Source organism: Rhodovulum euryhalinum (genome assembly GCF_004342445.1).
GTDB lineage: Bacteria > Pseudomonadota > Alphaproteobacteria > Rhodobacterales > Rhodobacteraceae > Rhodovulum > Rhodovulum euryhalinum.
Genome location: NZ_SLWW01000012.1, coordinates 1 through 110486, shown reverse-complemented (window position 1 = coordinate 110486; position 110486 = coordinate 1). Strand labels below are relative to the sequence as shown.

Sequence of the window (110486 nt, the reverse complement as noted above, 5' to 3'; positions counted from 1 at the left end):
GGGGCATCTTGATGTCGAACACCGCCATGTCGGGCAGCCGCTTGTTGAACGCGTCAAGCGCCGCCTGACCGTCATTGTAGGTTTCCACCTCGAAGCCCTCGGCCTCGAGCGTCATGGAGACGGAGGTCAGGATGTTCCTGTCGTCGTCAACGAGCGCAATCCTCGACATGGGGAATTCCTTGTACTGCGCGGCGTCAGATGTGCCTGCTTTTGGCGCGTTGCGTTCCTGAATGGCGCCGCGAATCAAGGTCTAGCTCCGAATCGCGGCTTTCTCGTGGCGACAATCAACGCGAAATTCCCTGATAGATTGCTAATCCGCACCTCCACGCCCAATTCAACGTTCCGCGGTCGGGGGCAATCGCGGCGCCGCGCATGATGATTGCGCTAACGCGCTTCCCTCAGCCTGTTGTTTCATGGAAACGACATGATATAGCCGCGCCACCGACCAACGCGGCGTCATGGAGGGTGCGACATGGAAATCGGACGGGTTAATCCCGCGCAACGCCTTGAAGATCAAGGCATCACCGGCCTCGGCAAGGTATATTACAACCTGCTGGAACCGGCCTTGATCGAAGAGGCGCTGAAGCGCGGCGAAGGCACGCTGGGCCAGGGCGGCGCGTTCCTGGTGACCACCGGCGAACACACCGGCCGGTCGCCCAAGGACAAGCACGTGGTCCGCACCCCCGACGTCGAAGACAGCATCTGGTGGGAGAACAACCGCCCGATGACGCCCGAGGCCTTCGACCGACTGCATGCCGACATGCTGGCCCATCTGAACGGTCGCGAGGTCTTCGTCGAGGACCTCTATGCCGGGGCCGATCCGGCCAACCGGCTGGACGTCCGCGTGGTCACCGAAATGGCCTGGCACGGGCTCTTCTCGCGCCACCTGCTGCGCCGGCCCGCGCTGGACGAACTCGACAGCTTCGCGCCCGAGTTCACGGTCATCAACTGCCCCAGCTTCAAGGCCGATCCCGAACGGCACGGCTGCCGCACCCGCACGGTGGTCGCGATGAACTTCGCGCGTAAGCTGATCCTGATCGCGGACACCGAATACGCGGGCGAGATCAAGAAATCGGTCTTCACGCTGCTGAACTACATCCTGCCGGGTCGGGGCATCATGCCGATGCACTGCTCGGCCAACCACGCGCCGGGCAACCCGGTCGACACCGCGGTCTTCTTCGGGCTGTCGGGCACCGGCAAGACGACGCTTTCGGCCGACCCCGCGCGCACGCTGATCGGTGATGACGAACATGGCTGGTCCGACAAGGGCACCTTCAACTTCGAAGGCGGCTGCTATGCCAAGACGATCAACCTGAGCGCCGAGGCCGAGCCCGAGATCTACGCGACCACCACCAAGTTCGCGACCGTGATCGAGAACATGGTGTTCGACCCTCATTCGCTGGACCTCGACTTCGAGGATGACAGCCTGACGGCGAACATGCGTTGCGCCTACCCGCTGCATTACATCTCGAACGCGTCGGACACGGCGCTGGGCGGGCATCCCAAGAACATCATCATGCTGACCTGCGACGCCTTCGGGGTGCTGCCGCCGATCGCCCGGCTGACCCCGGCGCAGGCGATGTATCACTTCCTGTCGGGCTTCACGTCGAAAGTGGCGGGCACCGAAAAGGGCGTGACCGAGCCGGAACCGACCTTCTCGACCTGCTTCGGCGCGCCGTTCATGCCGCGCCGGCCCGAGGTCTATGGCCAGCTCCTGCGCGAGAAGATCGCCACCCACGGCGCGACCTGCTGGCTGGTGAACACCGGCTGGACCGGCGGGGCCTATGGCACCGGCGCGCGGATGCCGATCAAGGCGACCCGCGCGCTGCTGGCCGCCGCGCTCGACGGTTCGCTCAACGATGCCGAGTTCCGCAAGGACCCGCATTTCGGCTTCGAGGTGCCGCTGGCGGTCGAGGGTGTGGCCGAGGTCCTGCTCGACCCGCGCCGCACCTGGTCCGACCCGGACGCCTATGACGCGCAGGCCCGCAAGCTGGTGGCGATGTTCTCCGAGAACTTCGCGCAGTACCTGCCGTTCATCGACGACGACGTGCGCGAAGCCGCGATCGGCTGACGTCCGCCCCGGAAATGCCCCGAAAGGCCCGGCACCCGCCGGGCCTTTTTGGCTACCCCGATCCGAACGGAACAGGCCCGCCTGCCGGTCAGCCCATCAACCCCTTGCGGATCAGGTTCGCGGCGGCCACCGTCAGCACCACCAGCGTCGCCCTGCGGAACCGGTTCGGGTCCAGCCGGTCCTGCACGCGGAATCCCAGCCACATGCCCAGCGCCGCCGGCACCACCAGCGCGGCCGAAAACGGCAGGGTCTGCGCGTTCAACACGCCCGACCCCAGATGCGCGGCCATCAGCATCACCGCGCCCAGCAGGAACACCACCCCCTGCACCCGGACCATCTCCAGCTTGTCGGTGTTGAAGCTCAGCAGATAGGCGATCACCGGCGGCCCCCAGACCCCGGAAATCCCGCCAAAAAAGCCGCCGACCAGCCCCATCGCCACCTCGGCGCGCGCCCGGTGGCGGGCGGGCAGGATCAATTGCCGCCCCAGAAGCTGCGAGATCGTGAAGGCGGCAATCGGCACGCCCAGCAGCAGGTACAGCACCCGGTCGGAGAGAACGGTCACCAGGGGCGCGCTGGCCCCGATCGCCAGCACGACGCACCCGATCAGAAGCCGGTACCTGACAACCGATTCCCAGGCGGCGGCCGCGCCCTGCCGGAACGCCTGCGCCACGTTGGTCAGCAGCGTCGCAAGGATCAGCCCGGCCAGCGCCACCTCTGCCGGCAAGAAGACAGACAGCCCCGAGATCAGGATCATCGGCATCGCAAATCCGACCGCCCCCTTCACGACACCCGCGAAAAGCGCGACCGCGACGGACGCGGCGAAGAGATGGGGGTCAAGCCCGAAGAGCATGGCGTTCCCTTGCTGCCTCGCCGCCCTATATCGTGGATCGCCGGGCGCTGCAGTCGCAAAATACGACTGTCATTATCCTTCAAAATACCAGCGTGAATTGAATTTTTGTTGCGCTGCATATGCGAAAGACCTATGTCACCCCAAGCCCGGAAGAAGGAGACGATTCATGCCCCATGACGGTCAGGACATGCCCGCCGCCGACACCACCCTACTGCCCGATCTGCTGGCGCTGACCGGGGCCGCGCTGGCCCCCGTCGAGGCGGTGTTCGAGGCCGCGCGCACCGCGATTGCGGCCCGTGTCACCGAGGGCGATCGCATCTCGGGCCGGCTGATCGAGGCGCACCAGACCGCCGCCCATGGCCTGGCGTGGCTTGCCACCTATGCGCAGGCGCTGCGCCAGATGCAGGGCTGGGCCGAGCGGCTGACGGAGCAGGGCAAATTCGGCGAGATCGAGCAACTGATCCACCAGATCGCCTTCGGGGAATACCTGGCCCAGATCGCGGGCGGCATCCCGATGAGCCAGGGCGAAATCGTGCGCCTGCGCGACGTTGGGGTGTCGGGCGAGGCCGCCCATGCCTTGCACAGCGACGCGGTCACGGCCCTGATCCGGGGCGCCAACACCCCCGCGGCCCGCGCGCGTCTGGTCGAGTTGATGCAGCAGCAGGCGGCCAACGTCACCGTCGGGGCCACCGGCCTTGATGACGAACTGGAGATGATCCGCGAGCAGTTCCGCCGCTTTTCGGTCGACCGGGTCGAGCCCCATGCCCATGAATGGCACCTCAAGGACGAGCTGATCCCGATGGACATCATCGAGGAGATGGCCGAACTGGGCGTGTTCGGGCTGACCATCCCCGAGGAATACGGCGGGTTCGGCCTGTCCAAGGCGTCGATGTGCGTGGTGTCCGAAGAGTTGTCGCGCGGCTATATCGGCGTGGGCTCGCTGGGCACCCGGTCCGAGATCGCGGCCGAACTCATCCTCTGCGGCGGCACCGAGGATCAGAAACAGCACTGGCTGCCCAAGATCGCCAGCGCCGAGATCCTCCCCACGGCCGTCTTCACCGAACCCAATACCGGCTCGGACCTCGGCTCCTTGCGCACCCGCGCGGTCAAGGTGGGCGACGATTACGAGATCACCGGCAACAAGACCTGGATTACCCACGCCGCGCGCACCCATGTGATGACGCTGCTGGCGCGGACCGACCCGGCCACCAGCGACTATCGCGGGCTGTCGATGTTCCTGGCCGAGAAGACGCCCGGCACCGACGAGACCCCCTTCCCGACCCCCGGCATGACCGGCGGCGAGATCGAGGTTCTGGGCTATCGCGGCATGAAGGAATACGAGCTTGGCTTCGACAAGTTCAAGGTCAAGGGCGGGAACCTGCTGGGGGGCGTCGAGGGCCAGGGCTTCAAGCAGCTGATGCAGACCTTCGAGAGCGCCCGCATCCAGACCGCCGCCCGCGCCATCGGCGTGGCGCAGTCGGCGCTGGACGTGGCGATGCGCTATGCCCAGGACCGCAAGCAGTTCGGCAAGCCGCTGATCGCCTTCCCGCGGGTGTCGGACAAGCTGGCGATGATGGCGGTCGAGATCATGGTGGCGCGCCAGCTGACCTATTTCGCGGCCTGGGAAAAGGACCACGACCAGCGTTGCGACCTCGAGGCGGGGATGGCGAAACTGCTGGGGGCGCGCGTGGCGTGGGCGGCGGCCGACAACGGGTTGCAGATCCACGGCGGCAACGGCTTCGCACTGGAATACACGATCAGCCGCATCCTGTGCGATGCGCGCATCCTCAACATCTTCGAGGGCGCCGCCGAGATTCAGGCGCAGGTGATCGCCCGGCGCCTGCTGGACTGACCGCACAACCAGACGGAACGAAGACGCCCTGGCCGCCGCGCGGGGCGTCGTCGTTCCAGACCTTACATCCTCCGGCCAAGAAGATCGACCAGCCGCGCCCGGGCGCCCGGAAGGGGTTTGTCTCCAAGCGCGGGCGCCAGCCATTTCTCCAGGAAATGGCCGGTGGTGCGCAGCCCCTCGGCGATCTCCTCGGCCCGCACCGGCCCCTGCCCCAGCAGGCAGGGCGGCAGGGGCAGCAGACGGTCAGCCCACTCTCCCGCGGCCCCGGCGCTGACCGCGCGGCCCGATTTCGGCGAGACATAGACCAGATCGTCACGCTCGCCCGTCACCGCGCAGCGTGAAAGATCCAGCCCGAACCCCATCTCCTCCAGCAGCGCCAGTTCCCAGCGCAGATAGGCGAGCGGCCAGGCATCGGCATGGCCCAGGAGGTCGAGCAGGGTCACCGACCGGGCGTATAGCGCGGGATGCGGCGCCCGCTCCGGCAGGGAAAACGACAAAAGCGCCGTCAGCGCGTTCAGCCCCGCCAGCGCGCGCGCATCGCCCAGCACATGGGCGGCGCGGCTTCTCACCGGTTCGACGGTAAAGCTGCCGATATGATCCTCCAGCCGCGCCTTCCACGTGACGGCAAGTTGCGTGCCCGGTTGCAGCACCGGCGCCATGCGCCGCCCGGCACCGCCACGTACCACGCCCATGTGTCGCCCATGCGCGGCGGTGAACAGCTCGACGATGGCCGCGCTTTCGCCATGCGGCCGCACGGTTAGCACCGCGCCTTCGTCCCGCCACTCGATCATCCGCCGCCCCGGTCGCCGCCGCGGCAAGGATAGCCGAGGTTCGGCACCCGCGTCACGCGAGCCCGTCCTCGTCCAGAAGGTGGCGCGCCGCGCGATCCTCGACCTCGATCACCCAGAGATCGGGATCAAAGCCCCTCTGGCGTGCCAATGCCGCATCCACCGCACGCTCTTCCCCCTCGGCCAGCACGACCCAAGCCCGTGCGCCGGTCGCCAGATCGAAGGACCGCTGAAAGGCCCGGGCCTGCCCGTCGAGCGTATTGAGCTTGACCAGCACGGCGCCGGCCGTGTCGTCGCCATGGGCCACGACGAAGGCCGGGATGCCCGCCAGCCGCAGCCGTGCGAGATAGGCCGTGACCCAGAACTCGGCGGTCAGGCGCGGCGACATGCTGGCCTCTGGCCTGCGCCCCGGATAACGCTAGATTGATCCCAAGCCACCCCAAGACGAAAGCCTGACATGCCCACCCTGCCGCCATTCTCGAAACCGGTCATCGCCGCCGCCATCGTGCTCGACATCGTGGTCTTCGCCATGGGCATCCGCGCCTTTCCGGTGCTGGTCTTCATGCTGCTGGCCAATCTCGCGGTCTGCCTCGTGATCTACTGGACGATCCTCGGCCACTTCTTCGGCCGGCAACCGGCCGAGGCCGATCAGTCGCCCTCGCGGAAATCCAGCCCCATCTCGGAATAGCGCTCGGCCTCTTCCAGCCAGCCGGGCCGTACCTTGACCGTCAGGAACAGATGCACCGGGCGGCCCAGGAACTCGGCGATCTCGGCGCGGGCTGCCTGGTTGACAGCCTTGATCGTCTCGCCCTTGTGGCCCAGCACGATGCCCTTGTGGCCGTCGCGCGCGACATAGACGATCTGGTCGATCCGGGTCGATCCGTCCTTGCGGTCCTCCCAGGCCTCGGTTTCGACGGTCAGTTCGTAGGGCAACTCCTGGTGCAGCCGCAGCGTCAGCTTTTCCCGCGTCATTTCGGCCGCGATCATCCGCATCGGCAGATCGGCGATCTGGTCCTCCGGGTAAAGCCAGGGCCCTTCGGGCAGCGTCTCGGCCAGCCAGGCGCGCAGGTCGTCCACGCCATAGCCCTTCTCGGCCGAGATCATGAAGGTGCGGGCAAAGGGATAGGCCTCGTTCAGGTCGGCCGACAGCGCCAGCAACACCTCGGCCTTGACCCGGTCGATCTTGTTGATGGCAAGCGCGACGGTCTGCCCCTCGTGCACCCGTTCCGCCAGCGCGGCGAGGATCGCGTCCACGCCCTCGGTCCGGCCCCGGTGCGCCTCGACCAGCAGAACCACGATATCGGCATCCGCGGCCCCGCCCCAGGCGGCGGCCACCATCGCGCGATCCAGCCGCCGCCGCGGACGGAAAAGCCCCGGCGTGTCGACAAAGACGATCTGGGCGTTGCCCTCGATCGCCAGCCCCCGGATGCGGGCCCGGGTGGTCTGCACCTTGTGGGTGACGATCGAGACCTTTGCGCCCACCATGCGGTTCAGCAGGGTGGACTTGCCCGCATTGGGCTCTCCGATCAGGGCGACGAAGCCCGCGCGCGTCTCAGCCATCGGGATTCTCCATCCGCTGCAGCAACGCCTTGGCTGCCGCCTGTTCGGCCTGCCGCTTGGCCCCCGCGGTCGCCCGCGCTTCCTCGCCCGTGGACAGCCGCGCGACGATGGTGAATTGCGGCGCATGGTCGGGCCCTTCGCGGGCGATCTCGACATAGTGCGGCGGGTGCAGGCCGCGGGCCTGGGCCCATTCCTGCAGCGCCGTCTTGGGGTCGCGCGCATCGGGATCGACCGCGCCGATCCGTGCACCCCAAAGCCGCAGGACAAGTGCCTTGGCCGCCTCGAAGCCCGCATCGCGATAGACCGCGGCGATCACCGCCTCCATCGCATCGGCCAGAAGTGCCTCCTTGCGCCGACCGCCTGACATCATCTCGGACCGGCCCAGTTTCAGAACATCGCCCAGCCCGATGCCGCGGGCGACGTCGGCACAGGTTTCGCGCCGCACCAGCGCATTGAACCGTGGCGCAAGCTGGCCTTCGGTGGCACCCGTGTCGGCCTCGAGCAGCGCCTCGGCCATCACGAGGCCCAGCACCCGGTCACCAAGGAATTCCAGCCGCTGGTTGTCGGGGCGCGTCGGCGCCGACAGAGAGGAATGGGTCAACGCCCGCACCAGAAGCTCGGGCCGGGAAAAGTCATGCCCGAGACGATTGCTGAACGCGGCGATGTCGGCCGAGAGTTTCACCAGCTCACTCGACCTTCTTGTAGAATCGGTCGGGCCGCCAGGTCCAGACGAAGAACAGAGACCGCCCGGCGGACGAGAACATGACCCGGTCGGCCCGTCCGATCAGGTTTGCCGCGGGCACGAAGCCCACGCCGCCATTCGCCTGCGCATAGCGGCTGTCCTGACTGTTGTCGCGGTTGTCGCCCATGAAGAAGTAATGGCCCTCGGGCACCGTGAAAAGCGGCGTGTTGTCAGAGAAGAACCCGTCGCGGATGTTCAGGATGCTGTGCGACGCGCCATTCGGCAGCGTTTCGACGCTGCGCGACTTGGTGCAGGTGCCGCCCTCGCCCACAGGCGCATTCTCGCATTGCGGATAGTAGCCCATCGGACCCTGCTGGCGATAGACCTCTTCGAACTGGCCCGCGGGGGCAACCTGGACAGGCGCGCCGTTGAGATACAGCACGCCCTGCTTCATCTGCACGGTATCGCCAGGCAGACCGACCAGCCGCTTGATGAAGTCCGAGCCGTTCACCGGGTGACGGAACACCACCACATCGCCGCGCTCGGGGTCGGATTCGAGGATGCGGCCCTCGAACGGGCACAGCGCGAAGGGGCAGGAATAGCGGGAATAGCCATAGGCCATCTTGTTGACGAACAGGAAATCGCCGATCAGCAGCGTGTCCTTCATCGACCCTGACGGAATCCAGAACGGCTGGAAGAACAGCGTGCGGAAGACGCCCGCGATCACCAGCGCCCAGAAGATGGTCTTGATCGTCTCGGCGATACCGCCGGCCTGCTTCTCGCCCGTCTTTGCCATCTGCCCGGTCCTGCCTCTGTTCGGTTGTCGCTTCATGCGTGGGCAGGGCGGGGCTGTCAAGGCGACCGCCCGCCCGGCCGGTCAGGCGCGGGCTCAGCCAAGCGGCCGGGCCTCGATCACCACGAAGGCCTGCGCCCAGGGGTGATCGTCGGTCAGCGACACATGGACGATCGCCTCGTGCCCCGGCGGCGTCATCTCGGCCAGTCGCTCGGCCGCCCAGCCGGTCAGCCGCATCACCGGCTGGCCGGTCTCGAGATTGGTCACGCCCATGTCCTTCCAGGCGATCCCCATCCGCAGGCCGGTGCCCAGCGCCTTGGAACACGCCTCCTTGGCGGCCCAGCGCTTGGCATAGGTGCCGGCGACGTCGGCGCGGCGCTCGGCCTTGCGCTGCTCGGCCTCGGTGAAGACACGGTTGCGAAACCGGTCGCCGAACCGGTCAAGCGTCTGCTGCACACGCTCGATATTGGCCAGATCGGTGCCGATGCCGAGGATCATTGAACCGCCCTTCGGGTCTGTGGCCGGGAGGCTTCGACGTGTTTCGCCCGGAATTTCCAAAAGGCGCAGGCCCGCCGTCTGGTCACCCGCGGGCCTCGTCCATCAGCCGGCGCATCTCGCCGATCGCCGGGCCAAGCCCCCGGAAGATCGCCTCGCCGATCAGGAAATGACCGATATTCAACTCGCGCACCTGCGGAAACGCCGCCACGGGACCGACCGTTTCGAAGGTCAGACCGTGGCCGGCATGGACCTCCAGCCCCAGTCCGTCGGCATAGGCCGCCATGTCGCGCAGCCGTTCCAGTTCGGCGTCGCGCTCGTCGATGCGCCCTTCGGCATGCAGGTCGCAATAGGCGCCGGTGTGCAGTTCCACCACCGCCGCACCGATCCGGGCGGCGGCCTCGATCTGCACCGGGTCGGCGGCCACGAAGATCGACACCCGGCACCCCGCTTCACGAAGCGGGGCAATGAAATGCGCAAGCCGGTTCTCGTCCTTGGCAACCTCGAGCCCGCCCTCGGTCGTCCGCTCTTCGCGCTTTTCGGGCACAAGGCAGACCGCATGCGGGCGGTGGCGCAGCGCGATCGCCTGCATCTCGTCGGTGGCGGCCATCTCGAAGTTGAGCGGGACCGTCAGCGCCTCGATCAACCTTTCGATATCGGCATCCGAAATATGCCGCCGGTCCTCGCGCAGATGGGCGGTGATCCCGTCGGCGCCCGCCTCCTCGGCCAGCCTCGCCGCCCGGATCGGGTCGGGATAGGCCGAGCCGCGCGCGTTCCGCACGGTCGCCACGTGGTCGATGTTGACACCCAGCCGCAGATGCGTCCCGTCCGCCATAATATCCCCCTTGCCCGCCCCTCAGGGCCGGTCATCGGCCTGCATCGCCTTGCGGCGCAATTCGGCCAGTTTCTGTTTCAGCCGCCCGCGGCGGCGGTTCTGATAGGCCGTGATCAGCGGAACGCTGAGATAGTAGGCCACTAGCCCCGCCGCGATCCCGGGAACGATGCCGCCGATCAGGTAGGGCAGGAACACCTCGTTGTAAAATTGCGAGAGCTTGGCCCAGTTCGCCTCGGCATTGCTGAAGATCGCAAGCAGGTTGTCCTTCAGATCCGCACCGGCCCCCGCGAACTTGCCCACCAGGGTTCTGTGGGTGGTCTCGTCGAACTCGGTTCCCAGCAGGAAATGGCCGGTCTCGAGCGACACCACGGCGATCGGCACATAGGTCAGCGGATTGCCGAAGAAGGTGGCCAGAAGGGAGGCGAGGATGTTGCCGCGCATCGTCTTGGCCAGCAGCGCGGCAAGGATGAAGTGCAGGCCGAAGAACGGCGTGAAGGACACGAAGACGCCGGCAAAGATGCCGCGCGCGATCCTGTGCGGCGGATCGGGCAGCCGCCGCAGCCGGTGACTGACGTAATAGAATGCCCGCCCCCATCCGCCGCGCGGATAGACGCTGTCCAGCATCACCTGCCCGAACCTTCGCTTGTCGCGGCGCTTGAACACCAAGCCGGTCGTCCTCGTGTCTGGGACGCGCCCTACTCGGCGCGCGCGGGGTCTCGATAGCGTTCGATCTCGGCCACGTCGCTTTCCGCCTCAAGGGCGGTCATCACGGTATGCAGATGCTCGACATCACGCAGGTCCACCTGAATCAGCAAACGGTAAAAATCCGGCTTCTTGTCCAGGAATTCCATGTCGGAAATGTTGGCCTTCTGCTCGCCGATCAAGGTGCAGATGCGCCCCAGCACCCCCGCGTCGTTGCGGATGGTCAGATACAACCCCACGCTGTGCACCGCCGGGTGCTTGCCCGAATGCCAGTGCAGATCGACCCACCGGTCCGGCTGATCCTCGAACTTTTCCAGAACGGGGCAGTCGATGGCATGCACCACCACGCCGCGCCCGCGCCAGGTGATGCCGACGATGCGCTCGCCGGGGACCGGCTGGCAGCAGGGCGCTCGGGCGAAGGTTTCGTCCGGCGACAGGCCCACCACCGCCCGGCTGGCGTCGATCTCGTCGCCGCCCGAGGTGGCAAGCTCGGGATAAAGCGCCTCGACCACGTCCTGCGCGCGCAATTCGGCGCTGCCGAGGCGGGCCAGCAATTCGGCCGCGCCATGCAGGCCGAAGCTGCGCGCCGCTGTCCTAAGCGCCTTGTCGGTGGATCTCTTGCCGACATGCTCGAAGGCCACGCGGGCCAGTTCGCGGCCCAGCTTGATATAGCGTTCGCGGTCCTCTTCCCGCAGCGACTTGCGGATCGCGGCCTTGGCGCGGCCGGTCACCACGATATCGATCCAGGTGGCCTGCGGGCGCTGGCCCTCGGCGGTGATGATCTCGACCGACTGGCCGTTCTTGAGGCGTGTCCACAGCGGCACGCGGATGCCGTCGACCTTGGCGCCCACGCAGCTGTCGCCGATTCGGGTATGGATCGAATAGGCATAGTCCAGCGGCGTGGCGCCCCGGGGCAGCTTGACCACGTCGCCCTTGGGGGTAAAGCAGAAGACCTGGTCGGAATACATCTCGAGCTTGACGTGCTCAAGGAACTCGTCGTGATCCTCGGCGTTCTCGAAGCGCTCGGTCAGCGAGGCAATCCATTTCGCCGGGTCGACGGCAAAGGGGTTCTCGGCCCGCACCCCGTCGCGATAGGACCAGTGCGCGGCCACTCCCGCCTCGGCGACCTCGTGCATCTGGCGGGTGCGGATCTGCACCTCGACCCGCTTGCCGTCGCGGCCTGAAACCGTGGTCTGGATCGAACGATAGCCGTTCGACTTGGGCTGGCTGATATAGTCCTTGAACCGGCCCGGCACCGCGCGCCAGCGTTGGTGGATCGCGCCCAGCACCCGGTAGCAATCGCCCTCGGTCTCGGTGATGACGCGAAAGCCGTAGATGTCCGAGAGGCGCGAGAAACCCAGTTCCTTCTCTTCCATCTTGCGCCAGATCGAATAGGGCTTCTTGGCGCGGCCGAAGACATCGGCCTCGATCCCCTCGCGCTCCAGCTCCTTGCGGATGTCCTGGGTGATCTTCTGGATCACGTCGCCCGATTCGCGCTGCAGCGTGATGAAGCGGCGCATGATCGAGTTGCGCGCCTCGGGGTTCAGCACGCGGAACGCCAGGTCCTCCAGTTCCTCGCGCATCCACTGCATGCCCATCCGGCCCGCGAGCGGCGCGAAGATGTCCATCGTCTCGTGGCTTTTCCGGACCTGCTTGTCATGCGGCAGCGACTTGATCGTGCGCATGTTGTGCAACCGGTCGGCCAGCTTGACCAGGATCACCCGCAGGTCCTTGGACATCGCCATGAACAGCTTGCGGAAGTTCTCGGCCTGCTTGGTCTCGGACGAGGACAGCTGCAGGTTTGTCAGCTTGGTCACCCCGTCCACCAGTTCCGCGACCTCGTGGCCGAACAGCCGCTCGACCTCGGAAAAGGTGGATTTCGTGTCCTCGATCGTGTCGTGCAGCAGCGCGGTGATGATGGTCGCATCGTCCAGCCGCTGTTCGGTCAGGATCGCGGCGACAGAGACCGGATGGGTAAAGTACTCCTCGCCCGACCGGCGCAATTGCCCGGCATGCATCTCGCGCCCGTAGGCATAGGCACGCCGGATCAGGTCTGCATCTGTCCTGGGGTTATAGTTGCGGACCAGCGAGATCAGGTCTTCGACGTCGATCATCCGGCCGCAAGCCTATGGGGGGCGCGCTCGGGGCGCGCGCCCGGGGGTTACTTCTGCGCCTGCGCTTCCATCAGGGCGCGCAGCAGCTTTTCTTCCGACATGTCGTCGTCGACCGGGCGATCCGCCTCTCCAGCGCCGCCCCCCATCAGCAGCGCCATGGAATCCTCTTCGGGCTCGTCGACCTCGATCTGGGTCTGGTTCGCCTCGATCATCCGCTCGCGCAGGTCGTCGGCGGACTGGGTCTCTTCGGCGATTTCGCGCAGCGCGACGACGGGGTTCTTGTCGTTGTCGCGGTCGATGGTCAGCGCCCCGCCCGCGGCGATCTCGCGCGCCCGATGCGAAGCGAGCAGAACCAGCTCGAACCGGTTCGGAACCTTGTCAACGCAATCTTCTACCGTCACGCGGGCCATGGCGCACTCCGATCCTTGGGAGGTTGAAACCCCTCTCTATTGGGTCTCAAAGGTCTTGACAAGGGCGGAAAGCCCCGCCCACGGACCAGAAACCGGCGAAATCCCGACCTTTTCCGCCTCAGGCAGCGCGGCCAGCATCTCGGCCACCGTCAGGCCGAGAATCGGGTGGCGCCAGTCGGGCGCGATATCGGCCAGCGGCACAAGCACGAAGGCACGGTCCTGAATCCGCGGATGAGGCAGGATCAACCGGTCGGGCGCCTCGCGGGCCTGCGCTTCGGCGGGCAGCGTGCGCCATAGGGTCTGGGTCGTGGCATCTGGCAGAACGAGATCGCCCATGGCGAGCAGATCCAGATCGAGCGTGCGCGCCGCCCAACGCGTACCACGATCACGGCCAAAGACCGCCTCGACCGCGTGCAGCCGCGCCAGAACCGCGTCCGGCGAAAGCTCGGTCTCGATCTCGGCGGCCGCATTCACGAAATCGGGACCGGCGCCCGGGGGCCAGCATGGTGTGCTATAAAAACGGCTTATCTGCGTCACGCGAAGTGATTCGCAATCGAGCGCCGCCAGCGCCGCCGCCAGCGTTCCGGACAGGCCCGCCTCACCGACCGCGACATTTGTTCCCAAGGCAACTTGTCCTTTTGGAGTAGTTTTTGCATAATTTCTCGGTTGCGGCATCCGACTCTATCCTTAGATTTTGGGCGGTGTCCCGCAGCACTTTGTATTTCAGTGCGCATTGTTCCAACCACTCACGATCTTCCCAGCCGCGGGCACATCGGAAAAGGAGCCCGAATGTTTTACAGAGATGAGCGCCTGGCGCTTTTCATCGACGGCTCGAACCTCTACGCGGCCGCCAAGGCGCTCGAGTTCGACATCGACTACAAGCTTCTCCGGCAGGAATTCATGCGCCGTGGCAAGCTGTTGCGCGCATTTTACTACACTGCCCTTCTCGACAACGACGACTACTCGCCGATCCGTCCCCTCGTCGACTGGCTGAACTACAACGGCTTCACCATGGTGACGAAGCCCGCGAAGGAGTACACCGACAGCCAGGGTCGGCGGAAGGTCAAGGGCAACATGGACATCGAGCTGGCGGTGGATGCCATGGAACTGGCGCCGCGGGTCGATCACATCGTGTTGTTCTCGGGCGATGGCGACTTCAAGCCGCTGGTCGAGAGCCTGCAGCGTCAGGGCGTGCGCGTGTCGGTCGTGTCCACGATCCGCAGCCAGCCGCCGATGATCGCCGACGAGTTGCGCCGCCAGGCCGACAACTTCATCGAGCTCGACGAGTTGAAGGAAGTGATCGGCCGCCCCCCGCGCGAGCCGCGCCACGTGGCCGAGCGCGCCGAGGTGCCGCAGAACGGATGAGCGGACGGGCCGGGAACCCCGCCGGCCCGTCCTTGAAAGCCAGGCCACAGGCCGCATTTGATGCCTGATGCCTGGCTTCGATCTCATCGCACAATCCGTCACGCTCTTCGCCGCCGCCTTCGGCGCGGCCACCGTGCTGCCGTTCCAGTCCGAAGTTGTCTTCGTCGCCCTGCAACTTGCTGGCGATATCGGCACAGGCTGGCTGATCGTCGTAGCCAGCACAGGCAACGTGCTGGGCGCGGTGGTGAACTATGTGCTCGGCCGCTGGGTCGAGCATTTCCGCGGACGCCGCTGGTTTCCAGCCTCCGCCCGGCAACTGGACCGGGCACAGGCCTGGTATGCGCGCTGGGGCGTCTGGACACTCTTGCTGAGCTGGGCGCCTCTGGGCGACGGCTTTACCGTGGTCGCGGGGATGATGCGCACGCCGGTCTGGATATTCCTCGCGCTGGTCACCATTGCCAAGACCGGGCGATATGCCGCGCTTGCCTGGGCCACGGCGGCGGCCGCCGGCTAGGCCGCGGGGCTGGACGACAAAGGCCCGTGGGTTTACCTCTTGGACGAACAGGAGAGACGCCATGACCAAGCCCCCGCTGACCCTTTACCTCGCCGCGCCGCGCGGATTCTGCGCCGGTGTCGACCGGGCGATCAAGATCGTCGAGATGGCGCTGGAGAAATGGGGCCCGCCCGTCTACGTCCGCCACGAGATCGTGCACAACAGGTTCGTCGTCGACGGGCTGCGCGACAAGGGCGCCGTCTTCGTCGAGGATCTGGACGAGTGCCCGCTCGACCGCCCCGTGATCTTTTCCGCCCACGGCGTGCCGAAATCGGTGCCCGAAGAGGCCGCGCGGCGCGAGATGATCTATGTCGACGCCACCTGTCCGCTGGTCAGCAAGGTGCATCTGGAAGCGGCCCGCCACCACGAGAACGGCAAGCAGATCGTGATGATCGGCCATCGCGGCCACCCCGAGACGATCGGCACCATGGGCCAGCTGCCCGAGGGCGAGGTTCTGCTGATCGAGACCGCCGACGAGGTTGCGGATCTGACCGTGCGCGATCCCGACCAACTGGCCTACATCACCCAGACCACCCTGTCGATCGACGACACCGCGGGCGTGGTCCGGGCGCTTGAGGCGCGGTTCCCGAATATCGAGGGGCCGCACAAGGAAGACATCTGCTACGCCACCACCAACCGCCAGGGCGCGGTCAAGGCGCTGGCGCCCAAGGTGCAGGCGATCCTGGTGATCGGCGCGCCGAACTCGTCGAACTCGCGCCGGCTGGTCGAGGTGGGGGCGGCCGCGGGCTGCGACTATTCCCAACTGATCCAGCGCGCCGCCGATATCGACTGGCGCGCGCTCGAGGGCGTGTCGGCGGTTGGCCTGACCGCGGGCGCCTCGGCCCCCGACGTGCTGGTCGATGAGGTGGTGCAGGCGTTCCGTGACCGGTTCGACCTGACGGTCGAACCGGTGGTGACCGCCACCGAGAAGATCGAGTTCCGCCTGCCCCGCATCGTGCGTGAACCGGCCTGAGGCACCTGACGATGCCCGGCACGATCCGGGCACATCCCCAGACGATCCGGAGTTTCGATGAAAGAGGTGCCGACTTCCGCCCTGATCCTGGGCCTTGCCGGGCTGATCCCGTTCCTCTGGGGGGCGGGGACAGTGGTCTTTCCCGGGCTCTCCGAATTCGGAGCGGCCAATCTCGGCCCGCGCTTCATCGGCATCTACGTGCTGAATTTCTACGGCACGATCATCCTGGCCTTCATGTCGGGCGTGCTCTGGGGCTTTGCGACCAAGGCCGAGGGCGCGCGGGCCGGGATCGGGTATGCGCTGTCGGTGATTCCGGCGCTCTGGGCCTTCTTCATGGTGGGGGGCGGCGCTGAAAGCTCGGTGATCGCGCTGATCGCGGGTTATGCGGGGCTGCTTTTGCTGGATGCGTTCTACTGGCAGGTCAACCTCGCGCCCCGCTGGTGGATGCGGCTGAGGATCCCGCTGACCGCCGTGGTGGTGGCCTGCCTCGCCGTGTCGCTGCCGTGACGGCGCCGGACGCGCAGACGTTGGCCGTCTACGCGGCGCGGGCGCGGGACTATTCCGAACTGCACCACGGGCCCGACACCGCGCGGCGGCTTGCGGCCTTCATTTCGGCGCTGCCCCCGGGGGGAGCGGCGCTCGACCTTGGATGCGGGCCGGGCTGGGCCGCTGCGGCCATGCGCGCGGCCGGGCTGAACGTCACCGCCGTGGACGCGAGCCCCGAGATGGCGCAGGTGGCGCGCGACCGCCATGGGATCGAGGTCGTGGTCGCGCCTTTCACTGCACTGGACGCCGAAGGTGCGCTTGACGGGATCTGGGCGCATTTCAGCCTGCTTCACGCGCCTCGCGCAGCGCTGCCCGGCCACCTTGCCGCGATCCGCCGCGCGCTGCGGCCCGGCGGGCGGCTGGCACTGGCGCTGAAGCTGGGCGAGGGCGAGGGGCGCGACCGGCTGGGGCGGCTTTATACCTATGTCGGGCGCGGGGAACTGACCGGACTCGTCACCGCCGCGGGATTCGCCATCGAGGCCGAGGAAGTGGCGGCCACGATGGGCTTTGACGGCACCGAGTGCGAAAGCGTCTTCCTGACCGCCCGGCGCGATTGACGCCCCTTGGCGGGCCCCCTAAACCTGCGCGTCCGAGCAGCGGAGGGAACATGCCAGAGCTTTACGCCTATACCGATGGGGCCTGCAGCGGGAACCCCGGGCCGGGTGGCTGGGGTGTGCTGCTGCAGGCCAAGGACGGCGAGCGCGTGGTCAAGGAGCGCGAGTTGAAGGGCGGCGAGGCTGCGACCACCAACAACAGGATGGAACTGCTGGCCGCGATCAACGCGCTGGAAAGCCTGACGCGGCCATCGAAGATCACCATCGTCACCGACAGCGCCTATGTGAAGAACGGCGTGACCGGCTGGATCCACGGCTGGAAGCGGAACGGCTGGAAGACCGCCGACAAGAAGCCTGTGAAGAATGTCGAGCTGTGGCAGCGGCTGGAGGCAGCGCAGGCCAGCCACGAGGTGCGCTGGGAGTGGGTCAAGGGCCATGCCGGCCACCCCGAGAACGAGCGGGCCGACGAACTGGCGCGCGCGGGCATGGCGCCGTTCAAGCGGTAGTTCGGGTTCCTGCGGCAGCAGCCGGGGCTTTCACCGGCAAGACGCTCAGAAGCGATCTTCCCCGTGCTCGACATCGGCCGACATGCAAAGCCGGCCGTCCGGACCCCGGATCCAGAGCCGGTTGCCCGACCGGCAGATCGTCGCCGTCTCGTGATCCAGCAGCGCGGAATACGCACGAAAGCCGAACTGGCGCAGCGGCCCGCGCGCCGTGGCCCGCAGCATGAGAAGCTGCGCCAGCAGCGGCCCGTGGACGACAAGCCCGCCATAGCCCTCGACGTCCATGGCATAGTCGCGGTCGTAATGGATGCGGTGGCCGTTGAAGGTGAGCGCCGAATACCGGAACAGCAGCGTCGGTGAGAATACCGCCGCGATCTCGTCCTCGGCATCCGCGGGGGCGATGGGCGGCGCGGGCCTTGGTGCGTCGGGGCGCGGGTCCTCGCGGTAGACAAGATCCTGCCGTTCGCTGACGCGCAGGACGCCCGCCTGCACGATGTCATGGCGCAGCGTGACGAAGGCAAGCGGCCCGGTCCGGCCCTGCTTGCGCGTCACCGCCTCGACGGTCGTGGTCTTTTCGGCGGGGATTCCGGCGCGAAGCGTGCCGTAGAAGGTGAGGTGTCCGCCAGCCCACATCCGCCGCGGCAGGCCCAGATCCGGGATGAACCCGCCGACCGCCGGATGGCCGTCGCGGCCCAGCTCGGCGGGCGGGCGCGCCTCCCAGAAATAGACCTGATGGAAGAAGGGCAGCAGCACGCTACGCTCCCCCGGCGGCGGCCCGTCGAGTGCCAGCGCGGCATGCAGCGCGGCGGCCCGGACCGGGTCCATCGCGTCGCGTAGGGTTTGCGTTCTGCCCACGGCCTCGTGCATGGGCGCGACGCTAGCCGCAGCAAAAGAAAGGTGCAACGCGCATCGCAGCGCAGCCAGTCGAGCGTGCCCGCCAGCCGCGCCTAGCGCCCGATCTGGGCCTTCAACGCGGCCATCAACTCCGCCAGCAACTTCAGCCCGACCTCGTTGGTCAGACGGCCGGCATCGTCGAACTGCTGGCTGGCATTGCCGACCAGAACCTCGGGCCCCTGCAGCAGGCGCGGGCGAAAGGCGACCATGCAATGGCGCAGCGCGAACTGCGTGCGCGGCCCGCCTGCGGCCCCCGCGGCTGCCGACAGGATCGCCACCGGCTTGTCGGCCCAGGGGGCGCCCTTGGTCCGGCTGACCCAGTCGAGCGCGTTCTTGAGAACACCCGAGATCGACTTGTTGTATTCCGGCCCCGAGATCACCACCGCATCAGCCGCGGCGATCTGGTCGGCGAGCCGCTGAACGGGGGCGGGGATGCCGTCGCGCACCTCGATATCGCCGTCATAGAGCGGCAGCCGCAGGTCGGCCTCGGCGAACTCGGCCGGGTCGAAGATCCGCGCCGCTTCGCGCATCAGCATCGTGTTGAACGAGCCCCGCCTCAGCGATCCGGAAATCCCCAGAAGCCTGTGTTCAGCCATGCCCATCCTCCATCCGGTGTCGCCCCATAGCTAAGGCGCGGCTGGCGATGTGCAAGCGCCTTGCCCCCGCCCGGCGTCTGGCGCAGGGTGCCGCGCGACAGGCGATGGAGGACAAAGCATGGCACGGCATGGCGGGCGCATCCTGGCGGACCAGTTGGCGGTCCAGGGGGTCAAGCGGGTCTTCTCGGTGCCGGGCGAGAGCTTTCTCGCCGCACTGGACGGGTTGTATGACGCGGGCATCCCGAACATCGTCTGCCGGCAGGAAGGCGGCGCGGCGATGATGGCCGAGGCGCATGGCAAGATGACCGGCACGCCCGGCGTACTGTTCGTCACCCGCGGGCCGGGGGCGACCAATGCGGCCAGTGGCCTGCACGTGGCACGGCAGGATTCGACCCCGATGGTCGTTTTCGTCGGCCAGATCGCGCGGGGCGACCGTGACCGCGAGGCGTTCCAGGAAGTCGATTACCGCCGCTTTTTCGGTCCGCTTGTGAAGTGGGCCGCCGAAGTCGACCAGACAGAGCGGTTGCCGGAATACATCTCGCATGCATTCCACGTCGCGACGTCGGGGCGCCCCGGCCCGGTGGTCCTGGCCCTGCCCGAGGACATGTTGAGCGCCGAGGCGGACGTGCCAGACCTGGCCCCGCCCGCCCGCCTTGCGCCCGTGGCCAGCCCGGCGCAGGTGGCCGCCATCACCGACGCCCTGAGCCACGCCCGGCGCCCGCTGGTGGTGGTCGGCGGACCGCACTGGTCGCGCGAGGCCGCGGCCCATCTGGCCAGCTTCGCCGAAGCCTTCGACCTGCCCGTGGCCGCCACCTTCCGCCGGCAGGACCACATGGACAACCGCCATTCGCATTACGCGGGCGATCTGGGTGTGGGGATGAACCCGAAACTCGGGACGCGGCTGGCCGAGGCAGACCTTGTGCTGGCGCTGGGCACGCGGCTGGGCGACACGGCGACCAACGGATATACCCTGCTCGACCCGGCAAGGCCGGGACCGCGCATCGTCCATGTCCATCCCGACCCGGACGAGCTTGGCCGGGTGTGGCGACCCGATCCAGGCATCGCGCTGCCCGCCCCCGCCATGGTCGCCGCACTTGCACGCCTGACCGGCCAGCCCGGCCCCTGGGCCGAATGGACGGCCGCCGCGCGGCGCGACTACGACGCCTGGACCACGCCCCGGGAAACCCCTGGCGCAGTGAAGATGGAACAGGTGATCGCCTGGCTCTCGGACCACCTGCCCGAGGACGCGATCGTGACCAACGGGGCGGGCAACTACGCGGCCTTCCTGCACCGCTACTTTGCATTCAAGGGCTACGGAACGCAGCTTGCACCGACCTCGGGATCCATGGGCTACGGCTTTCCGGCAGCGATCTCGGCAAAGCTGGAACATCCCGGCCGGCCGGTGATCTGCCTTGCCGGCGACGGCTGTTTCCAGATGACGCTGAACGAGATGTCGACCGCGGTGCAGCACGGGGCGAACATGGTGGTGATCGTGGCGAATAACGGGCGCTACGGGACGATCCGCATGCACCAGGAGCGGACCTATCCCGGCCGGGTCAGTGGCACCGATCTGGCCAACCCGGACTATCCGGCGCTGGCGCGGGCCTATGGCGGCGACGGGGTGGTGGTGGCGGACCAGTCCGAGTTTCCGGCGGCGATGGACCGCGCGCTGGCCGCAGACGTTCCCTTCGTCGTGGAACTGCGGCTGGACCCCGAGGCGCTGGCGACCAGCTTCACGCTGAGCGAGGCACGCGCGATGGGCAGGGCGCGCTGAGGCAGCAGGGCCCGGGCCCGCCTCAGACCGGCTCGGGCACCGCGCCCGCCAGCGCCATGTCCAGCGCCGCCGCACAATGGATCTGCGTCGTGTCGAAGACCGGCACGGGCACGTTGCCCGCGTTCAGCAGCATGCCCACCTCGGTACAGCCGAGGATCAGGCAATCCGCCCCCCGCTTGGCCAGCCGGATCGCGATCGCCTCATAGGCCGCGCGACTTTCATCGCGGACCACGTCACGGCAAAGCTCGTCATAGATGATCCGGTGGGTCTCGATCCGATCCTCGGGACCGGGCAGCATCGGTGCCAGCCCCGCCGCGCGCAGCCGGTCGGTGTAGAATGTCTGCTCCATCGTGTAGGCGGTGGCCATCAGACCGGGCTTTGCCAGACCCGCCGCGCGGATCGCGGCCGCCGTCGCGTCGGCGATGTGCAGGAACGGAATCCGCACGCCCGCCATCATCGGCTCGGCCAGCTTGTGCATGGTGTTGGTGGCGAGGATCAGCAGGTCCGCCCCCCCGGCCTCCAGCGCGCGGGCCTCACGGTTCAAGAGCCGGCCGGCCGCCGCCCAGTCGCCCGCCGCCTGCATCTCTTCGACCAGGGCGAAATCGAGCGAGCGGATCAGAAGTTCCGCCGAGTGAAGACCGCCCAGCCGGTCGCGGGCACCGCGGTTCAGCGCCTCGTAATACAGTGCGGTGGAAGCGGCGGACATGCCGCCGAGGATGCCGATGGTCTTCACTTGGGTCGCTCCTCTGTCGCCCGGGTGATGGGCCAGCGCCCGGCCTGATGCAAGGCGACAAAGGGAAACGGGCGGCCGATCGGCCGCCCTTCGCCGCCTACTCGGCGGGCACCGGTGCGGACCCGCGCGCCCGGCCGAAATGGCGCCGGTTCAGGTGGAAGGTGAACCAGACCATAACGATCTGGATCACCACGGCCAGCGCCGAGATCGCCCAGTAGCCGACCGAGAACTTGACCACCAACCCCGAGGCCACCAGCCCGGCGTTCAGCCAGAACTGCAGCATGACCGACAGCGCGACGCCCGGGCAGATCAGGGCATAGGCGCCCGCCGAATCGCCCGCGCCGAAGATATAGGCGCGCCAATAGCCCTGGCGGTTCAGCACGAGAAACCCCAGGAGCAGGAACACGACCTGCACCGCCATCAGACGCGACAGGAACACCAGCGTCTCGACCGCCGAAACCTCGGCGCCGAAGGTGTGGGTCATTCCGTGTTCCTGGCGCAGGAAGGTGATGCCAAGCACCGTCATGATCGGGATCACCACCATCAGCGTCGGCCCCGATTCCCGCGCGGTGCCGTAATGCAGCATCGAGTTGAACCCGGTGATCGCCGCGACCACGGCATAAAGGATCGCCGCCACCCCGAAGAAGGTGGACCCGATCAGGCTGATGCCCGCGGTCAGGGGCACCGTGCTCATCGCAGCCGGCGCGGCAAAGCCCACGGCCACCATCGACAGCGCGAAGGCCGGCAGGAGCTGGGCAAAGGAGTTGTGCGCGGTCACGTCGAACACACCACCGCGGGTCAGCACGCGGCCGAAGAAATGGCCAAGCTGGCGGAACGCCAGGACCCCGATCAGCCCGAACGCGATCAGCGCCATGGGGAACAGGTATTCTACCACACTCCACAATCCCGGCACGAAGGCCATGCCCAGCACGAAGCCCACGTTCACACTCATCGCCAGTGCCAGCGGCATCGCCAGAAGCTGCGTTTCGGCATTTGTGCTGGTCAGGTCATGCCAGGCGGGCGTGCCCTTGAGGCGGCGGTACTGGGCGATGTTCCAGACCAGCAGGCGGATGTTGTGGAACGCCAGAACGGCGATGCCGAAATAGGCGACCGCGATCATCCCCTGCATCACCGGACCGCCAGAGGCGAAGGCCTGGGCGACATCCTCGAACACCGGCACCGGCTGGCCGGGGTGGGGCACCCAGAAGAACAGATACATGAAGAAGGTGACCGCAAGCCCCCCCGCGCCCAGCGAAGCGAGGAAATAGAGAGGAGAGTAGCGGTCGGCAGGGCGCGTGGCCGGGATGGTCATGGGGGCTCCATTTCACATTCAATCTTCAGAATGTGTTTTAAATAGATATCCATAATATTGCAAATGGGTTTCCCTGCCGAATAGCCGCGCCATCGTTAACCAACGGTTAACCATGCTCTGGCCCGATGGCGTGATGAACCGGCCGGTCCTTGTCCTGCTCGCCCTGACGCTCGCCGCCTGTGACTCGCCAAGCCCTGATTTCGGCGGGCTTCCGGGCACGCGGGTGACGGTGGACGGATCGACCTTCGCGGTCCGCCGCAAGGGCAACACCGCACAGGCGATCCGGCTGAACCGGGAATGGCGCGCGGGTGTGATGGCACGCGGCTTCATCGCGATCGAACAGGCGACCGGATGCGAGGTCCGCCCCGGAACCCTGTCCGGCGATCCGGCGGTGATCTACGCCAGGATCACCTGCGCGGAACCCTGACGCGGCCGGAAACACAGGCCGATCCGCTTTTCCATGAACATGTTCGACGGGATGTCCGGATAACCGCCGAAGGGGCCGCAGTCGACAAACCCCATCGCACGGTACAGCCGCACCGCGGCCTCCAGCGCCTCTCCGGTCTCCAGCCGCAAGAGGCCAAGCCCGATGTCGCGGGCGGCCGCCTCAAGCTCCTCCATCAGCGCCCGGCCAATGCCCCGGCCGCGCTGGCCCGCGTCGACGTACAGCCGCTTGACCTCGCCATAGCCGCCCTGGTCGACCAGGGCGACGCAGCCTGCAGGCACGCCGTCATGCCGGGCCACCAGGAACTGCGTCGACTTGTTGGCCAGTTCCTCGGCCGAAAAGCTGAAACATTCCTCGGGCGGATAGACGGCAAGCAGGGCCGCCTGGCTGGCGTCGACCAAGGCCCGACCGTCTTCGGACAGGACCGACTCGGTGCCGATTGTGACAGCCATCGGAATTTCCCCTTCGCAACTCGCGCCGGGTATTCGCCAGCCCGGCGCCCGTCGTCAAGTGCGACCCGGCGTCTTCCGGCGGACGGTGCCCGACCGAGGAGCGCAAGGACAATATCTTGTGGAAAACCGCCGATGCAAATCCATATGATGGGGTCACCACTTGACTCGACGAGCGCCCCGCCAAAGGATCAGGGGACCATTCGGGAATCAGGACAGGACGCTTGCCTTGCGCTTCAACCGGCTCAGGCTCAACGGCTTCAAGAGCTTCGTCGACCCTACGGATCTGGTGGTCGCCGAGGGGCTGACGGGCGTGGTGGGCCCGAACGGCTGCGGCAAGTCGAACCTTCTGGAAGCCTTGCGCTGGGTGATGGGCGAGAACCGGCCCACAGCGATGCGGGGCGGCGGGATGGAGGATGTGATCTTTGCGGGTGCCGCAACGCGCCCCGCCCGGAACTTTGCCGAGGTCAGCCTGCTGATCGACAATTCCGACCGGCTGGCGCCTGCGGAGTTCAACGATTCGGATATCCTGGAGGTGGTCCGCCGGATCACCCGCGATGCGGGCAGCGCCTACAAGATCGGCGGCAAGGACGTGCGGGCGCGCGACGTGCAGATGCTGTTCGCCGACGCCTCGACCGGCGCACATTCGCCCGCGCTGGTCCGGCAGGGCCAGATTTCCGAACTGATCAACGCCAAGCCCAGCAATCGCCGCCGCATCCTCGAAGAGGCCGCAGGCATCTCGGGGCTGTACCAGCGCCGCCACGAGGCCGAACTGAAGCTGAACGGCGCCGAGCAGAACCTGTCGCGGGTCGATGACGTGCTGGACCAACTCGCCCAGCAGCTGGCCCAGCTTGCCCGGCAGGCGAAACAGGCCGCGCGCTACCGCGAGATCGCCGCGGAACTGCGCCGGTCCGAGGGGCTGCTGCTGTACCGCCGCTGGCAGGAAGCCGACACCGCCCGCACCACGACCGAGGCACTGCTGAGCGAGCGCACCCGCGCCGCCGCCGTCGCCGAGGCCGCCGCGCGCAGTTCCGGCAAGGCCCGCGACGAGGCCGAGGCCGCCCTGCCGCCCTTGCGCGAGGAAGAGGCCATCGCCGCGGCGATCCTGCAACGGCTGGGGGTGCAACGCGATGCGCTGACCCAGGAAGAAGGCCGCGCCCGCAGCGCGATCGAGACGCTGACAGGCCGGATCGTGCAGCTTGGCCGCGACATCGAGCGCGAGGCGGGGCTGAACCGCGACGCGGGCGACACCATCGCCCGGCTCGAGGCCGAACAGGCTGAACTGGAAACCGCCCATGACGGGCACGAGGCTGCGCTGGCGGCTGCCGCCGAGGCCGCGCACGAGGCGGCGGCGGTGCTGCGCGACCGCGAGGAGGTTCTGAGCCAGAAGACCGAGGACATGGCCCGCCTGTCCGCCCGCCACCAGTCCGCCCAGCGGCTGCGCGAGGACACGGCCCGGACAGCGCTGCGCAACGAGGACGAAGCCCTGCGGGCCCGCGCCACCGTCGACGAGGCCCGTGCCGCGCTTGATGCCGCGCACGAGGCGGTCGAGGCGGCGACCGCGCGGCAGGAGGACGCCGCCGAGGCCGCGGAAGCTGCCGAGGCCGCGCTGATCGCCGCCGACGAGGCGCGCGGCGCCGCCCAGGCGCACGAGGCCGAGGCCCGTGCCGAGAAATCCGAGGCCGAGGGCGAGGCCGGGGCGCTGCGGGCCGAGGTGGCGGCACTGTCTCGGCTCGTCGAGCGCGACACCGCCGATGGGGGTCAGGTGCTGGACCTTCTGGCCGTCGACAAGGGGTACGAAAAGGCGCTGGGCGCGGCACTTGCCGACGATCTGCGCGCCCCCGAGGCCCGGGGCGACACCCCCTCGGGCTGGGCCTCGCTGCCCCCCTATGACCTGCCGCAGCCGCTGCCCGGGGGCGCCGCGCCGCTGGCGGACCACGTGTCGGTTCCGGCGGTGCTTTTGCGCCGGATCGGCCAGATCGGGTTGGTGCCGGACCGCGAGACGGGATTGCGTCTGCAGCCTGCGTTGCAGCCCGGCCAGCGGCTGGTCAGCGCCGCGGGCGACCTGTGGCGCTGGGACGGTTTCCGCGCCGGTGCCGAGGACGCGCCCAGCGCCGCGGCGCTGCGCCTGCAACAGCTGAACCGGCTGGTGGAACTGAAACGCGATCTGGACGAGGCCACCGCCCGCGCCGATGGCGCCGCCCGCGCCCACGAGGTTCTGGCGCAGGATCTGGCTGCGGCGACAGAGGCCGACCGTGCCGCCCGCGAAGCGCGCCGCGCCGCCGACCGCGACATGGCCGAGGCGGGGCGAACCCTGTCCCGCGCCGAGGGCGAGCGCGACATCGCGGCCAGCAAGCTTGAATCGGCCCGGATGGCGGTTGCGCGCCACGACGACGAGGCGACCACCGCCCGCGCCCGCCTGCGCGAGGCCGAGGCCGCGCTGGCAGAGCTTGGCGATCTCGACGTTGCCCGCGCCGAGGTCGAGGACGTCCGCACCACGGTCGAGGCCGCGCGGATGACGATGATCGCCCGCCGCGCCGCCCATGACGAACTGAAACGCGACGGCGAGGCCCGTGTCCGGCGGCTGGCCGAGATCACGAAAGAGGCCGCGAACTGGCGCAAGCGGCTTGAAACCGCCGAGACCCGGATCGCGGAACTGGCCGAGCGCAAGGCAGCGTCAGAGGCGGACCTGGACGAGGCCGCCGCCGCGCCCGAAGAGATCGCGGCGAAGCGCGAGGAACTCGACGCCGCCATCGCGCAGGCCGAGACACGGCGCCGGACGGCGGCGGATGCGCTGGCCGAGGCCGAGACGCTGCTGCGCGAGTCCGAGCGCGCCGCCCGAGACGCCGAGCGCGCCGCCAGCGAGGCCCGCGAGGCCCGCGCCGCCGCCGAGGCCCGCGCAGAGGCCGCGCGCGAAACCGTCGCTCATGCCACCACTCGCATCGCCGAAGAAATGGAGACCACGCCCGCGGCCCTGCTGGACATGCTGGATGCCGATCCGGACCGGATGCCCTCCGCCGAGCAGATCGAGCATGACGTCACCCGGCTGAAGCGCCAGCGCGAGGCACTGGGCGCGGTCAACCTGCGCGCCGAGGAGGACGCCAAGGCCGTGCGCGAAGAGCACGCGACCCTGGCCGCCGAAAAGCAGGATCTGGAAGAAGCAATCAAGGCGCTGCGGTCGGGCATCGCCAGCCTCAACCGCGAGGGGCGCGAGCGGCTGCTGACCGCCTTCGAGCAGGTCAATTCCAACTTCGCGATGCTGTTCACCCATCTCTTCGGCGGCGGCGAGGCGCGGTTGGTGCTGGTCGAATCCGACGATCCGCTGGAGGCCGGGCTGGAAATCATGTGCCAGCCGCCGGGCAAGAAGCTGTCGACCCTCTCGCTCTTGTCGGGGGGCGAACAGACGCTCACGGCGCTGGCGCTGATCTTTGGGGTGTTCCTGTCGAACCCTGCGCCGATCTGCGTGCTCGACGAGGTGGACGCGCCGCTGGACGATGCCAACGTGACGCGGTTCTGCGACCTCCTGGACGAGATGACCCGGCGGGCCGATACGCGTTTCCTGATCATCACCCACCACGCGATCACCATGAGCAGGATGGACCGGCTGTTCGGCGTGACCATGGCCGAGCAGGGCGTCAGCCAACTGGTATCGGTAGACCTGAAAAAGGCCGAGCAGATGGTCGCCTGAGCCCTACAGGCGGTTCAAGAGCGCCGCCGTCGGCCAGGAATCCGCTGGCATGCCCAAGCGTTCCTGTTCCTTCTGCACGGCTGCGCGGGTCTTTTCGCCAAGGATACCGTCGATTCCACCGACATCGTGGCCCCGTTCGGTCAGTTTGCCTTGCAACACCTTCATCTGCTCGCCCGACAGCCCGGGTTCGGGGTTGCGGGCATCGAAGACCGGCGCGCCTTCCAGCCGGGTGGCGAGATAGGCTGCGGTGGTGACGTAGACGAGGCTGCGGTTCCATTCGAAGAAGACGCGGAAATTGGGATAGGCAAGGAAGGCGGGGCCGCCCCGCCCCATCGGCAACAGCACCGAAGCCGCAAGGCTTCCGGGGCCAAGGCTGCCGGTCCGGGCACGAACCCCCATCCCCGCCCAGTCCGAAACGGATTTCGCATGGCCAAGCCCGGTCTCGGCCCAGGGCAGGTTGTCGGGGATCACGATTTCCTGCAGCCAGGGCTCGTTCGCCCGCCACCCGAGGTCGCGCAGCATGTTCGCCCCCGACATCAGCGCATCGACCGCCGACGTCTTGAGCCGCACATGCCCGTCCCCGTCGCCGTCGACCCCGTTCTTCAGGATGTCGGCGGGCAGCATCTGCACTTGCCCGATCTCGCCCGCCCAGGCGCCGGTCGTCGTGGCAGGGTCGAAATCGCCGCGCTCGAACAGCGTCAGCGCGGCGAAGACCTGCGGACGGAACAGCGCCGGCCGGCGGCAATCATGGGCCAACGTCACCAGCGCGTTCAGGGTGTTGAACTCCCCCTGCACCGCACCGTAATCGGTTTCCAGCGCCCAGAACGCCAGCAGCACGCCGCGCGACACGCCGAACCGCCCTTCGATCACGGTAAAGACAGAATCGTATCTGGTCGCGTTGCGACGGCCATTGTCGAGCCGGCTCTGGCTGATGAGCCGGCGCGAGAAGTCAATGAAATCACGCTGAAAAAAGCCCTGCGCGCGGTCGGCGCGGAGCACCGCGGGATCCTGGCGTACGCCCGCGAGAAAACGGTCCGCCATGACCCGGTCATGGCCAAGCGCGACCGCCTCGGCCTTGAGCCCCGCCACGAAACCCCGAAAGTCGCCCCCGCACGGCACCTCGGCGCGGGCGGCGCCGCATGGCGCCAGGCTCAGGCAAGCCGCAAGGACGGGGACAAGGCGCATGGGCGGGCTCCGAAATTGCTTTCGGCTGCGGAGCCTAGCAGTCTTCCGGCCTCTGGCAACCGGTCACGCGGCGCACAGCCTGTCGCGACCGTGGGGCGCCAGCCAATCGATCCGCGGCCCGACGGGGACGATCCGGTGCGGATTGATGGTGTCGTGACTGAAATGGTAATGGCGCACGATGTGGTCGAAATCGGTGGTCCCGGCCACGCCCGGCCATTGATACAGCTCGCGCGTGTAGGCCCAGAGGTTGGGGAAATCGACCAGCCGGTTGCGATTGCACTTGAAGTGCCCATGATAGACGGGATCGAAGCGGACAAGCGTGGTGAAGAGCCGCCAGTCGGCCTCGGTGATCCGGTCGCCCATCAGATAGCGCCGGGTGGACAGGCGGTCCTCCAGCCAGTCGAGACTGTCGAACAGGGCGGTCACGGCTTCGTCATAGGCGCCCTGCGAGGTGGCGAAGCCCGCCTTGTAGACGCCGTTGTTGACGGTGTCGTAGACGCGCGCGTTGACCTCTTCGATACCGTCTCGCAGCGCCTCGGGCCAGTAATCGTCACGGTTGCCGGTCAGACGATCGAAGGCCGAATTGAACATCCGGATGATCTCGGCCGATTCGTTCGAGACGATGGTCCCGCCCTGCCGGTCCCAGAGGACTGGCACGGTGACCCGGCCCGAGACATCGGGTTTCGCCTTCGTGTAGATGTCGCGCAGGAAGGGCAAGCCGTGCAGCCTGTTGCCGGTGGCACCGGGGAAATCGGTGGCAAAGGTCCAGCCGTCCTCCAGCATGTCCGGGTGAACAACCGAAACCGCGATGTGGTCGGTCAGCCCCTTCAGCGCGCGGAAGATCAGCGTGCGGTGCGCCCAGGGGCAGGCGAGCGAAACATAAAGGTGGTAGCGCCCGGATTCGGCCGGGAATCCGCCCTCGCCCGAGGGGCCCGGCGTGCCATCCGGGGTGATCCAGTTGCGAAAGCCTGCGGTCGAGCGGACGAACTTGCCGCCGCTTGCCTTGGTGTCATACCAGCCGGGATGCCATGTCCCGTCGATCAGTTGGCCCATGTTGTCCTCCTTTTTCGAGCAAGGACATAGGCCGGAACGTGCCGCGCGCCATCGGCCGGGCGCGCGCATGCCCCCTGCGTCAGCGCACTACTGCAGGTCGGAGAACGCCGCCTGCAGCCGGTCCACGGCCTCGGCGACGCGGGCCCGGGGCGTGGCAAGGTTGAAGCGAAGAAAGCTTTCGCCTCCCGTGCCGAAGGTCGGCCCATGGTTCGCCGCGATCCGCGCCTCCTTCTCGACCCGGGCAGTGAACTCGGCCGCGCCCATGCCCGTGCCCGCGAAATCGACCCAGGCGAGATAGGTCGCCTCCAGCGGCATCGAGGCGAGGCCGGGAATGGCGTTCACGCCCTGATCGAACAGCCGCCGGTTGCCGTCGAGATAGGCCATCAGCGCGTCGATCCAGACCGCACCCTCGGGCGAATAGGCCGCCGTCGCCATCTCGACCCCGAAGGAATTGGGCGAAATGCCCAGCGCCGCCATGCGGGCGGCAAAGCGGGCGCGCAATCCCTCGTCGGGGATGATGACGTTGCCGATATGGCTGCCGGCGATGTTGAAGCTCTTGGTGGTCGCGCTCATCATCACCAGCCGATCGCGGATGGAGGGGTCGACAAGGTCCATCACCGTGTGGCTCTCCCCCGGATAGACCAGGTCGTGGTGAATCTCGTCCGAGACCAGCACAAGATCGTGCCGTTTCGCGAAATCGGCCACGCCCTGAAGTTCCGCGCGCGTCCAGACCCGCCCGCCGGGATTGTGGGGCGAACACAGGATGACCATCCGCGCGCCGTCGGCCAGCCCGTCATAGGCGTCGAAATCCATCTCGTAGCGGCCATCGCGATTGACGAGAGGACATTCCATGACCTTCCGCCCCGCCGCGCGGATCACCCGGGCGAAGGCGTGGTAGACCGGGGTGAACAGCACCACCCCGTCGCCCGGCGCGGTGAAGGCATCCACGCACATCGCCGTGCCGTTCACCAGCCCGTGCGTGGTAAAGATCCATTCAGGCGCAACCCGCCAGCCGTGGCGGTTGTCCATCCACCAGCCGATCGCCGCCTTGTACGCACGTTCATCGCCGTAATAACCGTAGACACCGTGATCGACCATCCGCTGCACGGCGGCCCCCACGCAGGCGGGCGGGCGGAAATCCATGTCGGCCACCCACATGGCGATCCCGTCCTCGGGCGACACGCCATAGACCTCTTCCATCATGTCCCATTTGGAGCAATGGGTGCCGCGGCGGTCGATCATCTCGTCGAAGTTCATGGGGGCCTCCAGATCGTGCCGCGCGACCCTAGCGCCTGCATCCCGGGGCGCAAGCGTTCGTCGCATTGCGAAAACCCGCGGCTTGGCCTAAATCCACGATTCATGAGCATTCGACCGATCCTGATCCATCCCGATCCGCGCCTGAAGACGGTGGCCGACCCCGTGTCGGACATCACCGACGAGTTGCAGCGCCTGGCCGAGGACATGCTGGTCACCATGTACGACGCGCCGGGCATCGGCCTTGCCGCGCCGCAGGTGGGTGTTCTGTCGCGTCTTATCGTGCTGGACTGCGCCAGGGACGAGGGGGCGCGGCCGAAACCTTACGCGATGTTCAACCCCGAGGTGGTCTGGGCCTCGGCCGACAAGAACATCCACGAGGAAGGCTGCCTGTCGATCCCCGAGACCTTTGCCGAGGTGACCCGGCCGGCCGAGGTGGTGGTGCGCTGGACCGATCCGTCGGGCGACCAGAAGGAGGACCGGTTCTCGGGGCTCTGGGCGACCTGCATCCAGCACGAGATCGACCACCTCAAAGGCGTCCTGTTCATCGACTACCTGGGGCCGCTGAAGCGCCAGTTGATCACCCGCAGGATGCAGAAGCTCAAACGCGAACGGGCCCGGACCGCCTGATGGCCACGCGGCCGATCCTGCGCTGGCCGGACGCGCGGTTGAGGAAGGTCTGCGCGCCTGTGGGCGAGATCACCGGCGAGATCCGCGCGCTGGCCGGCGACATGCTGGAAACGATGTACGCCGCCCCCGGCCGGGGACTTGCAGCCCCGCAGGTGGGCGTGCTGAGACGGCTGTTCGTGATGGACGTGAACGGTCGGGCCGGGCCGCGGGCGCCGCGCATCTTCGTCGATCCGGTGATCGAGGCTTGCTCGGACGAGACGGCGATCGGGCCCGAGGGCTGCCTGTCGATCCCCGGCATCCTGGCCGACGTGGAACGGTCGGTAGAAATCGAGGTGAGCTGGCGCGATCTCGACGGGACGGCGCGGCGCGAGACGCTGGCGGGCTTTGCCGCGATCTGCGCCCAGCACGAGATCGACCATCTCGACGGAATCGTGACCTTCGACCGGGTGCGGCCCGATCTGCGCGCCGGCCTTGAAGAGGCCTTTCGCCCATGATCCGCGACATCCTGCAATGGCCCGACAGGCAGCTGTCGACGCCGGCCGCCCCGGTCGAGGCGATCACCGACGAGATCCGTCGCGTCTGGGCCGACATGATCGACACGATGGAGGCGATGCCCGGCCATGGCGTAGGCCTTGCCGCCCCCCAGATCGGGGTGATGCTGCGGCTGGCCGTGGTGGACTGCTCGCAGGAACGGGGCCGGGCGGTCCGCATGGCGAACCCCGAGGTCGTGACCGCCTCGACCGAGCTCAGCACCCATGACGAGGCCAGCCCCTGCCTGCCGGGCGTCTGGGCCGAGGTCACCCGGCCCGCCCGGGTGCGCGTGCGGTTCCTGAACGAGCACGGCGAGATCGAGGAACGCGACTTCGCGGAACTCTGGGCGACCTCGGTCCAGCACCAGATCGACCATCTTGCGGGGCGGATGTACTTCGACACCCTGTCGCGGCTGAAACGCGACCGCCTGCTGAAGAAGGCTGCCAAGCAGGGGCGCCGCTGATGCGCGTGGTGTTCATGGGCACGCCCGACTTCTCGGTCCCGGTGCTGGACGCGCTGGTGGCCGCGGGCCACGAGGTGGCATGTGTCTACTGCCAGCCTCCCCGCCCCGCCGGACGCGGCAAGAAGGACCGCCCGTCGCCCGTGCAGGCCCGGGCCGAGGCGCTAGGGCTGCCCGTCCGCCACCCGACATCACTGAGAGGCGCAGATGCGCAGGCCGAATTCGCCGCTCTGGCGGCCGATATGGCGGTGGTCGTCGCCTATGGCCTGATCCTGCCCCAGCCCGTGCTGGACGCGCCGCGTCTGGGCTGCCTCAACATCCACGCCTCGCTGTTGCCGCGCTGGCGCGGGGCGGCGCCGATCCACCGGGCGGTGATGGCGGGCGACACGGAAACCGGCATCTGCATCATGCGGATGGAGGCGGGACTGGACACCGGGCCGGTGCTGTTGCGCGAGACCATGCCGATCGGCGCAGAGGAGACCACGGGCGAGTTGCACGACCGGCTGTCGGCACTGGGCGCGCGGCTAATCGTTCAGGCGCTGGCCCGCCTGCCCGACCTGACCCCCGAGCCGCAACCCGACCAGGGCGTCACCTATGCCGCGAAGATCGACAAGGCCGAGGCGCGGGTGGACTGGACCCGCCCCGCGGCCGATGTCGCGCGCCACATCAACGGCCTGTCGCCCTTTCCGGGCGCCTGGTGCGCGGCGGGCGGCGAGAGGCTGAAACTTCTGCGCGCCCGGACCACCCATGGCACAGGCTTGCCCGGCACCAGTCTCGGCGGCCTGCGGATCGCCTGCGGCACCGGTGCGGTCGAGATCCTCGAAGCCCAGCGCGAGGGAAAGCGGCCGATGACGGCCGACGAGATCCTGCGCGGTTTCACGCTACCGGACAGGCTGGACTGACTGCGGCTTGCCCTCGCGCGGATCAGGTCCAGAGCAGTACCGGGCCGCTGTCCACACGATCGCCCTTCGCCCTAGGCGAATCCGTTCGGGGCGCCCATATTGCCCCCATGTCCATCGTCTTTCTCATCATCATCGGCGCCGCTGCCGGGTTCGTGGCAACCCGGCTGATGCGCATCGACGCCGACATCGTGACCACCGTCGCCATCGGCATCTTCGGCGCGTTGATTGGCGGTCTGGTGCTGCGCGTGCTGATGGCACTGACCGGGTTCGCGGCGGGCTTCGTCGGGGCGGTGCTGGGGGCGATGCTGCTGATCTGGCTTTATCAGACCTTCCTGCGGCACCGCTGAGGCATCAGAGGCTGGCCTCGACGCGGAATCCTGCGGGAATCCCGTCCTCTCGCCCGTCCAGCACCAGATCGGCCATCACGGCGCCCACCTTCGGTGCCAGACCGATGCCGATCTTGAACCCGCCATTCGCCACGAAATGCCCCGCCCGCCCGGGCCATGGCCCCAGCATCGGCGCGATGGTCCTGGCCCGCGGCCTGACGCCCGCCCAGCGCTCGATCACCTCGGCGCCCTGCAGGGCCGGGCAGGCCGCGCGGGCGCGGGCGATCACATCGTCCAGCCGGGGATCGGTCGACCATGGATCGTCGAAGGCGCGCTCGCTGGTCGAACCCACGGCCACCGTTCCGTCATGGTGGGGCACGATCAGCAGGCCCTCGGCATAGAGCTGCGGCACGGCGCCCGCGTCATGCGCCAGAATCGCCGCCTGCCCCTTGACCCCGCTGCCGACCGCATGGCCCAGCTCGGCCGAAAGCGCAGCGAGGCCGGGATAGCCCGTGGCCCAGATCACCTGCCCCTCGACCGGCCCTTCGGCACCGCACGAGACCTCGCCCCCCAGCGCCCGCACCGCCTCGGCCAGCGCTAGGCAGGCTGCGCGCGGCGCGATCCGCGCAGACAGGGTGTCGTGGATCAGATGGCCCGTCGGCGAGACCGGCGCGAAATCGCCCGCCTCCGCCACCTCGACCACCCGCCACTCGGCCAGTCCCTGCCAGAGCGTCCGCGCCTCGATCCCCCGTGCCCGGGCCCGGTCGAGCGCCGCCCCATCGGCGATCGGCTGGTAGCGGCCGAGCCGGGCATAGCCGGTCGCCCGGCCCGAAACCGCCTCGACCCCGGCCCAGAATTCCGGCCCCATCACGAGGCTGTCGAACTGGAACGCCTTCTTGTCGTTCCAGCCCTCGGGGACGTGCGGGGAAAGCGCGCCGACCGGCGTGCCGCTGGCGCCTGCGCCCGGGTGCGACCATTCCACGACGCGCACCCTTGCCCCGCGCCGGGCGCAGGTATAGGCGCAGGCCAGCCCGAAGATCCCTGCGCCCATCACCGTCACGTCGACCGTTGCCATCGCCCCTACCCTTCCCCATGCTCGCGCCCGGATCATCCGGGGTCTAGGACAAGTCATGGACCAAGACCAGCGCGCCGACATTCACTGGACCGAGGACGGAGTGCCGGTCTCGGCGCGCTTTGGCGATCCCTATTTCTCGCTCGGGAACGGGCTGGAGGAGACGCGGCATGTCTTTCTGGCCGGAAACGGCCTGCCCGCCCGGTTCCGCCCCGGTTTTCACATCGCGGAACTGGGCTTTGGCACCGGGCTGAACCTGCTGGCGGCGCGGATCGCCTGGCGTGCGGCGGGCGTGGCCGGGCGGCTGAGGTTCACCAGCTTCGAGGCCTTTCCGATGGCCGCGGACCAGATGGCCCGCGCGCTGGCCGCCTTCCCCGAGGCCGCGGCGGTGGCCGGCCCGCTGCTGGGCGCCTGGGACCGCGGAGACCGGGTGATCCGCACCGACGATCTTGAGGCCGAGATCGTGATCGGCGATGCGCGCGAGACGCTGCCACGCTGGTCGGGCCGCGCGGATGCGTGGTTCCTCGACGGCTTCGCGCCCGCGAAGAACCCCGAGCTTTGGGCGCCCGACCTGCTGGCCGAGGTCGCCGCCCATACCGCGCCCGGGGGCACCGCCGCGACCTACAGCGCGGCGGGCGCGGTGCGCCGCGCGCTGGCCGAGGCCGGTTTTGCGGTCGACAGGCGCCCGGGCTTTGGCCGCAAGCGCCACATGACCGTGGCAATACGTGCACCATGACCGAGCAGAACACCCGCCTTGGAATCCTGCTGATGGTCGCCACGACAATGGTCTTTGCGGCGCAGGACGGGCTGTCGCGCCACCTGGCGGGAGAATACAACGTGCTGATGGTGGTGATGATCCGGTACTGGTTCTTCGCCGCCTTCGTGATCGCCGTCGCCGCCCGCAAGGCCGGCGGCATCCGTGCGGCCGCCGCGACGCGCCGACCGTTGATTCAGGCCTTCCGCGGGCTGCTGCTGGCGGGCGAGATCTGCGTGATGGTCGCGGGCTTCGTCCTGCTGGGGCTCGTGGAAAGCCACGCGGTCTTTACCTGCTACCCGCTCCTGGTCGCGGCACTTTCGGGGCCGGTGCTGGGCGAACGGGTGGGCTGGCGGCGCTGGACCGCGATCGGGGTGGGGTTCGTCGGCGTTCTGGTGATCCTGCAACCCGGCATCCGGGTGTTTTCGCCCGCCGCGCTGATCCCGCTGGCCGCAGCCCTGATGTTCGCGCTTTACGGGCTGCTGACCCGCTATGTCTCGCGCACCGACGGCGCGGCGACCAGTTTCTTCTGGACCGGCACGGTGGGCGCGGTGGCGATGACCGCCGTGGGCCCGTGGGTATGGGAGCCGATGACGGCGCAGGACTGGGTCTGGATGGGCATCCTGTGCGTCACCGGCGCAACCGGGCATTTCCTGCTGATCAAGGCCTACGAGGTCGCCGAGGCCAGCGCGGTGCAGCCCTTCGCCTATCTGCAACTGGTCTTTGCCGCCATTCTCGGGATCACGGTCTTCGGCGAAACGCTGGAAACCAATGTCGCCATCGGGGCGGCGATCGTGGTGGCGGCGGGGCTGTTCACGCTCTGGCGGGAACGGAGGCGTGCCTGACGGCGCCGCCGCCAGTCACCTGGCCTTGAGTTCCTGCGACAACCGAAGGGGTTCGGGCCGGCCCGACAACCGCGCGCGGTAGACCGGCAGCGATTCCGTCACCCGCATGACGTAGTTCCGGGTCTCGCGGAAGGGGATCATCTCGATCCAGTCCACCACGTCGACGCCGGCCGAGCGCGGATCGCCGCGGTCGGCAATCCAGGCATGCGCACGGCTGGGCCCGGCGTTGTAGGCCGCGGCGACCAGAACCGGGTTCGGACCGAATTCCTCGACCAGATGCGCCAGATAGGCGGCGCCGAGCCGGGCATTATAGGCAGGGTCAGCGGTCAGCGCCTTGCTGGAATAGGTGACGTTCAGCTTTTCGGCCATCGCCTGCGCCGTGCGCGGCATAAGCTGCATCAGCCCCAGCGCCCCCGCACCGCTAGCCACGACGGGGTCGAACTCGCTTTCGCGGCGCGCGATGGCCATCACCAGGTCCGCGGGCACCGGGTGATCCTCCCGGGCCAGTTCGGTCACCGGGAAATAGGCCGCCATCATCACGTTGCCCTGCCCCGCCGCGACCTTGGCAATCCGCAACGCCACATGCGGTTCCCCCAGCCGCAGCGCAAGGCCGGCAAGCTGGCGCTGGCCCTGCGCGTCGGCGGTTTCGGCCAGACGGGTCAGGAAGGTTTCCACAAGGTTTCGCTCGCCCGCCTCATGGAACAACAGGGCAGCGCGCAACACCGAGCTTTCGGCCCAGGGGGCGTCGCGCCAGTCGGGATAGGTCTCGGTACCCGTCAGCGCGGGGTCCATCGGCAACCCGGCCTTCTCGGCCGCGAGCAACCCGTAGAAGCTGGTCTGGTGGACACCGCCCCTGGCATAGGCCGCCCGCGCCTCGTCGGCCCGGCCCAGCGCCTCGAGTGCGCGGCCCTGCCAGTAGCCCGCGCGGCCCAGACTGATCGGCGTCTCGACCGCGGCCTCCAGCTTGCGGAAATGGCCCAGCGCGGTCTCGGGCTTGTCCAGGAAGCGCAGCGCGACGAAACCGGCGAGCCATTCGAGATCGGAATAATCCTCGCCCGCCGTCAGGTGGTGGCGCGCGGCCAGCCGGTAGGCGAGGGGGGCGTCGCCCTCCCGCAGCACCTGGCGCGCGAGAACCCGCCGCCAGCCCGCCCATTCGGCCGGCCGCCCCAGCGCGGCGGCCGAGGCGCTGCGCTCGTCCAGCAGGGTGATCGCGTCTTCGTTCCGCCCCTTGCGGACCCGCCAGAGAAAGCGCTCGTAAGCAAGGCCCGCGTCCTCCCGCAGCGCCGCGGGCACCTTCTCGATCAGCGTGTCGACCCCCGGCGCCTGGTCGCGCAGCGCGATCCGCGCCGCGGCAAGCGCCTCCCAGCCTTCGGGGGCCAGCGGCAGGATGCGTCGGGCCGAGGCGAACTGGCCCTGCCAGAGCATTGCGTCCAGCCGGTCAACATGGTGATCGGCAAGTTGCGCGCGGAACCGCGCAAGCAGCGCCACCTGCGCCCCTTCGGACAGCGCAAGCGTGCGCCAGGCAAGCACGGCCATGGCCTGGGCATCGCCCGCCTCTCCCCGGGCGGCATGGGCCTGCACCAACCGCAATGCCCCCGCGCCCGTGACGGGGCGGGCATCGCGGAAATAGGCCAGTACGACCCCGGGATCGGCATCGCCGGGGATCTTGCCCTCGCCCTCGGCGCGCAGCCGGTCGAGGCCCGGCCAGTCAGGATTTCGCGCAAGAAATTCCACGTAATCCGCGAATTCCCCCTGCCCGGCACGTAGCCAGCGCCAGGTAACGATGTCTCGCGCCACCTGCCCCGCGGGCCGGGCATGCGCCCAGGCGTCGTCCCAGCGGTCGGCGCGCACATCCTCCATCGCCAGCGCCAAGGGCGACGCGGCCGTCCCCGGCGCCGGAAAGGCCAGGGCGATCAACAGGCAGAGAAACGGCAGGCGCATCGCTGGCTCGGTCGGGGCTGGGAAAACGGGGAACAGGCTCTCACGGTGCGGTCGGTCGGCGCAATTCACAAACTTGGCAACCGCCGCGCCGCGCTATAGGGTCCGGCGCGCTGCGGCTGGCGCGACTCGCCCGGCCGCCCCAGTGAAACACAAAGCAGAGGAGCGTGTCATGATTCAAGGGTCTCTTCCCGCCCTGGTGACGCCGTTCAAGAACGGCGCTGTGGATCTCGACACGCTCAAGCGCCTGGTCGAGTGGCATCTCGAAGAGGGCAGCCACGGATTCGTGCCGGTCGGCACCACCGGCGAAAGCCCCACCCTCTCGCATGCCGAGCACGAGACGGTCATCCAGGAGGTGGTCAAGGCCGTCGATGGCCGCGTGCCGGTGATCGCCGGCGCGGGTTCGAACAACACCGAAGAGGCGATCCGCTTCATGCAGCACGCCGAAAAGGTGGGCGCGGATGCCGCGCTGGTCGTCACGCCCTATTACAACAAGCCGACCCAGGCGGGGATGATCGCGCATTTCACCGCGCTGCATGACTGCTGCAATCTGCCGATCATCATCTACAACATCCCCGGCCGGTCGGCCGTCGACATGCTGCCCGAGACGATGGGCGAACTGGCGAAGTTGCCCCGCATCATCGGGGTCAAGGACGCCACAGGCGACCTGTCCCGCGTGCCGAAACAGCGGATCACCTGCGGCCCGGACTTCCTTCAGCTTTCCGGCGAGGACGGCACCGCGCTGGGCTTCAACGCCCATGGCGGGCGGGGCTGCATCTCGGTCACAGCGAACGTGGCGCCCCGGCTCTGCGCCGAATTCCAGGAGGCGACGCTGGCGGGCGACTATGGCAAGGCGCTGGAATTGCAGGACCGGCTGATGCCGCTGCATATCGCGATCTTCCTGGAACCGGGCGTGGCGGGGGCGAAATACGCGCTGTCGCGGCTGGGCAGATGCACCGACGAAGTGCGCTCGCCGCTGGTGAAGCTGACCGAGGGGACAGCGGCAAGGATCGACGCGGCGATGCGGCACGCCGGGCTTCTGAACTGACCATGGTCGGAGAACTGCGCCCGGGCGAGATGGTGCTTGCGGGCATAGCCGAGCCCGACGGGCCGCGGTTGCATTTCATCGGCAGCATCCGCTCGCCCTGGGGGCCCGAGGATTGCCCCAAGAACATCGGCCGCGCCCGCGAGGCCGGCATGGGCGCACGGGTCGAACTGGACCCGGCCTTCGCGCCCGCCCTTGCGGGGCTGACGGTGGGCCAGCCGGTGATCCTGCTCTACTGGATGGACCGCGCGCGGCGCGACCTGCTGGTGCAGGCGCCACGCCATGTCGAGGCGCCGCGCGGCACCTTTGCGTTGCGCTCGCCGAACCGGCCGAACACGATCTCGCAAGCCACCGTGCGGATCACCACGCTCGACCCCGTGCAGGGCGTGATCGGAATCGACGCGATCGACTGTTTCGACGGCACACCGCTGGTCGACATCAAGCCCTGGCTCGAAACCGTCGACATGCCGCCCGACAGTGCGGCGGACTGACCCCCGGTTCACCCGGAAGCCGGACAGTGCAACAGCGTGCGCCGTGCGCGCCTCTGGCCCCTGGCCTGCCCTTTGCGCTGACCCCGGCATGTCACTGGTCGGGAGAGGGAGAGAACCCAGATGTCTGCTTGGGTTCGAAACCCCGAGATCATGCCTGCGCCGCAGGACGTGCTTCATTCAGCGGCGGGCATACCAGCTCGCCGAGGCGAACTTGCGGGTATAGAATTCACCCATCAAACCGACCATGATCAGCGCGATGCTCACGTAAAGCGGGTACTCGATCGAACTGAAGTGCGGATTGTAGTTGATGAAGGTAAAGCCACGGGCCTGGTCGATGCAGTGGAACAGGGGGTTCCAGTCGAACATCGCCAGCATCGAGCCCGGCAACATGTTGGCCACGAACATCTTGCCCGAGGCGATCATGTTCATCCGTTGAAAGATCATCGACACCAGCCCGACGAAACCCGGGGCCCAGGGCTTCATGGCCAGGAACACCATTCCGATGGCAAGACCCGAGAACCATGACAGAAGCACCATCGCCATGGCGCCGACCGGATCGTAAACGGTGATCGGCGTGACCGCCGCGTGATAGATGAAGGTCACGACGAACATCGACAGAAGCTGGATGTAAAGCGTTCCCAGCGCCGCCGAGCCGATCGCGACGATCGTGTTCATCGGCGCGTGCTGCATCATCGGCGAGGTCGGCCCCTCGGATCCGATCACCGCGCTCATCGTCTTGTTGAAGGTGAGGAACAGGAAGATCCCCGACATCAGGAAGAGCAGGAAATCGCCCCGGATCGCCGCACCCTTGAGACCGAGAACCTGGAACATCGCGTAGAAGGCCGCCACGAAGACCACGGTCTGCAGGATATTCATCAAGAGACCGACCAGCGCGTTGCCATGGCTCTTGCGCACGTGTCGCACGCTGCCATGGTAGATCAACGCCAGAAGGCGCAGGCCACCCATCGTTCCGGATCGGGATGTGCTTGCCTGAAACATGGCCTCTTCCATGGGATCGGGGCGTTGCTCGCCCTTGCCGTTCATTTTCCAGCCAAGCATAAGGGGCTTGCGATTTCCTTACAATCTGCGCCGGGAAGGAGCCCGATTTGGACTACGACAAGCTCGAGGCCGTGATGCGGCGGACAGCCCTGCTGGCCGGTGCGCGGATCATGGAGATCTACGGGGCCAACGATTTCGAGGTGCGCACCAAGTCGGACACAAGCCCGGTAACCGAGGCCGACGAGGCGGCCGACGCGCTGATCTCGGCGGAACTGGCCGCTGCCTTCCCCGGCGCACTGATCGTCACCGAGGAACAGGCCGAGAGCCATGCCGAGAGCGCCGAGAATTTCCTCATCGTCGATCCGCTGGATGGCACCAAGGAATTCGTCCAGCGCCGGGGCGATTTCACCGTGAACATCGCCTGGGTCGAGGCTGGCCAGCCGGTGCGCGGCGTGGTCTATGCGCCGGCCAAGGGGCGGCTGTTCTACACCCGGGCCGACGGACAGGCGGTCGAGGAAACGGGGACCTTCGCGCTCGACACGGCGGGGCCGGTGACGCCGCTGTCGGTCTCGGCCCCGGACAACGACGCGCTGATCGTGGTGGCCTCGAAATCGCACCGCGACAAGGCGACCGACGACTATATCGCGAAATATTCCGTCCAGGACATGACGAGCGCGGGATCGTCGCTGAAGTTCTGCCTCGTGGCGAGCGGCGAGGCCGATCTCTACCCGCGGCTTGGCCGCACGATGGAATGGGATACGGCTGCGGGCCATGCGGTACTGGTCGGCGCGGGCGGACGGGTGCTGCGATTCGAGGACCACGCGCCGCTGACCTATGGCAAGCCGGGCTATGCCAACCCGTTCTTCATCGCCTGTTCACCGGGCGTCGTGCTGCGGCGCGCCTGATGCCGGTCCTGATCGTCATTCCGGCGCGCCATGCCTCGACCCGCTATCCGGGCAAGCCGCTGGTGGGGTTGAAGGGCGCCTCCGGGCAGGCAAAGACCCTGATCGAGCGGTCCTGGCTGGCCGCGCGGGCGGTTTCGGGCGTCGACCGGGTGGTGGTGGCAACGGACGATGACCGGATTCGCGCCGCAGCCAAGGGATTCGGTGCCGAAGTGGTGATGACCTCGCCGGATTGTGCGAACGGCACCGAGCGGGTGGCCGAGGCGGCAGAGGCACTGGGCGGCGGTTTCGAGATCGTGGTGAACCTGCAGGGTGACGCACCGCTGACGCCCGCCTGGTTCGTCGAGGACCTTGTGGCCGGACTGACCGCCGATCCGGTGGCCGAGGTCGCAACGCCGGTCCTGCGCTGCGACGGGCGCGGGCTGAACGCGCTGCTGGACGATCGGCGTGCGGGCCGGGTGGGCGGCACGACCGCCGTCTTCGGCCGCGACCGGCACGCGCTCTACTTCTCGAAAGAGGTCATTCCCTATACCGGCCAGAGCTTTGCCGATGATACATTTACCCCGGTTTTCCACCATGTCGGGGTCTACGCCTACCGGCCCGCGGCCCTTGCCGCCTATCCGCTCTGGGAGGCCGGGCCGCTGGAACGTCTCGAAGGACTTGAGCAGTTGCGGTTCCTTGAGCGGGAACGTCCCGTGCTCTGCGTCGAGGTCGAGGCGCGCGGCCGGCAATTCTGGGAACTCAACAATCCCGAGGATGTGCCGCGCATCGAGTCGATGATGGCCGAGATGGGCCTGGACTGATCGGGACCGCGCCAACTGCCCCCTCCGACATCGGGCCGCGGTGGGCGAACAGCAGCCAGTCGCCGACATGAAAGAGGCATTTGTCCGCCGATCCGTCCGAAATCGTTGTTCGGTCGCCACTTTGTTTCCCAAACGTAAAGTATTATGAGTTAAGCCCCGCGCTACCTTTTTGATACGTTCTTGATGCACTAAAGGTAGATGCGAGGGCATCGGGCCGGGTCACGGTCCGGACCCGGATGAGACCAACAAGCAGAGCGATTGAGCGAATGAAGCGCAAGGTAACCAAGGCCGTCTTCCCCGTTGCAGGTTTGGGGACGCGCTTTCTGCCCGCAACGAAGTCGATCCCGAAAGAGATCATGACACTCGTGGACCGCCCGTTGATCCAATACGCAATCGACGAGGCCCGTGCCGCCGGTATCAAGGAATTCATCTTCGTCACCTCGCGCGGCAAGGGCGCGCTTGAGGACTATTTCGACCACGCCCCGACGCTCGAGGCGTCGCTGCGCAACTCCGGCAAGCTCGACCTGCTCGATGTTCTCAAGACCACCGACATGGAAAGCGGGGCGATCGCCTATATCCGGCAGCACAGCCCGATGGGCCTCGGCCATGCCGTCTGGTGTGCCCGGCGGCTGATCGCGAACGAACCTTTCGCCGTGATCCTGCCGGACGACGTCATCGCCTCGGACACGCCCTGCCTGCAGCAGATGGTCGAGGCCTACGAGGAAACCGGCGGCAACATGGTCGCGGCGATGGAAGTGCCGCACGAGAAGACCAAGTCCTATGGCATCCTCGACGTCGACCGCGACCTTGGCGACAAGGTGCTGATCAAGGGCATGGTCGAGAAGCCGAAGGTCGAAGAGGCGCCGTCGAACCTTGCCGTGATCGGCCGTTATGTCCTGACGCCCCGGGTGCTGCACAACCTCGACCAGAACCTCAGGCACAACCGCCTGGGTGCCGGAGGCGAGCTCCAGCTGACCGACGCCATTGCCGAAGAGATCAACGGTCAGGGCGTGTATGGCTTCCGCTTCAAGGGCCAGCGATTTGACTGCGGTTCCAAGGCGGGTTTCCTGCAGGCCACGGTGGCGTTCGCCATGGCCCGGCCCGAGCTGCGCGGCGAGTTGCTGGAATATCTCACCGACCTCGTCGCGATGCGCGAGGCCGCCGAGTAATCGCGCGGCGACGTGCGGCTGGCCGAGGTTCCCCTTGCCGCGGGCGGGGACGAGGCGCCGGACGCCTCGCGCCTCGACTGGTCCGCTCTGTGGACCGCCTGTCGCATGCGCTGGACCCGGCGTCGGCTGCTGTTCCGGGCATTCCGCAAGCGCGGCCAGTTGACCTGCATGGCCGACCGCACGGGCCTGATCCGCAAGGGCGATGTCCTTTGCTTCTCGACCGTGCGCAACGAGGCCGAGCGCCTGCCCTTCTTCCTTGACCATCACCGGGCCCTGGGTGTCACGCATTTCCTGTTCGTGGACAATGACAGCGACGATGGCAGCCGCGCGCTGCTGGCGGCCCAACCCGATGTCTCGCTGTGGTGGACCGGGCACAGCTACCGGCTGTCACGCTTCGGGATGGACTGGCTGACATGGCTGATGCTGCGGTACGGGCACGGGCACTGGTGCCTGACACTCGATGCCGACGAGCTTTTCATCTATCCGCACCATGACAGCCGCCCCCTGCCCGCGCTGACCGCATGGCTCGACGCACAGGGGCGCACTTCGTTCGGAGCGGTCATGCTGGACCTCTATCCCAAGGGGCCCGTGGCCGACCGGACCTGCCGCCCCGGGCAGAACCCGCTTGAGGTGATCGACTGGTTCGACGCGGGCAACATCGTGACAAAGTACCAGCCGCCGCTGAAGAACCTGCTTGTCAGGGGTGGCGTGCGGCGGCGGGTGTTCTTCGCGGCCGAACGAGAAAGATCGCCGACCCTGTCCAAGACCCCCCTGATCCGCTGGCGGCGCAACTACGTCTATGTCAGTTCGACCCATTCCGCGCTGCCGACGCAGCTGAACCGGGTGCGGGGGCGCGCGGCGGGCGATGCGCCCTCGGGCGCGCTGCTCCACACCAAGTTCCTGCCCTCGATCGTCGCGAAATCGCGCGAAGAGAAGCGCAGGCGCGAGCATTTCGCCAACTGCGCACTCTACGAGGACTATTACGACGCGCTGATCGGCAATCCCGATCTCTGGTGCCCGGACTCAACCCGCTACGAAGGCTGGCGCCAACTCGAGGCGCTGGGCATCATGTCGCGGGGCGGCTGGGACTGAGGCTCTGTCGTATTCGTCCCGGCTGCCACCCGACCAGCGAGCAGGGTGCCCTCGACCGCGGGACAGGGCGCGTAAACTGCCTTTAACGCGCGGTTAGCCGGTTTCCGGTAGGCCGGAGGCAGACCCCAAGGTCGGAACAGGCAGGAGAAGCGTTGGGCGCGCTGTCCTCATACCGCATGCGCATCGAGCGCAAGATCTGGAAGCTGCGCGCGCGGCGCCGGCGCTGGCAACTGTCGCGCGTGGCCGACCGCACCCGACGGATCGGCCCCACCGACGTACTGGCCTTTGTCGTTCTTCGGAACGAAGCGGTGCGCCTGCCCTATTTCCTGGACTATTATCGCCGTCACGGGATCGGCCATTTCCTGATCGTCGACAACGGGTCGGACGACGGCTCGCGCGAGTATCTGGCCGACCAGCCCGACGTCTCGCTCTGGTCGACGCAGGCCAGCTATCGCAGGGCGCAGTTCGGCCTGGACTGGGTCAACTGGCTGTTGATGCGCCACGGGCACGACCACTGGACGCTGACCGTCGATGTGGACGAGTTCTTCGTCTACCCGTTCTGCGATACCCGCTCGATCCCGGCGCTCTGCGACTGGCTGGATTCGCTGTCGATCCGTTCGTTCGGCGCGATGCTGGTGGACATGTATCCCAAGGGGCCGATCGACGCGGTGCCCTACCGCGCGGGCCAGGACCCGTTCGAGATCGCGTCCTGGTTCGACAGCGGCAACTACATGATCCGCAGGAACGGCAAGTACCGCAACCTCTGGATCCAGGGTGGCCCCAGGGCGCGGGCCTTCTTTCCCGACCGTCCGGAACGGGCGCCGGCGCTGAACAAGATTCCCCTTGTCCGGTGGCATCGGGGCTATGTCTATACCAGTTCGACCCACATGCTGCTGCCACGCGGGCTGAACGTCGTCTACGACGAGTGGGGCGGCGAAAAGGCCAGCGGCGCGCTTCTGCATGCCAAGTTCCTGGACTGTTTCGTGGACAAGGCCGCCGAGGAACTGACCCGCCGGCAGCACTATGCCGGAAGCCATGAATACCGCGCCTACCATGCGACACTGAAGGACAACCCGGACCTGTGGTGCAAGTGGTCCGAGAAATACGTCAACTGGCGCCAACTCGAGATTCTCGGGCTCATGTCCAAGGGGAACTGGGCATGAGCGTGGGATTCGTGATGCTGGTGCACACCGCGCTCGACCGGGCGGCCGCGGTGGCGCGGCACTGGGCCCGGCAGGACTGCCCGGTGGTGATCCACGTCGATCGCCAGGTCTCACGCGCCGAGGCCCGCGCCTTCACAGCGGCGCTGTCCGACCTCGACAACATCCGATTTTGCAGGCGCCGCCATTGCGAGTGGGGGACATGGTCGATCGTGGCCGCCACGCTCTCGGGCACCGAAATGGCACTGGCCGAGTTCCCCGAGTTGAGCCATGTCTTTCTCGTGTCGGGCTCGTGCCTGCCGCTGCGCCCCGTCAGCGAACTACGCGCCTATCTCGCGGAACGGCCGCGCACCGACTTCATCGAATCGGTGATCGCCGACGAGGTGGACTGGACCGTGGGCGGCCTGGGGCGCGAACGGTTCAGCCTGCGCTTTCCCTTCGCGTGGAAGCGGCAGCGCCGGTTGTTCGACGGCTATGTCCGGCTGCAACGGCGGCTCGGCGTCCGGCGCCGGGTTCCCAAGGGGATCGAGCCGCATCTGGGGTCGCAATGGTGGTGCCTGACGCGCCAGACGCTTTCGGCGATCCTGGCCGATCCGCAGCGCGAGGACTATACGCGCTATTTCCGCCGCGTCTGGATCCCGGACGAAAGCTATTTCCAGACCCTCGTGCGCAAGTATGCAACCCGGATCGAAAGCCGCTCGCTGACGCTGTCCAAGTTCGATTTCCAGGGCAAGCCGCACATCTTCTACGACGACCATCTTCAGCTTTTGCGCCGGTCGGACTGTTTCGTCGCGCGCAAGGTCTGGCCGCAGGCGAACCGGCTTTATGACGCGTTCCTCGGCACAGAGGCCGGGGGGCCGAACCGGGCCGAGCCGAATCCGGCCAGGATCGACCGGCTGTTCTCCAAGGCGGTCGAGCGGCGCACCCGTGGGCGGGCCGGGCTCTACATGCAAAGCCGATTCCCGCGCGAGGGGTGGGAAAATGGCCGGACCTCGGCACCCTATTCGGTCTTCGAGGGGTTTTCCGACCTGTTCGAGGATTTCGAGGACTGGCTGGGCAGGACGGTGGGTGCGCGCGTGCATGGCCACCTGTTCCACCCGGATCGGGCCGAGATCGCGGGCGGCGAGCCAGTATGCAACGGCGGGCTGTCCGACAGCGCAAGCCTGCGCGACTACAACGCGCGGGCGTTTCTGACAAACCTCGTCTGGAATACACGGGGTGAACGGCAGTGTTTCCAGTTCGGCCCCGGCGACCGGCAGGAGATAAGCTGGTTCATGGCCACCGACCCGAACGCCCAGATCTCGGTGATCACCGGGGCCTGGGCGGTGCCGCTGTTCCACTCCAGGCGAGGCTTCGTCGATCTCAGGAAGCGCGCGGCCCAGCTTCAGCGCACCGAGTCGCACCACCTCGAGATCCTGCGCTCGCCCCATACCCGTGCGCGGGTGCGCATCTGGACGATGGCCGATTTCGTCCAGAACCCGATGGAACCGTTGCAGATCCTGATCGACGAGATCGCCCCCCGTGCCCAGCCCCGCCTGACCGAGGTTCCGCGCATGGCCGATCTGACGGGGTTCGGACAGTTCCTGCAGACCCTCAAGAACCAGGGAATGAAGCCCTACCTGATGGGCGATTTCCCGGCGGGCGACGAGATGCCGGCCGCCCATCCCCGGCCGCGGCGCCCCTATCTGGTGCAGTGACATGAGCCCCGACCGCCCCTTCGACAGCTATGTCATCTTCGCCGAGATGCGGACCGGCTCGAACTTTCTCGAGGAAAACCTGAACGCGGTACCGGGGGTTCGCTGCCACGGCGAAGCGTTCAACCCGCATTTCGTCGGCCACAAGGGGCGCGACACCCTTCTCGGGGTCGACCAGACCACGCGCGACCGCGATCCCGGGACGCTGCTGGACGCGATGATCCGGGCGGACGGCGGGCTGGCGGGGTTCCGATTCTTCCATGACCACGACCCGCGGGTGTTCGACCGGGTGCTGGCCGACCGGCGCTGCGCCAAGATCGTGCTGACCCGCAATCCGGCCGAAACCTACGTCTCGCGCAAGATCGCGGGCGAAACCGGCCAGTGGCGGTTGACCGACATCAAGCATGCCCGCTCGGCCAGGGTGCGGTTCGACGCACGTGAATTCGCCGACCACCTCGACCGGCTTCAGGGGTTCCAGTTGCGGCTGATGCGGGGCCTGCAGACCAGCGGACAGACGGCGTTCTACCTCGCCTACGAGGATGTCGCCGATCTGGACGTGCTGAACGGGCTGTTGCACTTTCTCGGGGTCGAGGCGCGGCTCGGGGCGGTGTCGGACCGGCTGAAAAAGCAGAACCCAGAGCCGCTTTCCAAGAAGGTCGTGAACTTCTCCGAAATGGAGGCCGCGCTTGCCGCGCTCGACCGGTTCGACCTTACGCGCACCCCCTGTTTCGAGCCGCGCCGCGGGCCCGCCGTTCCGGGCCATGTGGCCGCGCCGGAAACGCCGCTTCTGTTCCTGCCGATCGCGGGCGGGCCGGTGGCGCGGATCGAGTCGTGGCTTGCGGCGCTCGACGGCAAGAAGACAGGCGCGCTGCGCCGCGGCTTCACCCAGAAGACGCTCCGCCAATGGAAGCGGCAGGCCCCGGGGCACCGGGCATTCACCGTGGTCATGCATCCGCTTGTGCGCGCGCATGCGGCCTTTGCGGCGCATGTGTTGCCGACCGGGCCGGGAAGCTTTCCGGTGATCCGCGCCGCGCTGCGCAAGAGCTACGGCGTGCCGCTGCCCGAGGGCGATCCCGGGCCGGCATATGGCGCGGCGGCGCATCGCGCGGCGTTTCTGGGTTTCCTGCGGTTTCTCCATGGCAATCTCGCCGGGCAGACCGGCCTTCGCGTCGATGCGAGTTGGGCATCCCAAAGCCGCGTGCTAGATGGCATGACCCAGGCCGTCCAGCCCGACATGGTGCTTCGCGCGGAACACCTGGAGACAGAGCTTGCGATGCTGGCCGCCCTGGTGGGCGCGGCGCCGCCCGCCCTGCCCGCTGCGACCGACGATGGGGCGCCGGTGCCGCTTGCGGCGGTATACGATGACGAGATCGAGGCCGCCGCGCACGCGGCCTATCAACGCGACTACCTGGAATTCGGCTATGGCGCTTGGCGCACCTAGCGCCAGAGTGGAAATGCCGGGGTCGGTTCGGTCGCCAAGACGTTCCAGCCGGATTGTCCGCGTTCCTGCCTCACGCCGCCTGGTTCGAGGTCTGCGCCTCGGTCAGGACCGCATGCAGCGTCGCGGGATCGGTGTTTGCGCGCAGCTTGCCGCAGACCGTCGCATCGCGCAGCGTGCGCGACACCAGCGCCAGCGCCTTGAGGTGGTCAACCCCCGAATCCTGCGGCGCAAACAGCGCAAAGATCAGGTCCACCGGCTGCCGGTCGACCGCGCCGAAATCGATCGGCTTCTCCAGCCGGATGAAGGCGCCCCGGACGTTGTCAAGTCCGGCGAGCCGGGCATGGGGCAGCGCGACGCCGTGACCCACGCCCGTCGGGCCAAGGCTTTCGCGTTCCTGCAGCGCGTTGACGGCCTCGGAGGCCGACAGGCCATAGACGGTCTGCGCCACCTCGCCCAGTTCCTGGAACAGGCGCTTCTTGCTGGACATCGTGCCGAAAACCCGCACGGCTTCGGGCTTCAGAAGGGTTGAAAGCTGCATGTGCCTCTCGCTTCTGTGGTGCTGCGCGGGCCTGCGCCCGCGCGCCAGGTCGGCTTAGGCTCAGGTGTCGATCCAGCCCACGTTCCCGTCATCGCGGGTATGCACGACGTTGATCTTGCCGGTCTTCTCGTTGCGGAATACCAGAAGATCCTTGCCGGCCAGTTCCATCTGCATCACAGCCTCGCCGACCGAGATCGCCGGGATCTGGGTCTCCATCTCGGCGATGATCATCGGCTGCAGGCTCTCGGGTTCTGCCTCATCCCCGTGCTCGGACGAAGCCAGCACATAGGAGGATGCCATCATCAGTTCGACCGGCTCTGCCCGGTCGCGGTGGTGATCCTTCAGCCGGCGCTTGTAGCGGCGCAGCTGTTTTTCCATCTTTTCGCAGCAGCCGTCGAACGCGGCGTAGATCTCGGTGGCATGCGCCTTGGCCTGGGCGGTCAGCCCCGTGGACAGGTGCACGGTGGCCTCGCAGACGTATTCGTGTGCGTTGCGCGAGAAAACCACGTTCGCGTCGGTCGGACGTTCGGCATACTTCTTCACCGCCGCATTCAGCTCTTCCTTGACATGCGTCTGAAGGGCCTCGCCGATGTCGATCTGTTTGCCGCTGATCTGGTAGAGCATCTTGCCTCCTGAGAGATATCCTGCCGCTGGCAGGGTTGCCCCCCGTTAAAGGTGGGGCGCGCCGGGGTCAACGGGGTTCGGGATCAGTCGCGTTGTCCGGCCTTTCGCCTCCTGCGTTCGAAGGATGACGGAATGGTAAGGCATTGCCTGTATTTGGCGACAGTTCGCCGGGCGATGTCAACGCCCTCGCGCCGCAGGTGTTCCGCAATCCGTTCGTCCGACAGGATGCGTCCGGGTGCTTCCGCCTCGACCAGCTTGCGGATCCGCCGCTGGACCGCATAGGCGGTGACCGCATCCTCGCCGGTGGCCGGCAGGGCGGGGGACACGAACAGCGACAGCGGGTGGACCGCGCCGCGGAATACCAACGCCTTGCCCGCCAGCGCGCGGCCCACCGTCGATGGGTGCAGATCAAGCGCGCACGCCATGGCGGCGCGGGTCATCGGCACGAGGTGGTCGGGGCCCCTGGCGAAGAAGCCTTGCTGGTCAGCGACGATCTGCCGGACCACCGCCTCGAGGGTACGCGCGCGGAAGCGCAGGGTCCGTATCCACCCAAGCGCATTTTCACGCATCCGCGCGGCGTCGGGCCGGCGGCCAAGCCCGTGCGCAAGGGCTGCGTCCAGTTCGGCCCGGGGCAGGGCATGGGGGTCGAGCACGGCAAAGAACACCCCGTCCGGGCCCTGCTCGACGATGACCTCGGGCACGGGCGGCAGGGTCTCGTCCGACAGGCTGTCGCCCGGGCGCGGGGTCAGGCGGGGCAGCATCTCGGCCATCGGGCGCAGCCGCGCCTCGGCCAGGCCGATGAGCGCCGCAAGCTCGCCAAGCCGCTGCCCGGCGAGAAGGTCGAGGCGGGCACAGGCGGCGCGCGCCTCGGCCTCGGGGAAGCCATGTTCGCGCAATTGCAGCGCAAGACATTCCTCAAGGCTGCGCGCGCCGACGCCCGCCGGTTCGCAGGCCTGCAAGGCCGCGATCGCCGATTCGACCTGACCGGGTGCGGCGCCCATCGCCTCGACATTTCCGGCGGCCTGGGGGTCGAGATAGCCGTCGTCGTCCACGTCTCCGGTCAGGAACCGTGCAATCGCGGCCACGGCGGGATCGAGGGGCATCAACGCGATCTGCCTGCGCAACCTTTCGCCAAGGGTCTCGGGCGCGGCCAGCAGCTCGGCCAGGGCAACGCCGCCTGCTCCCCTGTCCGGCGTGGGCTCGGACAGGCGGATCAGCGGGTTCTCGGCCGCGGCCTCGCGCAATTCGGCGGCAAGGTCGGCGGCGGGCATCCGCAGGATCGCCAGGCCGCTGCGCAGCCCCGGGGTGAGGCGCAGGCCCTGCGCGGGACGCGGCGTGAGGGAGGGGCGGAAATTCATGGGCCGGCCGTCACGAGATCCGGAAACTCTGGCCGAGATAGACCCGGCGCACGTTCTCGTCGCGGATGACCTCTTGCGTCGTGCCGCTCATCAGCACCTTGCCGTCGTGCAGAATATAGGCGCGATCGACGATTTCCAGCGTCTCGCGCACGTTGTGGTCGGTGATCAGCACGCCGATCCCGCGGGTCTTGAGATCAACCACCAGAGCACGGATCTCGCCCACCGCGATCGGATCAACGCCCGCGAAGGGTTCGTCCAGCAGCAGGTATTTCGGGTTCGCCGCCAGGCAGCGCGCGATCTCGACCCGCCGCCGTTCGCCGCCCGACAGCGACAGCGCCGGGGCGCGGCGCAGATGCTCGATCGAGAATTCCGACAGCAGCTCTTCCAGGCGTTCGCGCCGCTTGTGGGGGTCACCCTCGACGATCTCGAGAATCGCCAGGATGTTGTCCTCGACATTCAGCCCGCGGAAGATCGAGACCTCTTGCGGCAGGTAGCCGATCCCCATCCGCGCACGGCGATACATCGGCAGGCCGGTCACGTCGCGCCCGTCGATCGTGACGCGCCCGCCCTCGGGCATCACCAGCCCCGCAACGGCGTAAAAGCATGTGGTCTTGCCCGACCCGTTCGGGCCGAGCAGCGCCACCACCTCGCCCCGGTCGAGCGCCAGGTTGACGTCGCGCAGCACCGGGCGGCGGCGATAGTTCTTGCGCAGGCCGCTGACCCGCAGGCCCGCGGCGCCCTCGGCCACGGTCAGGTCCGCCCGGTCGGCCGTCATTGCGCCCCGCCGGGTTGCAGCACGGTGCGCACACGCCCTTCCATCGCGCCGGTGCCGCGGTTCAGGTCGACCACCAGCCGTTCGCCCGAAATGGCGCTCTGGCCCTGGGTCAACAGGACGCTGCCGGTCATCACGATGGTACCGCTGTCGATGGTATAGACCGCGCGCTCTGCCTCGGCGGCCTCGGCGCCAAGGGCGAGCACAACTTTGCCGCTCGCCTCCATCCGCGCGATGCGGCGCGAGGCGGCCTCGGGGCTGTCATAGACCACCAGCACCTGGTCGGCCGAAAGCCGCATGTCACCCTGCCCCACCAGCACGCCGCCGGTAAACACCGCGGTACCGTCGGTCTGGTCGACGCTCAGCCGCTCGGCGGTGACCTCGACGGGCTGGGTCCGATCATGGGCAAGCGCGCCGAAGGCGATCTCGGCGCCCTGGGCCAGGGCGAAGGACGAATCCAGGGCGAGGGCCAGCGTGGCCAAGGCGACGCGAAACGACAAGACCAGTCCCTTTCCCCTATTCTTCCGGATCGTATACCAGCTTGACGCCGCCGTTGAAAACCAGAACGTACCGGCCCTGGTTGGCGGGATCGGCGCTCAGCCGCATCGTGGCGGCCTCGATCCGTCCGGGCGGTCCCTCTGCGGTGACCGGTCCCTGGGCGGTGACGGCGGTTTCGGCCAGCGCCGATGTCAGGCTTTCGGCCTGCACAAGGTAGCCGGTCGAGGTTTCGATCCGCGCGCCGCCATCAAGCACGGCGATTTCGGCTGCGGGGTCCAGCATGCCGTGCGCCGCGGAGATGTCGGCATGGCTGCCGTCCGGCATGTCGAGCCGCGCGCGCATCGCCTCGGCGGTGGCGCCCCCCGGGCTGCCAGTATCGGGCCGGGCAGCATCTGCCCGCAGCGCTATGGCGGTGCCGTCCCGGGTCACGCCCGCGTAGTTTGGTGCACCGATCCGCTGTTCGCGCACCAGTTCCTCGACCTCGACGCGGGAATAGGGCAACTCGTCGCCGTTGCCAGGCCCGCGCGAGATCAGGAACAGTGTCGACAGGATGCCCAGCGCGGCCAGCGGCAGCACGATCTTGGCCAGCGCGATGAAACGGGAATAGGCGTTGTCATACGAGGCCATGCCTCAGGCGACCCCCGCGCGCAGACAGTCGTGGATGTGCAGGATGCCCTGCGGCCGGCCATCCGCGCCCACCACGAACAGGCAGGTGATCTTGCGCCCGTTCATCACCGCCACCGCCCTTTCGGCCAGCGCGCCGGGGTCGATTGTCAGAGGATCGGCGGTCATCACCTCGTCGACGGTGCGGTCCAGCAGGCCCGCCATGTGCCGCCTGAGGTCGCCATCGGTCACGACGCCCGAAAGCCGCCCCTCGGCATCCGTGACCCCGACCACGCCAAAGCTCTTCTGGCTCATGGTCAGAAGAGCGTCGGCCATCGGCGTGCCCGTGGCCACCAGCGGCATCTCTTCCCCCGCATGCATCAGGTCGCCGACACGGGAAAGCCGCGCACCCAGCTTGCCGCCGGGGTGGAACGCGCGGAAATTCTCGGGCGTGAACTGCCGGTGCTCCATCAGCGCCACGGCCAGCGCGTCGCCCAGCGCCAGCGTCATCGTCGTGGACGTGGTAGGCGCCAGGCCCATCGGGCAGGCTTCCTCGGCGGCGGGCAGCACCAGCGCCACGTCGGACTGGCGCAACAGGGTGCTGTCGGCGCGCCCGGCCACCCCGATCAGCGGGATCGAGAAGCGGCGGGTATGGGCGATGATGTCGGCCAGTTCCGGCGTCTCGCCCGAATTCGACAGCACGAGGCAGACGTCGCCGCGGGCCAGCATGCCCAAGTCGCCATGGCTGGCCTCGGCGGGATGGACGAAATGCGAAGGCGTGCCGGTCGAGGCGAAGGTCGCCGCGATCTTGCGCGCCACATGCCCCGACTTGCCCATGCCGGACACGATCACCCGGCCCGCCGCGCCAAGGATCAGCTCGACCGCGGCGGCAAAGCTGTCGTCCAGCGCCCCGGCCAGCAGGGTCAGCGCTCCGGCCTCGGTGGTCAGGACGCGGCGGCCGATGGCGATGGAGGTCTCGCGGTTCATGGGGGCCTCAATGGGCGAAGATGTCGATCTCGGGCCAGCCTTCGAGGTCAAGCCGCGCCCGCGCCGGCAGGAAGTCGAAGCAGGCCTGCGCGACGCCCATCCGCGCCTCGCGGTCCAGCATCGCGTCCAGCGTGGCCTTGAGCGCGTGCAGGTGCAGCACGTCCGACGCCGCGTAGTCGAGTTGCGCCGCCGTCAGCGTTTCCGCCCCCCAGTCCGAGCTTTGCTGCTGTTTCGAGATGTCGACGTTCAGCAATTCCTGCAGCAGGTATTTCAGCCCGTGCCGGTCGGTATAGGTGCGCACCAGTTTCGACGCGATCTTGGTGCAGTAGACCGGCGCCGCGACCACACCGAAGGCGTTCATCAGCGCCGCGATGTCGAACCGGCCGAAATGGAACAGCTTCAGCACCTTCGGGTCGGCCAGCATCCGCGCCAGGTTCGGCGCCGCGGTCTGGCCCTTGGCGATCTGGACGAGATGCGCGTTGCCGTCGCCGCCCGACATCTGCACCACGCACAGCCGGTCGCGATGAGGGTTCAGTCCCATCGTCTCGCAGTCGATGGCAACGACGGGCCCGAGATCGAGATCGTCGGGAAGGTCGTTCTGGTAAAGGAAATTCGCCACTTAGGCCCCTGATCTTGAGGGGTTGGTGCCCAGGAGAGGACTCGAACCTCCACGGCCGTTAAGCCACTGGTACCTGAAACCAGCGCGTCTACCAATTCCGCCACCTGGGCAGGTGTCGTGAGGCGGTGACTTACAGAGCGCCGCGTAGAGTGTCAACGGCGATTCGCGCTTCACCGCCGCGCGGGTTGCGGGCGGGGGCTTCGAGCTATATTTGCGGTCAGGGCGCAATTCGCGAGGGAGGCTTGCCATGTCCGGTCTGGTGACGATTTTCGGGGGCTCGGGCTTTGTCGGGCGCTATGTCGCGCGGCGCATGGCCGAGGCGGGCTGGCGCGTCCGCGTGGCCGTCCGGCGGCCGAACGAGGCGCTGTTCGTGCGCACCTACGGCGCGGTCGGCCAGGTCGAGCCGATCCTGTGCAACATCCGCGAGCGCGAGTCGGTCGCCGCAGCGCTGAAAGGCGCGGATGCGGTTGTGAACTGCGTCGGCATCCTGAACGAGACCGGGCGAAACACCTTCGGCCTCGTGCAGCATTACGGCGCGCTGCACGTCGCCGAAGAGGCGGCGAAGGCGCGTGTCGGGCGGCTGGTCCACATCTCGGCCATCGGCGCCGACCCCCATGCGAAAAGCACCTATGCCGAGACCAAGGGGCTGGGCGAGCAGGCCGTGCTGGAGCATTTCCCGACCGCCGTGATCCTCCGGCCTTCGGTGATCTTCGGCCCCGAGGACCAGTTCTTCAACCGCTTCGCCTCGATGGCGCGCTTTGCCCCGGTCCTTCCCGTGACCGGCGGCAATACCCTTTTCCAGCCGGTTTATGTCGACGACGTGGCGCGGGCCGCTGTCCTGGGCGTGACCGGCGAGGCCGCGCCGGGGGTCTATGAACTGGGCGGGCCCGAGGTTCGGAGCTTTGCCGAGTTGATGGAGACGATGCTCGAGGTGATCGGTCGGCGGAACCGGATCGTGCTGAACCTGCCGCTGGCGGTCTCGGCCGTGATGGGAACCCTGTTCGACCTGTTGCAGCGGTTGTCGCTGGGGCTGTTCACAAACACGATCCTGACCCGCGACCAGGTGACGAACCTTGCGCTGGACAACGTGGTGGGCAAGGACATGCCGGGCCTTGCCGAACTGGGTATCGAGCCGGTCGCGATCGAGGCGGTGCTGCCGGAATATCTGTGGCGCTATCGGCCGTCGGGTCAGTTCCACGAGATCCGGGAATCGGCCAGGCGCCTGCGGTCCTAGGTGTAGGCAACCCAGAGCAGCACGACGCCCAGCACCACCCGGTAGACGACGTAGGGCGTAAAGCTGATCGAGCGGGCCAGCCGCATCATCGCCGCCAGCGCGGCCAGCGCCGAGACAAAGGCGAACCCGGCGGCGATGGCGCCGTCGCGCGCCATGGCGAGATCGGCGTCCAGGATCACCTCGCCGCCCAGCAAGAGCCCCGAGGCCGCGATCGTCGGGATCGACATCAGCATCGACAGCCGCGCCGCCCCCACGCGATCATAGCCCAGCGCCCGCGCCGCGGTGATGGTGATCCCCGAGCGCGAGGTGCCCGGGATCAGCGCCACGGCTTGCCAGAGCCCCATGATCACGGCATGTCGCAGGGTCCATTGCGGGGCCGTGCGGATCTGCGGCGACCGCGTGTCGACCCACCACAGCACGATACCGAAGACCAGCATCGTCCAGCCGATCACCGCCATGCTGCGCAACGCCTCGTCCAGCCCGGTCAGTTCCAGGATCAGCCCGGCCACGATCACCGGCAGGGTCGCGACGATCAGGCACAGCGCGAGGAAGGCGCCGGGCGTGTCGATCTGCCCGCGCAGCACATGGCCAAGCCCCGCGACCGCCAGCATCGTGTCCTTGCGGAAATAGAGGATCACCGCGCCCAGCGTGCCGACATGCACCGCCACGTCGATGACCTGTCCCTGGTCTGCGGCGCCGGTCAGATGCGGCAAGAGGATCAGGTGGCCGGAAGACGAGATCGGCAGGAATTCGGTGATCCCCTGGATCACGGCGATGAGCAGAAGGTTGTAGAGTTCCATTGCACCTGGCCCTGATCGGAATCGCTGTCAGCATAGGGAGTTGATTTGGAATGAGAAGGTCGGGGAAAGGTCATATTGTGTTACCTAAAAGGGAGGGTCGGCCGGAGCCCGGGCGGAAAGGGCGGGAAAGAAAAACGCAATTAGGTCAGCAATTGTGACTTTCAATTCCCCCGGAACGCACGTATAGAACCGCGTCGAAGGGACGAGTCCGCCCGCAGGGAGCCAGCCATGTCGAAGCGTCCGATGCTTCAGTTCGTCAGCGTCGCCAAGGAAACCCCCGAAAAGCGGGAGGCAGACTCGCGCGCGCATGATTTCCACGAGATTTACGCCGAGTACGCCGCCGACAAGGCCGCCGAGCAGGCCGCGCGGTGCAGCCAATGCGGCGTGCCCTATTGCCAGACCCATTGCCCGCTGCACAACAACATCCCCGACTGGCTGCGCCTGACCGCCGAGGGTCGCCTGCAAGAGGCCTATGAACTGAGCCAGGCCACCAACACCTTCCCCGAGATCTGCGGCCGCATCTGCCCGCAGGACCGGCTGTGCGAAGGCAATTGCGTGATCGAACAGTCGGGCCACGGCACGGTCACGATCGGCGCGGTCGAGAAATACATCACCGACACCGCCTGGGATAACGGCTGGGTCCAGCCCATCGCGCCTGCGGCCGAGCGGCCCGAAAGCGTCGGCATCATCGGCGCCGGGCCCGGCGGGCTAGCGGCGGCGGATGTCCTGCGCCGGGCGGGCCTTCAGGTCACCGTCTATGACCGCCATGACCGCGCGGGCGGGCTGCTGACCTATGGCATCCCGGGCTTCAAGCTGGAAAAGGACGTGGTGATGCGCCGCGTGCAGCAGCTGGAACAGGGCGGCGTCGAGTTCGTGCTGAACTGCAACGTGGGCGAGGACATCAGCTTTGACGCGATCCGCGGCAAGCATGACGCGGTGCTGATCGCCACCGGCGTCTACAAGTCGCGCGTGATGCAGGCGCCGGGCGTGGGTGCGCAGGGCATCGTGCGCGCCATCGACTATCTGACCACCTCGAACCGGGTGGGGTTCGGCGACAGCGTGCCGGAATTCGAGTCGGGCGAGTTGAACGCGAACGGCAAGCGCGTCGTGGTGATCGGCGGCGGCGATACCGCGATGGATTGCGTGCGCACGGCGATCCGGCAGGGCGCGCGATCGGTGAAATGCCTTTATCGCCGCGACCGGGCGAACATGCCGGGGTCACAGCGCGAGGTGCAGAATGCCGAGGAAGAGGGCGTCGAATTCGTCTGGCTGACCGCGCCCAACGGCTTTGCCGGCGATCCGGTCGAAGGCGTCATGGTGCAGAAGATGCGGCTGGGCCCGCCGGATGTCACCGGCCGCCAGAGCCCCGAGGTGATCGAGGGCGCGGATTACGTCGAACCCGCCGACCTGGTCATCAAGGCGCTGGGCTTCGAGCCCGAGGATCTGCCGGCGCTGTGGGGCGAGGCCGCGCTGGAAGTGACCCGCTGGGGCACCATCAAGGCCGATTTTCGCAGCCACGAAACCAGCCTGCCGGGCGTCTATGCGGTGGGCGACATCGTGCGCGGGGCCAGTCTGGTGGTCTGGGCGATCCGGGACGGGCGCGAGGCAGCCGACAGCATCCTGGCCTACCTGAACCAGCCCGCGCAGGTCGCGGCCGAGTGACGGCGCCGGAGGCGATTGCATAGGAAGCGGGCAAATCGGAATTTCATCGGACTTTTTTCCGACGCCCGCGACGATCGACGGAACGACAGGACAGCATCCCTGACCCGGAGCGTTGAGGAAAGATGACCACGCGGACCACGCCACTGGACGGACATTGCCTCTGCGGTGCGGTGCACATCAGCGCCGTGCCCCGGGCATCATCGGTCTCGGCCTGCCATTGCTCGGTCTGCCGGCGCTGGTCCGGGGCGGCGATCTGGTGCCTCGACGCCGCGCCAACGGATGTCCATGTCACCGGCGAGGTCCGGACCTACAGGTCGTCGCCCTTCGCCGAACGCGCCTTCTGCCCGGTCTGCGGCACCCACCTGTGGATCCGCGACGACCGCGAAGGCTATGACCTGATGCCCGGCCTGTTCGAGGCGGCATCAGGCTTTCCGCTGAACCACGAGGTCTATGCCGACCGGGCCTTCGCCGCGGTCCGGCTGCAAGGATCGCACGCGCGGATCAGCCGCGCCGACTACGAAGCTTCACACCCCTTCATCGAGGGAGATGCACGATGACCAAATACGATTCCGACTGGGTGGCCCGCGAAGAGGCGAAACGCGCCTTTGTGGCGGAACAGGGTCTTTACCGCCCCGATGACGAGCATGCCTCTTGTGGGGTCGGCCTGGTCGTCGCGATCGACGGCAAGCCGTCGCGCAAGGTGGTCGAGAACGGCATCGACGCGCTGAAGGCGGTGTGGCACCGCGGCGCGGTGGATGCCGACGGCAAGACCGGCGACGGCGCGGGCATCCATGTGCAGATCCCGGCGCCCTTCTTCTATGACCAGATCCGGCGCACCGGGCACGAACCCCATCCCGACCGGCTGATCGCGGTGGGCCAGGTGTTCCTGCCGCGCACCGATTTCGGCGCGCAGGAGGTCTGCCGGACCATCGTCGAGACCGAAGTCCTGCGGATGGGGTACTACATCTACGGCTGGCGCCACGTCCCGGTGAATACCGAGGTGCTGGGCGAGAAGGCCAACGCGACCCGTCCCGAGATCGAGCAGATCCTGATCTCGAATTCCAAGGGCGTGGACGAAGAGACGTTCGAGCGCGAGCTTTATGTCATCCGCCGCCGGATCGAGAAGGCATCCGCCGCGGCGCAGGTGCCCTCGCTCTACATCTGTTCGCTGTCCTGCCGCAGCGTGATCTACAAGGGGATGATGCTGGCTGAGCAGGTGGCCGAGTTCTATCCCGACCTGCAGGACGAACGCTTTCAGTCCGCCTTCGCGATCTACCACCAGCGCTATTCGACCAACACCTTCCCGCAATGGTGGCTGGCCCAGCCGTTCCGGATGCTCGCCCACAACGGCGAGATCAACACGCTGAAGGGCAACCTGAACTGGCTGAAGAGCCACGAGATAAGGATGGCGTCGTCGGCCTTCGGCGATCTGGCCGAGGACATCAAGCCGATCGTGGCGCAGGGGTCCTCGGACTCGGCGGCGCTCGATTCCGTGTTCGAGGTGCTGGTGCGGGCGGGGCGCAACGCGCCAATGGCCAAGACCATGCTGGTGCCCGAGGCCTGGTCGCAGGCGGCCGTCGAACTGCCCAAGCCCTGGCGCGACATGTATGCCTATGTCAACAGCGTGATGGAGCCCTGGGACGGCCCCGCTGCGCTGGCCATGACCGACGGGCGCTGGGTCTGCGGCGGGCTGGACCGCAACGGGCTGCGGCCGATGCGCTATGTGGTGACCGGCGACGGTCTGCTGATCGCGGGGTCGGAAATCGGGATGGTGCCGACCGATGAGGCCAGCGTGCGCGAAAAGGGCGCGCTGGGCCCGGGGCAGATGATCGCGGTCGACATGCGCGAGGGCAAGCTGTTCCGCGATTCCGAACTGAAGGACCTGATGGCCGCCAGCCAGCCCTTTGGCGAGTGGCTGGAAAAGGTGCATGAACTGGACGAGAGCCTGTCGCAGGTGGACGAGAAGCCGCTGTTCGAGGGCGGCGAACTGCGCAAGCGGCAGATCGCGGCGGGCTTTACCATCGAGGAGATCGAGTCGATCCTGGCGCCGATGGCCGAGGACGGCAAGGAGGCGATCGCGTCCATGGGCGACGACACGCCCAGCGCCGTGCTGTCCGAGAAGTACCGGCCGCTGAGCCATTTCTTCCGGCAGAATTTCAGCCAGGTGACCAACCCGCCGATCGACAGCTTGCGCGAATACCGGGTGATGAGCCTGAAGACGCGGTTCGGCAACCTGCGCAACGTGCTGGACGAGGATGGCAGCCAGACCCGGATCATCATCCTGGAGAGCCCGTTCCTGGGCAACGCGCAGTTCGACGAACTGGTGCGCCAGTTCGTGGTGCCGATGACCGAGATTGACTGCACCTTCCCTGCGGGCGCGGGGCCCGATGCCCTGCGCGACGCGCTGGCGCGGATCCGCGCCGAGGCCGAGGATGCGGTGCGCTCGGGCTCGGGGCATCTGGTGCTGACCGACCAGCACCAGAACGAGGACCGGGTGCCGATGCCGATGATCCTGGCGACGTCGGCGGTGCACAGCTGGCTGACGCGCAAAGGCCTGCGGACCTTTACCTCGGTCAACGTGCGCTCGGCCGAATGCATCGACCCGCATTACTTCGCGGTGCTGATCGGCTGTGGCGCGACCACGGTGAACGCTTATCTGGCCGAGGACACGATGGCCGACCGGATCCGGCGCGGCCTGCTGGACTGTTCGCTGACCGAGGCGGTGGCGCATTACCGCAAGGCGATCGACCTGGGCCTGCTCAAGATCATGTCCAAGATGGGCATCTCGGTGATCTCGTCCTATCGCGGCGGGCTGAACTTCGAGGCGGTGGGCCTGAGCCGCGCGATGTGCGCGGAATACTTCCCCGGCATGCATTCGCGGATCTCGGGGATCGGCGTCACCGGCATCCAGCGCAAGCTGGAGGAGGTGCACCGGCTGGGCTGGCGCGGCGGGCGCGACGTGCTGCCGATCGGCGGCTTCTACAAGGCGCGGCGCACCGGCGAGACCCATGCCTGGGAAGCCAGGACGATGGCGATTCTCCAGAAGGCCTGCGATACTGCGTCCTTCGAGATGTGGAAGCAGTTCTCGGCCGCGATGCGGGCAAACCCGCCGATCCACCTGCGCGATCTGCTGGACATCAAGCCCATTGGCAAGCCGATCCCGATCGAAGAGGTGGAATCGATCACCTCGATCCGCAAACGCTTCGTGACGCCGGGCATGTCGCTGGGCGCGCTGTCGCCCGAGGCGCACAAGACCCTGAACGTGGCGATGAACCGGATCGGCGCGAAGTCCGACTCGGGCGAGGGCGGCGAGGATCCGGCGCATTTCCACCCCGAACCGAACGGCGACAACCCCTCGGCCAAGATCAAGCAGGTGGCGAGCGGTCGGTTCGGCGTGACGGCGGAATACCTGAACGCCTGCGAAGAGCTGGAGATCAAGGTGGCCCAGGGCGCCAAGCCCGGCGAGGGCGGCCAGCTGCCGGGGATGAAGGTCACCGACCTGATCGCGCGGTTGCGCCACTCGACCAAGGGCGTGACGCTGATCAGTCCCCCGCCGCACCACGACATCTACTCGATCGAGGACTTGGCGCAGCTGATCTATGACCTGAAACAGATCAACCCGCGCTGCAAGGTAACGGTCAAGCTGGTAGCCTCTTCCGGTGTGGGCACCATTGCGGCGGGCGTGGCCAAGGCCAAGGCCGACGTGATCCTGATCTCTGGTCACAATGGCGGCACGGGCGCGTCGCCTGCCACGTCGATCAAGTATGCGGGCCTGCCGTGGGAAATGGGCCTGACCGAGGCGCATCAGGTGCTGTCGATGAACAACCTGCGCGAGCGGGTGACACTGCGCACCGATGGCGGTCTGCGCACGGGGCGCGACATCGTCATGGCGGCGATGATGGGGGCCGAGGAATACGGCATCGGCACCGCCGCGCTGATCGCGATGGGCTGCATCATGGTCCGGCAATGCCAGTCGAACACCTGTCCGGTGGGCGTCTGCACCCAGGATCCGAAACTGCGCGCCAAGTTCACCGGCAATGCCGACAAGGTGGTGAACCTGATTACCTTCTACGCCCAGGAGGTGCGCGAGATCCTGTCCCAGATCGGCGCGCGGTCAATGGACGAGGTGATCGGGCGCACCGACCTGCTGGCGCAGGTCAGCCGCGGCTCGGCGCACCTGGACGATCTGGACCTGAACCCGCTGCTGATTCAGGTCGATGCCAACGACCGGCCGCGGCTGGACCGGTCGCGGCCGCGAAACCCGGTGCCCGACACGCTGGACGCCGAGATCCTGCGCGATGCGCACCGCTTCTTCGAGGAAGGCGAGAAGATGCAGGTGAGCTATGCGGTGCGCAACACGCACCGGTCCATCGGCACGCGAGTGTCCAGCCACATCGTCACCAAGTTCGGGATGCGCAACAAGTTGCAGCCCGACCACCTGACGGTCAAGCTGGCGGGCAGCGCCGGGCAGTCGCTGGGCGCGTTCGGGGCGCCGGGGCTGAAGCTGATCGTGGCGGGCGATGCCAACGACTATGTCGGCAAGGGCCTGTCGGGGGCGACCATCGTGGTGCGCCCGCCGCTCTACACACCGCTGGACCCGGCCGAGAACACCATCATCGGCAACACGGTGCTGTATGGCGCGACCGACGGGTACCTGTTCGCCCTCGGGCGGGCGGGTGAACGCTTCGCTGTGCGGAACTCGGGCGCCAAGGTGGTGGTCGAGGGCTGCGGCTCGAACGGGTGCGAATACATGACCGGCGGCGTCGCGGTGATCCTTGGCCGGATCGGCGCGAACTTCGGCGCCGGGATGACCGGGGGCATGGCCTATCTCTACGACCCCGAGGGGGTGGCCGCCGACCTGATGAACATGGAAACGCTGCTGACCTGCCGGATCAGCGTCCAGCACTGGGAGGCCGAGCTGAAGGGCCTGATCGCGCGCCATGCCGAGGAAACCGGCAGCCGCCGGGCACGCGACATCCTGGACCACTGGGATCTGGAAAAGGGCAACTTCCTGCAGGTCTGCCCGCGCGAGATGCTGCCGCACCTGACCCACCCGCTGGGCATTGAGGAACGCGCGGTTCCTGCGGAATAGGGTCTGTTGCAGCCCGGACTTCGACCCCCGCGGCACAGCCCGCGGGGGTCTTGCGTTTCGGGCGCTGTGGTCAAGCGGGCGCGGCTCGGCTATCAGGCGGCCATGGCACGGCGAAAGACACCGGCACGGAAGAAGGCGGCCCGCAAGGCGGGCAGGGGGTGGTTGCGGCTGCCCTCGCTGCCACGTCCACGGATCACGCGGCGCCGCCTGGCCTGGGGCGCCGTGCTGGCGGTGGTGCTGGCGATTGCCGGACCGTCGGTGGTGAACCCGCCCCTGACCTGGACAATGTGGTCCGAGGCGCGGCGGCTGGGCGGCATAGAACACCGCTGGGTCGCGGCCGGAGACATCGCCCCGGTGATGCTGCGCGCGACGGTGGCCGCCGAGGACGCGAATTTCTGCCGCCACTGGGGGTTCGACATGCGCGCGATCCGCGGCGCGCTGGCCGAGGGCGCGCGCTATGGCGCCTCGACCATCAGCCAGCAGACGGTCAAGAACGTCTATCTCTGGCAGGGCCGCAGCTGGCCCCGCAAGGCGCTGGAGGCGATGATCACGCCGCTGGTGGAACTGACCTGGTCCAAGCGCCGCATCCTCGAGGTCTATCTGAACGTGGCCGAGTTCGACGAGGGTGTGTTCGGCATCGACGCGGCCGCGCGGCACCATTTCGGCGTGCCGCCCGCGAAACTGTCGGCCGCCCAGGCGGGCGCGCTGGCCGCGGTGCTGCCCGACCCCAAGGGGCGCAACGCCGCCCGCCTGACGCCCGCTTTGCAGAAACGCGCCGCGCAGATCCTCGACGGGGCGGCGACGATCAGGGCCGATGGCCGGTCGGATTGTTTCGAGAGTTGAAAAACCGGGCCTGACACGGCATGAGGGGCGTCAGGTCAACTTGCGGTCGAGCCCATGAACCGTCTCTATCACGTCCCCCTGTCCCCCTTCTGCCGCAAGGTGCGTCTTGTGCTGGCGGAGAAGAAGATCGAGGTGGAACTGGTCGAGGAACGCTATTGGGAACGCGACGCGGATTTCATGCGGCGCAACCCGGCGGGCAAGGTTCCGGTGCTGCGCATGGACGGGCGCACGATGGCCGAAAGCCAGGCGATCTGCGAATATCTGGATGAGACCTGGCCCGAACCGAAGCTGTTACCCGGCAGCCCGGCCGAACGCTGCGAGATCCGCCGCCTGGTCTGCTGGTTCGACGACAAGTTCCACGCCGAGGTGACCTCGAAACTGCTGTATGAACGGGTCAACAAGAAGATGATGGGCCAGGGCTATCCCGACAGCCGCGCGGTCAAGGCGGGTGCCCAGGCGGTCAAGTTTCACCTCGACTACATGGGCTGGCTGCTGGACCAGCGGCGCTGGCTGGCGGGCGACGTGATGACGCTGGCCGATTTCGCGGGCGCCGCGCACCTGTCCAGCCTCGACTACATCTCGGATGTCGACTGGAACCGCAACGCGGCGGTCAAGGACTGGTACGCCAAGATCAAGTCGCGCCCGGCCTTCCGCAACATCCTGGCCGACCAGGTGCCGGGCTTTCCGCCGCCGCGCCACTACGCCAATCTCGACTTTTGAGCGCGGCGCTGAAAGACCGCCTGGCCGCGCGCGCCCGCGACGAAGGGTTCGCCGCGATGGGGGTCTGCCGGCCCGACGCGATCCCCGAGGCCGCGGGGCGGCTGGCCGAATTCGTGGCACTGGGCCGGCATGGCCAGATGGGCTGGATGGCCGAGCGGATGGACTGGCGCGGCAACCCCGCCGCACTCTGGCCCGCGGCGCGGTCGGTCATCATGCTGGCCGAACCCTATACCCAGGATCACGACCCGCTGGCGGTGCTGGCGCGGGGCGACCGGGGCGCGATCTCGGTCTACGCGCAGAACCGCGACTATCACGACGTTCTGAAGAAACGGCTGAAGCGTCTGGGCCGCTGGCTGCTGGAGCAGGCGCCGGGCGAGGCGATCAAGGTCTTCGTCGATACCGCGCCGGTGATGGAAAAGCCGCTTGCCCAGGCCGCGGGGCTGGGCTGGCAGGGCAAGCATACCAACCTGTTGGGGCAGGGACTGGGCAACTGGTTCTTCCTGGGGTCGATCTTCACCACGCTGGACCTGCCGCCCGATGCGCCGGCGGCCGAGCATTGCGGGTCGTGTACCGCCTGCCTCGACATCTGCCCGACACGCGCCTTTCCCGCGCCCTTCCGGCTGGATGCGCGGCGCTGCATTTCCTACCTGACGATCGAGCACAAGGGCCCGGTGAACGAGGCGCTGCGCCCGCTTCTCGGCAACCGCATCTATGGCTGCGACGACTGCCTCGCCGCCTGCCCCTGGAACAAGTTCGCGGTGGCGGCCAGCGAGACGAAATACGCTGCCCGCCCCGAACTGGTCGCGCCGCCGCTGGCCGACCTCGCCCGCCTCGACGACGCGGCCTTCCGTACACTGTTTGCGGGCTCGCCCATCAAGCGGATCGGCCGCGACCGCTTCGTGCGCAACGTCTGCTACGCGATCGGCAATTCCGGCGACCCGGCGCTGACCGGGGCAGCCCGGGGCCTGACCGACGACCCCGCCCCCACCGTCGCCGACGCGGCGCGCTGGGCCGTCGCCCGTCTGTCGCGCCCCTGATCCTTCTTCTTGGAAAAATACTCTGGGGGTCTGGGGGCAAAGCCCCCAGCGGATCGGTACGGCGCCAGCCGGGCCGAAACCCGGACAGGCCGCTTTCCACCCGGACTGGCCGGGCGTAATCAGGACTTGCAGCCGTCACGAGGCCCCCATGAACCCCGCCCGCGCCATCGCCCTGAAACTTGCCTCGGTCGCGCTCTTCGTCGCGATGTCGGCGCTTATCAAGGCGGCCGCCGACCATGTGCCGCCGGGCGAGGCGGTTTTCTTCCGCTCGTTCTTCGCGATTCCGGTCATCGTCGCCTGGCTGGCCTGGCAGGGCGCGCTGGCCCGCGGCCTGCGCACGAAAAACCCCCTGGGCCATCTCTGGCGCGGGCTGGTCGGCGGCACGGCGATGGGGCTGATGTTCGCGGGGCTGGGCCTGCTGCCGCTGCCCGAGGTGACCGCCATCGGCTATGCCGCGCCGCTGCTGGTGGTGATCTTCGCGGCGATGTTCCTCGGCGAAGAGGTGCGGATGTTCCGGCTGGCCGCCGTGGCGCTGGGGCTGGCGGGCGTGCTGATCGTGCTGTCGCCCCGGCTCACCGCCTTTGGCAGCGACGCGATGGAGGCGCGCGAGACGCTGGGCGCGGTGGTCACGCTGGCGGGGGCGGCCTGCGCGGCGCTGGCCCAGGTCTTCGTGCGCAAGCTGGTGCAGACCGAAAGCACCTCGTCGATCGTGTTCTGGTTCTCGGTCAATGCCTCGGTGCTGTCGCTGCTGACGATCCCGTTCGGCTGGGTCGTCCCCGGCCCGGCCGAGGCGGCAATGCTGGTCGGTGCGGGGCTTCTCGGCGGGCTGGCGCAGATCTGCATGACCTCCGCCTATCGCCATGCCGAGGCGGCGGTGGTGGCGCCGTTCGACTATGCCTCGATGCTGCTGGCGCTGGGCGTCGGTTATGTGGTGTTCGACGAGGTGCCGACGCCGGTGATGCTGTGGGGGGCGAGCCTGGTGATCCTGGCAGGCGTGCTGATCATCTGGCGCGAGCGGCAACTGGGGCTGGAACGCAGCCGCGCGCGCAAGGGCATGACTCCGCAGGGATAACCCCGCGGGCTTCCGACTTCTGGCTCGGTTGCCGTCGCGGGGTGCCGTGCTATGGTCAAGCTGCCCGTGGCATCGTGCCGCAGGCACAAGATCGGGAGAAACCCGAAGGGAGGAAATATGAAACGCGCAATGACGGGCGCGGCCGTTTGGGCCGTGCTGGCAAGTTCCGTTTGGGCGCAGGGCGCCGATGTGCCGGACAACCTGGAAAAGCTGGGGAATTTCCAGACCACCGGCACCACCGAATTCACCTTTGTCGAGCAGGGCGGTGCGTTCGCCGAGGGCATCAGGAAGACGCTGGAGCGGATCACCCTGCCCGATGGCTTCAAGATCGGGCTTTACGCCGTGGTCCCCGACGCGCGGCACATGGCGGTGGGGCCGCAGGGCATCGTGACCTTCGTGGGCACCCGCAAGGACAAGGTCTGGGCGGTTACCGACCGCAACAAGGACCGGGTGGCCGACGAGGTCAAGGATTTCGCCCCCTCGCTGAAATTCGCGATCCCGAACGGCCCCTGCTTCTCGAAGGACGGGTTCCTCTATATCGCGGAACAGAACCGGGTGCTGCTGTTCCCGGCAGCCGAGTTCTTCTACGAAAGCCCGGATGTCGCGGCCTTCAACCTGGTGGCCCAGGGCGAGTTGATCCCGCCGGAGGAGGAGAGCTACAACCACACCGCGCGGGTCTGCAAGATCGGGCCGGACAACAAGATCTACATCTCGCTCGGCCAGCCGTTCAACGTGGCGCCCGCCGAGAAGCTGGACCGTTACCGGGAATGGGGGATCGGCGGGATGATCCGCGTGAACCTGGATGGCACGGGCCGCGAGGTCTATACCTACGGCATCCGCAACTCGGTCGGGCATGACTTCCACCCCGAAACCGGCGAGCTTTGGTTCACCGACAACCAGGTGGACGGGATGGGCGACGACATCCCGCCGGGCGAGATCAACCGCCAGACCGCCATGGGTCAGCATTTCGGGCACCCGTGGTACGGCGGCGGCGACGTGCGCACCAACGAGTACAAGGACCAGGAGGTGCCGGTCGAGGTGGTGATGCCCGCGGTCGAGACCGTGGCCCATGCCGCCGATCTGGGCATGACCTTCTACACCGGCAGCATGTTCCCCGAGAAGTACCGGGGCGCGATCTTCTCGGCCCAGCACGGGTCGTGGAACCGCACGACGCCAGTGGGTGCGCGGGTCATGGTGACCTTCATCGATGACGAGGGCAACGCCACGACCGAGCCCTTTGCCGAGGGCTGGATCGACGAGAACGGCGAGTATCTGGGCCGTCCGGTGGACGTGGCGCAGTTGCGCGACGGGTCGATCCTGGTCTCGGACGACCTGGCAGGGGCGGTCTACCGCATCTGGTACGAGGGGACGGAATGAAAGGGCTGATCGCCCTGGCTCTCGGCGGGGTTTTCCTCGCCGGGGGCGCCTTCGCGCAGGACCTCGAGGCCGGCCGCAAGGTGGCCGGCCTCTGCCGGGTGTGCCACGGGCTTCAGGGCGTGGCGCAGGTGCCGATCGCCCCGCATATCTCGGGCGAGCCGGTCAGCTACATCACCCGGCAGCTGGAGGCGTTCCGCTCGGGCGCGCGCGAGCACGAGATGATGACGGTGGTGGCGCGCGGGCTGACGGACCAGCAGATCGCGGACGTGGCGGCGTGGTATTCGGCGCATGCCGCCTCGGCCAGCCTGCCCGCAGGGGCCGACCCGGATGCCGCGCCGTCGCTCTGCGTGAACTGTCACGGGGCGAACGGGATCGCGGTGGCCGAGGACGCGCCGAACCTGGCGAACGAGACGAATATCTATATCGCGACGCAGTTGAAGGCATTCCGCACCGGCCAGCGCACGCACGAGATCATGTCGGAGATCGCGGCCGACCTGACCGACGAGGAAATCCGCGCCTATGCCGACTGGTATGCCGCGGCCAGGCTGGAGGTTCAGGAGCCGGGATAGGCCCGCCCCCTGTGGAAATGCCGTTTCGGGCCGGAACAGGGTCGAAAACCGCAGGACCCCACCGCGGATCGGGGCAGGGCCGGCACCCGGCCCCGCGCGGTGCAATCCATCAGGTCCGCACCAGCCTTTCGTAGCTTTCCACCATGTCGCGGGCCAGGGCGCCGACCTCGAAAGAGTAGTCGCCGATCTGGCCCACCGGGGTCACCTCGGCCGCGGTGCCGGTCAGCCAGCATTGCTGGAAACCTTCGAGCTCCCCGGGCAGGATGTGGCGTTCGTGCACCTTGACCTGCTTGTCGTGCAGCATGCCGATCACGGTCTGCCGGGTGATGCCGTTCAGGAAGCAGTCGGGTTTCGGGGTATGCACCTCGCCATCCTTGACGAAGAAGATGTTGGCCCCCGTCGCCTCGGCCACGTAGCCGCGATAGTCGAACATCATCGCGTCCGAGCACCCCTTGGCCTCGGCCGCATGCTTGGACATGGTGCAGATCATGTAGAGACCGGCGGCCTTGGCTTGGCTGGGCGCGGTGGCCGGGTCGGGGCGGCGCCATTTCGCGATGTCGAGCTTCGCGCCCTTCATCTTGGCATCGCCGTAATAGGCGCCCCATTCCCAGACGGCGATCGCGGTGCGGACCGGGTTGCGGCGGGACGCCACCCCCATGTCCTCGCCCGCGCCACGCCAGGCCAGCGCGCGCACATAGGCGTCTTTCAGGCCGTTGGCCTGCATGACCTCGGCCTTGGCGGCCTCGATCTCGTCGACGGTATAGGGGATCTCGAAGTCGATCAGGTTGGCCGAGGTCTTGAGCCGCTGGGAATGTTCGCGCGACTTGAAAATGGTGCCGCCATAGGCGCGCTCGCCCTCGAATACCGACGAGGCATAGTGCAGCGCATGGGTCAGCAGATGCACGTTGGCGTCGCGCCAGGGCACCAGTTTGCCGTCCATCCAGATAAAGCCGTCGCGGTCGTCGTAGGCAGTCATCGCCTTTCCCTTCGCTTGCCCCTCGGGGCGTTGGATTTTCGAATGTTGCGCAATTTAGGTCCGCTTCGGACATAATCTTGCGTCAAATTCACGGATCGCTAACAGTTGAGTCTTGGAAAGTCAACAAGGCTGACATAAGATCGCCCAATGAATGGTCAGTGGTGAAACGGACGGGGTTTCGGCATGGCGCAGGGTGCATCCGCGGTCGCGCAGAAGAGCGGGGAGAACCTGCTGTTCCTGACCGACGACCAGATCAGGAAGGGGATCGAGGCGATGTTCTTCGCCTATCGCGGCTTTACCGCCGATCCCGACCGCATCCTCGAGGAACAGGGCTATGGCCGCGCCCATCACCGGGCGATCCATTTCATCCACCGCGCGCCGGGGACGACGGTGAACAACCTGCTGGCCATCCTGGGCGTCACCAAGCAGTCGCTGAACCGGGTGCTGCGCAGCCTGATCGAGGACGGGCTGGTGGAAAGCCGGGTGGGCAACCGCGACAAGCGCGAGCGGCACCTGTTCCTGACCGAGACGGGCGCCGCACTGGAACAGAAGCTGTCCGACGCCCAGCGCGAACGCATGCGCGCGGCCTATCGCGCGGCGGGGCCTGTGGCGGTGGCGGGCTTCCGGCAGGTGCTGGAGGCGATGATGGATCCCGAGATGCAGCGCCATTTCAACCGGCTGACGGACAGCGCCAGATGACAACTGAGGCCGGGATTCACCTGCTGATCGTCGATGACGACGCGCGGATCCGCGAGTTGCTGCGCCGGTTCCTGGTGCGGCAGGGGTTCTGGGTGACGGCCGCGCGCGACGCGGCGCATGCCCGCAAGCTGCTGGCCGGGCTGGAATTCGACCTGATCGTGCTGGATGTGATGATGCCCGGCGAGGACGGGATTTCCCTGACCCGCGCGCTGCGGGCCGGGATCACGACGCCGATCCTGCTGTTGACGGCGCGGGGCGAGACCTCGGACCGGATCGCGGGGCTGGAGGCGGGGGCGGATGATTACCTGCCCAAGCCGTTCGAGCCCAAGGAATTGCTGCTGCGGATCAATGCGATCCTGCGGCGGGTGCCGCAGGCGCGGACCAACCCCGAGTTGCCCAAGGTGCTGCACCTGGGCCCGGTACGCTATGACGTGGGCCGGGGCGAGCTGTGGTCGGGCGACGAGCGGGTGCGGCTGACGCAGACCGAGGCCCAGCTGATGCGCATCTTCTCGGCCTGTCCGGGCGAGCCGGTCAGCCGGGCGCGGCTGGTCGAGGAACTGGGCCGTGACGACGGGCAGGCGCAGGAACGCGCGGTCGATGTGCAGATCACGCGGCTGCGGCGCAAGATCGAGACCGATCCGCGCCAGCCACGCTATCTGCAAACGGTGCGCGGCGAAGGCTACCGGCTGGCGCCCGATTGAGACTTGCCGGGGGCGGCGGCGCCCCCTAGCGTCTGGCCCATGAGCACCGCGCTGATCACTCATCCCGACAGCCTGCGCCACGTAACGCCGCCGGGCCACCCCGAGAGCGTTGCACGGATCGAGGCGGTGAACGAGGCGCTGATCGCGCCGGAGTTCACGTTCCTGGTTCGTGAAAGCGCGCCGCTGGCCGACGAGGCGGCGGTGCTGCGCGGCCACGGCCACACCTATCTGGAGGCGCTGAAGGCGGCGGTTCCGGCCACGGGCTGGGCGCAGCTTGACCCCGATACATTTCTTTCGCCTGGCTCGATGGCCGCGGCGCTGCGGGCGCTGGGCGCGTGTATCAGGGCGGTCGACATGGTGCTGGGGGGCGAGGTCCGGAATGCCTTTGCCGCGGTGCGCCCGCCGGGCCACCATGCCGAAGCAGGCCGGTCGATGGGGTTCTGCCTGTTCTCGAACATCGCGATCGCGGCGAAACATGCGCTGGACCATCACGGGCTGGCGCGCGTCGCGGTGGTGGATTTCGACGTGCATCACGGCAACGGCACCCAGGACATCCTTTGGGACGAGGCGCGCGCACTGTTCGTGTCGACGCACCAGATGCCGCTCTGGCCATTCACCGGGGCACCCGAGGAACGCGGCGCACATGACAACGTGCTGAACGTACCGCTGCCGCCGCATGCGGACGGGACACGGTTCCGGGCCGAGATAGAGACGAAAGTGTTGCCCCGCCTGGACGCCTTCGCGCCCGAATTGCTGCTGGTGTCGGCCGGGTTCGATGCGCACCGGGCCGATCCGCTGGCGCAACTGGACCTCGGCGTCGAGGATTTCGCCTGGGTCACCCAGCGGCTGTGCGACATCGCCGACGCGCATTGCGGCGGGCGGGTGGTCTCGACACTGGAGGGCGGCTATGATCTGGATGCGCTGGCCGCGTCCGTCGCGGCCCATGTGAAGGTGCTGATGGAGCGGGGCGCATGACCGAAAAGCCGGTTTCCGAGATGAGTTTCGAAGAGGCGATGAAGGCGCTGGAAGCTGCCGTCACCGCGCTGGAACAGGGCGACGTGCCGCTGGAACAGGCGATCGAACTGTCGGAACAGGCCGCAGGGCTGAAACGCCATTGCGAGCAGAAGCTGAAGGAAGCCGAGGAAAAGGTCGCCCAGATCACGCTGGACGGCAACGGCAATCCCACCGGCACGACCCCCGCCGAGGGGTTGTAGGATGTTCCAGTCGCAGTTGAAGGACGCCGCCGCGCTGATCGAGGCGCGGCTGATGGAGGCGCTGGCGGGCGCGGCCGACCAGCCGGTGACCCATGCGATGCGCTATGCGGTGGCGGGCGGCAAGCGGCTGCGCGGGTTCCTGGTGATCGAGGGCGCGGCGCTTTACGGCGTGGCGGCGGATCGGGCGGTGCATGCGGCCGCCGCCATCGAGGCGATCCATGCCTATTCCCTGGTGCATGACGACATGCCCTGCATGGATGACGACGACCTGCGCCGGGGTCAGCCCACGGTGCATGTGAAATGGGACGAGGGCACCGCCCTGCTGGTGGGCGACGCGTTGCAGACGCTGGCCTTCGGTTTGCTGGCGGACCCGGCCTGCCACCCCGACCCTGCCGTGCGGATCGACCTTGTGGGGTCGCTGGCGCGGGCCTCGGGGATCGACGGCATGGTTCTGGGTCAGGCGCAGGATATCGCGGCGGAAACCGCAGGCCGGGCGCTGAACCTGGCCGAGATCACCGAATTGCAGGCCAACAAGACCGGCGCGCTGATCCGCTGGTCGGCCGAGGCCGGGGCGCGGCTGGGCGGGGCCGACATCGCGCCCTTGTCATCCTACGCGACCGCGCTGGGGCTGGCCTTCCAGATCGCCGACGACATCCTCGATGTCGAGGGCGACGTGGAAAAGACCGGCAAGCGCGTGCAAAAGGATGCGGATGCGGGCAAGGCGACCTTCGTCTCGCTGCTGGGGCTGGAGGGCGCCAAGGCGCGGGCCCGCGATCTGGTGGACGAGGCCTGCGCCGCGCTCGCCCCATTTGGCGCAAGGGCCGATGCCTTGCGGGACACCGCCCGCTTCGTTATTGCCCGGGAAACCTGAAACGCGCACCGTCCCGAAAGGGGGTACCGCCTTGACCAATCGCCCGAACACGCCGCTGCTTGACCGCGTCAGCAGCCCCGCCGACCTCAAGGGCCTGTCGGATGCCGAGCTGCACGACCTGGCCGGCGAACTGCGGGCCGAAACGGTTTCCGCCGTGTCCGAAACCGGCGGGCATCTGGGCGCCGGGCTGGGCGTGGTGGAACTGACCGTGGCGCTGCATGCGGTGTTCGACACGCCGCGCGACCGGCTGATCTGGGACGTGAGCCACCAGTGCTATCCGCACAAGATCCTGACCGGGCGGCGCGACCGCATCCGCACCCTGCGTCAGCAGGACGGGCTGTCGGGCTTCTGCAAGATGAGGGAAAGCGAATACGACGCCTTCGGCGCGGGCCATTCGTCCACCTCGATCTCGGCGGCGCTGGGCTATGCGGTGTCGCGCGACCTGGGCAGCGCGCCCGAGGCGGGCGTCGGCGACGCAATCGCAGTGATCGGCGACGGGGCGTTGTCGGCAGGGATGGCCTATGAGGCGCTGAACCATGCCGGGCATCTGAAGACTCGCCTGTTCGTGATCCTGAACGACAACGAGATGTCGATCGCGCCCCCCGTGGGCGCGATGTCGAGCTATCTCAACCGGCTTTATGCGGGCGCGCCGTTCCAGGAGTTCAAGTCGCTGGCCAAGGGGGCGGTCGGCTTCCTGCCCGCGCCGTTCCAGGAAGGTGCGAAGCGGGCCAAGGACCTGATCAAGCATGTCACCGTCGGCGGCACCCTGTTCGAGGAACTGGGATTTTCCTATGTCGGGCCGGTGGACGGGCACGATCTGGACCAGCTCTTGCCGATCCTGCGCACGGTCAAGGCGCGCGCCACCGGGCCGATGCTGATCCATGTCATCACGAAAAAGGGCAAGGGCTATGCCCCCGCCGAGAATGCGCCCGATTGCGGGCATGGCGTGTCGAAATTCGACGTGGCAACCGGCGAACAGGTCAAGACACCGGCGAACGCGCCCAGCTATACCAAGGTCTTCGCCAACGCGCTGATCGCCGAGGCGCGGGCCGATCGCAAGGTGGTCGCCGTGACCGCCGCCATGCCCGACGGCACCGGGCTGAACCTGTTCGCCGAACGGTTCCCCGAACGCACCTTCGACGTGGGCATCGCCGAACAGCACGCGGTGACGTTTTCCGCGGGGCTGGCGGCGGGCGGGCAGAAACCGTTCTGTGCGATCTACTCGACCTTTTTGCAGCGCGGGTATGACCAGATCGTGCATGACGTCGCGATCCAGCGGCTGCCGGTGCGGTTCGCCATCGACCGGGCGGGGCTGGTGGGGGCCGACGGGCCGACGCACGCGGGCGCCTATGACACCGCGTTCCTGGCCAACCTGCCCGGCTTTGTCGTGATGGCGGCGGCCGACGAAGCCGAACTGGTGCACATGGTCGCGACGGCGGTGGCCCATGACGAGGGGCCGATCTCGTTCCGCTTTCCGCGCGGCGAAGGCGTGGGGGTCGAACTGCCCGAAAAGGGCACCCCGCTGGAGATCGGCAAGGGCCGCATCATCGCCGAGGGCGAGCGCGTGGCGCTGCTGAATTTCGGCACAAGGCTGAAGGAAGTGCGCGAGGCGGCGCAGGCACTGGCCGCCCACGGCATCCGCCCCACCATCGCGGACGCCCGCTTTGCCAAGCCGCTGGACGAGGACATGATCCTGCGCCTCGCGCGCGGGCACGAGGCGCTGATCACCGTCGAAGAAGGCACGGTTGGCGGCTTTGGCAGCCATGTCGCGCATCTGCTGGCCGAGAAGGGCGTGTTCGACACGGGCCTGAAATTCCGCTCGATGGTGCTGCCGGACATCTTCATCGACCAGGCCAGCCCGGCCGACATGTATGCGGTGGCCAGGCTGAACGCCCCCGATATCGAGACCCGGGTCCTGGAGGTGCTGGGCGCCGCCCGGGTGGCCGCGCGCCGCGCCTGAGGGCGGCCCCGCCGCGGCTCAGACCTCGATCGGCACCAGCACCTCGGGCTCGATCACCCGGGTCTCGGGCAGTTCCTGCTTCAACACCGCGGCGGATTGTTCCAGCAGCGGGAAGGTGCGGTAATGGCAGGGGATCACCATCTTGAAGTCGAAGAAGGTGCGCGCCGCATAGGCCGCCCGCTTCATGTCCATGGTAAAATGCCCGCCCGCGCACAGGATCCCGATATCGGGCCCGTGCAGGTCGTTGAAGATCTCCATGTCGGCCATCACATCGGTATCGCCGCTGACATAGATCGTGTGGCCCTCGCCCGCGATCATGTAGCCCGCCTCGGCGCCGGTATAGACCGGCCCGTTCGGCCCCGGGATCGACGAGGAATGGGCCGCGTTGACCATCGTCACCGCCACCTCTCCCAGATGCACCGTGCCCCCCTTGTTGAAGCCCGTGACCTCGATCTGCTCGGTCTGGTGCCACCATGTCATCAGGTCGTAGATGCCAAGCACGGGGATCGACAGCTCGCGCGAGATCGCCACCGCGTCAGGGGAATGATCGCCATGCCCGTGGGTCACCAGAACATGGGTCGCCCCCGTGATCGCCTCGGCCCGGCGCGACTCGGGGAACATCGGGTTGCCGTGCAGCCAGGGGTCGACCAGCAGGACCTTGTCCGCGATCTCGATGCGGAAACCGGAATGGCCGAGCCAGATGATTTTCATGGATGCCTCCCTGTGCGGTTGCGGCCCGTGGGGCTAGGTTTTCCCTCAGCCTAGCAGAGCGGGAGGCGATTTCCATGGACTGGATGACCCAGGTCGATGCCTATTGCGAACGGACCGACCTTTCCTACTGGTCCGAACCCGTGAACGCGGTGACGAACGCCGCCTTCGTGATCGCGGCGGCAGTGATGTGGCGGCGGACGGCCGGGCTGCCGCTGGGCCGCGCGCTCTGCGCGGTGCTGGCGGCGATCGGGCTGGGAAGCTACCTGTTCCACACCCATGCCACGGCCTGGGCCTCGGTGGCGGATGTGGCGCCGATCCTGGGGTTCATCCTGCTCTATCTCTACGCGGCGAACCGGACCTTTTGGGGTCTGGGGCGCCGGGCCGCGCTGGCGGGCGTGGCGCTGTTTTTCCCCTATGCGGCGGCCACCGGCTGGCTGTTCGGGCAATTGCCCTGGCTCGGCGCGTCGGCGGGCTATGCGCCGGTGGCGCTGCTGATCCTCGTCCATGCGGGTCTTCTGGCCCGAAGGGCGCCCGCGACGGCGCGCGGGCTGGCTCTTGGGGGCGGGCTGCTGGTGCTCTCGCTGGGCTTCAGGACGCTGGACGGGCCGCTTTGCGGGGTGCTGCCGCTGGGCACGCATTTCCTGTGGCATCTGCTGAACGCCACGATGCTGGGCTGGATGATCGAGGTCTACCGCCGGGACATGGCCGCCCGCGTCGGGCAAACACCCCACCCGGCCGGGGGATAGGCGCCGCACCGGTCTTCTTCTTGGCCAAAATACTCCCGCCGGAGGCGCCGCGCGCGTCAGCGCGCGGCCCGGCCCAACGCCGGACAAGCGGGGCGCCCGCCCCGCGCGGGCCGGGGGCGGGAGCGCCCCCTAACCGGGCATGAACACCACCGTCTTGTGCCCGTTCGCCAGCACCCGGCGTTGCAGGTGCAGCCGCACCGCGCGGGCCAGCACCCGGCTCTCGATGTCGCGGCCCACGGCGACGTAATCCTCGGCGGACAGGGCGTGGTTCACCCGCTCGGTCTCCTGCTCGATGATCGGGCCCTCGTCGAGGTCGGCGGTGACGTAATGCGCCGTCGCGCCGATCAGTTTCACCCCCCGCTCATGCGCCTGGTGATAGGGTTTCGCGCCCTTGAAGGACGGCAGGAAGGAATGGTGGATGTTGATGACCCGCCCCGCCAGCGCGCGGGACAGGTCGTCCGACAGCACCTGCATGTAGCGCGCCAGCACCACCAGTTCGGCGCCGGTTTCCTCGACCAGGGCCAGAACGCGGGCCTCCTGCTCGGCCTTATTGGCCTTGCCGACCGGCCAGCAGTGATAGGGGATGGCGTGCGCCTCGGCGGTCGGGCGGCTGTCCTCGTGGTTCGACACGATCGCCACAACCTCGGCCTCCATCCAGCCTACGCGGATCTGGTAGAGCAGGTGCAAAAGCGCGTGGTCGAATTTCGAGACCATCAGGATGATCTTCGGCCGCCGCGTCGCGTCCACCACCTCGGCGGCCATGCCATAACCGGCAAACACGGGCGCAAGCCGGGTGCGGATCGCGTCCGCGTCGGTCGGGGTCTCGGTCTCGAAGGCAATGCGCAGGAAGAAGCGGTTGCTTTCGGGGTCGCGGAACTGGTCGCTGTCCTGGATGTTGCCGCCAAGCGCGGTCAGCGCGTTGGCGACGGCGGCGACGATACCGCGCTGGTCGTCGCAGGTGAGCGTCAGGATGAACCGGGTGGAGGGCATCGCGGGCCTTTTCGTTGTGTTCGGGAAGGACATGCCCGGGACCGGGCGCGGCCGGTCTGGGCCAGGCAGCGGCCAAGTGCAAGCGTCCTCGCCGTCGCGCCGCCCTTGCGGCGGGCGCGGCGCGGGGCTAAACGCGGGGGCGGATTTCCAGGAACGAAAGGCGGCCCCATGTCCATCGACATCGACACCGCGCGGCGCGTGGCGCATCTGGCCCGGATCGCCGTGGCCGAGGACGACCTGCCCGCGCTGGCCCAGCAATTGTCGGGCATCCTGACCTTCATGGAGCAGTTGAACGAGGTCGATGTTTCAGGCGTCGAGCCGATGACATCGGTCACGCCGATGCGGCTGAAGCGGCGGGCGGACGTGGTGACCGATGGCGGCTATCCCGACAGGATCCTGTCGAACGCGCCCGACGCGCGCGAGGGCTTCTTTGCGGTTCCCAAGGTGGTGGAGTGACGCGCATGGGCGAGTTGAGCAAACTGACGCTGGCCGGGGCGCGGGACTCGCTGCGCAAGGGTGAAACCAGTGCGGTCGCGCTGACCGAGGCGTGCCTGGCCGAGATCGAGGCAGCGGGCCGGCTGAACGCCTTTGTCCACAGGACGCCCGAGATCGCGCTGGACCAGGCCCGTGCCGCCGATGCGCGCATCGCCAGGGGCGATGCGCCCGCGATGTGCGGGCTGCCGCTGGGGATCAAGGACCTGTTCTGCACCCGGGGCGTGGCCAGCCAGGCGGCATCGCATATCCTGAACGGGTTCCGTCCCGAATATGAATCGACCGTCACCCAGAACCTGTGGGACGCGGGCGCGGTGATGCTGGGCAAGCTGAACATGGACGAGTTCGCCATGGGCAGTTCGAACGAGACCAGCACCTATGGCAACGTGGTCAACCCGTGGAAAGTCGATGACCGCGACCTGACACCGGGGGGATCGTCGGGCGGGTCTGCCGCCGCCGTGGCAGCCGACCTGTGCCTTGCCGCGACGGGGACCGATACCGGCGGCTCGATCCGCCAGCCCGCAGCCTTTACCGGCATCGTGGGGATCAAGCCGACCTACGGGCGCTGTTCGCGCTGGGGGATCGTGGCCTTCGCCTCGTCGCTCGACCAGGCCGGACCGATGACCAAGACGGTGCAGGACGCCGCGATCATGCTGGCGGCGATGGCCGGGCACGACCCGAAGGATTCGACCAGCGCCGACATCCCCGTGCCGGATTTCGAGGCGATGCTGACCGGCGACATCCGCGGCAAGACCATCGGGATTCCGCGCGAATACCGCATGGACGGCATGCCCGCCGAGATCGAGGCGCTGTGGACCCGCGGCGCCGAGATGCTGAAGGACGCGGGTGCGAAGATCGTCGACATCAGCCTGCCGCACACGAAATACGCCCTGCCCGCCTATTACGTGATCGCCCCGGCCGAGGCGTCCTCGAACCTCGCGCGCTATGACGGGGTGCGCTATGGCCACCGGGCGAAACTGGCGCAGGGCGACGGCATCGTGCAGATGTACGAAAAGACCCGCGCCGAGGGCTTCGGCAAGGAAGTGCAGCGCCGGGTGATGATCGGCACCTACGTGCTGTCGGCGGGCTTCTACGACGCCTATTACAACCGCGCGCGAAAGGTCCGCGCGCTGATCAAGCGCGACTTCGAGACGGTGTTCGCCGAGGGTGTCGATGCGATCCTGACGCCCGCGACGCCCTCGGCCGCGTTCGGGCTGGGCGAGATGCAGGATGCCGACCCGGTAGAGATGTATCTCAACGACGTGTTCACGGTCACGGTGAACCTGGCGGGACTACCGGGGATCTCGGTGCCCGCGGGGCTCGACAGCCGGGGCCTGCCGCTGGGGCTGCAACTGATCGGGCGGCCCTGGGAAGAGGGCGACCTGCTGAACACCGCACAAGTGCTTGAACGCGCCGCGGGCTTTGTTTCCAAGCCCGCGAAATGGTGGTAAGAGCCGCGGCTTGACATCGTCACGAGCAGGATGATCCCGATGCGTAGTGCTTTCCCGGTCCTTGCGGTTCTGGCGCTGGCCGCCTGCGAGCCCGAGATTCCCGATTCCGCGGCCGGGGTCGGTTTCGGCACCTACGAGGAGTACAGCGCGTCGCGGGCGCGCGCGCTGCGTGACGAGGGGGCCGTTCAGCCGCCGGTCACGGCGCAGGGCGAAGGCGCCGCGATCGCCGCCGAGACGCTGGCAACGCTGAACCCCGGCACGCAGGCCGCCGACGCGCAAGCCGCGCCGCGGGTGGTCATCGACACCGACAATCCGGGCATTTCGGACGAGCAGAACTTTGCCGCCGTCGCCGCGCGCGAGACGATCCAGAGCGACCGCGAGCGGCTGCAGGCCCAGCGCCAGCAATACACCGTGATCGCGCCCGAACCGCTGCCGCCGCGCACCGGCGCGACGGGGCCGAACATCGTGGAATACGCACTGGGCGCACCGAACCGGGTGGGCGAATCGCGCTATCGCCGGTCGGGCCTGACGCGCGAGGCGGCATATCTGCGCAACTGCGCGCAATACGGCTCGCCCGACCTCGCGCAAGAGGCGTTCCTCAAGGCCGGCGGGCCCGAGCGTGACCGGCTGGGGCTGGATCCGGACGGCGACGGCTTCGCCTGCTACTGGGATCCGACGCCGTTCCGCGCCGCGATGCGCTAGGTCGATGGGGCCGGTCTGGCGGCCCTCGCCCAATTTCGGGCCGCGCCGGGGCGGCGCCCGGCCCGACCTGATCGTGCTGCACTATACCGCGATGCCACTGAACGCGGCGCTGGACCGGCTGTGCGATCCCGCGGCCGAGGTGTCGGCGCATTACCTGATCACGCGGGAGGGCGGGCTGTTCCAGCTGGTGGACGAAGGGTTGCGGGCCTGGCATGCCGGGGCGGGGTCGTGGGGCGATGTCACCGACGTCAATTCCCGCTCGATCGGGATCGAACTGGACAATTCCGGGGCCGAGCCGTTCCCGGCGCCGCTGATGGCCACGCTGGAGCGGCTGCTGGCCGGGCTGATGGTCCGCTGGGCGGTGCCGCCCGAACGGGTGATCGCCCATTCCGACATGGCGCCGGGGCGCAAGTGCGATCCGGGTCGGCGGTTCGACTGGCAGAGGCTGGCCCGGGCGGGGCTTTCGGTCTGGCCAGAGGCGGGGCCTGGGGCGGGCGGCGGGGCTGCGCCCGACGAGGCGGCGTTCCGCGCGGCGCTGGTGCGGGTGGGCTATGGGCCGAACCGGCCGACGGGCGATCTGCTGGAAGCCTTTCGCCTGCGCTTCCGACCCTGGGCCGCGGGGCCGCTTTGCCCCGCCGACATGGCCGCGGCGCTGGACCTTGCGCGGCGCTTCCCCGTTGACCGGCGGGATGCAAGCGCCTAGATCGGGCGGGCGCGGATGGCTGGATGGCCGCGGGGGCCTGCCCCCGAGGAAAGTCCGGACTCCACGGAGCAACGGTGCCGGGTAATGCCCGGCGGGGGCAACCCCAGGGAAAGCGCCACAGAGAACAGACCGCCACCGGGTTCGCCCGGCGGCAAGGGTGAAACGGTGGGGCAAGAGCCCACCGCGGGACTGGTAACAGGACCGGCACGGCAAGCCCCACCGGGAGCAATGCCGAATAGGGATCCCGCGCCGCGCTTGCGGCAGGGCGGCTTCGGCCCAGGGGTCCGGGTTGGCAGCACGAGCGGGTCGGCAACGGCACGCCCAGAGGAATGGTCATCCAGCCCCGGATCACGGTCCGGGGTGGACAGAATCCGGCTTACAGGCCATCCGCGCATCACATCCCCAGAATATTCCCGCACAGGCGGGAATCCCTGTAAGATCGGCCCGCGCGCCAGGGGGGCGCGCCGAGCATTGCAGATCGCGTTTCGCATATCGGAGGATTGCCATGAGTTTCGTTCGGACATTGGCCACGCTTGCCGCCGGTTTCGCCGCGGCCAAGGGCGTCGAGCAATACAGGAAGATGGGCGGCATGGCCGGCCTTCAGGACAAGCTGAAGTCGAACGAACAGGTCGCGCAGATGACCAGCCAGCTCGACGCCATGATGGAGAAGATGGGCGTGCCCGGCGGCACCGCCAAGCTTCAGGAAATGATGGCACGCATGGGCCAGGGCGCCGACCGCGCCGGCGAGGCGGCCACGGCCGGACTGGCCGGGCTGATGGCGGCGCTGGGCGGCGCGGCGGCGGCGGGCACCGGGCAGGCGACGCAGATGATGGACGCGCTGACCGGCACCGGCGCGGCCAGCGCAACGATGGAAGAGAACGCCAAGCTGATGATCCGGGCGATGATCCAGGCGGCCAAGTCCGATGGCGAGATCGACCCGGCGGAACGCGAGAAGATCCTGTCGGTCATGGGCGATCTGTCGGACGAGGAACGCGCCTTCGTCGAGGAACAACTGGCCGCACCGGTCGACCCGGTGGCGCTGGCCGGCGACACCCAGGAGGCGATGCGCGCCCAGGTCTATGCCGCGGCGGCCACCGCAATCCATGTCGACAGCCCGGCCGAAGAGGCCTTCCTGTCCAATCTGGCCCGAGCGCTGGGGCTGGATTCACAAAAGGTGGCGCGAATTCGCGCGGCGATGGGTCTGCCGGCCTGAGCCCGGCGCCCGCGGCCCCGATGCGCGACATCGGGGCCGTTGGGCCGCGCCGCGCCAGCCGCTAGTCTGTGCGTCCGGGGGGCAGCCCCCCGGACGCACAGACAGCGGAATGGAGAGAGCATGAGCTTTGTCAGGACGATGGCGACGCTTGCCGTGGGCTTTGCCGCGGCCAGGGGGCTGGACAGGTTCCAGAAGATGGGCGGCGGCGCGGGACTGGCGCGCGCCATGCAATCGGCGGGCTCGCGCGCCGGGATCGGCAGCCAGGTCGGCGCGCTGCTGGAACGGATGCAGGTGATCGGCGGCGGTGCGGCGCTGAAGGACAATGTCGGCTGGCTGGGTCCGCGGGCGCAGGCCACCGGCGACAGCGCGGTGATGGGGGTGGCCGGGCTGATGTCGGCGCTGGGCGCGGCGACCTGGGCCGGATCGGGCAACGCGCGCGACCTGCTGGGGGCGCTGGGCAGCGGCACGCCTCCGGGCGAGACGATGGAACGCAACGCGCGGCTGATGATCCGGGCGATGGTCCAGGCGGCCAAGGCCGATGGCGAGATCGACGCGGGCGAACGGGCGCGGCTGGCCGAGGTGCTGGGCGATCTATCCGGGGACGAGCGCGCCCTTGTCGAGGACGAGATCGCCCGGCCCGTCGACATCGAGGCGCTGGCGGCCGAGACCGGCAGCTATCAGCGCACGGCAGTCTATGCGGCCTCGGTGATGGCGATCGACATCGACAGCCCGGCCGAGGTCGCCTATCTGGACCGGCTGGCCGAGGCGCTGCATATCGGGCAGGCGGCACGGACCCGGATTCACCAGGCGATGCGGCTGCCGCAGCAGCTGTCCTGACCGCCGAGAACCTGCTTGACTCGCGACCCCGGATCGCTACAACGCGGGCTTCATGGATTTCTTGGGGCGGCCCCGATGCCCGCCCTTCGCGACGGAGATGAGACATGGCGAAGCCGACGACCATCAAGATCCGCCTGAACTCGACCGCGGACACCGGGCATTTCTATGTGACCAAGAAGAACGCCCGGACGATGACCGAGAAGATGGTGATCAAGAAATACGATCCCGTGGTCCGCAAGCACGTGGACTACAAGGAAGGCAAGATCAAGTAATCGCGCCCTCCGGGACCGGATCACGGGCCGCGCCCAGGGCGCGGCCCTTTGTCGTTTCGGCCTATCCCGTGGCCTCGCCCTCGAACAGGGCGGCCAGCCCGGCGCGATAGTCCGGGTGGCGCAGGTGAACGCCCAGTTCGGTCTTGATCCGGTCGTTCCGCACGCGCTTTGATTCGGCATAGAAGCTGCGCGCCATCGGACCCAGATCGGCCTGGTCGAAGGGAATCTCGGGCGGCACCGGCAGGCCCAGCATCGCCGCGGCAAAGGCGATCACGTCCTGGGGGGGCGCGGGTTCGTCATCGGCGACGTTGTAGATGGCGCCGGGGTTCGGCCGCGCGATCGAGGCGGCCAGCACCTGCGCGATGTCGGCGACATGGATGCGGGAAAAGACCTGCCCCGGCTTCACGATGCGCTGCGCCGTGCCGTCCCTGAGCTTGTCCAGCGGCGACCGGCCCGGGCCGTAGATCCCGGCGAGGCGAAAGACGTGCAGCGGCAGGCCCAGCGCCGCCCATCCGGCCTCGGCCGTGACCCGGGCGCGGCCGCGCTCGGTGGCCGGGGTCAGGGCCGAGGTCTCGTCCACCCAGCCGCCGCCATGGTCGCCATAAACGCCCGTGGTCGACAGATAGCCGACCCAGCGCAGGTGCCGCGCCGCGCGCAGGGCGTCGCCCAGCGCGGCAAGGACCGGATCGCCGCCCTGCCCGGGCGGCACCGAGGTCAGCAGATGCGTCGCCTGCGCCAGCGCCGGGCCAAGCTCGCTGCCCGGCCATATCAGCGGCGCGACCCCCTCGGCGCGCAGGGCTTCGGCGCGGTCGGGGCTGCGGGTTGTGCCGATCACCCGCCAGCCGGGGCCGAGGGTTCGGGCCAGTTCGCGGGCGGAATAGCCATGTCCGATGGAAAGAAGCGTCTGTGTCATGGCCCCAGCATCGCCGGGTCGGAGACGCCGGGCAAGGGTTTGCGAACAGGGTGCAAGCGGGGGTTGCGCCGCCGGGCGAAAGCGTGACACTTGGCACCGATCAACGCAGCGGATCCCGATGCCCGACCACGCCGCCGAATTGCCGCTGGAACGCCCGGACCTGCCGGGCCCCGAGGCGTTTACCGATGCCGACGCCGCCGTCGCGCGGCTGGCCGGGATCTACGAGGCCTCGCGCGGGTTCCTGCGCGCACGCTTTCAGGAGGTTCTGGCGGGCGATGCGCCGCGGGCGCGCTTTCGGGCGGTCTATCCCGAGATCCGGTTTGCCACCGCGACCCATGCCCAGGTCGACAGCCGGCTGAGTTTCGGCCATGTGGCCGAGCCGGGGATCTATGCCGCGACCGTCACCCGGCCCGACCTGTTCGCCAATTACCTGCGCCAGCAGATCGGCCTCTTGATCGCCAATCACGGCCAGCCGGTGGTGATCGGGCCGTCCGAGACGCCGATCCCGGTGCATTTCGCGGTGGCGGGCGGCGGCGGGCTGAGCGTGCCGCAGGAAGGCGTGCTGGACGTCCCGCTGCGCGACCTGTTCGACGTGCCGGACCTGAACACCACCAACGACGATATCGTGAACGGCACGCGGACCACGCCCGATGGCGCGGCCCGGCCACTGGCGCCCTTTACCGCACAGCGGGTGGATTACTCGCTGGCGCGGCTGGAACATTACACCGCGACCGCGCCCGAGCATTTCCAGAACCACGTCCTGTTCACAAACTACCAGTTCTATGTCGAGGAGTTCGAGGCCTTCGCCCGCGCCGCGCTGGCCGATCCGGAAAGCGGCTATATCGCCTTCGTCGGCCCCGGCAATGCCGAGATCACGGCACCCGACGCCCCCCTGCCCGCGCTGCCAAAGCTGCCGCAAATGCCCACCTATCATCTGAAACGCGCCGACGGGCAGGGCGTCAGCCTGGTGAATATCGGCGTGGGGCCGTCGAACGCGAAGACCGCGACCGACCATATCGCGGTCTTGCGCCCGCATGCCTGGATCATGGTCGGCCATTGCGCGGGGTTGCGGAATTCCCAGCGGCTGGGCGATTTCGTGCTGGCGCATGGCTATCTGCGCGAGGATCACGTGCTGGACGACGACCTGCCGGTCTGGGTGCCGATTCCGGCGCTGGCCGAGATCCAGGTCGCGCTGGAGGACGCGGTCGAGGAGATCACCCGGCTGGAGGGGTTCGAACTGAAGCGGATCATGCGCACCGGCACCGTCGCCACCATCGACAACCGCAACTGGGAACTGCGCGACCAGTCGGGCCCGGTGCAGCGGCTGTCGCAATCCCGCGCCATCGCGCTGGACATGGAAAGCGCCACGATCGCGGCCAACGGGTTCCGGTTCCGGGTGCCCTATGGCACGCTGCTCTGCGTATCCGACAAGCCGCTGCATGGTGAGTTGAAGCTGCCGGGCATGGCAAGCGACTTTTACCGGACCCAGGTCGCGCGCCACCTGGCGATCGGGATCCGGGCGATGGAACTGTTGCGCGACATGCCGCTGGAACGGATCCACAGCCGCAAGCTGCGGAGCTTCGAGGAAACCGCCTTCCTCTAGGCGGAAAACCTCCACAAAATGCGTGAAAAATGGACCTTTGCGCCCACAAATCGTTGTGTGTGGCCGCAAGATGGAGTTAAATTGCGCAGATGAGCCCCCAAAGAGGGCACGAACGAGGAGATCGTACATGGCGAAACCGATGACCAAGACCCAGCTCGTCGCAGCCCTTGCCGAGGAAATGGGCGCGGACAAGAAAACCGCCTCGGCGGCGCTGGACGCGGTGACCAGCATCATCACCCGCGAAGTCGCGGCCGGCGGTTCTGTGACGCTGCCCGGCGTGGGCAAGATCTATTGCCGCGAGCGCCCCGAGCGCATGGTGCGCAACCCCGCCACCGGCGAACAGTTCAAGAAGCCGTCGGACAAGGTCGTCAAGATGACCATCGCCAAGGCGCTGAAGGACAGCGTCAACGGCTGAGGCCTCGCGCCTTTCTGAACCGCGGAATTCGGTCTAGGGTCGCCCGGGAGGCGGCCCTTTTCCTTGGGCGGAAGCGGTCCTTGTCATTCTGGGGGGAGCGATGGATCTGCGCGCGCTGGCGATGGGGCTTGCCTTCGCCTTCATCTGGGCCTCGGCCTTCACCTCGGCGCGGATGATCGTGGCCGACGCGCCGCCGTTGACGGCGCTGGCGCTGCGGTTCCTGATCTCGGGCCTCTTGGGCGTGGGGATCGCCGCGGCGCTGGGGCAAAGCTGGCGGCTGACGCGCGAGCAGTGGCGGGCCACCGCGATCTTCGGGCTGAGCCAGAACGGTCTCTATCTGGGCCTGAACTTTGTCGCCATGCAGACGCTCGAGGCATCGATGGCCTCGATCATTGCGTCCACCATGCCGCTGCTGGTGGCGCTGTTCGGCTGGATCGTCCTGGGCGAACGGGTGCGCCCGCTGGGCGTGCTGGGCCTTGTCGTGGGGTTCGCCGGAGTCTCGATCATCATGGGCAGCCGGATCACCGCGGGCGTCGACCTTTACGGGCTGGTGCTGTGCATCGCCGGGGTGTTCGCGCTGACCGCGGCGACGCTGGCGGTACGGACGGCATCTTCGGGCGGCAACGTGCTTATGATCGTGGGCTTGCAGATGCTGGTGGGGGCGGCGGCGCTGGGCGTTGCCGCGCTGGCGGTGGGCGAGCGATGGGAGGTCACCTGGAGCTGGACGCTGATCGCGGCCTTTGCCTATACGACCGTCTTTCCGGGGTTGGTCGCGACGCTGATCTGGTTCCTGCTGGTCCGCCGCATCGGCGCGGTGCGGGCGGCGACCTTCCACTTCCTCAGCCCGTTCTTCGGCGTCTCGATCGCCGCGCTGTTGCTGGGAGAACGGCTGGGGCCGCTGGACGTGACCGGCGTCGCGGTGGTGATGGCGGGGATCCTGGCGGTGCAGTTGTCGAAACAGGCGCGCGCGACCGCGCCGGTCGGCGACTGAGCGGCGCGAACCGGGCTAGCCGATCCGCCCGCCGGCCCCGCCCACCTGGCCGCGGTGCAGAAGCAGGTGGTCCAGCAGCACGCAGGCCATCATCGCCTCGCCCACCGGCACGGCACGGATGCCGACGCAGGGGTCGTGGCGGCCCTTGGTGACGATCTCGGTCTCTGCGCCCGATTTGGTGATCGTGCGCCGCGGCGTCAGGATCGACGAGGTGGGTTTTACCGCGAAGCGCACCACGATGTCCTGGCCGGTGGATATCCCGCCGAGGATGCCGCCCGCGTGGTTCGAGCCAAAAACGGGCTGGCCGTCCCCGCCCATGAAGATCTCGTCGGCGTTCTCGGTGCCGGTCAGGGCCGCCGCCGCCATCCCCTCGCCGATCTCGACGCCCTTGACGGCGTTGATGCTCATCATGGCGGCGGCGAGATCGGTGTCGAGCTTGCCGTAGACCGGCGCGCCAAGGCCTGCGGGCACGCCCTCGGCAACCACCTCGACCACGGCGCCGACGGAATTGCCCGACTTGCGAAGATCGTCGAGATAGACGGCCCAGCCGGCCGCCGCCTGCGCATCGGGCACCCAGAACGGATTCGTCTCTATCTCGGCCCGGTCGAAGCGGTCGCGGTCGATCGCATGCGGCCCCATCTGCACCATGTAGCCGGTGATCCGCACCCCGGGCGCCAGCATGCCCAGCGCCGCCCGCGCGACGCCGCCCGCCGCCACCCGCGCCGCGGTTTCGCGCGCAGAGGACCGGCCGCCGCCGCGCGGATCGCGGATGCCGTATTTCTGCCAATAGGTGATGTCGGCATGGCCCGGCCGGAACGCCTGGGCGATGTCGCCGTAATCCCTGGACCGCTGGTCGGTGTTGCGGATCATCAACTGGATCGGCGTGCCGGTGGTCTGGCCCTCGAACACGCCGGACAGGATTTCCACCTCGTCCGGTTCACGGCGCTGCGTGGTGAACCGGCTTTGTCCGGGCTTGCGCCGGTCAAGCCAGTGCTGGATCGCCGCCGCATCGACCGGCACGCCCGGCGGACAGCCGTCGACGGTGGCGCCCAGCGCGGGCCCGTGGCTTTCGCCCCACGTGGTGACGCGGAACAGGTGGCCGAAGGTGTTCAGGCTCATGGGCGGGCTCCGTTGTCGCGCCTTTGGGCATAGCCGCCACGCCCGCCCCCCTCAAGCGCTTTCCCTTGCGCGGGGGGAACGCGGGCACTAGGCTTGGCCTACCTCGGGGTGCCCCGCGCGGGGCTGAGATGCGCAAGACGCGCGAACCCGTCGAACCTGACCCGGTTAGAACCGGCGGAGGGAAGGTGTCTGGACAGCCTCCACCCTTGCCCGGCCGCCCCGCAGATGGAGGATGACCATGCGAACGCCGTTCCTCGCCGCGGGGATTCTGTGCGCCACCCCGGCGCTGGCAGAGCCCCCTGTATTGACCGTCTATACCTATGACAGCTTCCTGTCCGAATGGGGCCCCGGCCCGCAGGTGGAGGCCGCGTTCGAGGCCGTCTGCGGCTGCGACCTGCGATTCGTGGCGGCCGGCGACGGCGCGTCGCTGCTGGCGCGGCTGCGGCTGGAAGGGACGCGCACCGAGGCCGATGTGGTGCTGGGGCTGGACACCAACCTGACGGCGGCCGCCGCGCAGACCGGGCTGTTCGCACCGCATGGGATCGCGGTGCCCGCGCTGGACCTGCCGGTCGCCTGGGAGGACGAGATCTTCCTGCCCTATGACTGGGGCTATTTCACCTTCGTCTACGACAAGACCCGCCTGCCCGAACCGCCCGGCAGTTTCGAGGCGCTGATCGCGGCGCCCGACGACCTGAAGATCGTGATCCAGGATCCGCGCAGTTCCACCCCCGGGCTGGGGTTGGTGATGTGGGTCAAGGCGGCCTATGGCGCGCGCGCGCCCGCAATCTGGGAGGGGCTGGCGCCGCATGTGCTGACCGTGACCAAGGGCTGGTCCGAGGCCTATGGCCTGTTCATGGATGGCGAGGCCGACATGGTGCTGAGCTATACCACCTCGCCCGCCTATCACCTGATCGCGGAAGACGACGACACCAAGGCCGCCGCGGCCTTTGCCGAAGGGCATTACCTTCAGGTCGAGGTGGCGGGGCGCGTCGCGTCGTCGGACCAGCCGGAGCTGGCGGCGCAGTTCCTGGCGTTCATGCTGACCGACCCGTTCCAGTCGGTGATCCCGACGACCAACTGGATGTATCCGGCGGTGACACCCGAGGCGGGGCTGCCGGACGGGTTTCAGACCCTGATCCGGCCCGCAGCCGCACTTCTGCTGTCCGCGGAGGAGGCCGCGTCGCTGCGCGATCCGGCGCTGGCCGAATGGCGCGACGCGCTCAGCCGCTAGGGCTCGCGATCCCTGCGGGGCTGGCCGCGGGGGGCGTGATGCTGGCGCTCAGCCTCGGCACGCTGGCCGCGGTGGCGGGGCGGGCCGAAGGCGTTGCCGTCCTTGGCCCGGCGGACTGGGCGGCGGTGCGGTTCACACTGATGCAGGCGCTGTTGTCGGCCGGGCTGAGCGTGGCACTGGCGATCCCGGTGGCGCGCGCCCTGGCGCGCCGCCGGTTTCCCGGCCGGGGTCTGTTGATCACGCTGCTGGGGGCGCCCTTCATCCTGCCGGTGATCGTCGCGGTGATCGGCCTGCTGGCGGTGTTCGGGCGCGGCGGGCTGGTCTCGCAAGCGCTGGCGTCGCTGGGCCTTGGACCGATCGACATCTACGGGCTGGAAGGCGTGGTGCTGGCCCATGTGTTCTTCAACCTGCCGCTGGCGACCAGGCTGATCCTGCAGGGCTGGCTGGCGATTCCTTCGGAACGCTTTCGCCTTGCCGCCTCGCTTGGGTTCACGCCCGGCGACGTGACGCGGCACCTGGAACGGCCGATGCTGCGCACCGTGCTGCCGGGCGCGTTTCTGGTGATCTTTCTGATCTGCATGACGAGTTTCGCGGTGGCGCTGACGCTGGGCGGCGGGCCGCGGGCCACGACCGTCGAACTGGCCATCTACCAGGCGTTCCGGTTCGAGTTCGACCTTGGCCGGGCGGCGCTGTTGTCGCTGATCCAGTTCGCGCTGTGCGCTGGCGCCGCCGTGCTGGCGTTTGGGGTAACGGTGTCCGGGGCGATGGGGGCCGGGCTGGACCGGCCGCTGGCCCGCTGGGACGCGGGCGGCTATGGGCCGAGGCTGCTGGACGCGGCCTGGGTCGGGCTTGCCGCGCTGTTCCTGGTGCTGCCGCTGGCGATGATCGTGGGCCGCGGCCTGGCCGGGCTGGCCGATCTGCCGCTGTCGGTCTGGCAGGCCGCGGGGCGATCGCTGGCGGTTGCGCTGGGCTCGGCGGCACTGACGCTGGCGCTGGCGCTGCCCCTCGCGCTGGCGGCGGTGCGACTGGGCGGAGCGCGGGGCGCGGCGGTGCAGGCGGCGGGCACGCTGTCGATCGCCGCCTCGCCGCTGGTGATGGGCACGGGGCTGTTCATCCTGCTGTTTCCCCTTGCCGATCCGGTGGCGTTGGCCCTGCCGGTCACGGCGCTGGTCAACGCGGCGATGAGCCTGCCCTTTGCGCTGCGCGCGCTGACGCCCGCCGTCGCCGAGGCAGAGACCGGGTTCGGCCGCCTTGCCGACAGCCTCGGGATGACCGGGGCGGCACGGCTGCGGCTGGTGCTGTGGCCGCGGCTGCGGCGGCCGGTGGGGTTCACACTGGGGCTGTCGGCGGCGCTGTCGATGGGCGACCTGGGGGTGATCGCGCTGTTCGCCGACCCGGGACAGGCAACGCTCCCCTTGCAGCTTTACCGCCTGATGGCGGCCTACCGGATGGAGGCGGCGGCGGGGGCCGCGCTGGTGCTGCTGGCGCTGAGCCTCGGGCTGTTCTGGATCTTCGACCGCGGGGGGCGAACGGATGCTGAGGCTTGAGCGGCTGGTGATCGAACTGGGCGCGTTCCGCCTGGCCGCGGATGTCACGGTCGAGACCGGCCGGATCGTTGCCCTGCTGGGGCCATCCGGCGCGGGGAAGTCGACGCTGCTGGACGTGATTGCGGGGTTTCTGCCGCCGAATTCGGGCCGGGTGCTGTGGGAGGGCGTGGACCTTGGCCCCCTGCCCCCCGGCGCACGGCCCGTCTCGATGCTGTTCCAGGACAACAACCTGTTCCCGCACCTGACCGCAGCGCAGAATGTCGGGCTGGGCCTGCACCCCGACCTGCGGCTGTCGCCCGCCGACCGGGACCGCGCCGAGGCGGCGCTGGCACGTGTCGGACTGGCCGGGCTTGGCCCGCGCAAGCCCGCCGCACTGTCGGGCGGCCAGCGCGGGCGCGTGGCGCTGGCGCGGATGCTGCTGCGGGGCCGGCCGCTGATGCTGCTGGACGAGCCCTTTGCCGCGCTCGGACCCGCGCTGAAGGCCGAGATGCTGGGGCTGGTAGCCGAGCTTGCCCATGAAAGCGGTGCGACGGTGCTGATGGTGACCCACGATCCCGCAGACGCGCGCGCCATCGCCGACGAGACCATGCTGGTGGCCGAGGGGCGCGCCGATCCCCCGCGCCCGACCGCGGCGCTTTTTGCCGATCCGCCAGAGGCGCTGCGCGCCTATCTGGGCTGACCCGCCCTGCCCGTCTTCCTTGCGACGCGCGATCGCACCGTGCGGCCCGGGCGCAAACGAAAAACGCGCCCCGAAAGGCGCGTTTTCCGTTTCGGCCGAACCGATCGATCAGATCTGCTTCTTGGGCTTGTAGGGCGCCCAGAGCCGCTTGTTCGTCAGGTACAGCAGCACGGTCAGCACGGTCAGGAACATGACCGAGATGAACCCCGCCTCTTTCCGCGCCATCATCTTGGGCTCGGCCGCCCACATCAGGAAGGCGGCCACGTCCTTGGCCTCTTGTACCGCGGTCGCCTCGGTGCCGTCGGCATATTCGACGTCGTCGCCATACAACTGGGGCGGCATCGCGCTCCACCCGGTCGAGAAGACCGGGTTGCGGTAGTAGATGGTCCCCGCCTCGTCCTTGGTCTCGTCCGTGAAGGCGAGCAGGTAGGACGTGATGTATTCCGGACCACCCATGCCCTTGAAGAGCTGGTTGAGACCGGTACCGCCCGGGCCGTGGAACCCCGCACGCGCCTTGGCCATCAGGCTGAGGTCGGGCGACCCCGGATAGGTGCCCGCCGGGAAGTGGTCGGTGGGCTTGGCCGGGCGGAAATCCTCGATCTCCTCGTCGAACACCTCGAACGAGGCGGCGTATTCCCGCATCGCGTCATCGCTGAGGCTGGGCCCGCCGGGATCGGCGAGCGTGCGGAAGGGCACGTAGATCAGGCCGTGGCAGGCCGAGCAGATCTCGGTGTAGATCTGCAACCCGCGCTGAAGCTGGGCCTGATCGTACTTGCCGAACACGCCCTCGAACGGGAACTTGAAGTCGGTGACGTGGCCTTCGGCCTCGGCGGCCAGGGCCCCGCCCGCCCCGAGGGTCAGGGCGGTCACCGCGGCGATCGTGCGTTTCATGAACATCTCATGCGATCCCTTCTGTCACTCGGCCGGGCTGGCACTGGCCTTGGCCGCGCCATCGCCATAGTGGGCGTTGAAGTCTTCCTCGATGGTGTCGGGCTGGGGCAGCGGCTTTTCGATGACGCCCAGAACCGGCAGGATCACCAGGAAATAGGCGAACCAGTAGGCCGAGCCGATCAGCGCGATATTGGTGTATATGCCCTCTGCCGGCATGGCGCCCGCCCAGGTCAACAGCACGAAGTTCGCCATGAACAGCCAGAACGCAACCTTGAACATCGGCCGGTAGCGGCCCGAACGGACGTTCGAGGTGTCGAGCCAGGGCACCAGCGCCATCACGATGATCGAACCGAACATCGCGAGCACGCCGAAGAACTTGGCATTGACCACGCCGAAGGTCATCCAGTCGGTCAGCATCACCAGCCAGACATCGGCGGTGAAGGCCCGCAGGATCGCGTAGAAGGCGAGGAAGTACCATTCCGGCACGATGTGCGTCGGCGTCACCAGCGGGTTGGCCTCGACATAGTTGTCGGGGTGCCCGAGGTAGTTCGGCATGAAGCCCACGATCGCGAAGAACACGATCATCACGATGCCCAGCGCGAAGAGGTCCTTGATAACGAAGTAGGGCCAGAACGGCAGGGTGTCCTTCTCGGCTTCCTGCTTCGATCCGCGGCGGACCTCGACGCCGGTCGGGTTGTTGTTGCCCGTGGTGTGGAAGGCCCAGACGTGCACGATCGAAAGGCCGAGGATCACGAAGGGGATCAGGTAGTGCAGCGAGAAGAAGCGGGTCAGCGTCGGGTTGCCGACCGCCGGGCCGCCCTGCAGCCAGGTCAGCAGGTCTTGGCCGACCCACGGGATCGCGCCGAACAGGCCGGTGATCACGGTGGCGCCCCAGAACGACATCTGGCCCCACGGCAGCACGTAGCCCATGAACGCGGTCGCCATCATCGCCAGGTAGATCAGGATACCGATGATCCAGGTCACCTCGCGCGGGGTCTTGTAGGACCCGTAGTAGAGGCCGCGGAAGATGTGCAGGTACACCGCCACGAAGAACAGCGAGGCGCCGTTCGAGTGCAGGTAGCGCAGGAAGTGGCCGCCGTTCACGTCACGCATGATGTGCTCGACCGAGGCGAAGGCCATGTCGACATGCGGGACGTAGTGCATCGCCAGCACGATGCCGGTGACGATCTGCAGCACCAGCGTGAAGAACAGGACGATCCCCCAGATCCACATCCAGTTGAGGTTCTTGGGGGTTGGAATCATCAGGGTGTCGTAGATCAGGGCGACAATCGGCAGACGCCGATGCAGCCACTTTTCGGAGCCCGATTTCGGCTCGTAGTGATCGTGAGGAATACCGGACATCGGCTGCTCCCTTAACCGAGTTGGATGGTCGTCTCGTCCACGAAGGACGCGACCGGGATATAAAGATTCTCGGGCGCGGGGCCTTTGCGAATACGGCCCGCCGAGTCGTAGTGAGAGCCGTGGCAGGGGCAGAACCAGCCCCCGAAATCGCCCGACTGGTTGCCGATCGGCACGCAGCCCAGATGGGTGCAGACGCCGATCATCACCAGCCAGCGGCCCTCTTCGTCCATGGCGCGGTTCTGGTCGGTGGCCTGGCCCGGCTTGTTCGGGTTGCGCGAGTCGGTATCGACGAGATCACCAAGCGGGATCGAGCGCGCCAGTTCAATGTCCTCGGGCGTGCGCAGGCGGATGAACACCGGCTTGCCCAGGAACTTGACGGTCAGCTGCTGGCCCTCGACCACGGACGACACATCCACCCGGATCGAGCTCAGCGCCTGAACGTCGGCCGACGGGCTCATCTGTTCGACGAGGGGCCAGATCGCCGCCCCGGCGGTCACAACACCAGCGCCCGCCGTGGCGTAATAAAGGAAATCGCGGCGGGTACCGTCGTGATCTTCTGCGTGCGACACGAGAAACTCTCCTTTCCATGACCGGCGTCCCGGTCGATTCGAAACACGGGCCATTGGGAAAGCCCCGGCCTTTTCCCGGACTTACCTAGCCCCCGTTAACACTTGCGTCCAGCGGACATAGCCGCGCAGCAAGGGGGTTGGGCCCAGTCGAATTCCGGTCGACAGTCGTATACCCGCCGCATCCCGCCGCAGCCAGAGAAAACTGGTTCCTTAGACAGGTTCTGAGACGTTCCACCGCAGCCCGGACGCAGGATTCGGGCCGGTCCGCGCTCACGGGATTTTGACAGGGGATCAGGGCGCGGGGGCGGTCTGCGCCATGGCCGGACGGCTGGAAAACCCCGCTTCCCAGTCGGAAAGCGAAGCGCGGCCCTGCCGCCAGTCGCGGGTGCCGTGGCGGAAATCGAGATAGCCGAGCGCACAGCCCAGCGCGATCTGCGCCATGGTCAGCGGCCCGGCAAGCTGGGTCATCCAGCGCGCCTCGATGGCATCCAGCGCGCGGGCGATCTTGTCCCACTGGGCGTCCACCCAGGCGGGGCTGCGTTCGCCCTCGGGGCGGCAGCGCGCCTCGTAGACCATCAGGACCGCGGCATCCATGATCCCGTCGGCGGTCGCCTCCAGCGTCAGCACCTCCCAGAGCCGGCTTTCGGGGTAGAGACGGGCGCCGGCGCGGGCATCCAGATAGCGGCAGATCACCCGGCTGTCGTAGAGCGCGGGACCCTCGGGCCGGGTGAGCACGGGGATCTTGCCCAGCGGGTTCTCGGCCAGCGGCATCTGGCCGGTTTCCAGCGCATGGCCGACGGCGGGCACGATCTCGACCGCGTCGACCTGCCCGGTCTCGATCAGCACCACGCGCACCTTGCGGCAGAACGGCGAGGCGGCGTTGTCGTGAAGCCGCATCATACCCGGCGAAACCGCAGGCGGCCCAAGGCGCTCGCGTCGATCTCGACCCCGGGGCCCGCCGTGCCCACGCGAATCGTGCGCTTCAGCCGCGCGCCGCCATTGACCTGTTCACCGTCACGGCGGAAGGCCACGCCTTCGCCCAGCTCATCCATCGCATCCTCGCTCCGCTGGTCACGGCGGAGCGGCGTGCGGGAACGCTGGCTGAGCGCGTAGGCGGCCACGGCAACCATCCCGTAGCGCAGGCCATAGCGCAGCGCCACGCTGGCAATCGGGGCAAGGGGCAGCGGCATGGCGGTTCCTCCCTGACGATGGCATGCAAGATAGTGAGCGCCGGGCGATCTGTCCATTCGGGTGTCGCGCACCGGCGCAGGCAACGCAGCGGATTCGATCCTATTCCGCCTTGAGACGGCCCAAATCATGGTCGGTGGTCGTCGCCGTCACGATCTGCCCCTCGGGGCGGTCGCTTGCGAAATCGACCTCGGTGAACTGTTCGGTCCGGCCCATGCGGGGGCTTTCCATCAGGATGCGGTGGGTGCGGCCGACCTGCGCGGCGAGGTGGCGGGCGACCTGCGCCTCGCCCGCCGCCCGCAGGCGCGCGGCGCGGTCCTTGACGGCGTTGCCGTCCACCTGCGGCATCCGCGCGGCCGGGGTGCCGGGGCGCGGGGAGTAGGGGAAGACATGCAGCCAGGTCAGGTCGCAGTCCTCGACCAGCCGCAGCGAATTGGCGAACATCGCCTCGGTCTCGGTCGGAAAGCCCGCGATGATGTCGGCGCCGAAGGTCATGTCGGGGCGAAGCCGGCGCGCCTCTTCGCAAAACCGGATCGCGTCGGCGCGGGAATGGCGGCGCTTCATCCGCTTGAGGATCAGGTCGTCGCCCGCCTGAAGCGACAGGTGCAGGTGGGGCATCAGGCGGTCTTCCTCGGCGATGGCGGCCATCAGGGCGGGGTCGGCCTCGATCGAATCGATCGAGGAAATCCGCAGGCGCGGCAGTTCCGGCACCAGCTTGAGGATGCGCCGCACAAGATCGCCCAGACGCTGCGCGCCTGGCAGGTCGGCGCCCCAGCTTGTCAGGTCCACCCCGGTCAGAACCACCTCGTTATAGCCGCGCGCGACAAGGCGCGCGATCTGGTCCACCACCACGCCCGCGGGCACCGACCGGGAATTGCCCCGGCCGAAGGGGATGATGCAGAAGGTGCAGCGGTGGTCGCAGCCGTTCTGCACCTGGACATAGGCGCGCGAGCGGGTGCCGAAGCCGTCGATCAGGTGGCCCGCGGTTTCCCGCACCGACATGATGTCGTCGACCATCACCCGTTCGGTCTCGCCAACGAAATCCGGGGCCTCGGCCAGACGCGCCCAGGTGGCCTTTTCCATCTTCTCGGCATTGCCGAGAACCAGGTCGACCTCCTCCATCGCCGCGAAGAGGCCCGGTTCGGTCTGGGCGGCGCAGCCGGTCACCACGATCTTCGCGGACGGGTTCTCGCGCCGCAGGCGGCGGATTTCCTGCCGCGCCTTGCGCACCGCCTCGGCCGTCACCGCGCAGGTGTTGACGACATGCACGTTCTCAAGCCCGGCGGCGGTGGCAAGTTCCTTCATCGCCTCGGTTTCATAGGCATTCAGCCGGCAGCCGAGCGTGGTGAAGCGGGGGGCGGCGCGGTCCATCAGACCACCCCAAGGAAGGCGGGGGTGAACACGCCATCAAAGACATGCGCCGTGGGGCCGGTCATCCAGACCCCGTCCTCGCGCCAATCGACCAGCAGCTCGCCCCCGTCCAGCACCACGGTCACGCGGCGCCCGGTCAGCCCCCGCCGGGCAGAGGCCACCGCAACGGCGCAGGAGGACGAGCCCGAGGCCAGCGTGATCCCGGTGCCGCGTTCCCAGACCCGCATCCGCAGCCGGTCGGGTCCGGTCAGCTGCACCACCTGGACATTGGTGCGGGCGGGAAACAGCGGGTGGTGTTCATGGGCGGGGCCGAAACTGGCGAGGTCCACCGCCCCTACGTCCGCCACGAAGAACGTGCAGTGCGGGTTGCCCATGCCGGTCGCGACAGGATCGCCGGGAATCGGCAGGTGCAGGGTGTCCATCGCGTCGGCCAGCGGAATCCCGGCCCAGTCCAGCAGCGGTGGCCCCATGTTGACAGAGGTCAGCCCGCCCCCCGCATCCCGCGCGGCCAGCCGCCCGCGTTCGGTGACAAGCGTCAGATCCGTTTGACCGGTCTCGTCCATCAGGTGGCGCGCGATGCAGCGGGTGGCGTTGCCACAGGTGGCCGAGGGCGAACCGTCGGCGTTGTAGAACACCAGCCGCGCGTCGGCGTCGTCCGCGGGCTCGATCACCGCCAGTTGGTCAAAGCCAACGCCCCGGTGCCGGTCGGCGATGGCCGCGACAAGACCGGGCGTCAGCGGCACCGCGCCTGCCCTTGCGTCGATCACGACGAAATCGTTGCCCAGCCCATGCATCTTGGCAAAGGGCAGGCCGTTCTTGTGCAGCGTCTCGACCATGGAGCGGGGATATAACGCCGCGCCCCGGACGAATCCAGCCATGGCGCGGCCTGGGCGCTGTTTTTGCCCTTGACCCCCTGCCGCGGTTTTTCTAGGGAACAGGCCTCAAGTGGGCCGTTAGCTCAGTTGGTAGAGCAACTGACTTTTAATCAGTGGGTCGCAGGTTCGAATCCTGCACGGCTCACCACTTGAAAAAGGGCCCAGCCTTGAATGGCCGGGCCCTTTTCGCGTTGGGCCGGGGCGGGAACGGGTCAGCGGGCGCGCTTTCGGATCGGGTCGGCCAGCAGCCTCAGGCCGTTCAGCACGACGAGCACGGTGCCGCCCTCGTGGCCGACCACGGCGACCGGCATCGGCAAGTGGAAGAACAGGCCCGCGACCACCAGCGTGAGCATCGCGCCCATCGCGAAAACCAGGTTCTGGCGGATGATCCGCGCAGTGCGCCGGGCCAGCGCATGGGCCGCGGCCAACCGGCGGATATCCTCGGACAGCAGCGCCACGTCGGCGGCCTGCAGTGCCACCTCGGACCCGGCGGCACCCATCGCGATGCCCACGTCGGCACGGGCCAGCGCCGCCGCATCGTTCACCCCGTCGCCCACGAAGGCCACGCGGCCGCGCGCGGCCATCCCGGCCACGATGCGCACCTTGTCCTCGGGGCGCAGGTCGGCATGGATCGCCGCGGAGGGAAGGCCCAGATCGGCCGCGATGCGTTCGGCCACGGCGCGCCGGTCCCCGGTCAGCATCGCCAGATGCGTGACGCCGGCCGCGCGCAGCGCATCCAGCGCCGGGCGCGACGTCTCGCGCAGGCGGTCCTCGACCATCACCGCGCCCAGGATCCGCGCGCCGCGGCCCAGCAGGACCAGGGTCTGCGGCGGCGCGTGCAGTGCGGCGAGCAGGGCCTGGGTCTCTTCCTCGATGCCGCGCGCGCCCATCCGCGCCGCCAGCCGCGCGTTGCCGGCCCAGATCATCCCCTCGTCATCGACGCCCACCATGCCTTCGCCGGGCACCGCGCGCGCCTCGCGCACCTCGGCGGGCCGGATCTGCCGCGTCTCGGCCAGCCGCCGGATCGCGTCGGCGATCGGGTGCTCGGAATGGGCCTCGAGACCGGCGAGACGGGCAAGGAACCCGGCCTCGTCGCCTTCGCAGTGAAGGCCCACGACCTCTTGCCGGCCCGTCGTCAGCGTGCCGGTCTTGTCAAAGGCAAAGCTCGACACCCGGGCCAGGGTTTCCAGCGCCGCGCCGCCCTTGAACAGCACACCACCCCGCGCCGCCGCCGACAGCGCCGACAGGATCGCGGCGGGGACCGAGATCACGATGGCGCAGGGGCTGGCCGCCACCAGCAGCACCGCCGCCTTGTAGAGCGCCTCGTGCCAGCCCAGCCCAAGCCCCAGGAACACCGCGAAGGCCAGCGCCGACCCGGCCAGCACGGCAACGGTGTAGCGCTGGCCGAACCATTCCGAGAACCGTTCCGAAGGGGCCCGCGCCGCCTGTGCCTCGGTCACCAGCGCGATCATCCGCGCCACCGTGCTTTCGGCCAGCGGACGGGCGACCCGGACCGCCAGCACCGCGTGCAGGTTCACCGTCGCCTCAAAGACCTGCGCCCCCGGCGCCTTGTGGACCGGCACCGACTCGCCGGTGATGGTCGATTCGTCCAGCGTGCCCTCGCCCTCGACGATCACCGCGTCGACCGGAACCCGCGCGCCGGGGCGCAGGATCACCACGTCGCCGGGCGACAGGGCCTCGACCGGGATCTCTTCGATGCCATCGGCCGTGCGGCGCAGCGCGCGGTCGGGCCGCAACTCCATCAACGCCTCGATGGCCCGGCGCGCGCGGCCCATCGCGCGGCTCTCCAGCGTGGTCGACAGGCTGAACAGCGTCAGCAGGACGCCGCCCTCGAACGCCGCCCCCACCGCCGCCGCGGCCAGTGCGGCGATCACCATCAGAAGGTCGATGTCGAGTTCCCGCTCGCGCCACAGCGCCCCCAGCGCCCGCGCCCCCGCCGGGATGCCGCCCGCCGCATAGACCAGCGCCAGTGCGCCCGCCTCCAGCACCGCCCCCCAGGCCAGCCCGGCCGGCAACGCCCAATAGGCAATCCCGGCCGCCACCATCCCGCACAGCGTCAGCCCGGTCAGAACCAGCGGCCAGGGGTCTTCGGTCAGTTTCGGCATTGCTCTCCACTCGTCCCGCGCGATGGACCCGTCAATGGTTGCCTGCGGCACCTCCGCAGGAGCCAACGGACCCCTTATTGCCCGATCCGGGGCCGGGTGTCAGTCGCCTTCATCGACTCCGGGCCGACGCGGTCCGGGTGGCACCGGCCGATTCGGCGGATGGATCGGGGGGGGTGACCGGCCTTCATGGCGGCGGCAAGGTTATTGGAAAAGTTCCTTTACCAATTTCGATGCTTGCGCCTAGTATGCCCGCGCGGCCCCCCGGGGCCGCCAAGACTCGGGAGGAAAACATGACGATGAGAACCACAACGCGTCGCCACGCGCTGCGTACTCTTGCCGGTGCGGGCGCCGCCACGCTGGCAGCACCGCATATCGCGGGCGCCCAGGCGAACGGTACCACCTGGAAGATCCAGACATCCTGGCCCGGCGGCGCCGGCCTGCAGATCTTCAAGGACTGGTGTGCCACGATCCAGGAAAAGACCGGCGGCGAACTGGCCTTCCAGGCCTTCGGCGCGAACGATGTCGTCGGCGACTTCCAGCTTTACGACGCGGTCAAGAACGGCGTGCTGGACGCGGTGAACCCGTTCACCATCTATGCCCAGGGCATCATCCCGGCGGCGACCTTCCTGACCAGCTATCCGCTGGGCCTGCGCAACCCGCACGAATTCGACACGTTCTTCTACGGCCTCGGGGGCCTCGAGATCGCGCGCGAACTCTATGCCGCGCAGGGCATGTATTACGTCGGGCCGGTGCAGCACGACGCCAACATCATCCACTCCAAGGTGCCGATCCGCTCGCTCGACGATTTTCGCGGCCGCAAGATGCGCCTGCCGGGCGGCATGGTCGCCGATGTCTTTACCGAGATCGGCGCCGAGACCACCGTTCTGCCGGGGTCCGAGATCTTCCCCGCGCTGGAAAAGGGCACGATCGACGTGGCCGACTACACCGGCCCGGCCGTCAACTACGCGCTCGGCTTCAGCCAGGTGACGAAATACATCTCGATGGGGCCCGCGGGTTTCATGTCGATCTACCAGCCGGTCGACCTGATGGACATCACCGTGCGCCAGGCGTCCTGGGATGCGCTGAGCCCGCAGATGCGGCAGTTCGTCGAGATGGAAACCCACGTCTATTCCGACATGCACCACGCCGCGATCCAGCAGGCCAACCAGGAGGCCTGGGGCAAATTCGCGGCCGACGGGGTCGAGGTCACGCGCCTGTCCCAGGACGACGTGGAACTGATGACCGAGGTCGCGGTGCCGATCTGGTTCAAATATGCCAACCGCGACAAGAACGCGGCGCGGGTGTTCAAGATCCAGCTCGACTACATGCTGTCCGGCTCGCTGGGCTATGTCACGCCCGAGCAGATCGAGGGGCTGACGCTCGACCTCTGAGCGCGCTGTCCGCCTGATCGACAGAAGCCGCCCGGGCGATCCGGGCGGCATCTTGCCCCTCCACGCGAACTAGGACTGCATGATGCCTGGTCTCAGCTTCACGCTGCCGCACTGGCTCTACTGGGCCGGCCTGATCGTCTTCCCGCTGATCGCCATGGTGCTGGCGCGCCGTCCACGCCCCGAGGAGCGGCGCTATTCCACCGCGCTCGGCTATCTGATCCTCGTCACCGGCGGGATCATCGGGCTGCACCGGCTCTACCTCAAGAACCTCTTCGGCCTGCTCTACCTGCCGATCTTCGTGTTCATCCTCTATGCCAACGTGCAGGAGCAGCAGGCGCGATCGGCCCTGTCGGACGTGGCGAACCAGTTGCGCGTGGCCGAACGCACGGTCGCGCGCGAGGCGCCGCGCGTCGACGAGGCGCGCAGGAACCTGCCCGAACTGGAGGCCGAATTCGCGGCGGCCGAGGAAGGCAGCTTTGCCCGGCGCAGCGTCGAGCGGCGGCTCGAACGGACGCAGGAAACGGTCCGGGCGGGCGAGGCGCGCCTGGAAGAGGCCCGCGCCGCTGTGGCCGAGTTCGGGCCCCGGCGCGAAACCGCCGCCGAGCTGCGCGAGACATGGTCATCCCGGGCGGGCTATGCCTTCTACCTGATCCTGGCGGCGCTGGCGATCGACGCGCTGTTGCTGCCCTTCATGGTGCGCAAGGCCAACGCCAACCTGTCGTTCACGCCCAAGACCGAGGCCGAACTGGCGCTCGAAGCCGCCGAGGCCGAGGAAGGCCCCAAGCACGACCGCGAATACGCGACCAACTGGATCGACCGGCTGTCACTGTTCTGCGGCGAGTTCGTCGCCTACTGGGCGGTGATCGCGGTCTTCGTCTACTATTACGAGGTCATCGCCCGCTATGTCTTCAACAGCCCGACAAGCTGGGCGCATGAGGGCATGTACCTGATGTTCGGCATGCAATACCTGATCGCGGGCGCCTATGCGATGCTGACCGAAAGCCATGTGCGGGTCGACATCTTCTATGCGCCGCTGTCGCGCCCGCGGAAGGCGTGGGTGGATCTTCTGACCTCGGTCTTCTTCTTCATCTTCGCGGGCACGTTGCTGGTGACGTCCTGGATCTTTGCCATGGACGCGGTCGCGGTTCCCACGGGCAACGCGCTGGTCTCGGACTGGGCGCGGGGCGACATGACGCTGATCCAGATGCTGGGCAGCCTGACGCTGGACCAGTGGACCGACCCCGCGATCCGCTGGGGTGAGATCAGCTTCAACGAGTGGGAGGTGCCCTTGTGGCCGATGAAATGGGTGATGGTGCTGGGCGGGCTTCTGCTGGTGCTGCAGGGCATCTCGAAGATCGGCAAGGACATCCAGGCCATCCGGCAGGGAGCGTAAGGCATGGGACTTGAAATCGGTATCGAGTGGCTGACGCTGATCATGTTCGGCAGCCTCCTGGTCCTGCTGATGGCGGGGCTGCCGCTGGCCTTCGTCACCGGGGGGCTGGCCTGCGTCTTCCTGTTCATCCTGGGCGATGCCGAGGCGCTGAACATCGTGCCCAGCCGCATCTTCCCGCTGATGACCAACTATCAGCTGTCGGCGATCCCGCTGTTCATCTTCATGGCAGCGATGCTGGAACGCGCCGGCATCATCAACGACATGTTCGACGTGATCTACAAGGTGCTGGGCGGGGTGAAGGGCGGGCTTGCGGCGGCCACCATCCTGGCGTCCACGATCCTTGCGGCCATGGTCGGCGTGATCGGCGCGGCGGTGGTGACGATGGGCATCATCGCGCTGCCCGCCATGCTGAAGCGCGGCTACGACCCCAAGATCGCGATGGGCTCGATCATGGCGGGCGGGACGCTGGGCATCCTGATCCCGCCCTCGATCCTGGCGATCATCTATGCCGTGGTGGCCGAACAGTCGGTGGGCGAGCTGTTCATCGGCGCGGTCATTCCCGGGTTGATGCTGTCGGGGCTCTACATGCTTTACGTGGTGGTCCGCAGCTACATCAACCCGCGGCTCGGCCCGCCGATCCCGGTCGAGGAACGCATCTCGACCGGCGAAAAGCTGCGGCTGATGGGCAACATGTCGGCGCCCATCGTGCTGATCGTGGTGGTGCTGGGGGTGATCTTCACCGGCATCGCGACGCCGGTCGAGGCCGCCGGCATCGGCACCTTCGGCGCCTTCATCGTCGCGGCGATCCACCGCAAGCTGGACTGGTACACCGTCAGCGAGGCCTGCATCACCACGCTGAAGGCCAGTGCGATGGTGATCTGGATCATGTTCGGCGCGACGATCTTCGTCGGGCTCTACGTGCTGGAGGGCGGACAGCAATTCGTGCAGGACAGCCTTGCGGCCACGGGTCTCGGCCCCTGGGGCATCCTGATCCTGATGCAGATCCTGCTGATCATCCTGGGGATGTTCCTCGACTGGGTCGGCATCCTTCTGCTGTGCGTGCCGATCTTCGTGCCGATCATCAAGGCGCTGGGCGCGCAGTCCTTCGGGCTGTCGGATCCCAACGATCTCGTGCTGTGGTTCGGGGTGCTTTACCTCGTGAACATGCAGATGAGCTTTCTCTCGCCGCCCTTCGGCTATGCGCTGTTCTACCTGCGCGGCGTGGCGCCCGCCGAGATCCCGATGAGCGACATCTTCCGCTCGGCGCTGCCGTTCCTCGGGTTGCAACTGGTGGGGCTCACGATCTGCATGCTGTTCCCCCAGGTGATCACCTGGCTGCCTGGCCTAGTCTACGACTGAGGCACCCCCGGCGGAACGGGCCGCGGCGGGAACGCCGCGGTCCTGTGCTCAGGGGGCCGGGCTTGCAGGGCGCAGCGTGTCGCCGGGGTCGATCCGGGGGGTCAGGGCCACCCGCTCGCCCGTACCGAAAAGCCCCCTCTCGACGCAATCGGCAATGATCCGCGCCGCGCGCCGCCCGATCTCGCGCCGCTGGATGTCCATCGTCGCGGGCCGCAGCGGCAGACCGTCCAGAAGCTCGATCCCGTTGAACCCGGCAAGCCCCAGCCTGCCCGGCACGTCCAGACCCCTTTCCAGGCAGCACAGCAGCCCGCCCGCCGCGATCATGTCGTTCGAATAGTAGAGAAAGTCGAGATCGGGGCTGCGTTCCAGCAGGGCTCGGGTCATCTCGCGCCCCTTGGCCAGCCCCGAGCCGCCCGAGTAGAACTCGTGATCGGCCACCTCGATCCCGGCCCGCGCCAGCGCCCCGGTGAAGCCTTCGAACCGCTTCCGCGCGCGGTGATCCATCGGCATCTTGGTGCCCAGGAACCCGATCCGCCGATAGCCCGCTGCGGCGATCGAGCGGGCCATCTCGGCCCCCGCCCGGCGGTGCGAGATCCCGACCACGGAATCCACCGGCTCGCCATCCAGGTCCATGATCTCGACCACCGGGATTCCCGCGGCGCGCAGCATCGCGCGGGTGCGCTCGGAATGTTCCAGCCCCGTGACGATCACCCCCGCGGGCCGCCAGGACAGCATCTCGAACAGCACCTTCTCCTCGTGCGGCGGGTCATAGCGCGACAGGCCGAACACCGGTTGCAGCGGCGTGTTCTCCAGCACCTCGTTGATCCCCGACAGCACCTCGGGAAAGACCATGTTCGACAGCGACGGGATGATGACACCGACCAGGTTCACCCGCTGGCTGGCCAGCCCGCCCGCGATCTTGTTCGGCACGTACCCAAGCTGCTGCGCCGCCTCGAGCACCTTTGCCCGGGTCTTTTCCGAGACGTCGCCGCTGTGGCGCAGGACCCGGCTGACCGTCATCTCGGATACCCCCGAGGCCTCTGACACGTCGCGCAGCGTCAGGGGCCGGCGCGGGCGGGGCGGGTCGGAAACGGTCACGGGCGCGGCGCTCCTGTCACGGCTGATCGGCCTAGATAAACGCAGGGCAAGGGAATGTCCAAGCTGATGCAGGCTTGCATGGGCGGCGCTTTCCGTGGAGAAAGACCCCGCGCGACCCCGTGGCTCAACTGGATAGAGCAATCCCCTCCTAAGGGATAGGTTGCAGGTTCGAGTCCTGCCGGGGTCGCCAGCACATGCACCTAAGTTGTTGATAAAAAAGTAAGTATATATTCTATTCGCTTTGGTGTCGTCCCCCCCCTAGAATCCCCCCAACATAACCTGGATGCCTCCGAAATTTGTTGGACACGGACGGTGAGAATGAGCGTAGCGGGCGGATTCTGTTGGAGTCGGTTCGCAGTGCTGGAAGGATCCAGAAGGCAGGCCGCTCTTGGTGATAATAGCATCTGCGACATTTGTGTCATCTGCGTCCGGTCAGGGCAAAACTGCTCCTAAGTCAAAACTGGCGCGAAATACCCCCTCTCGACCGAGTCTATTTCGCCAAAAGCGCCGGTAGCTTCGTGGGCATGTCCTCCATCAGCACCAAGGCGCATTCCACCGTCTCGCCGGTCATGGCGATCTGTAGCTGACCGGCAGGCACCGCCTGATCCCAGGAGAAGTTCTGAGTGAGGAAGTCCAAGACGTTGCGCTTGTAGTCGGTGTCCGGATTTTGCAGGTGGTCGCCCTTGGTTTCCAGCACCACGATCCGCCCAGCGCCTGCATTGCCGCCCGTGGCGAAGATGAAGTCAGGGGAGATACGCCCGCGCTTCCAGCCTTGCAGGCCCATGCCGTAGCTGGCCTTGGCCACGTTGCGGTGCCACCACTTGACCGTGCCGTCCCCGTCCAAGTGCACGGCAACGTTCTGTTCTTCGCCGTTCAACTCGTTTCGGAACACAGGGGAAAACAGGCTGCGGTTCAATGCGCCGCCGTTTGTCCCGGTCAAGTGTGGCGAGTTCGCTGGTTCCGTGGTCAGCATGTGGTCGGGCATCTGCCAGTTATTCCCGTCCAGCCGCAGCCGGAATTGAATGTCACCGGCCTTCACCGCCGCGCGGAGCAGGGACTCAGAACGGGCATCGTCTGCACGATGGTTATTGGGCTCGGTCTGTCGGCGACCGCCTGGGCCGATACGCCACGCGACGGCGACCCCCGTCTTCCCGATGCGCTTCCGGCCCCGGCGACGGAGAGCGAGGTCTTCGAACTGCCGCGTCCGGATGCGCCGTCGTCACGTCCCGCAAGCACGCACCCGGCTCCGGCGCCGACATGGACGCACGAAAACGCGCTCCTGCCGCAGCCCGCCGGTCTGGCGGCACCCGACCACCCCCTGACCCCGCGCGCAATGTTCGCGGCGGCGCACCCAATGGTGCAGGCGGTCATGGCTGTGCTGGCCGGCGCGATCCTCGTGACCGGAACGGTCCTGATCTTCAAGGCCACGGAGATCGGCCTTGCGCGCCGTCGTCTGTCGCGATCGGTCGCGACGATCCGCGGGGCCGAAAGCCTCGGGGCGGCGGCGCGGCGGCTTTCGGGGCGCCTCGATCCGGCCGCGTTCATGGCGACCGCGTCCTTCGAGGAGTATCTCCGGTCGGACGAGGCGCTTTCGCTGGCCGGTCCGGAAGGACTCAGGCAGCGCGTGCGGTCGATCGTCGAGCGCACCGAGGCACAGGCAGCGTCCCGCCTGCGGCGTGGCCTCGGGATTCTGGCCACCATCGCGTCGACCGCGCCCTTCGCCGGACTCTTCGGCACGGTCTGGGGCATCATGAACGCCTTCGTTGGCATATCGGATAGCGGGACCACCAATCTCGCCGTCGTGGCGCCGGGAATTGCCGAGGCGCTGCTTGCGACCGCGATGGGACTTCTCGCGGCGATTCCGGCCGTCGTGCTCTACAACCACTTCGTCCGCGCGACCGCCTCCTGGCGGCTGGCGCTGTCGGATGCCGGCGCGGCGGTCGAACGGCTCATGAGCCGGGACCTCGATCTGCGTGTCGCGGGCCGGGCCGAACGATGATGCGCTCTGGCGGCGAGGAGGGCGGCCTTGAGGAAACACACGAGATCAACGTGACCCCCTTCATCAACGTCATGCTGGTGCTGCTTATCATCTTCATGGTCGCCGCGCCGCTTTCGACCGTCGATGTGCCGGTGGACCTGCCCGGATCGACCGCACAGCCGGCCCCGCGGCCCGACGAGCCGGTCTTCCTCAGCCTTCGGCGGGATCTCGGCCTGTATCTCCGGAACGCCCCCATCCCGCGTGAGACGCTTGGGGCCGCGCTCGATGCGGTGACGGGCGGCGACCGGGACACGCGGGTCTTCCTGCGCGCGGACGAGGCCGTTGCCTATGGCGCGCTGATGGAGGTGATGAACGACCTGCGCGCGGCGGGCTATCTCAAGGTCGCGCTGGTCGGGCTCGAGGCCGGCGCAGGAGGTTCGCAATGACGACCGCCGACGACTGGGCGCTACGCCTCGGCGCCCGCCACCGGTGGCAGGACGGGCTCGGCTGGCCGGCAGCGGCGATGACGGGGGGGGCTCGCCATCCTGGCCGTTGCACTGGCCCTGCAGGACCATGACCGGATCGTCGGGCGATCCGACGGGGTCGAGACGGCGATCCTGCTCGACCTCGGCGCCGCGTCGGCAGACCTTGCCGCCGTCGCCGCGCCGGAAGTCGCCCCCGCCATGCCCATGACCGCCCTGCGCCCCATGCCTGCGCCCGATGCCCTACTGGCAACCGGTTCCAGGTCGAGCCTGACTTTCCGGGAGCCCTCACCTTTGGCACAACGGACAGCGCTGCCGAGGCTTGCGGCGCCGGTCCCTGGGAATTTCGACATCGAACCTCCTCCGTCCGCACCAGTGCGGGTGACCAAGCGCCCGGAGTCGCGGCCGCAACCGCGCAGCGAAGCGCCCGAAACGCGGCACGGCGAACGGCCACGGACCGCCCGGCCGACCGTCCTTGCACCCTCCCGGGGCAGTCCCGTCGCGTCCGGCCGGTCGGCGGCCGGACCGGGTGCTGCAAAGGGGGACCTCTCCAGCCTGAAGGCGCGCTGGGGGTCCGAAATTCTCGCACGCATTCAGCGCCGGGCGCGTGGAGCGCCAGGTCGGGAGGGGATCGTGGCACTTTCCCTGTGGGTCGGGCGGGATGGCGCATTGCTGTCGGCCTCGGTGGCCAGGTCGTCGGGCAATCCGCGCCTGGACGACATGGCGCTTCGGGCGGTTCGTTCCGCGGGAGGTTTCCCGCCCGCGCCCGCGGCGCTGACCGAGGCCCGTTACGGTTTCTCCCTTTCCATACGTTTCAGGCGATAGGCGCCCTCGTCGGATCGTGATGCAACCGGTCAGGGCCGGGAGCGTTCGTGATCTGCCTCGTGGTTGGGCAGTTGCGCTGTCAGGGCGCTGGAATCGAATGAAGGCTGATCACGGCACGCATGGTCGAGACGCAGGCACACGGTCGCGCGGCGATGGCGCTTGCCTCGGACAGCACCGCTATATACCGCATATGCCTAACGATTGTATGTCGAAACCCGTCGAGACCGCTGCGGGATGGGCTCGGCGGCAGGACGGGCGGCGAGGAACGGGACGCAAGGATGGATCAGGCGAGTGAGGTCATGGCAGAGATTCGCATTGCCGCGATTCCCCTTGTCGAGGACGTGTCGGTGGACACGCTGCTGGCGGGCGTGGTGGCCGCACTCATGGCCCAGGGGCACCGGCTGGCGGGGTTCCGGCAGACCCGGACCGACGCCTGCGGGATGGCGGTCGAAGACCTTTCCGGGGGCGGCCTGTTCGGCATCTCGCAGCGGCTGGGGCCGGGGTCGACGGGTTGCAGCCTCGATCCGCAAGGGCTGGCCGAAGCCGCAGGCGCGGCGCTGCTGGCGCTGGAAGCCGGCCCCGACCTCGTCGTGCTGCCGCGCTATGGCAAGGCCGAGGCCGAGGGGCATGGCTTCCGCGCCGTGATCGAGAAGGCGTGCGAGCGGCAGATCCCCGTCCTTGCCGCGGTCCGCCGTGATTGCACCGCCTCGTGGGAGGACTTCACCGGCGGCTGCGCCGACTGGCTGGCGCCCGAGCCGGAGGCCGTGCTCGACTGGTGCCGCCGGGCGATGCCGGTCCGCGCCTGATCAGGCCCCCGCCGGGGCTCAGGGCAGGGCCAGGATCACATGGCTCGA

The 110486-nt window shown here is 68.0% G+C and carries 113 protein-coding genes, 3 tRNA genes, 1 other RNA gene and 1 riboswitch (1 of these 118 running past the window's edge); of the genes, 68 read left to right on the top strand and 49 right to left on the bottom strand.

Features of this window, described 5'->3' with window-relative positions:
- Positions 1–169, bottom strand: the start of a protein-coding gene (locus EV655_RS14490) for a response regulator transcription factor (protein ID WP_132546070.1). 533 nt of this gene lie to the left of the window's left edge; 169 of the gene's 702 nt are visible here — the first part of the coding sequence; the start codon lies at positions 167–169; its stop codon lies beyond the left edge, outside the window.
- Between the two features lie 303 nt (positions 170–472).
- Here EV655_RS14490 and EV655_RS14485 point away from each other — a divergent pair, with 303 nt between their 5' ends.
- A complete protein-coding gene (locus tag EV655_RS14485; RefSeq protein WP_132546069.1) occupies positions 473–2071 on the top strand; it encodes a phosphoenolpyruvate carboxykinase in 1599 nt (532 codons plus the stop codon).
- Between the two features lie 88 nt (positions 2072–2159).
- On the opposite strand, the gene EV655_RS14480 is transcribed toward EV655_RS14485, so the two are convergent.
- Positions 2160–2921, bottom strand: coding sequence for a sulfite exporter TauE/SafE family protein (locus EV655_RS14480; protein ID WP_132546068.1), 762 nt, complete (start codon positions 2919–2921; stop codon positions 2160–2162).
- Between the two features lie 166 nt (positions 2922–3087).
- Between EV655_RS14480 and EV655_RS14475 the strand changes: the two genes are divergently transcribed.
- Positions 3088–4773, top strand: coding sequence for an acyl-CoA dehydrogenase family protein (locus tag EV655_RS14475; protein ID WP_132546067.1), 1686 nt, complete (start codon positions 3088–3090; stop codon positions 4771–4773).
- A gap of 62 nt (positions 4774–4835) precedes the next feature.
- Here the strand turns inward: EV655_RS14475 and recO are convergent, their stop codons facing one another.
- Together recO and EV655_RS14465 are read right to left on the bottom strand one after the other, a co-directional pair.
- Positions 4836–5561, bottom strand: coding sequence for a DNA repair protein RecO (gene recO, locus EV655_RS14470; protein WP_132546093.1), 726 nt, complete (start codon positions 5559–5561; stop codon positions 4836–4838).
- A 55-nt stretch (positions 5562–5616) separates the two neighbouring features.
- Positions 5617–5949 carry a DUF1491 family protein gene (locus tag EV655_RS14465; protein WP_132546066.1) on the bottom strand — a complete coding sequence of 111 codons (333 nt, stop codon included), beginning with the start codon at positions 5947–5949 and terminating at the stop codon, positions 5617–5619.
- Between the two features lie 69 nt (positions 5950–6018).
- Between EV655_RS14465 and EV655_RS14460 the strand changes: the two genes are divergently transcribed.
- Positions 6019–6249: a hypothetical protein gene (locus EV655_RS14460; protein WP_132546065.1), complete on the top strand. Its 231-nt coding sequence runs from the start codon at positions 6019–6021 to the stop codon at positions 6247–6249.
- On the opposite strand, the gene era is transcribed toward EV655_RS14460, so the two are convergent.
- The 9 genes from era to folK all read right to left on the bottom strand — a co-directional run bounded on the left by era (position 6210) and on the right by folK (position 13827).
- Complete coding sequence (era, locus tag EV655_RS14455) at positions 6210–7121, bottom strand: GTPase Era (RefSeq protein WP_132546064.1); 912 nt, start codon at positions 7119–7121, stop codon at positions 6210–6212. The two genes, EV655_RS14460 and era, sit on opposite strands and share 40 nt — an antisense overlap.
- Positions 7114–7803: a ribonuclease III gene (gene rnc, locus EV655_RS14450; protein ID WP_132546063.1), complete on the bottom strand. Its 690-nt coding sequence runs from the start codon at positions 7801–7803 to the stop codon at positions 7114–7116. The genes era and rnc overlap by 8 nt, the downstream gene beginning before the upstream one ends.
- 4 nt (positions 7804–7807) lie before the next feature.
- Entirely contained in the window at positions 7808–8599 is a 792-nt protein-coding gene (lepB, locus tag EV655_RS14445) for a signal peptidase I (protein ID WP_132546062.1), read from the bottom strand.
- Positions 8600–8692: 93 nt separating this feature from the next.
- Positions 8693–9094, bottom strand: coding sequence for a holo-ACP synthase (acpS, locus tag EV655_RS14440; RefSeq protein WP_132546061.1), 402 nt, complete (start codon positions 9092–9094; stop codon positions 8693–8695).
- 82 nt (positions 9095–9176) lie between these two features.
- Complete coding sequence (locus tag EV655_RS14435) at positions 9177–9926, bottom strand: pyridoxine 5'-phosphate synthase (protein WP_132546060.1); 750 nt, start codon at positions 9924–9926, stop codon at positions 9177–9179.
- A gap of 21 nt (positions 9927–9947) precedes the next feature.
- Positions 9948–10592 (bottom strand): DUF2062 domain-containing protein, encoded by a 645-nt coding sequence (locus EV655_RS14430; protein ID WP_132546058.1) that lies wholly within the window; start codon positions 10590–10592, stop codon positions 9948–9950.
- A 29-nt stretch (positions 10593–10621) separates the two neighbouring features.
- Positions 10622–12742, bottom strand: coding sequence for a RelA/SpoT family protein (locus tag EV655_RS14425; RefSeq protein ID WP_132546056.1), 2121 nt, complete (start codon positions 12740–12742; stop codon positions 10622–10624).
- 47 nt (positions 12743–12789) lie between these two features.
- Positions 12790–13152, bottom strand: coding sequence for a DNA-directed RNA polymerase subunit omega (gene rpoZ, locus EV655_RS14420; RefSeq protein WP_132546054.1), 363 nt, complete (start codon positions 13150–13152; stop codon positions 12790–12792).
- Between the two features lie 36 nt (positions 13153–13188).
- Positions 13189–13827, bottom strand: coding sequence for a 2-amino-4-hydroxy-6-hydroxymethyldihydropteridine diphosphokinase (gene folK / locus EV655_RS14415; protein WP_132546052.1), 639 nt, complete (start codon positions 13825–13827; stop codon positions 13189–13191).
- A gap of 114 nt (positions 13828–13941) precedes the next feature.
- On the opposite strand from folK, the gene EV655_RS14410 reads away from it, so the two are divergent.
- The 6 genes from EV655_RS14410 to rnhA all read left to right on the top strand — a co-directional run bounded on the left by EV655_RS14410 (position 13942) and on the right by rnhA (position 17649).
- Entirely contained in the window at positions 13942–14517 is a 576-nt protein-coding gene (locus tag EV655_RS14410; protein WP_132546050.1) for a LabA-like NYN domain-containing protein, read from the top strand.
- 67 nt (positions 14518–14584) lie between these two features.
- Positions 14585–15031, top strand: coding sequence for a YqaA family protein (locus EV655_RS14405; RefSeq protein ID WP_132546048.1), 447 nt, complete (start codon positions 14585–14587; stop codon positions 15029–15031).
- A 61-nt stretch (positions 15032–15092) separates the two neighbouring features.
- The gene (gene ispH, locus EV655_RS14400) at positions 15093–16043 is read left to right on the top strand and encodes a 4-hydroxy-3-methylbut-2-enyl diphosphate reductase (RefSeq protein WP_132546046.1); all 951 of its coding nucleotides are present in this window, start codon (positions 15093–15095) and stop codon (positions 16041–16043) included.
- Between the two features lie 57 nt (positions 16044–16100).
- Positions 16101–16550: a DUF3429 domain-containing protein gene (locus EV655_RS14395; RefSeq protein ID WP_132546044.1), complete on the top strand. Its 450-nt coding sequence runs from the start codon at positions 16101–16103 to the stop codon at positions 16548–16550.
- Positions 16547–17146 carry a class I SAM-dependent methyltransferase gene (locus EV655_RS14390; protein ID WP_243645089.1) on the top strand — a complete coding sequence of 200 codons (600 nt, stop codon included), beginning with the start codon at positions 16547–16549 and terminating at the stop codon, positions 17144–17146. Before EV655_RS14395 ends, EV655_RS14390 begins: the two co-directional genes overlap by 4 nt.
- Positions 17147–17196: 50 nt before the next feature.
- Positions 17197–17649 (top strand): ribonuclease HI, encoded by a 453-nt coding sequence (gene rnhA, locus EV655_RS14385; protein WP_132546042.1) that lies wholly within the window; start codon positions 17197–17199, stop codon positions 17647–17649.
- 45 nt (positions 17650–17694) lie between these two features.
- Here the strand turns inward: rnhA and EV655_RS14380 are convergent, their stop codons facing one another.
- Both EV655_RS14380 and EV655_RS14375 read right to left on the bottom strand, forming a co-directional pair.
- On the bottom strand, positions 17695–18513 hold the full coding sequence (locus EV655_RS14380) for an HTD2 family dehydratase (RefSeq protein WP_132546040.1): 819 nt from the start codon (positions 18511–18513) through the stop codon (positions 17695–17697).
- An 80-nt stretch (positions 18514–18593) separates the two neighbouring features.
- On the bottom strand, positions 18594–19136 hold the full coding sequence (locus EV655_RS14375; RefSeq protein WP_132546039.1) for an NADPH-dependent FMN reductase: 543 nt from the start codon (positions 19134–19136) through the stop codon (positions 18594–18596).
- A gap of 118 nt (positions 19137–19254) precedes the next feature.
- On the opposite strand from EV655_RS14375, the gene EV655_RS14370 reads away from it, so the two are divergent.
- Positions 19255–20910: a thiamine pyrophosphate-binding protein gene (locus EV655_RS14370; RefSeq protein WP_132546037.1), complete on the top strand. Its 1656-nt coding sequence runs from the start codon at positions 19255–19257 to the stop codon at positions 20908–20910.
- A 22-nt stretch (positions 20911–20932) separates the two neighbouring features.
- Here EV655_RS14370 and EV655_RS14365 read toward each other — a convergent pair whose 3' ends face one another.
- Both EV655_RS14365 and EV655_RS14360 read right to left on the bottom strand, forming a co-directional pair.
- On the bottom strand, positions 20933–21643 hold the full coding sequence (locus tag EV655_RS14365) for an aspartate/glutamate racemase family protein (protein ID WP_132546035.1): 711 nt from the start codon (positions 21641–21643) through the stop codon (positions 20933–20935).
- A 97-nt stretch (positions 21644–21740) separates the two neighbouring features.
- The gene (locus tag EV655_RS14360) at positions 21741–22955 is read right to left on the bottom strand and encodes a TsoY family (seleno)protein (protein ID WP_132546033.1); all 1215 of its coding nucleotides are present in this window, start codon (positions 22953–22955) and stop codon (positions 21741–21743) included.
- Between the two features lie 112 nt (positions 22956–23067).
- Between EV655_RS14360 and EV655_RS14355 the strand changes: the two genes are divergently transcribed.
- Positions 23068–23382 carry a hypothetical protein gene (locus tag EV655_RS14355; protein ID WP_132546031.1) on the top strand — a complete coding sequence of 105 codons (315 nt, stop codon included), beginning with the start codon at positions 23068–23070 and terminating at the stop codon, positions 23380–23382.
- Here the strand turns inward: EV655_RS14355 and EV655_RS14350 are convergent.
- Positions 23352–23852: a GNAT family N-acetyltransferase gene (locus tag EV655_RS14350; protein ID WP_132546029.1), complete on the bottom strand. Its 501-nt coding sequence runs from the start codon at positions 23850–23852 to the stop codon at positions 23352–23354. The genes EV655_RS14355 and EV655_RS14350 overlap by 31 nt on opposite strands.
- A 226-nt stretch (positions 23853–24078) precedes the next feature.
- Here EV655_RS14350 and smc point away from each other — a divergent pair, with 226 nt between their 5' ends.
- Positions 24079–27537: a chromosome segregation protein SMC gene (smc, locus tag EV655_RS14345; protein ID WP_132546027.1), complete on the top strand. Its 3459-nt coding sequence runs from the start codon at positions 24079–24081 to the stop codon at positions 27535–27537.
- A gap of 3 nt (positions 27538–27540) precedes the next feature.
- Here the strand turns inward: smc and EV655_RS14340 are convergent, their stop codons facing one another.
- From EV655_RS14340 to EV655_RS14330, 3 genes are all read right to left on the bottom strand, one after another.
- A complete protein-coding gene (locus EV655_RS14340; protein WP_132546025.1) occupies positions 27541–28722 on the bottom strand; it encodes a lytic murein transglycosylase in 1182 nt (393 codons plus the stop codon).
- A gap of 63 nt (positions 28723–28785) precedes the next feature.
- Complete coding sequence (locus tag EV655_RS14335; protein WP_132546023.1) at positions 28786–29775, bottom strand: glutathione S-transferase family protein; 990 nt, start codon at positions 29773–29775, stop codon at positions 28786–28788.
- 87 nt (positions 29776–29862) lie between these two features.
- Positions 29863–31032, bottom strand: coding sequence for a MalY/PatB family protein (locus EV655_RS14330; RefSeq protein ID WP_132546021.1), 1170 nt, complete (start codon positions 31030–31032; stop codon positions 29863–29865).
- Between the two features lie 102 nt (positions 31033–31134).
- Here EV655_RS14330 and def (EV655_RS14325) point away from each other — a divergent pair, with 102 nt between their 5' ends.
- The 5 genes from def (EV655_RS14325) (at position 31135) to EV655_RS14305 (ending at position 33899) form a co-directional block, all read left to right on the top strand.
- Positions 31135–31659 carry a peptide deformylase gene (gene def, locus EV655_RS14325; RefSeq protein ID WP_132546019.1) on the top strand — a complete coding sequence of 175 codons (525 nt, stop codon included), beginning with the start codon at positions 31135–31137 and terminating at the stop codon, positions 31657–31659.
- On the top strand, positions 31659–32153 hold the full coding sequence (gene def, locus EV655_RS14320) for a peptide deformylase (RefSeq protein ID WP_132546017.1): 495 nt from the start codon (positions 31659–31661) through the stop codon (positions 32151–32153). The genes def (EV655_RS14325) and def (EV655_RS14320) overlap by 1 nt, the downstream gene beginning before the upstream one ends.
- Positions 32150–32653 (top strand): peptide deformylase, encoded by a 504-nt coding sequence (gene def / locus EV655_RS14315; protein WP_132546015.1) that lies wholly within the window; start codon positions 32150–32152, stop codon positions 32651–32653. Before def (EV655_RS14320) ends, def (EV655_RS14315) begins: the two co-directional genes overlap by 4 nt.
- Positions 32653–33552, top strand: coding sequence for a methionyl-tRNA formyltransferase (fmt, locus tag EV655_RS14310; protein ID WP_132546013.1), 900 nt, complete (start codon positions 32653–32655; stop codon positions 33550–33552). The genes def (EV655_RS14315) and fmt overlap by 1 nt, the downstream gene beginning before the upstream one ends.
- 107 nt (positions 33553–33659) lie before the next feature.
- Complete coding sequence (locus EV655_RS14305; RefSeq protein WP_132546011.1) at positions 33660–33899, top strand: GlsB/YeaQ/YmgE family stress response membrane protein; 240 nt, start codon at positions 33660–33662, stop codon at positions 33897–33899.
- 4 nt (positions 33900–33903) lie between these two features.
- On the opposite strand, the gene EV655_RS14300 is transcribed toward EV655_RS14305, so the two are convergent.
- The gene (locus EV655_RS14300) at positions 33904–34953 is read right to left on the bottom strand and encodes an NAD(P)/FAD-dependent oxidoreductase (RefSeq protein ID WP_132546009.1); all 1050 of its coding nucleotides are present in this window, start codon (positions 34951–34953) and stop codon (positions 33904–33906) included.
- Positions 34954–35008: 55 nt separating this feature from the next.
- Here EV655_RS14300 and mnmC2 point away from each other — a divergent pair, with 55 nt between their 5' ends.
- Entirely contained in the window at positions 35009–35686 is a 678-nt protein-coding gene (mnmC2, locus tag EV655_RS14295; protein ID WP_132546007.1) for a tRNA (5-methylaminomethyl-2-thiouridine)(34)-methyltransferase MnmC2, read from the top strand.
- Complete coding sequence (locus EV655_RS14290; RefSeq protein ID WP_132546005.1) at positions 35683–36549, top strand: DMT family transporter; 867 nt, start codon at positions 35683–35685, stop codon at positions 36547–36549. The genes mnmC2 and EV655_RS14290 overlap by 4 nt, the downstream gene beginning before the upstream one ends.
- 15 nt (positions 36550–36564) lie before the next feature.
- On the opposite strand, the gene EV655_RS14285 is transcribed toward EV655_RS14290, so the two are convergent.
- On the bottom strand, positions 36565–38490 hold the full coding sequence (locus EV655_RS14285; protein WP_207901989.1) for a lytic transglycosylase domain-containing protein: 1926 nt from the start codon (positions 38488–38490) through the stop codon (positions 36565–36567).
- Between the two features lie 169 nt (positions 38491–38659).
- Here EV655_RS14285 and dapA point away from each other — a divergent pair, with 169 nt between their 5' ends.
- Both dapA and EV655_RS14275 read left to right on the top strand, forming a co-directional pair.
- Positions 38660–39535 carry a 4-hydroxy-tetrahydrodipicolinate synthase gene (gene dapA / locus EV655_RS14280; protein WP_132546003.1) on the top strand — a complete coding sequence of 292 codons (876 nt, stop codon included), beginning with the start codon at positions 38660–38662 and terminating at the stop codon, positions 39533–39535.
- 2 nt (positions 39536–39537) lie between these two features.
- Positions 39538–40023, top strand: coding sequence for a TrmO family methyltransferase domain-containing protein (locus tag EV655_RS14275; protein ID WP_207901988.1), 486 nt, complete (start codon positions 39538–39540; stop codon positions 40021–40023).
- A gap of 177 nt (positions 40024–40200) precedes the next feature.
- On the opposite strand, the gene EV655_RS14270 is transcribed toward EV655_RS14275, so the two are convergent.
- On the bottom strand, positions 40201–41022 hold the full coding sequence (locus EV655_RS14270; RefSeq protein ID WP_132546091.1) for an ABC transporter permease: 822 nt from the start codon (positions 41020–41022) through the stop codon (positions 40201–40203).
- Positions 41023–41129: 107 nt separating this feature from the next.
- Between EV655_RS14270 and cysQ the strand changes: the two genes are divergently transcribed.
- The 7 genes from cysQ (at position 41130) to EV655_RS14235 (ending at position 49283) form a co-directional block, all read left to right on the top strand.
- The gene (gene cysQ / locus EV655_RS14265; RefSeq protein WP_132545999.1) at positions 41130–41927 is read left to right on the top strand and encodes a 3'(2'),5'-bisphosphate nucleotidase CysQ; all 798 of its coding nucleotides are present in this window, start codon (positions 41130–41132) and stop codon (positions 41925–41927) included.
- Positions 41927–42727: a 3-deoxy-manno-octulosonate cytidylyltransferase gene (locus EV655_RS14260; protein WP_132545997.1), complete on the top strand. Its 801-nt coding sequence runs from the start codon at positions 41927–41929 to the stop codon at positions 42725–42727. Before cysQ ends, EV655_RS14260 begins: the two co-directional genes overlap by 1 nt.
- Before the next feature lie 266 nt (positions 42728–42993).
- Positions 42994–43896 (top strand): UTP--glucose-1-phosphate uridylyltransferase, encoded by a 903-nt coding sequence (locus EV655_RS14255; RefSeq protein ID WP_132545995.1) that lies wholly within the window; start codon positions 42994–42996, stop codon positions 43894–43896.
- A gap of 105 nt (positions 43897–44001) precedes the next feature.
- Positions 44002–44988 (top strand): glycosyltransferase family 2 protein, encoded by a 987-nt coding sequence (locus tag EV655_RS14250; RefSeq protein WP_132546090.1) that lies wholly within the window; start codon positions 44002–44004, stop codon positions 44986–44988.
- Between the two features lie 176 nt (positions 44989–45164).
- Positions 45165–46151 (top strand): glycosyltransferase family 2 protein, encoded by a 987-nt coding sequence (locus EV655_RS14245; protein WP_132545993.1) that lies wholly within the window; start codon positions 45165–45167, stop codon positions 46149–46151.
- On the top strand, positions 46148–47845 hold the full coding sequence (locus tag EV655_RS14240; protein ID WP_132545991.1) for a DUF5927 domain-containing protein: 1698 nt from the start codon (positions 46148–46150) through the stop codon (positions 47843–47845). The genes EV655_RS14245 and EV655_RS14240 overlap by 4 nt, the downstream gene beginning before the upstream one ends.
- Position 47846: 1 nt before the next feature.
- A complete protein-coding gene (locus EV655_RS14235) occupies positions 47847–49283 on the top strand; it encodes a nodulation protein NodH (RefSeq protein WP_132545989.1) in 1437 nt (478 codons plus the stop codon).
- 70 nt (positions 49284–49353) lie between these two features.
- Here the strand turns inward: EV655_RS14235 and EV655_RS14230 are convergent, their stop codons facing one another.
- From EV655_RS14230 to EV655_RS14190, 9 genes are all read right to left on the bottom strand, one after another.
- Positions 49354–49821, bottom strand: a complete 468-nt coding sequence (locus tag EV655_RS14230; RefSeq protein WP_132545987.1) for a PTS sugar transporter subunit IIA — start codon at positions 49819–49821, stop codon at positions 49354–49356.
- 60 nt (positions 49822–49881) lie between these two features.
- The gene (hpf, locus tag EV655_RS14225; RefSeq protein ID WP_132545985.1) at positions 49882–50445 is read right to left on the bottom strand and encodes a ribosome hibernation-promoting factor, HPF/YfiA family; all 564 of its coding nucleotides are present in this window, start codon (positions 50443–50445) and stop codon (positions 49882–49884) included.
- An 83-nt stretch (positions 50446–50528) separates the two neighbouring features.
- A complete protein-coding gene (locus EV655_RS14220) occupies positions 50529–51803 on the bottom strand; it encodes an RNA polymerase factor sigma-54 (RefSeq protein WP_132545983.1) in 1275 nt (424 codons plus the stop codon).
- A 10-nt stretch (positions 51804–51813) separates the two neighbouring features.
- Positions 51814–52578, bottom strand: coding sequence for an LPS export ABC transporter ATP-binding protein (gene lptB, locus EV655_RS14215; RefSeq protein WP_132545981.1), 765 nt, complete (start codon positions 52576–52578; stop codon positions 51814–51816).
- The gene (lptA, locus tag EV655_RS14210; protein ID WP_132545979.1) at positions 52575–53075 is read right to left on the bottom strand and encodes a lipopolysaccharide transport periplasmic protein LptA; all 501 of its coding nucleotides are present in this window, start codon (positions 53073–53075) and stop codon (positions 52575–52577) included. The genes lptB and lptA overlap by 4 nt, the downstream gene beginning before the upstream one ends.
- 16 nt (positions 53076–53091) lie before the next feature.
- Positions 53092–53700 carry a hypothetical protein gene (locus EV655_RS14205; RefSeq protein ID WP_132545977.1) on the bottom strand — a complete coding sequence of 203 codons (609 nt, stop codon included), beginning with the start codon at positions 53698–53700 and terminating at the stop codon, positions 53092–53094.
- 3 nt (positions 53701–53703) lie between these two features.
- Positions 53704–54663: a KpsF/GutQ family sugar-phosphate isomerase gene (locus tag EV655_RS14200; RefSeq protein ID WP_132545975.1), complete on the bottom strand. Its 960-nt coding sequence runs from the start codon at positions 54661–54663 to the stop codon at positions 53704–53706.
- 7 nt (positions 54664–54670) lie between these two features.
- Positions 54671–55282 (bottom strand): ribonuclease D, encoded by a 612-nt coding sequence (locus tag EV655_RS14195; RefSeq protein ID WP_132545973.1) that lies wholly within the window; start codon positions 55280–55282, stop codon positions 54671–54673.
- A gap of 23 nt (positions 55283–55305) precedes the next feature.
- A tRNA-Leu gene (locus tag EV655_RS14190) sits at positions 55306–55392 on the bottom strand.
- 137 nt (positions 55393–55529) lie between these two features.
- On the opposite strand from EV655_RS14190, the gene EV655_RS14185 reads away from it, so the two are divergent.
- Positions 55530–56516 (top strand): complex I NDUFA9 subunit family protein, encoded by a 987-nt coding sequence (locus EV655_RS14185; protein WP_132545971.1) that lies wholly within the window; start codon positions 55530–55532, stop codon positions 56514–56516.
- Here the strand turns inward: EV655_RS14185 and EV655_RS14180 are convergent.
- Entirely contained in the window at positions 56513–57316 is an 804-nt protein-coding gene (locus tag EV655_RS14180; protein WP_132545969.1) for an undecaprenyl-diphosphate phosphatase, read from the bottom strand. The genes EV655_RS14185 and EV655_RS14180 overlap by 4 nt on opposite strands.
- Positions 57317–57544: 228 nt before the next feature.
- Between EV655_RS14180 and EV655_RS14175 the strand changes: the two genes are divergently transcribed.
- The 9 genes from EV655_RS14175 (at position 57545) to EV655_RS14135 (ending at position 69688) form a co-directional block, all read left to right on the top strand.
- The gene (locus EV655_RS14175) at positions 57545–58978 is read left to right on the top strand and encodes an NAD(P)-dependent oxidoreductase (protein ID WP_132545967.1); all 1434 of its coding nucleotides are present in this window, start codon (positions 57545–57547) and stop codon (positions 58976–58978) included.
- A gap of 122 nt (positions 58979–59100) precedes the next feature.
- Positions 59101–59535 carry a GFA family protein gene (locus EV655_RS14170; RefSeq protein WP_132545965.1) on the top strand — a complete coding sequence of 145 codons (435 nt, stop codon included), beginning with the start codon at positions 59101–59103 and terminating at the stop codon, positions 59533–59535.
- A complete protein-coding gene (gene gltB, locus EV655_RS14165; RefSeq protein ID WP_132545963.1) occupies positions 59532–64070 on the top strand; it encodes a glutamate synthase large subunit in 4539 nt (1512 codons plus the stop codon). Before EV655_RS14170 ends, gltB begins: the two co-directional genes overlap by 4 nt.
- A 102-nt stretch (positions 64071–64172) precedes the next feature.
- Positions 64173–64913, top strand: coding sequence for a monofunctional biosynthetic peptidoglycan transglycosylase (gene mtgA / locus EV655_RS14160; protein ID WP_132545961.1), 741 nt, complete (start codon positions 64173–64175; stop codon positions 64911–64913).
- 54 nt (positions 64914–64967) lie between these two features.
- Positions 64968–65633 carry an FtsZ-binding protein FzlA gene (fzlA, locus tag EV655_RS14155; protein WP_132545959.1) on the top strand — a complete coding sequence of 222 codons (666 nt, stop codon included), beginning with the start codon at positions 64968–64970 and terminating at the stop codon, positions 65631–65633.
- Positions 65630–66670 (top strand): tRNA epoxyqueuosine(34) reductase QueG, encoded by a 1041-nt coding sequence (gene queG, locus EV655_RS14150; protein ID WP_424511317.1) that lies wholly within the window; start codon positions 65630–65632, stop codon positions 66668–66670. The genes fzlA and queG overlap by 4 nt, the downstream gene beginning before the upstream one ends.
- Positions 66671–66818: 148 nt before the next feature.
- Positions 66819–67742, top strand: coding sequence for a DMT family transporter (locus EV655_RS14145; RefSeq protein ID WP_132545957.1), 924 nt, complete (start codon positions 66819–66821; stop codon positions 67740–67742).
- 117 nt (positions 67743–67859) lie between these two features.
- The gene (locus EV655_RS14140) at positions 67860–69119 is read left to right on the top strand and encodes a PQQ-dependent sugar dehydrogenase (protein WP_132545955.1); all 1260 of its coding nucleotides are present in this window, start codon (positions 67860–67862) and stop codon (positions 69117–69119) included.
- Positions 69116–69688 carry a c-type cytochrome gene (locus EV655_RS14135; protein WP_132545953.1) on the top strand — a complete coding sequence of 191 codons (573 nt, stop codon included), beginning with the start codon at positions 69116–69118 and terminating at the stop codon, positions 69686–69688. Before EV655_RS14140 ends, EV655_RS14135 begins: the two co-directional genes overlap by 4 nt.
- A 109-nt stretch (positions 69689–69797) precedes the next feature.
- Here EV655_RS14135 and EV655_RS14130 read toward each other — a convergent pair whose 3' ends face one another.
- Complete coding sequence (locus tag EV655_RS14130) at positions 69798–70664, bottom strand: branched-chain amino acid aminotransferase (RefSeq protein ID WP_132545951.1); 867 nt, start codon at positions 70662–70664, stop codon at positions 69798–69800.
- Positions 70665–70847: 183 nt separating this feature from the next.
- Here EV655_RS14130 and EV655_RS14125 point away from each other — a divergent pair, with 183 nt between their 5' ends.
- Genes EV655_RS14125 through dxs form a run of 6 tightly spaced genes read left to right on the top strand, consistent with a single transcriptional unit; the run spans position 70848 to position 76109 of the window.
- Positions 70848–71363: a MarR family winged helix-turn-helix transcriptional regulator gene (locus EV655_RS14125; protein ID WP_132545949.1), complete on the top strand. Its 516-nt coding sequence runs from the start codon at positions 70848–70850 to the stop codon at positions 71361–71363.
- A complete protein-coding gene (locus EV655_RS14120; protein WP_132545947.1) occupies positions 71360–72064 on the top strand; it encodes a response regulator in 705 nt (234 codons plus the stop codon). The genes EV655_RS14125 and EV655_RS14120 overlap by 4 nt, the downstream gene beginning before the upstream one ends.
- A gap of 39 nt (positions 72065–72103) precedes the next feature.
- Positions 72104–73039 carry a histone deacetylase family protein gene (locus EV655_RS14115; protein ID WP_132545945.1) on the top strand — a complete coding sequence of 312 codons (936 nt, stop codon included), beginning with the start codon at positions 72104–72106 and terminating at the stop codon, positions 73037–73039.
- On the top strand, positions 73036–73278 hold the full coding sequence (locus EV655_RS14110) for an exodeoxyribonuclease VII small subunit (RefSeq protein ID WP_132545943.1): 243 nt from the start codon (positions 73036–73038) through the stop codon (positions 73276–73278). The genes EV655_RS14115 and EV655_RS14110 overlap by 4 nt, the downstream gene beginning before the upstream one ends.
- 1 nt (position 73279) lies before the next feature.
- Positions 73280–74149 carry a polyprenyl synthetase family protein gene (locus EV655_RS14105; RefSeq protein ID WP_132545941.1) on the top strand — a complete coding sequence of 290 codons (870 nt, stop codon included), beginning with the start codon at positions 73280–73282 and terminating at the stop codon, positions 74147–74149.
- Positions 74150–74180: 31 nt separating this feature from the next.
- Positions 74181–76109 carry a 1-deoxy-D-xylulose-5-phosphate synthase gene (dxs, locus tag EV655_RS14100; RefSeq protein WP_132545939.1) on the top strand — a complete coding sequence of 643 codons (1929 nt, stop codon included), beginning with the start codon at positions 74181–74183 and terminating at the stop codon, positions 76107–76109.
- Between the two features lie 18 nt (positions 76110–76127).
- Here dxs and EV655_RS14095 read toward each other — a convergent pair whose 3' ends face one another.
- Positions 76128–76820 (bottom strand): metal-dependent hydrolase, encoded by a 693-nt coding sequence (locus tag EV655_RS14095; protein WP_132545937.1) that lies wholly within the window; start codon positions 76818–76820, stop codon positions 76128–76130.
- A 74-nt stretch (positions 76821–76894) separates the two neighbouring features.
- Here EV655_RS14095 and EV655_RS14090 point away from each other — a divergent pair, with 74 nt between their 5' ends.
- On the top strand, positions 76895–77566 hold the full coding sequence (locus EV655_RS14090; protein WP_132545935.1) for a ceramidase domain-containing protein: 672 nt from the start codon (positions 76895–76897) through the stop codon (positions 77564–77566).
- A gap of 129 nt (positions 77567–77695) precedes the next feature.
- On the opposite strand, the gene purU is transcribed toward EV655_RS14090, so the two are convergent.
- The gene (gene purU / locus EV655_RS14085; protein ID WP_207901984.1) at positions 77696–78556 is read right to left on the bottom strand and encodes a formyltetrahydrofolate deformylase; all 861 of its coding nucleotides are present in this window, start codon (positions 78554–78556) and stop codon (positions 77696–77698) included.
- 168 nt (positions 78557–78724) lie between these two features.
- Here purU and gatC point away from each other — a divergent pair, with 168 nt between their 5' ends.
- The 8 genes from gatC (at position 78725) to rpmG (ending at position 84226) form a co-directional block, all read left to right on the top strand.
- Positions 78725–79012 carry an Asp-tRNA(Asn)/Glu-tRNA(Gln) amidotransferase subunit GatC gene (gene gatC, locus EV655_RS14080; protein ID WP_132545931.1) on the top strand — a complete coding sequence of 96 codons (288 nt, stop codon included), beginning with the start codon at positions 78725–78727 and terminating at the stop codon, positions 79010–79012.
- A 5-nt stretch (positions 79013–79017) separates the two neighbouring features.
- Positions 79018–80499 carry an Asp-tRNA(Asn)/Glu-tRNA(Gln) amidotransferase subunit GatA gene (gatA, locus tag EV655_RS14075; protein ID WP_132545929.1) on the top strand — a complete coding sequence of 494 codons (1482 nt, stop codon included), beginning with the start codon at positions 79018–79020 and terminating at the stop codon, positions 80497–80499.
- 39 nt (positions 80500–80538) lie between these two features.
- A complete protein-coding gene (locus tag EV655_RS14070; protein WP_132545927.1) occupies positions 80539–81201 on the top strand; it encodes a hypothetical protein in 663 nt (220 codons plus the stop codon).
- A 4-nt stretch (positions 81202–81205) separates the two neighbouring features.
- Positions 81206–81904 carry an N-acetylmuramoyl-L-alanine amidase gene (locus EV655_RS14065; RefSeq protein WP_132545925.1) on the top strand — a complete coding sequence of 233 codons (699 nt, stop codon included), beginning with the start codon at positions 81206–81208 and terminating at the stop codon, positions 81902–81904.
- Positions 81905–81915: 11 nt separating this feature from the next.
- An RNA gene (rnpB, locus tag EV655_RS14060) (RNase P RNA component class A) lies at positions 81916–82299 on the top strand.
- A gap of 110 nt (positions 82300–82409) precedes the next feature.
- Positions 82410–83117, top strand: a complete 708-nt coding sequence (locus EV655_RS14055; RefSeq protein ID WP_132545923.1) for a DUF533 domain-containing protein — start codon at positions 82410–82412, stop codon at positions 83115–83117.
- Between the two features lie 120 nt (positions 83118–83237).
- A complete protein-coding gene (locus EV655_RS14050) occupies positions 83238–83954 on the top strand; it encodes a DUF533 domain-containing protein (RefSeq protein ID WP_132545921.1) in 717 nt (238 codons plus the stop codon).
- A gap of 104 nt (positions 83955–84058) precedes the next feature.
- Positions 84059–84226, top strand: a complete 168-nt coding sequence (gene rpmG / locus EV655_RS14045) for a 50S ribosomal protein L33 (RefSeq protein WP_132545919.1) — start codon at positions 84059–84061, stop codon at positions 84224–84226.
- A gap of 61 nt (positions 84227–84287) precedes the next feature.
- On the opposite strand, the gene EV655_RS14040 is transcribed toward rpmG, so the two are convergent.
- A complete protein-coding gene (locus EV655_RS14040) occupies positions 84288–85139 on the bottom strand; it encodes an SDR family oxidoreductase (RefSeq protein ID WP_132545917.1) in 852 nt (283 codons plus the stop codon).
- Positions 85140–85257: 118 nt separating this feature from the next.
- Here EV655_RS14040 and EV655_RS14035 point away from each other — a divergent pair, with 118 nt between their 5' ends.
- The 3 genes from EV655_RS14035 to EV655_RS14025 all read left to right on the top strand — a co-directional run bounded on the left by EV655_RS14035 (position 85258) and on the right by EV655_RS14025 (position 88148).
- On the top strand, positions 85258–86742 hold the full coding sequence (locus EV655_RS14035; protein ID WP_132545916.1) for an AMP nucleosidase: 1485 nt from the start codon (positions 85258–85260) through the stop codon (positions 86740–86742).
- A gap of 127 nt (positions 86743–86869) precedes the next feature.
- A complete protein-coding gene (locus EV655_RS14030) occupies positions 86870–87157 on the top strand; it encodes an HU family DNA-binding protein (protein ID WP_132545914.1) in 288 nt (95 codons plus the stop codon).
- A 100-nt stretch (positions 87158–87257) separates the two neighbouring features.
- Complete coding sequence (locus EV655_RS14025) at positions 87258–88148, top strand: DMT family transporter (RefSeq protein WP_132545913.1); 891 nt, start codon at positions 87258–87260, stop codon at positions 88146–88148.
- 15 nt (positions 88149–88163) lie between these two features.
- On the opposite strand, the gene aroC is transcribed toward EV655_RS14025, so the two are convergent.
- The gene (gene aroC, locus EV655_RS14020) at positions 88164–89267 is read right to left on the bottom strand and encodes a chorismate synthase (RefSeq protein WP_132545911.1); all 1104 of its coding nucleotides are present in this window, start codon (positions 89265–89267) and stop codon (positions 88164–88166) included.
- Between the two features lie 94 nt (positions 89268–89361).
- A riboswitch (TPP riboswitch) is annotated at positions 89362–89467 on the top strand.
- A gap of 38 nt (positions 89468–89505) precedes the next feature.
- On the opposite strand from aroC, the gene thiB reads away from it, so the two are divergent.
- Genes thiB through EV655_RS14005 form a run of 3 tightly spaced genes read left to right on the top strand, consistent with a single transcriptional unit; the run spans position 89506 to position 92724 of the window.
- Entirely contained in the window at positions 89506–90498 is a 993-nt protein-coding gene (gene thiB / locus EV655_RS14015) for a thiamine ABC transporter substrate binding subunit (protein WP_132545909.1), read from the top strand.
- The gene (locus EV655_RS14010; protein ID WP_132545907.1) at positions 90474–92045 is read left to right on the top strand and encodes a thiamine/thiamine pyrophosphate ABC transporter permease ThiP; all 1572 of its coding nucleotides are present in this window, start codon (positions 90474–90476) and stop codon (positions 92043–92045) included. Before thiB ends, EV655_RS14010 begins: the two co-directional genes overlap by 25 nt.
- Positions 92032–92724: a thiamine ABC transporter ATP-binding protein gene (locus tag EV655_RS14005; protein WP_132545905.1), complete on the top strand. Its 693-nt coding sequence runs from the start codon at positions 92032–92034 to the stop codon at positions 92722–92724. Before EV655_RS14010 ends, EV655_RS14005 begins: the two co-directional genes overlap by 14 nt.
- Positions 92725–92832: 108 nt before the next feature.
- On the opposite strand, the gene EV655_RS14000 is transcribed toward EV655_RS14005, so the two are convergent.
- The 7 genes from EV655_RS14000 to dapF form a co-directional block, all read right to left on the bottom strand.
- Positions 92833–93621 carry a cytochrome c1 gene (locus EV655_RS14000; RefSeq protein WP_132545903.1) on the bottom strand — a complete coding sequence of 263 codons (789 nt, stop codon included), beginning with the start codon at positions 93619–93621 and terminating at the stop codon, positions 92833–92835.
- A gap of 18 nt (positions 93622–93639) precedes the next feature.
- Positions 93640–94977, bottom strand: a complete 1338-nt coding sequence (locus tag EV655_RS13995; protein ID WP_132545902.1) for a cytochrome b — start codon at positions 94975–94977, stop codon at positions 93640–93642.
- An 11-nt stretch (positions 94978–94988) separates the two neighbouring features.
- Positions 94989–95546, bottom strand: a complete 558-nt coding sequence (gene petA / locus EV655_RS13990; protein WP_132545900.1) for a ubiquinol-cytochrome c reductase iron-sulfur subunit — start codon at positions 95544–95546, stop codon at positions 94989–94991.
- Positions 95547–95837: 291 nt separating this feature from the next.
- Complete coding sequence (locus EV655_RS13985) at positions 95838–96443, bottom strand: glutathione S-transferase family protein (protein ID WP_132545898.1); 606 nt, start codon at positions 96441–96443, stop codon at positions 95838–95840.
- Positions 96443–96736, bottom strand: coding sequence for a hypothetical protein (locus tag EV655_RS13980; RefSeq protein ID WP_132545896.1), 294 nt, complete (start codon positions 96734–96736; stop codon positions 96443–96445). The genes EV655_RS13985 and EV655_RS13980 overlap by 1 nt, the downstream gene beginning before the upstream one ends.
- Before the next feature lie 100 nt (positions 96737–96836).
- Positions 96837–98105 carry a tRNA (N(6)-L-threonylcarbamoyladenosine(37)-C(2))-methylthiotransferase MtaB gene (gene mtaB, locus EV655_RS13975; protein ID WP_132545894.1) on the bottom strand — a complete coding sequence of 423 codons (1269 nt, stop codon included), beginning with the start codon at positions 98103–98105 and terminating at the stop codon, positions 96837–96839.
- Positions 98105–98941 carry a diaminopimelate epimerase gene (gene dapF, locus EV655_RS13970; RefSeq protein WP_132546088.1) on the bottom strand — a complete coding sequence of 279 codons (837 nt, stop codon included), beginning with the start codon at positions 98939–98941 and terminating at the stop codon, positions 98105–98107. The genes mtaB and dapF overlap by 1 nt, the downstream gene beginning before the upstream one ends.
- 111 nt (positions 98942–99052) lie before the next feature.
- On the opposite strand from dapF, the gene EV655_RS13965 reads away from it, so the two are divergent.
- Positions 99053–99128: transfer RNA gene (locus EV655_RS13965), tRNA-Lys, on the top strand.
- A 64-nt stretch (positions 99129–99192) separates the two neighbouring features.
- Here EV655_RS13965 and EV655_RS13960 read toward each other — a convergent pair.
- Positions 99193–101106 carry a cation-translocating P-type ATPase gene (locus EV655_RS13960; protein ID WP_165905362.1) on the bottom strand — a complete coding sequence of 638 codons (1914 nt, stop codon included), beginning with the start codon at positions 101104–101106 and terminating at the stop codon, positions 99193–99195.
- A gap of 296 nt (positions 101107–101402) precedes the next feature.
- Between EV655_RS13960 and dctP the strand changes: the two genes are divergently transcribed.
- The 3 genes from dctP (at position 101403) to EV655_RS13945 (ending at position 105249) form a co-directional block, all read left to right on the top strand.
- On the top strand, positions 101403–102497 hold the full coding sequence (dctP, locus tag EV655_RS13955; protein WP_243645088.1) for a TRAP transporter substrate-binding protein DctP: 1095 nt from the start codon (positions 101403–101405) through the stop codon (positions 102495–102497).
- 82 nt (positions 102498–102579) lie between these two features.
- Positions 102580–103890, top strand: a complete 1311-nt coding sequence (locus EV655_RS13950) for a TRAP transporter small permease subunit (RefSeq protein ID WP_132545891.1) — start codon at positions 102580–102582, stop codon at positions 103888–103890.
- Between the two features lie 3 nt (positions 103891–103893).
- Entirely contained in the window at positions 103894–105249 is a 1356-nt protein-coding gene (locus tag EV655_RS13945) for a TRAP transporter large permease (RefSeq protein ID WP_132545889.1), read from the top strand.
- A 48-nt stretch (positions 105250–105297) separates the two neighbouring features.
- On the opposite strand, the gene EV655_RS13940 is transcribed toward EV655_RS13945, so the two are convergent.
- Entirely contained in the window at positions 105298–106347 is a 1050-nt protein-coding gene (locus EV655_RS13940; RefSeq protein WP_132545887.1) for a LacI family DNA-binding transcriptional regulator, read from the bottom strand.
- A 113-nt stretch (positions 106348–106460) separates the two neighbouring features.
- Here EV655_RS13940 and EV655_RS13935 point away from each other — a divergent pair.
- Positions 106461–106537: transfer RNA gene (locus EV655_RS13935), tRNA-Arg, on the top strand.
- 300 nt (positions 106538–106837) lie between these two features.
- Here the strand turns inward: EV655_RS13935 and EV655_RS13930 are convergent.
- Positions 106838–107332, bottom strand: coding sequence for a hypothetical protein (locus tag EV655_RS13930; RefSeq protein ID WP_207901981.1), 495 nt, complete (start codon positions 107330–107332; stop codon positions 106838–106840).
- On the opposite strand from EV655_RS13930, the gene exbB reads away from it, so the two are divergent.
- The 4 genes from exbB to EV655_RS13910 all read left to right on the top strand — a co-directional run bounded on the left by exbB (position 107321) and on the right by EV655_RS13910 (position 110438).
- The gene (gene exbB / locus EV655_RS13925) at positions 107321–108346 is read left to right on the top strand and encodes a tonB-system energizer ExbB (protein ID WP_243645087.1); all 1026 of its coding nucleotides are present in this window, start codon (positions 107321–107323) and stop codon (positions 108344–108346) included. The genes EV655_RS13930 and exbB overlap by 12 nt on opposite strands.
- Complete coding sequence (gene exbD, locus EV655_RS13920; RefSeq protein WP_132546085.1) at positions 108346–108771, top strand: TonB system transport protein ExbD; 426 nt, start codon at positions 108346–108348, stop codon at positions 108769–108771. Before exbB ends, exbD begins: the two co-directional genes overlap by 1 nt.
- Positions 108772–109008: 237 nt before the next feature.
- The gene (locus tag EV655_RS19120) at positions 109009–109632 is read left to right on the top strand and encodes an energy transducer TonB family protein (RefSeq protein ID WP_132545885.1); all 624 of its coding nucleotides are present in this window, start codon (positions 109009–109011) and stop codon (positions 109630–109632) included.
- Positions 109633–109931: 299 nt separating this feature from the next.
- Complete coding sequence (locus EV655_RS13910; RefSeq protein ID WP_243645086.1) at positions 109932–110438, top strand: DUF2478 domain-containing protein; 507 nt, start codon at positions 109932–109934, stop codon at positions 110436–110438.
- Positions 110439–110486 lie beyond the last annotated feature (48 nt).

Excerpts from the sequence above, each read along its gene's own strand:
- gatC (WP_132545931.1), top strand. The coding sequence starts at position 78,725 with ATGTCCATCGACATCGACACCGCGCGGCGCGTGGCGCATCTGGCCCGG.
- EV655_RS14235 (WP_132545989.1), top strand. The coding sequence starts at position 47,847 with ATGAGCCCCGACCGCCCCTTCGACAGCTATGTCATCTTCGCCGAGATG.
- EV655_RS14025 (WP_132545913.1), top strand. The coding sequence starts at position 87,258 with ATGGATCTGCGCGCGCTGGCGATGGGGCTTGCCTTCGCCTTCATCTGG.
- EV655_RS14040 (WP_132545917.1), bottom strand. The coding sequence starts at position 85,139 with ATGACACAGACGCTTCTTTCCATCGGACATGGCTATTCCGCCCGCGAA.
- EV655_RS13945 (WP_132545889.1), top strand. The coding sequence starts at position 103,894 with ATGGGACTTGAAATCGGTATCGAGTGGCTGACGCTGATCATGTTCGGC.
- EV655_RS13910 (WP_243645086.1), top strand. The coding sequence starts at position 109,932 with ATGGCAGAGATTCGCATTGCCGCGATTCCCCTTGTCGAGGACGTGTCG.
- EV655_RS14105 (WP_132545941.1), top strand. The coding sequence starts at position 73,280 with ATGTTCCAGTCGCAGTTGAAGGACGCCGCCGCGCTGATCGAGGCGCGG.
- EV655_RS14260 (WP_132545997.1), top strand. The coding sequence starts at position 41,927 with ATGCCGGTCCTGATCGTCATTCCGGCGCGCCATGCCTCGACCCGCTAT.
- EV655_RS13960 (WP_165905362.1), bottom strand. The coding sequence starts at position 101,106 with ATGCCGAAACTGACCGAAGACCCCTGGCCGCTGGTTCTGACCGGGCTG.
- EV655_RS14000 (WP_132545903.1), bottom strand. The coding sequence starts at position 93,621 with ATGTTCATGAAACGCACGATCGCCGCGGTGACCGCCCTGACCCTCGGG.
- rpmG (WP_132545919.1), top strand. The coding sequence starts at position 84,059 with ATGGCGAAGCCGACGACCATCAAGATCCGCCTGAACTCGACCGCGGAC.
- dapA (WP_132546003.1), top strand. The coding sequence starts at position 38,660 with ATGATTCAAGGGTCTCTTCCCGCCCTGGTGACGCCGTTCAAGAACGGC.
- EV655_RS14275 (WP_207901988.1), top strand. The coding sequence starts at position 39,538 with ATGGTCGGAGAACTGCGCCCGGGCGAGATGGTGCTTGCGGGCATAGCC.
- EV655_RS14070 (WP_132545927.1), top strand. The coding sequence starts at position 80,539 with ATGCGTAGTGCTTTCCCGGTCCTTGCGGTTCTGGCGCTGGCCGCCTGC.
- lepB (WP_132546062.1), bottom strand. The coding sequence starts at position 8,599 with ATGGCAAAGACGGGCGAGAAGCAGGCCGGCGGTATCGCCGAGACGATC.
- EV655_RS13995 (WP_132545902.1), bottom strand. The coding sequence starts at position 94,977 with ATGTCCGGTATTCCTCACGATCACTACGAGCCGAAATCGGGCTCCGAA.
- EV655_RS14340 (WP_132546025.1), bottom strand. The coding sequence starts at position 28,722 with ATGCGCCTTGTCCCCGTCCTTGCGGCTTGCCTGAGCCTGGCGCCATGC.
- mnmC2 (WP_132546007.1), top strand. The coding sequence starts at position 35,009 with ATGGACCAAGACCAGCGCGCCGACATTCACTGGACCGAGGACGGAGTG.
- EV655_RS14405 (WP_132546048.1), top strand. The coding sequence starts at position 14,585 with ATGCCTGGCTTCGATCTCATCGCACAATCCGTCACGCTCTTCGCCGCC.
- EV655_RS14110 (WP_132545943.1), top strand. The coding sequence starts at position 73,036 with ATGACCGAAAAGCCGGTTTCCGAGATGAGTTTCGAAGAGGCGATGAAG.
- lptB (WP_132545981.1), bottom strand. The coding sequence starts at position 52,578 with ATGACGGCCGACCGGGCGGACCTGACCGTGGCCGAGGGCGCCGCGGGC.
- EV655_RS14290 (WP_132546005.1), top strand. The coding sequence starts at position 35,683 with ATGACCGAGCAGAACACCCGCCTTGGAATCCTGCTGATGGTCGCCACG.
- era (WP_132546064.1), bottom strand. The coding sequence starts at position 7,121 with ATGGCTGAGACGCGCGCGGGCTTCGTCGCCCTGATCGGAGAGCCCAAT.
- mtaB (WP_132545894.1), bottom strand. The coding sequence starts at position 98,105 with ATGGACCGCGCCGCCCCCCGCTTCACCACGCTCGGCTGCCGGCTGAAT.
- EV655_RS14370 (WP_132546037.1), top strand. The coding sequence starts at position 19,255 with ATGGCACGGCATGGCGGGCGCATCCTGGCGGACCAGTTGGCGGTCCAG.
- EV655_RS14125 (WP_132545949.1), top strand. The coding sequence starts at position 70,848 with ATGGCGCAGGGTGCATCCGCGGTCGCGCAGAAGAGCGGGGAGAACCTG.
- EV655_RS14425 (WP_132546056.1), bottom strand. The coding sequence starts at position 12,742 with ATGATCGACGTCGAAGACCTGATCTCGCTGGTCCGCAACTATAACCCC.
- exbD (WP_132546085.1), top strand. The coding sequence starts at position 108,346 with ATGCGCTCTGGCGGCGAGGAGGGCGGCCTTGAGGAAACACACGAGATC.
- def (WP_132546017.1), top strand. The coding sequence starts at position 31,659 with ATGGCCACGCGGCCGATCCTGCGCTGGCCGGACGCGCGGTTGAGGAAG.
- gatA (WP_132545929.1), top strand. The coding sequence starts at position 79,018 with ATGGGCGAGTTGAGCAAACTGACGCTGGCCGGGGCGCGGGACTCGCTG.
- EV655_RS14485 (WP_132546069.1), top strand. The coding sequence starts at position 473 with ATGGAAATCGGACGGGTTAATCCCGCGCAACGCCTTGAAGATCAAGGC.
- EV655_RS14230 (WP_132545987.1), bottom strand. The coding sequence starts at position 49,821 with ATGCAGCTTTCAACCCTTCTGAAGCCCGAAGCCGTGCGGGTTTTCGGC.
- EV655_RS14435 (WP_132546060.1), bottom strand. The coding sequence starts at position 9,926 with ATGGCGGACGGGACGCATCTGCGGCTGGGTGTCAACATCGACCACGTG.
- EV655_RS14140 (WP_132545955.1), top strand. The coding sequence starts at position 67,860 with ATGAAACGCGCAATGACGGGCGCGGCCGTTTGGGCCGTGCTGGCAAGT.
- EV655_RS14300 (WP_132546009.1), bottom strand. The coding sequence starts at position 34,953 with ATGGCAACGGTCGACGTGACGGTGATGGGCGCAGGGATCTTCGGGCTG.
- purU (WP_207901984.1), bottom strand. The coding sequence starts at position 78,556 with ATGCCCTCCACCCGGTTCATCCTGACGCTCACCTGCGACGACCAGCGC.
- def (WP_132546015.1), top strand. The coding sequence starts at position 32,150 with ATGATCCGCGACATCCTGCAATGGCCCGACAGGCAGCTGTCGACGCCG.
- EV655_RS14240 (WP_132545991.1), top strand. The coding sequence starts at position 46,148 with ATGAGCGTGGGATTCGTGATGCTGGTGCACACCGCGCTCGACCGGGCG.
- EV655_RS14285 (WP_207901989.1), bottom strand. The coding sequence starts at position 38,490 with ATGCGCCTGCCGTTTCTCTGCCTGTTGATCGCCCTGGCCTTTCCGGCG.
- EV655_RS14355 (WP_132546031.1), top strand. The coding sequence starts at position 23,068 with ATGCTCTGGCCCGATGGCGTGATGAACCGGCCGGTCCTTGTCCTGCTC.
- EV655_RS14335 (WP_132546023.1), bottom strand. The coding sequence starts at position 29,775 with ATGGGCCAACTGATCGACGGGACATGGCATCCCGGCTGGTATGACACC.
- EV655_RS14460 (WP_132546065.1), top strand. The coding sequence starts at position 6,019 with ATGCCCACCCTGCCGCCATTCTCGAAACCGGTCATCGCCGCCGCCATC.
- fzlA (WP_132545959.1), top strand. The coding sequence starts at position 64,968 with ATGAACCGTCTCTATCACGTCCCCCTGTCCCCCTTCTGCCGCAAGGTG.
- EV655_RS13980 (WP_132545896.1), bottom strand. The coding sequence starts at position 96,736 with ATGCCGCTGCCCCTTGCCCCGATTGCCAGCGTGGCGCTGCGCTATGGC.
- EV655_RS14175 (WP_132545967.1), top strand. The coding sequence starts at position 57,545 with ATGTCGAAGCGTCCGATGCTTCAGTTCGTCAGCGTCGCCAAGGAAACC.
- EV655_RS14245 (WP_132545993.1), top strand. The coding sequence starts at position 45,165 with ATGCGCATCGAGCGCAAGATCTGGAAGCTGCGCGCGCGGCGCCGGCGC.
- hpf (WP_132545985.1), bottom strand. The coding sequence starts at position 50,445 with ATGCTCTACCAGATCAGCGGCAAACAGATCGACATCGGCGAGGCCCTT.
- EV655_RS14480 (WP_132546068.1), bottom strand. The coding sequence starts at position 2,921 with ATGCTCTTCGGGCTTGACCCCCATCTCTTCGCCGCGTCCGTCGCGGTC.
- EV655_RS14410 (WP_132546050.1), top strand. The coding sequence starts at position 13,942 with ATGTTTTACAGAGATGAGCGCCTGGCGCTTTTCATCGACGGCTCGAAC.
- EV655_RS14130 (WP_132545951.1), bottom strand. The coding sequence starts at position 70,664 with ATGACTGCCTACGACGACCGCGACGGCTTTATCTGGATGGACGGCAAA.
- EV655_RS14180 (WP_132545969.1), bottom strand. The coding sequence starts at position 57,316 with ATGGAACTCTACAACCTTCTGCTCATCGCCGTGATCCAGGGGATCACC.
- def (WP_132546019.1), top strand. The coding sequence starts at position 31,135 with ATGAGCATTCGACCGATCCTGATCCATCCCGATCCGCGCCTGAAGACG.
- EV655_RS14115 (WP_132545945.1), top strand. The coding sequence starts at position 72,104 with ATGAGCACCGCGCTGATCACTCATCCCGACAGCCTGCGCCACGTAACG.
- rnhA (WP_132546042.1), top strand. The coding sequence starts at position 17,197 with ATGCCAGAGCTTTACGCCTATACCGATGGGGCCTGCAGCGGGAACCCC.
- EV655_RS14305 (WP_132546011.1), top strand. The coding sequence starts at position 33,660 with ATGTCCATCGTCTTTCTCATCATCATCGGCGCCGCTGCCGGGTTCGTG.
- EV655_RS13985 (WP_132545898.1), bottom strand. The coding sequence starts at position 96,443 with ATGCGGCTTCACGACAACGCCGCCTCGCCGTTCTGCCGCAAGGTGCGC.
- EV655_RS14255 (WP_132545995.1), top strand. The coding sequence starts at position 42,994 with ATGAAGCGCAAGGTAACCAAGGCCGTCTTCCCCGTTGCAGGTTTGGGG.
- EV655_RS14395 (WP_132546044.1), top strand. The coding sequence starts at position 16,101 with ATGAAAGAGGTGCCGACTTCCGCCCTGATCCTGGGCCTTGCCGGGCTG.
- EV655_RS14465 (WP_132546066.1), bottom strand. The coding sequence starts at position 5,949 with ATGTCGCCGCGCCTGACCGCCGAGTTCTGGGTCACGGCCTATCTCGCA.
- folK (WP_132546052.1), bottom strand. The coding sequence starts at position 13,827 with ATGCCGCAACCGAGAAATTATGCAAAAACTACTCCAAAAGGACAAGTT.
- EV655_RS14050 (WP_132545921.1), top strand. The coding sequence starts at position 83,238 with ATGAGCTTTGTCAGGACGATGGCGACGCTTGCCGTGGGCTTTGCCGCG.
- dctP (WP_243645088.1), top strand. The coding sequence starts at position 101,403 with ATGAGAACCACAACGCGTCGCCACGCGCTGCGTACTCTTGCCGGTGCG.
- aroC (WP_132545911.1), bottom strand. The coding sequence starts at position 89,267 with ATGAGCCTGAACACCTTCGGCCACCTGTTCCGCGTCACCACGTGGGGC.
- EV655_RS19120 (WP_132545885.1), top strand. The coding sequence starts at position 109,009 with ATGCCCATGACCGCCCTGCGCCCCATGCCTGCGCCCGATGCCCTACTG.
- EV655_RS14035 (WP_132545916.1), top strand. The coding sequence starts at position 85,258 with ATGCCCGACCACGCCGCCGAATTGCCGCTGGAACGCCCGGACCTGCCG.
- EV655_RS14250 (WP_132546090.1), top strand. The coding sequence starts at position 44,002 with ATGCGCTGGACCCGGCGTCGGCTGCTGTTCCGGGCATTCCGCAAGCGC.
- EV655_RS14065 (WP_132545925.1), top strand. The coding sequence starts at position 81,206 with ATGGGGCCGGTCTGGCGGCCCTCGCCCAATTTCGGGCCGCGCCGGGGC.
- EV655_RS14270 (WP_132546091.1), bottom strand. The coding sequence starts at position 41,022 with ATGTTTCAGGCAAGCACATCCCGATCCGGAACGATGGGTGGCCTGCGC.
- EV655_RS13930 (WP_207901981.1), bottom strand. The coding sequence starts at position 107,332 with ATGCCCGACCACATGCTGACCACGGAACCAGCGAACTCGCCACACTTG.
- EV655_RS14220 (WP_132545983.1), bottom strand. The coding sequence starts at position 51,803 with ATGAATTTCCGCCCCTCCCTCACGCCGCGTCCCGCGCAGGGCCTGCGC.
- thiB (WP_132545909.1), top strand. The coding sequence starts at position 89,506 with ATGCGAACGCCGTTCCTCGCCGCGGGGATTCTGTGCGCCACCCCGGCG.
- EV655_RS14360 (WP_132546033.1), bottom strand. The coding sequence starts at position 22,955 with ATGACCATCCCGGCCACGCGCCCTGCCGACCGCTACTCTCCTCTCTAT.
- fmt (WP_132546013.1), top strand. The coding sequence starts at position 32,653 with ATGCGCGTGGTGTTCATGGGCACGCCCGACTTCTCGGTCCCGGTGCTG.
- rpoZ (WP_132546054.1), bottom strand. The coding sequence starts at position 13,152 with ATGGCCCGCGTGACGGTAGAAGATTGCGTTGACAAGGTTCCGAACCGG.
- EV655_RS14330 (WP_132546021.1), bottom strand. The coding sequence starts at position 31,032 with ATGAACTTCGACGAGATGATCGACCGCCGCGGCACCCATTGCTCCAAA.
- EV655_RS14145 (WP_132545957.1), top strand. The coding sequence starts at position 66,819 with ATGAACCCCGCCCGCGCCATCGCCCTGAAACTTGCCTCGGTCGCGCTC.
- EV655_RS14010 (WP_132545907.1), top strand. The coding sequence starts at position 90,474 with ATGGCGCGACGCGCTCAGCCGCTAGGGCTCGCGATCCCTGCGGGGCTG.
- EV655_RS14030 (WP_132545914.1), top strand. The coding sequence starts at position 86,870 with ATGGCGAAACCGATGACCAAGACCCAGCTCGTCGCAGCCCTTGCCGAG.
- dapF (WP_132546088.1), bottom strand. The coding sequence starts at position 98,941 with ATGGTCGAGACGCTGCACAAGAACGGCCTGCCCTTTGCCAAGATGCAT.
- ispH (WP_132546046.1), top strand. The coding sequence starts at position 15,093 with ATGACCAAGCCCCCGCTGACCCTTTACCTCGCCGCGCCGCGCGGATTC.
- EV655_RS14055 (WP_132545923.1), top strand. The coding sequence starts at position 82,410 with ATGAGTTTCGTTCGGACATTGGCCACGCTTGCCGCCGGTTTCGCCGCG.
- EV655_RS14095 (WP_132545937.1), bottom strand. The coding sequence starts at position 76,820 with ATGAAAATCATCTGGCTCGGCCATTCCGGTTTCCGCATCGAGATCGCG.
- EV655_RS14005 (WP_132545905.1), top strand. The coding sequence starts at position 92,032 with ATGCTGAGGCTTGAGCGGCTGGTGATCGAACTGGGCGCGTTCCGCCTG.
- EV655_RS14135 (WP_132545953.1), top strand. The coding sequence starts at position 69,116 with ATGAAAGGGCTGATCGCCCTGGCTCTCGGCGGGGTTTTCCTCGCCGGG.
- acpS (WP_132546061.1), bottom strand. The coding sequence starts at position 9,094 with ATGATCCTCGGCATCGGCACCGATCTGGCCAATATCGAGCGTGTGCAG.
- EV655_RS14475 (WP_132546067.1), top strand. The coding sequence starts at position 3,088 with ATGCCCCATGACGGTCAGGACATGCCCGCCGCCGACACCACCCTACTG.
- EV655_RS14350 (WP_132546029.1), bottom strand. The coding sequence starts at position 23,852 with ATGGCTGTCACAATCGGCACCGAGTCGGTCCTGTCCGAAGACGGTCGG.
- EV655_RS14170 (WP_132545965.1), top strand. The coding sequence starts at position 59,101 with ATGACCACGCGGACCACGCCACTGGACGGACATTGCCTCTGCGGTGCG.
- mtgA (WP_132545961.1), top strand. The coding sequence starts at position 64,173 with ATGGCACGGCGAAAGACACCGGCACGGAAGAAGGCGGCCCGCAAGGCG.
- EV655_RS14090 (WP_132545935.1), top strand. The coding sequence starts at position 76,895 with ATGGACTGGATGACCCAGGTCGATGCCTATTGCGAACGGACCGACCTT.
- EV655_RS14380 (WP_132546040.1), bottom strand. The coding sequence starts at position 18,513 with ATGCACGAGGCCGTGGGCAGAACGCAAACCCTACGCGACGCGATGGAC.
- EV655_RS14200 (WP_132545975.1), bottom strand. The coding sequence starts at position 54,663 with ATGAACCGCGAGACCTCCATCGCCATCGGCCGCCGCGTCCTGACCACC.
- EV655_RS14375 (WP_132546039.1), bottom strand. The coding sequence starts at position 19,136 with ATGGCTGAACACAGGCTTCTGGGGATTTCCGGATCGCTGAGGCGGGGC.
- EV655_RS13950 (WP_132545891.1), top strand. The coding sequence starts at position 102,580 with ATGCCTGGTCTCAGCTTCACGCTGCCGCACTGGCTCTACTGGGCCGGC.
- EV655_RS14185 (WP_132545971.1), top strand. The coding sequence starts at position 55,530 with ATGTCCGGTCTGGTGACGATTTTCGGGGGCTCGGGCTTTGTCGGGCGC.
- gltB (WP_132545963.1), top strand. The coding sequence starts at position 59,532 with ATGACCAAATACGATTCCGACTGGGTGGCCCGCGAAGAGGCGAAACGC.
- EV655_RS14120 (WP_132545947.1), top strand. The coding sequence starts at position 71,360 with ATGACAACTGAGGCCGGGATTCACCTGCTGATCGTCGATGACGACGCG.
- EV655_RS14205 (WP_132545977.1), bottom strand. The coding sequence starts at position 53,700 with ATGGCCTCGTATGACAACGCCTATTCCCGTTTCATCGCGCTGGCCAAG.